Origin of the sequence: Streptomyces roseirectus (assembly GCF_014489635.1) — a bacterium.
Taxonomy (GTDB): domain Bacteria; phylum Actinomycetota; class Actinomycetes; order Streptomycetales; family Streptomycetaceae; genus Streptomyces; species Streptomyces roseirectus.
Genome location: NZ_CP060828.1, coordinates 2226073 through 2341415 on the forward strand (window position 1 = coordinate 2226073; position 115343 = coordinate 2341415).

The window sequence follows — 115343 nt, forward strand, 5'->3', positions numbered from 1 at the left end:
TGGTGGCGTAGGCGGCCTGACCGTCCCGGAACGCCGTCTGGTACACGTACAGCGTGAGCACCGTCGTCGAGTAGTCGGGTCCGCCGGGGCCCACGGTCATGACCTGGACGACGGCGAACGACTCGGCACCGAGGGCGAGGATGCCCATGTAGACCCAGCCGGACTGCACGGTGTCCCACAGCAGCGGCAGGGTGATGCGGAAGAACGTCGCGGCCCGCCCGGCGCCGTCCAGCAGCGCCGCCTCGTACAGGTCGGCCGGGATCGACGCCATGCCGGCGGAGAACAGGACGACGAAGAAGCCGACGGTGGACCAGACCAGCACGGCCATCACGCACCACAGCGCGAGATCCGGATCGCCGAGCCACAGCGGCTGTACGCCGTCGAGGCCCACTCCCCGCAGGATCGAGTTGATCGCGCCGCTGTCCGGGTTGTAGGCGAAGGCGAACAGCAGCGCGACGATGACGATCGACAGGACCTGCGGAAAGAAATAGACGATCTTGTAGAACGAGGATCCCCGGACGCCCGTGACCGCCGGTCCGCCCTTTCTCCGCCGGCCGCCCACATTGATCATGAAGGCGAGGAAGAGGGCGAGACCGATGGTCACGAGCGGCAGCAGCACCGCGAAGAGCAGGCTGTGCTGCAGCGATTTCCAGAAGACGTCGTCCTCGAACATCCGCCGGTAATTCGCGAACCCGACCATCTTGAATTCGGGGCTCAGGCCGGTCCAGTCGGTGAACGAGTAGTAGATCGACTGGACGAACGGCCACAGGACGAACAGGCCGTAGATCCCCAGGGGCAGTGCGAGAAACCCGGCGATGAACCGGTACTGGCCGTGCCGCATCGCTCCACCGCTGCCTTTACTGGTGTTTGTAGTGCTTGATGGACGTGTCCTTCGCGGCGGCGTCGGCGTACCCCTGGATCTTGTTGATCGCCTCGACGGGGGTGAGCCGGCCGGCCATCATCTCGCCGAGCCCGGAGACGCCGATCTGCTCCTTCTGGAGCTTGACGTACCAGTCCTGGAGCCGGGGGTTGAGGACGTTGGCGCCGGCCTTCGCCAGCGCGGCGACGCCCGACTTCAGACCGGGGGTCAGGGTGATGCCGTCGGTGCCGCCGTCGAAGGCGCTCAGCGACTTGACCTTGGCGGTGAAGTTCCGCGACGACGCCTCGCTCAGCATGATGCGCAACTGCTCCATGCCGCCGAGGGCGTTGGCCGCCTTCGCGGGGACGATGAACGGCTCGCCGCCGGACGCCCAGAGCGTGCCGAACGGCATCTTGTCGGAGGCGTCGATGCCGGTCGGCGCGGAGACCGCGAGGTCGAAGTCGGCGGGCATGACGTTCGCCGACTCGTTCTCGACCCAGGAGCCGTTGGGGATGAACAGCGCCTTGCCCTGCGCCCACGCCGTCTGGGACTGGATGTGGTCCAGACCGGGGGTACCTCTGAGGACGTACCCCTTCTTGTAGAGCTCGTAGTACGCCTCGAAGCAGGTCTTGACGGCCGGGTGTTTCCAGGCGTTCGGCTCCAGGTTGTCGATCGCGTCGAGGACTTCGCGGCCGCCGACCTTGCCGATCATCGGGTACAGCGAGAAGGGCAGGTAGTACGGGTACTTGCCCGCGTACGTCCAGCCGGCCATACCCTTCTTCTTGGCCTTCTCGCACACCGCGAGCATCTGGTCCCAGGTCTCGGGGTACGTCGCGTCGAGGGCGTCCAGGGCCTTCTGGGAGTACCAGACGCCGTACACGGTGTAGGCGTAGTACAGGATCCACACCGGGTCGCCGTCGAGCTGCCCCATCTCGACGATGCCGGGGCGCAGGGTGTCGCGGACCTTCTTGGCGGGGTCGTCGTAGGACGGGGCGTCGAGCAGCGGGGTGAGGTCGGTGAGCTGCTTCTTGCCGGCCAGGATGCCCATGTCCATCTGTTCGGCGCCGGAGTTGTCGATCAGGTCGGGCGGGGTGCCCTGGTTGAAGCGGGGCGACAGGACGGTCTGGATCTTCTGGGTGGCCGAGAACTTCACCTTGGCCTTGGGGAACGCCTTCTCGTACGTCTTCACCGCGTCCGTCGCGTACGCGGTGCCGAAACCGCCGTCGAACAGGACGAACTCCAGGGTCGCGGAATCGTTCACGCCGAGCGGGTTCTGCGCGGTCTTCGTCCCCGTCTTCGCCTTCTCCTCGCTGTCGCCGCCGCCGCTGGCGCAGGAGGTGAGCAGCGAGACGGCGGGGACGGCGCCGAGGCCGAGTGCCGCCGTCGTCCTGATCATCGTGCGGCGGCCGACGCCTGCCGGTCCCCGGCTTTCTGCGGATGTGGATCCCATGCTCAAGTCCTCGCCTTCTCCAGGACTCAGGGCGGTACCGGAACTGACCGGCACCGCGTCGGGTCAAGCAGGGTCGTGCAGGAAACGCCGACAGGTATAGTCCATTTCCCGGCGGCTGAGCAAGATCGAATGCAAGGTTCGTCAAGGGTCTTTTCCGAGTTGATACCTCCCAGAAATCCGGAGCCACCGCTTACGCCCCACCCCGCGAATTCCCTCCCGCCAGCCGGAAAGCGTTTGCCGACCCCGAGTTCACCGCTGCGCGCCGGAGCTCGCCACCTCCTCCGGGGAGGGCGAGCGCGACTTCAGAGGGCGAAGCGGTTTCACCCGTTCGTGGTGCCAAGTGGAGGGGATTCGGCCGTGGATTCGGGCGGGGCGGCGCGTGGCTGCTCGCACCGCGCACGCGCATCGGCACCACAATCCGGCCGGGCGCCGGCCGCGCCGAGACCGTGACCCGCGCGTCGGGGCCGCGTGGCGCCTCCCCATCGGGGGGCTCGACTCCGTCGGGTGTCGGCCCGTCAAGTGGTCCAAACGTGCGGGCTGTTCGGCACCGCGCGGAGCCGAGGCGGCCGGCCGGTGGCTCCCTCGGCGCGGCGGGGTCATGTCCCGCTGGGTGGTGTACCGGCGTGGAGCCGGTGACTCGGCGGGCTGGCCCCCTGGGCCAGCACCAGTGAGCAGCCCACGCCCTGGCCGGGCAGGCCGGTAGGCGCGGCTCCAGCTCCGGGCGGAGGCCAGCAGCCTCGCGTCGCCACACCATCCACGGCGGAGCGGGTGCCGTTCATGAGCGATGGCACCCGGCCGGCCAACAGACCCCGTCCGGTGGTGACTTCGGGGCCGGATTCATGGCGGGGTGTGGTGTGGGCGTTGTTCGTGGGGGGTGGGGGTACGTACGGGGAGGAGTGACTGTCTGTTCGAGTCGTTGGGTTGGGGGAAGTATGTCGTCCGTTTCGGGTGGGCGTTTCGATGCCGCGTGGCTGCCTGTGGAGGCGTTTCGGGCGGTGGGAGTGCGAAGGGTGGGGGTGAGGGGGGAAGGGGGAGTGGTGGAGAGTGTGCGGAGGGAGGTTCGGGAGGTTTGTGGGTGGTTCGGTGGGAGGGAAGTGGGGGGTGGGGAGGCTGAGTTGGTGTTGGAGGTGGGGGAAGTTGGGCTGGGGGATGAAGAGTTCCTTTTTGAGTTCGATGGGGAGCGGGCCGGCGTCAGGGCGTCCGGTGGGGTGGGGTTGCTGTACGGGTTCTTTCATGTCGTGCGGCTCGGGGAGGGGGCGTTCGAGGGGCCCGTGCGGAGTGAACTCCACTCCCCCGCGCTGCCGTTGAGGATGGTGGACCACTGGGACAACGTGGCCGTGCATCCGGTGATGGGGCAGGTGGAGCGGGGGTATGCGGGCGGGTCGGTGTTCTGGGCGGACGGGGAGGCGCGGGGGGACTTCGGGCGGGTGCGGGCGTACGCGCGGCTGCTCGCGTCCTGCGGGATCAACGCCGTCGCCGTCAACAACGTGAACGTGCACGCCGTGGAGGCACGGCTGCTGACCGAGCGGATCGGTGAAGTCGCCCAGATCGCGGGGGTGTTGAGGGAGTACGGGATCCGCACGCACCTGTCGGTGACGTTCGCCGCGCCGATCGTGCTGGGCGGCCTGACGACGGCGGACCCGCTGGACGCGGACGTGCGGGAGTGGTGGGCCGGTGCCGTGCGGGGGGTGTACGAGGCGATACCGGACTTCGGCGGGTTCGTGGTGAAGGCCGACTCCGAGGGCCAGCCCGGCCCGTTCGCGTACGGCCGCTCGCACGCGGACGGCGCCAACATGCTCGCCGCCGCCCTCGCCCCGTACGGCGGGACGGTGCACTGGCGGGCGTTCGTCTACGACCACCGCCAGGACTGGCGGGACCGGACGACGGACCGCGCGCGGGCGGCGTACGACCATTTCGCGCCGCTGGACGGGGAGTTCGCGGAGGGCGCGGTCCTCCAGGTGAAGCACGGCCCGATGGACTTCCAGGTCCGCGAGCCGGTCTCCCCGGTGCTCGGCGCCCTCCCCCGGACCCGGTTCGCGGTCGAGGTGCAGGCGACGCAGGAGTACACCGGCCAGCAGCGGCACGCCTGTTGGCTGGGTCCGATGTGGAGCGAGGTCCTGACCTTCCGCCCGCACGGCGAACAGGGCCCGTCCGTAGGCGAGTTGGCGAGCGAACTGGTCGCCGTGTCGAACGTCGGCGACGACCCGTTCTGGACGGGTCACCCGCTGGCGCAGGCGAACCTCTACACGTTCGGCCGCCTCGCGTGGCAGCCGTCCGCCGACCCGCTGGACGTGCTCGACGAGTGGCTGCGACTGACCTTCGGCGACGGCGACCTGGGCGGGCTGCGCACCCTGCTCGCCGGGTCCTGGGCGGCGTACGAGAAGTACACGGCGCCGCTCGGCGTGGGCTTCATGGTGCAGCCGGGGCACCACTACGGGCCGAGCGTCGACGGGTACGAGTACAGCCCCTGGGGGACCTACCACTTCGCCGACCGGGACGGCGTCGGCGTCGACCGGAGCGTGGCGACCGGCACCGGGTACGCGGGGCAGTACGGGCCGCCGTGGGCGTCGGTGTACGAGTCCGTGGAGAGCTGTCCGGACGAGCTGCTGCTGTTCTTCCACCATGTGCCGTACGGGCATGTGCTGAAGAGCGGGAAGACGGTGATCCAGCACATCTACGACACGCACTTCGAGGGGGTCGAGGAGGCGGAGGAGGCCCGCCGGGTGTGGGCGGGCCTCAAGGGGGTGGTGGACGCGGAGCGGTTCGCGCGGGGCGCCGAGCGGTTCGAGGAGCAGGTGCGCAGTGCCCGGGAGTGGCGGGACCAGGTGAACAGCTACTTCTTCCGCAAGTCGGGGGTGCCGGACGAACGCGGGCGGGTCATCTACTGAAGGTCGTCCGGTTTCAGGACCACGACGCCGAGCGGGTCGAGGACCAGGGGTGAGCCGGCCTCGACCCGCTTCCCGGTGAGCAGGTCGGTCGTCGTGGTGTGCGCGGTCAACCGGGCGGTCTCCCGGGCGTGGTTGAGGAGGAACAGCAGCGGTGTGCCGTCCTCGGTGACCCGGGTCGCGGTCTCGACGTGCGGGTGGTCGGCGTAGGGGCCGATCAGGTGGTGGCGGGCCAGGACGCGGCGCACGACGTGGTCGACGCCGGGCTGGTCGAGGGCGGTGGCGACGTACCAGCCCTCGCCGCCGCGCTCGCCGAAGCGGTTGCGGGTGACGGCGGGGGTGCCGGCGTAGAAGTCGGCGCCGTAGGGGGCCACGGGCTGCGCGCCGCGCAGTTGGACGAGCTCGAAGACCAGCCGGGCCTGCGCCGTCGGCCCGTCCGGAAGTACTACGGGTTGTACTACCTCCCAGGGACGGGAGTCCCACTCGTCGATCCGGATGCCGAGCAGCGGGGCCAGCGGTCCGGGCAGGTCGGTGAGGAAGGCGCGGTCGTGTTCGTCGGAGCGCGCGGACAGGAACGTCGCCAGCACGCTCCCCCCGCGCCCCGCGACCTCTTCGAGCCGCGCCGCCAGGTCGCCCTTGACGAGGTGCAGGGCGGGCGCGAGGACGACGTCGTACGGGGTGAGGTCGGCGGTGACGGGGACGACGTCCACGTCGGCGCCCGCCTCGCGGGCCGCGCGGTAGTAGGCGTGGACGACGTCCAGGTAGCGGACGAGCCGGGAGGGGCCGTCGGAGATCTCCAGGGCCCACCAGCTGTCCCAGTCGAAGAGGAGCGCGGTGCGCGACGGGGTGCGGGCGCCCAGCGTGAGGTCGCCGAGGTCGGCCAACTCACGGCCCAGGTCGGCGACTTCGCGGAACGTGCGGGTGTCGGCGCGGCCGGCGTGGCCGATGACCGCGCCGTGGTACTTCTCGCAGGCGCCCCGGGAGGCGCGCAGCTGGAAGTAGAGGGCCGCGTCGGCGCCGTGGGCGACGGCCTGCCAGGTGGCGAGGCGCAGTTCGCCGGGGCGGCGCAGCGGGTTGACGTCGCGGCACGCGGTCGTCGACGGGGTCTGTTCCATCAGCCAGAAGGGGGCGCCGTCCTTGAGGCCGCGCATCAGGTCGTGCGCGAGGGCCGGGCGGGTCGGCGGGGCGTCCAGGGGCGGGTAGTTGTCCCAGGAGGCGAAGTCGAGGTGCGGGGCCCAGCGGTGGTAGTCCAGGGGGCGGTAGGCGCCCATCATGTTCGTCGTCACCGGGGTCTGCGGGTCGTGGTCCCGGATGGCCCGTTTCTCCGCCGTGAAGCAGCCGAGGAGGGCGTCGGTCATGAAGCGCCGGTAGTCCAGGGTGAGGCCCTGGAAGGCGGTGTGGTCGGGGCCCTTCCAGTGTTCGGTGAGCGCGCTCGGGGGTTCGATCTCGGCCCAGTCGGTGTAGCGGTGGGACCAGAACGTCGTCCACCAGGCGTCGTTGAGGGCGTCCAGGGTGGTGTGGCGGGCCTTCAGCCAGGCGCGGAAGGCTTCGGCGCACAGGTCGCAGTAACAGGCGCCGCCGTACTCGTTGTTGACGTGCCAGGCGAGCAACGCCGGGTGGTTTCCGTAGCGTTCGGCGAGGCGGGCGGCCACCGCCGTGGACAGGCGGCGGTAGGCGGGCGAGCTGGGGCAGAAGTCGTGGCGCTGGCCGTAGCGGTGCCGGCGGCCCTCGAAGTCGGTGCGGTTGACCTCGGGGTACTTCCTGGCGAGCCACGGGGGCAGCGCGGCGGTGCCGGTCGCCAGGCAGACGCTCCTGCCCTCGGCCGCCGCGCGGTCCATGACGGCGTCCAGGACGGTGAAGTCGTAGGTGTCCTCGGCCGGTTGGGTCAGGGACCAGCTGAACACGCCGACCGTGAGGGTGTCGATGCCGGCCTCGCCGAAGAGCCGGTGGTCCTCGGTCCACACCTCCCGGGGCCACTGCTCGGGGTTGTAGTCGCCGCCGTACCGGATCTTGTCGGTCATCGGGTGAAGTCCTCTTTCGTCTCGGCGATCACCGGGCGGGCGGTGTGGAGCAGGGAGAGGAGCAGCGGGGCCGACAGGAGGGCGGGGAGGGCTTCGGCGAGGAGGGCGGTCATCGCGCCGGTCAGGATCAGCAGGGACAGGGCACCCAGGGTGACCTTGCCGTGGCGCAGGAGGAAGTAGGCGGCGAGGCGGGCGGTGTCCCGCGCGCGGAACGTGAACAGGGAGGTGAGGACGAGGGCGTGGGCGCCCCACAGGAGGGCGGCGAGGGCGGTGGCGGCGAGGATCACCGCCCACCAGACGGGCAGGCCCGTCGTCTCGAAGTGGGTGAGGGTGAAGGCGATCACCGTCAGCCAGGCGAGCAGCGGGGCCCAGAGTTTGAGCGCGGGGAGGGTGTTGGCGCGCAGACCCCGGAGGTAGGTGCGGGCCGGGTGGAGGTCGGTGAGGTCGGCGCTGCGGTGGTGGAGGGCGTACACGGCGGCGGAGACGGCGGGGCCGAGGGGCAGGAGGAAGAGGGCGGCGAGGGGGAGGTTGGCGGGGGCGGCGCCGAGGAGGACGAGGGGGATCAGGCCGGGGGCCGCGGTGAGCAGGAGGAGGGCTTCGGTGGTGAGGAGGGTGTGGACGAGGGTCGCGGCCCGGGAGAGGGGGCCGGTGCCGAACCCGGTGACGGCGCCGCCCGCGCTCATCGCGGGTCCCGGCCCAGCAGCCGTGTCTCGTCCCACCACGCGAAGCTCTCGTCGACCACCGGGGAGAGTTCCACGAGGGTGATCTCGTTGCGGGCCAGCGTCAGCCGCAGGTCCGCGCGGCCGTCCGCCAGGGGGAGCCGGTCGTGGGTGCGGGACGGCTGCGACGCCTCGTGCAGCATGTCGAGCTGGCCCTGTTTCGGGGAGCGGGGGCTGCCCATCGCGCGCCAGGCCGTGTACGCGTTGCCGTGGGTCTCGTCGACGGTCGAGCGGCGGACGAACGCCTCGGTTCCGGCGAGCGGGATGGAGAGGTGCACCTCGTGGCGGTCCGGGCCCGGGGTCTCGCCCGTCGGGTCAACTGGCGCCCAGGCGAGGGCAGTTACGCGGCCGTCGGGGTGGCGGGTCACCAGGTGGTGGTCACCCAGGGCGAGGAGGTCGGGGCCCGTCCGGGACAGGAACGCGTACAGGTGGAACGTCGGCTTCCTGATCTGACGGTGCGTCAACAGGCCGAAGCCGCCGTGGAACAGGGCCGTCGGGACGCCCGCCTCCTCGAACATGTCGCTGAACGTCCAGTACGAGAAGGAGTCGGCCAGCTCACCGCCGTGCGCGAGGACGGGGGCGAGGTAGGCGGCGTTGAACGCGGTGTCGTGGATCAGGTTGTCCGGGCAGTAGGAGGAGTTGAACTCCGTGATGTGGACGGGGAGTCCGGCGTACCGGGTGCCCTGGAGCTGGCGGCGCGGGGTGGCGAACTGGTCGAGGAGGCCGCTCGCCGGGGCGAGGGTCTGGTAGCTGCTGAACGGGACGCGCTGGGCGGGCCCGGAGGTGTAGGCGTGCCGGGAGACGAAGTCGAGGGGGACGTCGTGCCGGTCGGTGAACTCCGTGAAGCGGGGCAGCCATTCGTCGGCGCCGGGCGAGATCGCGGGGCCGCCGACCTGGAGGGAGGCGTCCACCTCCTTCACGGCGTGCGCGGTCACCTCGTACAGGTGGTGGTACGCCTTCTCGTCGGCGTCCTGCCAGAAGATGTCGAGGTTGGGCTCGTTCCACACCTCGATGGGCCAGGTGCGGACCTCGTCGAGGCCGTGGCGGTCGACGAGGTGGGTGAGGGTGGCGCGGACGAGGTCGGCCCAGTCCTGGTGCGAGCGGGGCGGGGTGATGTTGCCCTTCCACCAGAAGACCGTCTGCGTACCGGAGGCCAACTCCTCGGGCATGAAGCCGAGTTCGAGGAACGGGCGGATCCCGGCTTCGAGGTAGGCGTCGATCACCTGGTCGAGGTAGGTGAAGTTGTGCTGGACGCCCCGCAGGCCGGCCTGGTCGTAGGGGCGGACGACGCCCATGCCGTCGCTGAACAGGCCGTGGCCCCGGATGAGGTCGAAGCCGATCTCGCGCTGGACGATCCTCAGCGAGTCCTGGAAGTCGCGGCGCAGGGCGAGTTCGGCCCGTCCGGTGCCGACGCAGCGGCGCCAGGCGTCGGAGAACGGGCCGACGGGCTCGGCGGGGACACGGATCATGCGTGGTCCTTCTGGTAACGCTCGTACGCCTTGTTGTGCAGGGCGACCAGCTGGTCCATGTTCTTGGACTTCAACTCCGAGACGTAGGCGTCCCATTCGGACAGCGGGCGCTTGCCCAGGGCGAACTGGAGGGCGTTCTGGCCGACGTGGTCCTTGAGGGGGGTGTCCCAGAGGGTGGCCTGTTCCTGCTCGAACGATTCGAGGGGATGGGCCGGGGCGACGGGCAGCTCCTTGCGCTGGGCCATCGCGTCCTGGAACTTCTTCTCGTCGGGGCTGAAGTTGGAGGAGACCAGCGCCCAGCTGCCGCCGTAGGTGAAGACGCCGTTGAAGAAGCCGAAGTCCTTCTGGAGGTCCTTCGGGGCGTCCGGGATGGAGCCCATGAGGGAGATGCCGGGCTCCAGCTTGTACTGGCCGCCGCTGTAGGTGTACGTGGTGCCCTGGACGCCCCACTTGCTGAAGCGCTGGCCCTCGTCGGAGTACCAGAGCCAGTCGACGAACTGCATCAGGGCGACGAAGTTCTCGCTCTTGAGGGCCTTGCTGGAGATCATGAGGCCGTTCTCCAGCCGGAGGCCCCCGAGGACGACGGGACCGGCCGGGCCGAGCGGCACCGGGACCATCTCGATGGTGGCGCCCTTGACCTGCTTGTTCAGGTTGTAGCGGTACTCCTGGACCAGGACCTGGGGGTTGGCGCTGATCGCGAAGGACTTCTCGGCGAGGAGCTTCTGCTGCGCGGCGTCGTCGGTCTGCGTGAAGCTCTCGGGGTCCATCAGCTTCTCGGAGACCAGCTTGGCGACGAATTCGAGCATCTGGCGGAACTCGTCACGGGCGCCGGTGAAGACGAACTCCTTCTTGGTGGCGTCCCAGCTCAGGTTGTCGTAGGACCAGCCGGACTGGATGCCGTACGCCTGGCCGAGGTAGCCGAAGAACGCCCCGGGCGGGAACGGGGTGTTGACGTTCCAGCGGTCGGAGAACGGGTAGCGGTCGGGGTATTCGGCCTTGAGCGCCTTGAAGACGTTGTAGACCTCGTCCCAGGTGGTGGGCAGGGCGAGGCCGTGCTTCTGGAGGACGTCGGTGCGGAACGCCATCGAGTAGCCGGACTTGAGCTTCTCGTGCAGTCCGGGCAGCAGGTAGTAGTTGCCGTCGGACTGGCGGATCGCGTCGAGTTCGGGCTCCAGCTTCCATCTGCGCACCTTGTCCTGGAAGTTGGGCATGAGATGGACGTACTCGCTGACGGGCAGGATCGCCCCCGAGGAGACGAACGCGGTCTCCGAGGGGTGGTACGTCTTGGGGATCAGGAAGGGCGCGTCGCCCGCGCCGATGAGGAGGCTGCGCTTCTTCTCGTAGTCGCTGAGCGGCACGGAGATCGGCTTGAGGGTGACGCCCGTGCGGCGGGCCAGCTCCTTCCAGAACAGCCAGCCCGCCTTCATCGGGTAGGCCGGGTTGTCGTTGTGCAGGACGTCGAAGGACAGCGGCTTCGACGCCTTGAACTGCTGGCCGAGGCGGAAGTCGTCCATCGCGCCGTTACGCTTCTTGGTCAGGTCCTTCGAGCCGCCGTCGCCGTCGTCGCCGCTGCCGCAGCCGGTGAGCGTGGCGAGGCCCACGAACCCTGCGGCGGCCAGGATCTGACGGCGCGACAACTGGCCCGCGTTGTGACGGGAGTTCTTCTTCACCGGTACTCCTTACGCACGTTGAGGCGGTCGCATGGGGAAGCGGTCAGCCCTTGACCGCGCCGAGCATCACGCCCGAGACGAAGTAGCGCTGCACGAACGGGTACACGCACAGGATCGGCAGCGAGGTGAGCACGATCGTCACGGCCTGGATGCTCGCCGCGACCTGCGTGCCCTGTTCGGTGGTGGCACCGGCGTTGGAGGCCCCGGTGGCGCCCGCGATGATGTTGCGCAGATAGACGGTGACCGGCATCAGGTCGGTCCGGTCCATGTAGAGGAACGCCTGGAACCAGGAGTTCCAGAAGGACACCGAGTAGAACAGGATCATCGTCGCTACGACGGCCTTCGACAGCGGCAGCACGACCCGCAGCAGGATGCCGTACGTACTGAGCCCGTCGATCTCGGCGGCCTCCTCCAGCTCCCTCGGCAGGGACTCGAAGAACGCCTTCATCACCAGCAGGTTGAACACGCTGATCGCGTTCGGCAGGGCGATCGCCCACACCGAGTTCTTCAGGTCCAGGCTCGTGACGAGGACGTAGTTGGGGATCAGACCGCCGGAGAAGAACATCGTGAACACCGCGACGCCGACGAGGAAACCGCGCCCCTTGAGGTCCTTCTTCGACAGGACGTACGCGTAACACGTCGTCAGGATCATGGCGACGGCGGTCGCGACGACCGTGTAGAAGACGGTGTTGCCGTAACTGCGCCAGAACGTCCCGTCGTTGATGACGATCCGGTACGTCGTGAGGTCGAACCCCTTGGGCCACAGGGTGACTTCGCCCGAACGGATCTCGCGCTCACCGCTGAAGGAGCGGGCGACGATGTTGAGGAACGGGTACAGCGTCAGCACGACGACGCCCGTGAGGATCACGCCGTTGACGCCCTGGAAGACGCGGTAGCCGCGCGTCGGCTGGTTCACGGACGTCCGGGGCTTCGCGGGCCTCTTCGCGGGCCGGGTCTTCACGGTGCTCACCACAGGCTGGTCCCCACTGTGCGGCGCGAGAGCTGGTTCGCGGAGGTGATGAGGACGAGCCCGATGACCGCCTCGAACAGGCCGATCGCCGCCGCGTAGCTGAAGCTGTTGGACTCGACGCCGGCCCGGTACAGGTAGGTCGAGACGACGTCGGCGGTCGGATAGGTGAGCGGGTTGTAGAGCAGCAGGATCTTCTCGAAGCCGACCGCCATGAACGTGCCGATGTTCAGGATCAGCAGCGTGATCATCGTGGGTCTGATGCCGGGCAGGGTGACGTGCCAGATCTGCTGCCACCGGTTCGCGCCGTCGATGCGGGCGGCCTCGTACAGGTCGTCGTCGATGGTCGTCAGGGCGGCGAGGTAGAGGATCGTGCCCCAGCCGGCCGTCTGCCAGATCTCAGAGCCGACGTACACCGTGCGGAACCACTCGGGTTCCTGGATGAAACGGATCGGATCGTGGCCGAACCAGCCGAGGACGTGGTTGACCGGGCCGTCCGTCGCGAGCATCTGCATCGTGATGCCCGCGACGATCACGATCGACAGGAAGTGCGGCAGGTACGACACCGACTGCACGAACCGCTTCAGCGCGGTGCGGCGCACCTCGTTCAGCAGCAGCGCCAGCACGATCGGGATCGGGAAACAGAAGACGAGGGTCAGCAGGCCCAGCCACAGTGTGTTGCGGAAGACCTGCCAGAAGGTCGGGTCGCTGAGGAACATGCGCACATAGCGCAGGCCCACCCACTGCTCGCCCAGGATCGAGCCGCCCGGCTCGAACCTGCGGAAGGCGATGACGTTCCCGACCATCGGCAGATAGCGGAAGACCAGGAAGAACAGCAGCGGCAGGATCACCAGCGAGTACAGCTGCCAGTCGCGGCGCAGCGCCCGGCGCCAACTGCGGCGCGCGGACGGCCGCTTGGCACCGCCGGTGGTTTTCGTGGGCGGTGGGTCCTGGGTGCCCGGCGGGGGCGCCGACGTGGTGGAGGTGCTCATGCTCGGGCCTCCCGGAGCGGGGACGCGGAACCGAAACTTTCGAGCTCTTACCGGTAACTTCGCGGCAACTTATGGGCACCCAGAAAGCGCTGTCAATGGGTCATGCAGGAGATTCCTCAGGAGACGGTGGTGCGTTGGAAGCGTGCGCGGACGGGTATGACAGGGGGGTCCGACCCTTCTCAGCTCCGCAAGTTTCCATTCCGTAACCGATCCCTGCGAGGTGTCGCCGTGGCCGCGTTCGATCTGCCGCTGATCGATCTGGAGTCCTACCGGCCTCCGCTCGACGAACCCGCCGATTTCGACGAGTTCTGGCACGAAACGCTGAAGGCCGCCGCCGAGAACACGCTCCGCGTCACCGCCGAGCCCGTCACCAGCGGACTGAAGCTGACCGAGACCTGGGACGTCACCTTCCCCGGGTTCGGCGGGCATCCCGTGCGGGCCTGGTACAGCCGTCCCGCCGGCGTCAGCGAAGCCCTGCCGACGGTCGTCGAGTACGCCGGGTACGGGCGGGGGCGGGGACTGCCCCACGAACGGCTCACCTGGGTCAACGCCGGGTACGCGCACCTGCTCATGGACAACAGGGCGCAGGGCGACAGCTACGGCAGCGGGGGCGGCGGGACCGTCGACCTCGGACCCGTCGTCGCCGGGGGTCCCGGGGTGGTCGTGCGGGGGATCCTCGAGCCCTACCAGTACCACTACCGGCGGCTCATCACCGACGCGGTGCGGGCGGTCGAGGCCGTGCGGACGCTGCCCGGCGTCGACGCGTCCCGGGTCGCCGCCGTCGGGAACAGCCAGGGCGGCGGGCTCGCGCTGGCCGTCGCCGGGCTCGTGCCCGACCTCGCCGCCGCGCTGGTGACCGCGCCGCTGCTGTGCGGGATCCGGCGGTCACTGGAACTCACCGACGCGGGGCCCTACGGGGAGATCGCCACGTATCTCTCCGTTCACCGGGGAGTTGAGCGGGCCGCCTATCGGACGTTGTCCTATGTGGAGGGGGTGTCGTTCGCCCGGCGGGCTCGGGCGCACGCGCACTTCGGGACGGGGCTGCGGGATCGGGTGTGTCCGCCGAGCGGGGCGTTCGCGGCGTTCAACCGGTATGGGGAGGTGGGGGGTTCGTCGCCTCGGCGGGAGATTCATACGTACGCGTACAACGGGCACGAGGGTGGGGAAGCGGTGCATGTGGCGTTGCAGCTGGAGTGGTTGGCGGGGGTGTTCGAAGGGGGGTGAGTGCTTCATGATGGGCGGACTATGAGTGGGATGCGGTGGGGTTCGGGGGCGGGTGCGGGTTCGTCGTGGCCGTTCGCGCCCCGCGGCGGAGCCGCAGATCAATACGGCCCCGCGCCCCTGAAAGACGGCGCTTACGCGCCGATGCCTGTGGCTCGCGCCGGTTTTTTCGCTGCTGTCGGGGCTGCTCTTGGCTCCACCGCTCATCATCTCGTCGCCGACGAACCTCCCCACTGGCAGCGGGTTTTCGTGGGTTCCGTGGTGCTGTTTCTGCTCGGGCTGTTCGGGGTGCGGCGGCCTCGGTCTCTGCCGGTGGTGGCGTTCGCCTGTGTGCTTGCTCAGGGTGGGCTGCATCAGTGGCTGGCAGCGGGGCACGCCCATGCGGGGCATGTTCACCATGGCTCCGAGACCGTGGCCGCTCACAGCTCCTGGGGTATGACCCTCGGGCATGTTCTCGCCGCGTTGTTCGTCGCCGTGTTGCTTCAGCGGGCCGATGCTGTGTGCTGGCGGATCGCTCGGGGGGTGAGGGTTGTCCGGAGGGCCTTGGGGGGTGCTCCTGGGTTGCCCTGGGGTGGGGTCGGGGCGGTCTGTGGGGTGGTGCCGGGTCGGCGTGCCGGTGGGGTGGTGTTGGCTCATGTCGTGGTGCGCAGGGGACCGCCCAGGTGGTCGAGGTTCGTCAACTCACCTTGATCGGGCGGTCGTTGGGGCCGCTCGTGTCGCAACCCTGCCTGGAGATCGTCATGTTCAAGAAGAGTTTCGTCCTGCTCGCCGCCGGTGCGCTGGTGGTCATCGGGGCCCAGTCGGCTGCCGCGCATGTGGAGGTGAAGGCCGACAACCCGCGGGCCCTCGCGAAGGACGTCACGCTCACCCTGTCCGCCGAGTCGGAGTCGGCGTCGGCCGGGATCGCGGAGTTGCGGGTCGTGCTGCCGAAGGGGATCGCGCCGGCGGACGTCAGCTTCGAGAGCGGGCCCAAGTCGTGGGCGCTGTCGGCGACTTCGGACGGGTTCCGGGTGAAGGGGGCTCCGCTGCCCGTCGGGGAGGACGTCGAAGTGGCCGTGGCGGTCAAGCAGTTGCCGGACGCCGAGGAGCTGGTGTTCAAGACGCTCCAGACGTACGGCGACGGCAAGGTGGACCGCTGGATCGAGCTGGACGAGCACGGCGCGACGGAGGAGGAGGGCGACCACAGTCACAGCGGGAACCCGGCGCCCGTACTGAAGTTGAGGGCGGCGGCGCTGGAGACCAGCCCGGCGCCCACACCCAGCGCACCCACCCCGTCCACCCCCGCACCGGCCTCCGACTCCCCTTCTCCGGTCGCCTCCGAGGCTGACGGCGACGACAACGGCGGTATGTCCGGCGGCACTTGGGCCGCGATCGGCGCGGGCGGGGTCGTCGCGGCGGGCGTCGGTTACCTCGTCGTCCGGCGTCGGGGGCAGGCGGCGGAGTGACGGCGGGCGGGGTCGGGCGGAGTATCACCACCCGACCCCGCACGAGTGCCGTCGAGCCCCAACTCATTTGACTGCACTGGCCGTTGAGCCTGTAGAGTACAAGTACAGACCTTCCGACAACGTTATCCGCCGATGACGTTGTCCCGCCGCACTCCCCGAAGTCCGTGTCGTCGTCCGGACGTCGGGGACCTCCCCGGACGGCCCCCTCCCCCCCCGTGGGGTCGTCCGGCTCGCGGACCCGGTGGCACACGGCTCGATGCCACCGGGTCCGCCCGGAGCAGCCCGGTTTTCCTTACGGCTTCCCGGAGTTGGTCAGCCGACGCGACAGGGCAGACTCGTCGTGCTGTCGCTGTTCGCTCCGGTGACCACGTATCCGAAGGTCGCGCTCCTGCCCGGACTCAGCGAGCCGTTCCAGCCCGCGTTGTGGACCATCACGTCCTGGCCGGTGTAGGTGGCCGCGCCGTTCCAGAGGCTGTCCACGCGCTGTCCCGTGGGCAGCGTCCAGTTGACCATCCAGCCGAGCATCGGGACGTCGCCGGTGTTGGTGACGGTGACCTCGGACTGGTAGCCGCCGCTCCAACTGCCGGTCGTGCGGCGGGTGGCGGTGCAGGTGCCGGGCACGGGCTCGTTCGGGTTGCCCGGCTCGTGGATGCCCGTCACCTCGCCGTTGCCGCCGTCGAAGACGACGTCGGAGCAGGAGTAGAAGGTCTCCGCGCTGTCCGAGCGCTGCCAGACCATGTAGATGATGTGGCGGCCCGACTTGTTCGACGGGAGGTTGCCGGCCCAGGAGTAGTTGGCCTCGACGGTGCCCGGGGAACCGTTGAGCGCCGGGTGGTCGACACTCAGGAACGGCGACGGCTCCATGTCGTCCCAGGTGAGCGTCTTCGTCGGGTCGAAGCCGTCCTTCGTGACGTACACGTAGAACCAACCCGGGTGCGCCGCCCACGCGTTGTACGAGAAGTCCATCCGCGCGCCGGACGTCAGGTGGGTCAGCGGCCAGTCGTTGCGGGGCGCGTTGAAGCCGGTGAAGTTCGTGTTGCCGCCGCTGCAGAGCTGGCCGTCCGGGACGAAGCCCCGCGTGCGGCCGGCGCCGTCCGAACGCAGCACCGAGAACCAGTTGTAGAACGGCGTCGTGCCGCTGACCTGCTGGGCGTTCTTGCAGGCCGGGTTGACCGGCTTGATCTCACCCGTGTCGGTCAGGCCGTCCTGCCAGCACAGGAAGGTTCTGCTGCCGGGCTTCATCGGGGTGCCGTGGGCTTCCGCCTTGCCGCCCGTCGTGACGATCAGGCCCATCGCCGGGATGAGCGCGAGGAGGGAGACGAGCACGAGGAGCAGGGACCGGGCGCGGGGACGCCTCGATAACCCTGTTGTGATCATGCCATTGGTGGGGGTGGGGGACATGGCTATGGAGCCGTCCTTTCCTGTACGGGCCGTACGGGGATGGGGAGTTGGGTGCGGGTGGGGCGGGGGCGCTCCCGGGCGGGTTCCGGTCCACCTGTGGTGGGAGCGCTCCCACCCCATCTGTGCGGGAAGGTAGCGCTGGATGGCCAAGTTGTAAACGGGAACGGCAAAGGGCCGTACCCCCGGAGTGCGGGGATACGGCCCTCAACTGCCCTGCTGGAAGCCTTACTTGCGGATCAGGCTGCGCAGCACGTACTGCATGATGCCGCCGTTGCGGTAGTAGTCCGCCTCGCCGGGGGTGTCGATGCGGACGACCGCGTCGAACTCGACGCCGGTGTCCGTGGTGACCTTCACCGTGGCCGGGGTCGTGCCGTTGTTCAGCTCGGTCACGCCGGTGATGGAGAAGGTCTCCTCGCCGGTGAGGCCGAGGGAGTCGGCGTTCTGGCCGGCCGGGAACTGGAGCGGGAGGACGCCCATGCCGATGAGGTTCGAGCGGTGGATGCGCTCGTACGACTCGGTGATGACGGCCTTGACGCCGAGGAGCGCGGTGCCCTTGGCGGCCCAGTCGCGGGAGGAGCCGGAGCCGTACTCCTTGCCGCCCAGGATGACCAGCGGGGTGCCGGCGGCCTGGTAGTTCTGCGAGGCGTCGTAGATGAACGACACCGGGCCGTCGGCCTGGGTGAAGTCGCGGGTGTAGCCGCCCTCGGTGCCCGGCGCGATCTGGTTGCGCAGGCGGATGTTGGCGAACGTGCCGCGGATCATGACCTCGTGGTTGCCTCGGCGCGAGCCGTAGGAGTTGAAGTCACGACGCTCCACACCGTGCTCGGTGAGGTACTTGCCGGCCGGGGTGTCGGCCTTGATGGCGCCGGCGGGCGAGATGTGGTCGGTGGTGACCGAGTCGCCGAGCTTGGCGAGGACGCGGGCGCCAGTGATGTCGGAGACCGGGGTGGTCTCCATCGTCATGCCCTCGAAGTACGGGGGCTTGCGGACGTAGGTCGACTGCGGGTCCCACTCGAAGGTGTTGCCCTCGGGGATCGACAGCGCCTGCCACTGGGCGTCACCCGCGAAGACGTCCTGGTAGGACTTGGAGAACATGTCCTCGCCGATCGCGTTGGCGACGACGTCGTTGACCTCGGCCTCGGAGGGCCAGATGTCCTTCAGGTAGACCGGGTTGCCCTCGGTGTCGGTGCCCAGGACGTCCGTGGTGATGTCGACCTTCATCGACCCGGCGATGGCGTACGCGACGACCAGCGGCGGGGAGGCGAGGTAGTTCATCTTGACGTCGGGGTTGATCCGGCCCTCGAAGTTCCGGTTGCCGGAGAGGACCGAAGTCACCGCGAGGTCATGGTCGTTGACGGCCTTGGAGACCTCCTCCGGCAGCGGGCCGGAGTTGCCGATGCAGGTGGTGCAGCCGTAACCGACCAGGTTGAAGCCGACCTTGTCGAGGTACGGCGTCAGGCCCGCCTTGTCGAAGTAGTCGGTGACGACCTTCGAGCCCGGCGCGAGGGTGGTCTTGACCCACGGCTTGCGGGTCAGGCCCTTCTCCACGGCCTTCTTCGCGACGAGCGCGGCGGCGACCATGACGTACGGGTTCGAGGTGTTGGTGCAGGAGGTGATCGCGGCGACGGTGACGGCGCCGTGGTCGATCTCGTACGTCGAACCGTCGGGGGCGGTCACGGTGACCGGGTTGGACGGGACGCCGTTGGTGGACGCCGGGGCGTCGGAGGCGGGGAAGGACTCCTTGCCGGCCTCGTCGGCGGTGTCGACGTAGTTGAGGACGTCGGAGGCGAACTGCTGGGCGGCGTTCGCGAGGACGATGCGGTCCTGCGGGCGCTTCGGTCCTGCGATCGAGGGGACGACCGTCGAGAGGTCCAGCTCCAGCTTCTCGGAGAAGTCGGGCTCGGCCTTCGGGTCCAGCCAGAGGCCCTGCTCCTTGGCGTACGCCTCGACGAGCGCGAGCTGCTGGGGCGAACGGCCGGTCAGACGCAGGTAGTTGATCGTCTCGTCGTCGATCGGGAAGATCGCCGCGGTCGAGCCGAACTCCGGCGACATGTTGCCGATGGTGGCGCGGTTGGCGAGGCTCGTGGCGGCGACGCCCTCGCCGTAGAACTCGACGAACTTGCCGACGACGCCGTGCTTACGGAGCATCTCGGTGATCGTGAGGACGAGGTCCGTGGCGGTGGTGCCGGTGGGCAGCTCGCCGGTCAGCTTGAAGCCGACGACGCGCGGGATGAGCATCGAGACCGGCTGGCCGAGCATCGCGGCCTCGGCCTCGATGCCGCCGACGCCCCAGCCGAGCACACCGAGGCCGTTGACCATCGTGGTGTGCGAGTCGGTGCCGACGAGGGTGTCCGGGTACGCCTGGCCGTTACGGACCATGACGGTGCGGGCCAGGTGCTCGATGTTGACCTGGTGGACGATGCCGGTGCCCGGGGGGACGACCTTGAAGTCGTCGAACGCGGTCTGGCCCCAGCGCAGGAACTGGTAGCGCTCCTTGTTGCGGCCGTACTCCAGGTCGACGTTCTGCTTGAACGCGTCGTTGGTGCCGAACTTGTCGGCGATGACGGAGTGGTCGATGACCATCTCGGCCGGGGAGAGGGGGTTGATCTTCGCCGGGTCGCCGCCGAGCGCCGCGACGGCCTCACGCATGGTGGCGAGGTCGACGACGCAGGGGACGCCGGTGAAGTCCTGCATGATCACGCGGGCGGGCGTGAACTGGATCTCCTGGCTCGGCTGGGCCTGCGAGTCCCACTCGCCGAGGGCGCGGATGTGGTCGGCGGTGATGTTCGCGCCGTCCTCGGTACGGAGCAGGTTCTCCAGCAGGACCTTCAGGCTGTACGGAAGGCGGGCCGAGCCTTCCACCTTGTCCAGCCGGAAGATCTCGTACGACTCGTCGCCCACGCTGAGCGTGCTGCGGGCGTCGAAGCTGTTCGCCGACACGACAGTCTCCTTCATTGATGTGCGCGTACCACCGCATCCTGCCGCCACGCCTGCTTGGCCGATCCGCTAAGGTAGGGCTAAGTTAGGTAACCCTTACTAGAGGGGGCGGCTTCGGTACGCCTCGGCAGATATCTCGATGTCGAGATAACTCTAGTACATAGGGGCTGGCTGGTCATGCCCGGGGGCGGGTGTCCGGCGTCATACCGGCGTGGGTGAAGGCGTGCGGTGCGGGGCCGTGGGTGTGGAGGTGTTCCAGTCTGGAGACGCCGTCCTGCCAGGTGGGGGTCGCGTCGTCGGGGGTCCACCAGAGGACGTGGTTCGGGTGGTCCGTCCGTTCGAACCAGTCGTAGCGCCTGGTCAGGGCCGTGCGGTGCGGGCCGGTGTAGACGGCGTCGAAGGCGGAACGCGGGTCGGTCCACAGGGAGAGGGTCGCGGCGAGGGCGGTGGTGTCCGGGGTGCGGCCCTTGTCGTACCACTCCGGTACGGCGAACTCTCCCCACGCGCCCCAGTCCGCGCCGAAGAGTTCGCCCCGGGCGGCGTCCGTCGGTTCGGCGTGCGCGAGGTAGCCGGGGTGGCGGCTGATCGTCTGGTAGACGGTCCCTCCCAGGTCGTAGAACTCGCGCGTGAGGGGTGAGGGGTCGGCGAGCGGGGATTTCAGGACGCCGAAGGTGTACTGAGCGAGGCGGGCCATGCGTCTCTCCCTGGTCGGGGTGCGTCAGGGGACGGTAGCTGCCTCGGCGGGCGGTGTCGAAGTTGCGTTTTCACTGGTCAGATGGCCTCTGCCGGAAGGCGGACGCGTGTTCCGCCGCCCACTGTGCGTACGTGCGGGCCGGGGTGCCGGTGATCTTCTCCACCGTGTCGCGGACGCGGAGGAGGGGTTCGTTCACGTCGCCGCCGGTGAGGTCCAGGATCGCGTCCGCCGTTTCGGGGTCCAGGTGGGCCGTCATGGCGCGGTGGGCCTGCGCACGGGTGAGTTCCACAAGGGTGATCTCGCGGTTCAGGGTTTCCGCCAGGGTCGTCACCTGGTCCCGGACCGCGACGCGGGCCGGGCCCGTCAGGGCGTACGTGCGGTTGTGGTGGGCCGGGTCCGTCAGGGCTCGGTGGGCCACGGAGGCGATGTCGGCGGGGTGGATCGTGGGGAGGCCGGTGTCGGGGTAGGGGGCGCGGACCTCGGCGTGGGCGCGGATGCCGGGGGCCCACCAGAGGGTGTTCGAGGCGAACTGGGTGGGGCGCAGGATCGTCCATGTCATACCTGAGGACTGGAGAGCGTGCTCCACCGTGAGGTTGCGTGCGGCGGCGGGGAGGTGGGGGTGGGTCTCCACGGTGATCGAGGAGACCAGGACCACGTGGCGGACGCCGGCCGCTTCCGCCTCGGCGAGGACGGCTTCCTCGGCGCCGGTGCCCTGGAGGAGGAACAGGGACGTCACGCCGTCCAGGGCGGAGGTGAGGGTTTCCGGGCGGGTGAGGTCGCCTTCCACTGCCTCGGGGAAGTCCGCGCGGGACGCGCCTTTCAGGTCGCGGGTGAGTCCCCTCATGGGGACGTCCCTCAGCTCTCCGCGCAGTGCCCGCCCGAGGTTTCCGGTCGCGCCGGTCACGAGGATCATCGCCGTGTTCTCCCTGGTCGTCGGTGGTTCGGACGCTAGGGGCTCAACTTCGCTTGAGGTCAAGGTCGTCAACGGGAGGCGGGCGGTCCTGCTGCGCGTCTAGCATCGGCGCCCATGTCCGCTCACGCTCACGCTGGCTCTCACGCTGGCTCTCACGCTCACGCTCACCTCACCGAGTTCCCCGTCCCCGGTGCCGGCCCCTACGGGATCGCCCTGGGGGACGACGGCGCCCTCTGGTTCACGCTGGTGCACAGCGGGGGCGTCGGGCGTCTCACGCCGGACGGCGACGTCACCGTCCACGCCCTCGACTCCCCCGACACCGGGCCGACCGTCATCACGCCGGGGCCGGACGGGGCTCTGTGGTTCACGGAGTTCCGGGGGCACCGGGTCGGCCGGATCAGCCTTGAGGGGGAGGTGACGTCGTTCGCGCTGCCCACCCCCGAGGCGGGCCCCTACGGGATCGTCGTCGGCGCGGACGGGGCTCTGTGGTGCACGGAGTCCGCCGTCGACCGTGTCGCCCGCATCACTCCTGAGGGGGACGTCACCGAGTACCCCCTCCCCCTCGCCGGCGCCTTCCCCTCCGCCATCGCGGCGGGCCCCGACGGGCGGCTCTGGTGCACGCTGAACCGGGCGAACGCGGTGGCGTCCATCGACTACGACGGTTCGGTGAGCGTCCACGAGCTGCCGACGCCGGGTGCCGGGCCGGTCGGGATCGCCGCCGGGCCGGACGGGGCGATGTGGTTCACGGAGATCGGCGTGGGGCGGATCGGCCGCGTGGACGCCGCCGGCACCGTCACCGAGTTCCCCCTTCCCGACCCCGCCTCCCGTCCCCACGCGATCGTCGCCGGGGCGGACGGGGCCTGCTGGTTCACGGAGTGGGCGGCGAACCGCGTCGCCCGCATCACCCCTGAGGGGGAGGTGACGGGCTACGACCTCCTCACGCCCGCCTCCGAACCCCACGGCATCGCCCTCGGCCCGGCCGGCACCCTCTGGACGGCCCAGGAGGCCGGCACGATCACCCGCGTCACCCCGGCTGCGGAAGCGCCCTGAGCGCCGGGCGCTCCCCCGCCTCGCAAGCACCGGTGTCGGCCGTCACGAACACGCCCGCGAGCCCGTGCGGCTCTCACACGCGGACCACCTCGCCCGTGCCGTCCCCTTCGACCAAGTCGGCGTAGACACGGGCCACTTGGGCGGCCGGCGTGCCCTCTGTCGGTGAGCCCAGTGTCTCCCTCACCCAGCCGGGGCTGACGGCGTTCAGGCGTACCCCGGGCGGGAGTTCGTGCGCGGCGTTGCGGACGAAGCCTTCGAGGGCGGAGTTGACGAGGGCGCCGAGGGAGCCGTCGGGGAGCGGGCCGGGGAAGGTGCCGGCGGTGAGGGTGAGGGAGGCCGGGGCGGCGAGGTGTGTGGCGGCCCGGCGGGTGAGAGCGATCTGGCCGAGGAGTTTGCCGTGGAGGCCGGCGGCGAACTCGGCGTCGCCGACGGCGTCGAGGTCGGTGAGGGGGACCAGTGGGCCGCTCGCGGCGCAGCAGACGACGGCGTCGAGCGGGCCCGTGCCGGCGAGGAGGGCGTCCAGGGAGGCGGGGTCGGTGAGGTCAGCCGTCAGCGGGCCGTTTCTGGAGGCCCGCAGGATCTCGTGGCGGGGTTCCAGCTCCCGTGTCACCGCTCGGCCGATGGTTCCCGTCGCTCCGATCACCAGTACGCGCATGCCCCGAGGATGCCAGGGCCCGGAAACGGGGTACGCGGTTCCAGAAGGGGCACGCGTAACGGCATTTCAGGCATTGCGTCACCTGACGCCATTCGGCCCGCTCCGTTCACCCGAACGGACCCCTCGGCGGGCGCCATCTCATATCTGAGATAACCTCAGCCTCATGGCAGACGATTACCTCGTACGCATCGGCAAGCTCATCCGTGACGCCCGTCAGCACCGTGGCTGGACACAGAGCCAACTGGCGGAAGCGCTCGGCACGAGCCAGAGTGCCGTGAACCGGATCGAGCGGGGCAACCAGAACATCAGCCTTGAGATGATCGCCCGAATCGGTGAGGCCCTGGACAGCGAGATCGTGTCGCTCGGCTACGCGGGCCCGATGCACCTGCGCGTCGTCGGCGGTCGCCGCCTCTCGGGGTCCATCGACGTCAAGACGAGCAAGAACGCGTGCGTGGCGCTGCTGTGCGCCTCGCTGCTGAACCGGGGCCGCACGGTCCTGCGCAGGGTCGCCCGCATCGAGGAGGTCTACCGCCTCCTGGAGGTGCTGCAGTCCATCGGCGTCCGCACCCGGTGGATCAACGACGGCGTCGACCTGGAACTCGTCCCGCCCGCCGAACTGGACCTCGCGGCGATCGACGCGGAGGCCGCCGTCCGCACCCGCTCGATCATCATGTTCCTCGGCCCGCTGCTGCACGAGGTGCACCGGTTCAAGCTGCCGTACGCCGGGGGCTGCGACCTCGGGACGCGGACCATCGAGCCGCACATGATCGCGCTGCGCCGCTTCGGCCTGGACATCGCGGCGACGGAGGGCCAGTACCACGCCGTCGTCGACCCGTCCGTCCGCCCGGACCGCCCGATCGTGCTGACCGAGCGCGGGGACACGGTCACCGAGAACGCGCTGCTGGCCGCCGCGCGGCACGGCGGGGTCACCGTCATCCGCAACGCGTCGTCCAACTACATGGTCCAGGACCTGTGTTTCTTCCTGGAAGCGCTCGGCGTCCGGGTCGAGGGCATCGGGACGACGACGCTGACGGTGCACGGCGTGGCGGACATCGACGTCGACGTCGACTACTCCCCCTCCGAGGACCCGGTAGAGGCGATGAGCCTGGTGGCCGCCGCCGTCGTCACCGAGTCCGAGCTGACCGTGCGCCGGGTGCCGATCGAGTTCCTGGAGATCGAGCTGGCGGTCCTGGAGGAGATGGGGCTCGACCACGACCGCACGCCCGAGTACGTCGCCGACAACGGCCGTACCCGGCTGGTCGACCTCACCGTCCGGCCGTCCAAGCTGGAGGCGCCGATCGACAAGATCCACCCCATGCCGTTCCCCGGCCTCAACATCGACAACGTCCCCTTCTTCGCGGCGATCGCGGCCGTCGCGCAGGGCAAGACCCTCATCCACGACTGGGTCTACGACAACCGCGCGATCTACCTCACCGACCTCAACCGCCTCGGCGGCCGCCTCCAACTCCTCGACCCGCACCGGGTGTTGGTCGAAGGCCCGACCCGCTGGCGCGCCGCCGAGATGATGTGCCCGCCCGCCCTGCGGCCCGCCGTCGTCGTCCTCCTCGCGATGATGGCCGCCGACGGGACGTCCGTCCTGCGCAACGTGTACGTCATCAACCGGGGCTACGAGGACCTGGCGGAACGCCTCAACTCGATCGGGGCACAGATCGAGATCTTCCGGGACATCTGATCGGTGGGGTGCCGTGCTCCTGGGAGGTGGAGGGCACGGCACTCTTGAATGGCTTCTGACCTGCTGTTACTCCCTTTCGGGAGCCTGCATCGATCAGCGCTGTTTTTCATCACCTTGTGCAGCGCGCATGCAAGATGATCTTGAGTTGGTGGCGATGCGTCAGGGGCGTCTGAGCATGCGTCAGCCCTCACGGAGAGTGCTCACCACATGCCTCGCGATGTTCGCACCTACGGTGCTGCCCGGGAGCACGTCGAGACGAATAGTGAAATGCGTGCCGCCGTCGCCGACCTGCCGATGAGGCGGGAAGGCGGACGCGTACATCGAGGCCGGCAAGGCAGGGCACCTGTGCGGACATGTCTGTGAAGTACAAGGAGACGGCGCGTGGGGGGGCTGGCAGTCAACATCATCGAGTGTTGAGGGGGACGGCCCTGACCAGCGCGTTCGTGTCTTTCGGCGCTGTCAGGGCCTTCCCTGCTTACGCGGCGGAAAGTCCCTGGAAACTCCCTGGGATGTCCCTCGCTCCGCACGCCGTCCGGGGACCTGACTCAAGAGCTTCGGCAAGCCAGTGCGTCCACTGCCAGAGAGTGCCCCACGGCAGGTCTCCGGGACATGTAGTGCCGCTCTCCATGAGCTGTGCCCTCACTCGGGCGAACCGCACCCATGTTGCCGTCTACGTACGGGACAGCTTTCACACGAGCAATCTCTGTTTGGGCAGAGGCGGCGGCGCGTCCCCAACTGGCCGCGCACGCCTTCCTGCTCGGCGGTTTCGCCGACTTCTGCAAGCTGGCAAGTTCGGCCGTCTCGCACTGGCCTGGCGCGTCTTCGGCCGCAACCGCGTGGACGGCGAGATCCACCGGATCCGCACCGTGCTCGCAGGATGGGGCTACCGGCTGGGCCACGAGGACGACCAACTGCTGCCGATGGTGGTCTGCCAGGTCCTGCTGCTGAACCGCAGCCCGCACCTGACGGACGACTGTGTGACTGAGCCATCTCAGCCCGATACACCCGCACCCATGAGAATCACAGAAAGCAACACTCCCTCCGAACGCACCACCACCAGAGCAAGCACACCAGCCACCCCGGCAGCCACGACAGGCACCATCCCTCTCCCCCACCCGGCTCTCCGCGCGAACGAGGCAACCAACACGAGCGGAAGCGCCAAGAGGACGAAAATCAGGGCGAGCTGAGCCAGAGCCGTACCGACGTACTCCCCGGCGCCGATCGGATCCACCGGACGCGTCCAGAACCAAGAGCGCGCCAACCACAGGCCCCCCGAGGTGAGGACCGTCGCCAGCGGAGCGGCCCAGAGGGCGCACCCGAGCCACGCTCCGCCACCGGCCACGCAGATCGCCACCAGAGCGGCGAGACCGGCGATGGCGGCCACCCAACGGTCGTACTGAAGAACCGCCTCGAAGTCGCCCCCGCCCGACACCACGCCCCGGACCACGCCCGCACCGGCGGCCGAGGCCCCGGCCGCCGAGAGCGGCATGAGCCAGGCGGACCGCCCTGTTCCCTCCCCCAGCCCCCGCCGCACGCTCCACCACAGCACCGCCAGGGCCAGACAGCCCAGTCCGACCGCCGTACTGGTCGCACTCACCGAGTACACCCCCGCCAGCGAGAGATGGGCGCCGAGGGACCGCCACCCGAACACGCCGACCCACAGGGCGAGTTCCTGAGCGACGCGCAAGGCACCGACGAACAGCGCGGCGTTGACGGCCACGGACGTGACGAGGACGACGAGCGCACCCGGCGCCGTACGCCGCGAACGGACGTACATCCCGGCCAACGGCGCGCTCAGCGCACCCGCAGAGGCCACCGCCAGCGGGAGGACGACCAGGGGCGGCCAGGTCAGCGATGCGGAACCGCTCAGCGCGGTCCCGGTGGCCTGGAGGCGTACGACGAGCCCCAGCGCCGTGCCCGCCGCAAGAGCGAGGAGGGCCCGGCGTGGCACGGACACATTCCCTTCGGTGCCCCAGGCGCTCCGCCACACGGTGGCTCCCCAAGCCAGCGACATCAGCGTGCCAGCCGCGAGGGCGCCGGTGAGGAAGGCGTACGGCAGCAGCGGTGTACCGGTGAAGCCCGTCTGGGCGAGTGAGGTCACCGAGTCGAGGGTGATCGCGCCCAGCAGACCGGTGGCGGCGGCATCCAACCAGGTGGGCAGGAGGTGCTGGTAGGGCAGGCCGAGCACCGTCAGACGGCGGGTGAGGGGTGGGTGGTTGGCGAGGAGACGTTCCCACCAGGGCTGCACGGGGCTCGGCTGTCGTTCACCGAGGCTCCGGTGCGCCCGTTCCGCCCTGGCCAGCCAGGACGTCAGCCCGTCGGCGGACCGGCCACGCACGGACAGCAGATCCGCCTCGTGCTCACGCGACCGCAACACCATCTGGGAGAGCAGAAGAACGAGGCCGACGAGCAGAAGCGCCCGCCCCCCGTACTCCCCCCAGAACAGGCGCCCGCCGTCCACCCCCTGCTGCGCCACGAAGACGACCGGCGGCACGAGCAGCACCGCCGACGCCGCCACCAGCGCTCCCCTCGTCAGCCAGACGAGCCCGACGTCCCCGGCGGCGACGTGCGCGACCTCGTGCCGGATGACGGCGTCGGCGTACCGGTCGCTGAGCCGCTGCGTGCCGCGTGGCAGGACGACGGTGACGGCGCGGGCGCCTCCCGCGGTGAACGGTTCCTCGTACTTCGGCCCCGCCCACACGGCCCTCGGCGGACGCCGTACCCCGAGGCCGGCGGCGGCACGGGCCACGCGCTCCTGCCACTCCTGCGGGACGGGCTCCAGCGGGCCCGCGCGCCGCAGCGCCGCCCTCGGCAGGGCCCACAGCCCCACCGCCCCGAGCAGAACCACCAGCGCCGATCCTGCCAACGACACACCGAGCAGCCTCTGTTGGACGGGCCTGACGCACCTCTGTTCGTACCCGTTCCGCTCCACCTCCTGCGCGAAGCCCTCCCCGGGAACCCTCTCCGCCGCCTCCTTCGCGCAGTGCGCCGCCTTGGTCGCCCACGCCGTCCCGAAGAACTGACCGTGCACCAACGTCCCTGCGAACGCCCCCGCGAGAAGCAACGCCGCCACCAGCAGGAGGTACCGGGCACCGGTCGGTGAGATCGCTCCCGAGCGGAGGCGGTCGGTTCGTGCCGGCGCACGATGACGGGACGACGGGGACGGTATCCCGGAGCCATCCGCCCCAGTCACGGCGCATCTGGTCCGCGAACGCCCGCCATCGCCTCGACGATGGCCTCGGCCAACTCCCTCGCGTAATCGCCGTCCAGTCCGAGCCTGACCGCGAAGACGTTCGTGAAGGCCGTGACGAGGGCCGCCTTCTCAGCTACGGACACGGGAAGGTCGTCCCCCTCGGCACTTCCGACGCCAGAAGCGGCACCCCGGGAATCCGCCCCGTCCCTCCCCCGACGCCTTTCCAGCAGCCGGGCCACCTTCCGCCGAGTCACCTCACCGACGACGTCCATCACGCTATCGGCCACCCGCTGACTCACCGCACCGAGCACCCACGCGACAGCCGGAAACACATACGCGGCCAAGTCCGGCACGCTCGTCCCCATACCCACGGGCGGGCGACGCCGCGAACCGGCCATGGCCTGCGGATCGGCACGGAACTCCTTGAGCAGCCTTTCGCACCTGAGTACATCCTCAGGACCGAGCTCGCCCAGCACCTCCCGCCCGAGCTTCTCCAACACCACCCTGTCCTCTTCCCGAGGCACCGGAACCGCGTACACCTTCCGCCCGCGCCCGAACATCTCCCGCATACGTCTCTCCCCCGCCGCCCGCCGATCCGAAGTACGCCACCGTAGGGACCCGCCGCGCCCCCGAAGGCTGAACACCAGAAAGTGATCGACCCTGACAGTTCGCGACCACATCGGCATCCATGCCTTCAAGCCTCCGAACGAAACTCCGCCTGAATCGCCACTGAGCCCATTCCAACTTGAGGCGACAGCCGATCGACGCTGTGCCACGGGGGTCTGGTAGACCCTGGCTATGACGTTCTTGGCGGTGGTCGAGGGTGATGCGGGCGGATGACGCATCGATCGGGACGGTCTGACAGATGCGATCCGTGCCCGGTGGTCCGGGGTCGAGATCGACTCGACGCAACGCAGCGAAGTGCGCACCCTCATATGGCAGTTCGAGACCGAGAACGGCCCAGGTGGGGCCTATCTGCACGAGGACGGTACCTGTCTGTACATGGAGGTCTGGGAGGAAGACGCGATCTGGTTGGCGATCGTCTTCCGCAGGCTGGCGCCCACGGACCTTGACCTGGTGTTCTGCAATGAGGGTTACACCTTCGACGTTCGTCTGAGGGCTGGGACGACGGAAGCCGAGTTGACGGACTTGGTGAATGCTGCGGGTTGATCTCAGTCCTTGGCAGTCAGCTGGAGGACCAGGACGGCTTGGACAAGGCTCGTGACCCGGGTCGTCGAGCAGCGGAGCTTAGAGGTTGTCTCACGTGGCGAGTTTCGCGAGCTTCTTGCAACAGGTGAGGGTGGCGGCGAGGCCGAGGAAGGCGAGGAAGTGGGAGCCGTATCGCTCGTACCGGACGGTGAGACGTCGGTAGCCGAAGAGCCAGGCGATGTTCCAGCGGTGCCGGCCGAGCCGTTCGCCGGACTCGATGCCGGGCCGGGCGATGCGCGGGACCAGCCCCCGTTCGCGCAGCCAGGAGAGATGGTCGGCGGAGAAGTACGCCTTGTCGGCACGGAGTTTGACCGGGCGACGCCGACAGGGCCCGCGCCGGGAGCGGATGGCGGGTATGCCGCGGACCAGCGGCTTGAGGGCGAGGCTGTCGTGCATGTTCGCGCCGGACACGGCGACGGCGAGCGGGAGGCCCTGGGCCTCGGACAGCACGTGCGGCTTGCCGCCCTTCTTGCCGCGGTCGACCGGGTTCGGCCCGGTCGGCGAACCCCCCTTTTCGCCCGCACCGACGCGGCATCCACGATCGCCGAGGTCCAGTCGGTCTCGCCCCGGGCGCCGAGTTCGTCCAGCACTGCCCGGTGCGGTCGCCGCCACAACCCCGCCTCCGTCCACGCGGTGAACCGGCGGTGCGCCGTCGCGGGTGACACCCCGAACGTCTCCGGCAGATGCCTCCAGGCACACCCGCTGGTCAGCACGTACACCACCGCTGTGAACACGGCACGCTCGTCCAGGGGAGCGGTACCGCCTCCCTGCGGGCGGGAGTTGAACGACGGCAGCAGAGGGGCGACGAGTTCCCACAGACCATCAGGAACCAGCCGCTGCGACAGATCGGCACTCACGAAGAGACATCATGCCGCAGCTCGCACCATCACCACATGAGACGACCTCTTAGCCTCGATCATTCATGAGGCGGGCTGTCCGGCTGGTGATCGCGAAACGGTCCGCAAGACCGGCCTGGATGCGGCGATATCAGAGGCACTCGCCCCGTGGCGCAAGCAGCGGGCCGTCCACGACCCGGGAAAGGTCCTCCTGGACATCGCCCTCGCGGTCGCGCTGGGCGGGGACTGCCTGGCCGATGTGGGCATGCTGCGGGCGGAGCCCGCTGTGTTCGGGCCGGTGGCCTCCGACCCGACGGTCTCCCGACTCATCGACCTGCTCGCCCGGGGCGGGAAGCAGGCCCTGACCGCACTGCGCACGGCCCGCGCCGAAGTACGCGAACACGTCTGGAAGTTGGCCGACCAGACGGCGCCGGACGCGGGCAGGCTGGGGGTACCCCCTCTGGGGGAGTGATCGTGGACATCGACGGCGTCCTCGTCATCACGCACTCCGAGAAGCAGGACGCCGCCGCGACCTGGAAGAAGACCTTCGGGCACCACCCGCTGATGGGGTTCGTCGACCACGGCCCGGGCGGGTCCGGCGAGCCGGTCGTCGGGTTGCTGCGGCCCGGCAAAGCGGGCTCCAACACCGCCGCCGACCACATCAAGGCCACCAGGCTGCCCCTGGCCCAGCTGCCCAAACGGCTCCGTCGCGGACGCCGCACGCTGATCCGCACCGACTCCGGCGGCGGCACCCACAAGTTCGTCGCCTGGCTCACCCAGCGCGGGAGGTGGCTGTCGTACTCGGCCGGCATGACCATCACCGACGCCATCCACCAGGCCGTCCTGAAGGTCCCGGCCTCGGCCTGGACGCCGGCCGTCGAACCCGACGGCGACATCCGCGACGGCGCCTGGGTCGCCGAGATCGACGCCGGCAGCGATTGCCTGACGGGCCGGCCGAAGGGACTGCGGCTGATCGTGCGCAAGGAACGGCCGCACCCCGACGCCCAGTTGCGCTTCACCGACGCCGACGGCATGCGGCTGACCTGCTTCGCCACCAACACCCCCGGCGAGGCGATCGCCACCCTCGAACTGCGCCACCGGCAGAGGGCCCGGGCCGAGGACCGCATCCGCGCCGCCCACGCCACCGGCCTGCGCAACTTCCCCCCTCCACGACGCCGCGCAGAACCAGATCTGACTGGAGATCGTCCAGATCGCCCTGGACCTGCTGGCCTGGATGCCTCTGCTCGCCCTCGCCGGCACCGCTCGACTCTGGGAGCCCCGCCGCCTGCGGCTTCGGCTGTTCTCCACCGCTGCCCAGCTCGTCACCACCGGCCGCCGCCGCACCCTCCGCCTCGCAGGGCACTGGCCCTGGACCGACGTGATCACCAACGCTCTGGACCGGCTTCACGCCCTCCCGAACCCAGGCTGACCAGCACCTTCCCATCTCTGCGAGCAGCACGAGCCAACCGGAGCCGTGGAACCCGACGCACACCCGACGCGACAGCCGGGCTCTCAACCTGCCCAGACTCCGAAATCCCCACCGACACTCACCACAAAGGGCCCGTCAGCAAGCTGACGGACCCTCATGAATGATCGAGAAAGGTCTCGACACAACAAGGAACCGGCAGCAGCCGCTTAAGTCAAATCCCACCTTGTTCCGACTGCATCTCGGACCACGATAGCCGGAACTCCTGAAGGGCCAGTGCGACCACTGCAGGAATTCAATCCAGGGTTAGCGCCCTCCGGGCTCGGGCATGAGGAACTTGCTGTCATTAAATTTCCGCATGAGAAGCTTCTTCTCTCTTTCGACATCAATTCGAGGAAGCGCCTCCAGAGCAGCGGTCGAGACATTCACTTCCAACAGGCGCGATTCGGCCGAAGAGTCGAGCATGATAAAAGATCGAGCGAAGCCCCGCTTGACCCCCTCGACCGTAAGCAGGAAGCGAGCTTCGAATTCACGAGAAGCCCCTTTCACTACATCTTCGAATTCCGGATAAACCAGAAGAATCTAGCCGGAATCGTTCAGTTCGGAAAACTTTTCTTCATCGATTTCATACACGTCACCTGAGCGTGCGGATGTGACAGGCTTCGCTGTGCGGTGTCCGCGCCAGAGGATTCTCGTTACAACGGCCATGGCTGCCGCTGCGACAGTGCCCCAGGTGTGTGAAGTCGCGAGTGCGGCCACAAGCAGCGCCAGCGTGACAAGCAGGGATCCAGCAGGCCATACCAGGCCACGGCGTGATGTATTCATCTTTTCCTTCCCAGGTGGACGACGTGGGGGGCGGGAAGGAATCCCGCCCCCCTGTACAAGCTGAGTGGCTCTTCTACTCCGCTTATGTCAGCGGAACTTTCGCCACTTCCATTTCATTTTCCATTGGGTTACGCGAAGTTTGGCCCTAAATCTCCACAGCCTTGCTCTGCTGGCGAACGAAGCTCCCTGGTTCAAGCGGGCAGCCAGGCCGCCACCCACCCCGCCACCTGCGCCCGCCAGGGCGAACTGCCCCCAGTTCCAACTCTTGGTACCTGCATTCGAAGCCGTGTAGGCGGCCAGTCCTGCACCAGCTCCTACAGCGACACCGCAAACGACACTCGCGGCACAGGCGAAGCCTCCGGCGAATCCAGCTACAACGAGTCCGAAGGACGTGTAGTTACGCCAATTTCGACGGAAGTGTCGGCCGACGCCTTTCCCCCAGGACTTTGCTTTCTTCCACTTCTTCTTGAACCAGCTCCACTTGCCGTCGAGGTCGAAGCGGTTCAGCGGGTCAGCGTGGGCGTACTCGTAGGCGTTGAGATTGCCGCCGTAGACGGGGTCGACGGAGAGGAAGCGTCCGGTGACGGGGTTGTAGAGGCGGACCCCCATGAGAGTCAGGCCGGTCAGCGTCTCGGCGGAGCGTTGCTTCCCGCCGAGCCAGCCATAGCGAGCCGAGGTCTGCCCGACGCGCGGGTTGCCGTACTCGTCGCTGTCCAGGACAACGGGTGCCTTGCTGTTGTCCAGCGGGAGCTGGAGAGCGACGTCGCCGTGGATGGTGGTGAGCTGGAGGACGGTGTCGCCGGTTTTCGTGGTGGTGGCGGCGAGGTCGCCGGAGGTGGATTCGACGTTGCGGGAAAGTGCCCCGCTCGTGGTGTTCTCCACGATCCAACGGGGGCTGTCGCCGTCACTGTCGTAGTGGTTCAGCTTGGAGTCGGTCTGGGTCCAGGTGGTGCCGCTGCCCGTTTCCACGGTCCAGGAGCGGTAGCGGTGTGCGGCGTCGAGCTGCCAGGTCTGGCGCTTGCCGTTCGCGGTCTGCTGGTGGGCGAGGTCGTTGGCGTAGTAGCCGACCGTGGCGCCGGGGAGAGCCGTTGTGCGGCTGAACGCGTCGTAGACGTAGCCGGTGTCCACCAGGCGGTCGTAGCTGTCGTAGGTGTGGGTGGTGGCGGTCCCTCCGCTGGTCGGGCAGTCGCTGCCGGCTGTGCCGGTCGCGGTGGTCAGGGACTTGCGGTTGGCGCGGGCGTCGAAGGTGTAGGCGCGGCGGGTGCAGACCGTCTCGGAGGTGTCCTCGGCGGTGGTGAGGCGGCCGGTGGTGTCGTAGCGGTAGGTCTGGTCGGACCAGCCGGTGTGGCTGGTGACCTGGCCGTGGATGGATTCCGTGACCGTGTCGGAGTAGACGATCGTCGCGTCGCTGTCGCGGGTGTAGGTGCGGGCGGTCGTCGAACCGGTGGTGTCCTCGGTGGTGGTGAGGGTGTAGCCGCCGGGAAGTTTCTCGGTGGCGACCGAGCCGTACGCGTCGTAGGTGGCGCGGAAGGTGCCGGCGATGGAGTCGGTGGTGCTGGTGGCCAGGCCGCGGGGCTCGGCGGACGTGTCGTAGGTGTACGTCACCGTCGACGGGGCTGTGTCGGTGGTCTTCACCGGGCGGTTCAGCAGGTCGTACTCGGTGGTCGTGACCCCGCCGTCGGCATCCGTGTAGGAGACCTGGCGGCCCAGCTTGTCGTACGCCTTGGTGATCGTGCCGCCGGTCGGGGAGACCGACTTGGTCGCGCGGCCGGTAGCAGGGTCGTACTCGGTCGTGGTCTCCGGGACGGCCTGGCCCAGGCCGCCGGTGAGCGCGGTCTTGGTGGGGCGGCCCGCGTTGTCGTGGGTCGTGGTGGTGGTGCGGGTGACGCCGTTCGCGGTTTCGGTGACCTTGGCCGGGTTGCCCCACCAGTCGTACTCGGTGGTGGTCGTGGTCACGCCGGTGGGGTTGGAGCCGCCGCCGGTGATCGCGCCGCCCGCTGTGGTCTGGCAGACCAGGTCGGCCCATTCGGGGCGGCCGGCGCAGGTGCCGGTGCCGGTGCCGGTGCCGGTCGCGGACCAGTACGTCGTGATGCGGGTGCCGGCGTCCGTGCCCGACGCGCCGGGCAGGAGCTGCTTGATGGTGCGGCCCTGGGCGTCGTACTCGGTGGTGTCGGTGATCGCCAGGCCGGACGGGTCCTTGACGGTCTTCGCGGGCAGGCCCTTCGCCCAGTCCATCACCGTCTGCGTGACACGCGGTTCGCCCTGGACGGTGGGGTGTTCACGGATCTGAGCCCCCACGGTGGCCTTGGTGACCTGGTCCTTGACCTTCGCCGTGCCGTCGGTGGGACGGCCCGCGTCGTACTCGTTGACCGTCCACGAACGGGCCGTCACCGACGTACCCGACGGCACGAGGGTGGTCGTACCCGACTTCAGGTCGGCCGTCAGGTCGATACGGCGCAGAGGGCCGAACTCCTCCAGTTCCCTGGTGCCGGTGTCGTTGTAGACGGACTTCGTGGCCAGGAGGTCGGCGCGTTCGGCGCTGGTGAGCTGGGCGATGCCCAGGTCCGCCTGCGCCGCCTTGTCGACGGTCGTCGTGCCGAGGGCCACCGCGCGGTTGGCGGCGGTCAGTTCGCGGACCGCGTTGCCGAAGCGGTCGTACTCGGTGGTCGTGATGTGACCGCCAGGGGTGGCGGTGTTGACCTCGCGGCCGGAGACGCCCAGGTAGTGAACGTCCGCACGGGTATACGCGCTCGCGCCGAGGGCGCTGCCCGAGTTCGACGACGGGACACTGTCCGCCGGGAAGACGGCCGTCGCGTCGGTCGGGGCATCGAGCTGGCCCCAGGTCCTGACGTCGGTCGCGGTCATCTTGTGCGGGCCGTTCAGCGCGACGTCATAGACGACCGTGGTCGTCGCCGCGCCTTCCTCCGTCGCCGTCGTGCCCTGCTTGAGACCCGGGATGCCTTGAGGAGCATGCCGTCGTTGGCGGTCGCGGAGTTGCCCGCCTTGCCGTACGTCATGGTCCAGGGGAGTTCACCCGGCGGGGTGTACTGCGTGACGCGGCCCGCGCTGTCGTAGGCGTACTCCGTCTTCAGCGACGGGGTGATCTGCGGGTTCCATGCCTGGCGCAGACGGGAGTTGCCGTCGTACAGGTACGTCTGGACCGTCTTCGCCGTCGCCGCCGAAGCACCCGGTTCGGTGGACCACAGGCGGATCTCCTTCACCTGGTTCGCGACGTCGCCCAGCGTGCTGCCGGTCGCCGTGGTGGAGGTCGCGTAGACGAACTCCAGGGCGCGGCAGCCCTTGGTGGACGGGGTCGCCGTGCACGCCGCCGCCGTCGCTGCCGAGGTGGGGGCGATCACGCGCTTGGGGCGGGCGAGCTTCTTGTCGCCGGCCGTGACGGTCTCGGAGACGACCGTGGTGGTGGAGTTGGCCAGGCCGTCGAGCAGGGTGCTGGAGACCTGCCAGGTGGTGGCCGTGCTGTCGGGCTTGGTGAACTGGGTGACCGTGCCCTCCGTGTCGGTCAGGGTGAAGCTGGAGGACACGCTGCCGGTGAGGGTCAGGTCCTCCGATCCCGGTTCCGGGATCCACGCGGTCTTCGCCGCGTTCGCGGTGAAGTGGGTCTCCTCGCCCTCCGCGTCCACGACCGCGACGGCCGTGTCGGAGATGCGGCGGACGTGGCTGAAGTCGGAATCCGTCAGCTCAGCGGCTGTACCCGACACCCACTCCTTGCCGAAGATCGGGGCCTGGCCCTCCTGCGTGGCGGCCTTCTCGGGGACGCGGGAGGACGCCGTGCGCGAGACCGTCAGGTCGAACGCGGAGACGTCCGTGGCGCTGGTCGTGAAGTCACCGGTGAGGAGGTTGACGCTGCCCGGACCGACCTCGCTGGTGGCCGCGCCGGTCGCGTTGCGGTCGACGATGATGCTCAGCGGTTCGGTGCTGCCGGTGGCGGTGCCGGTGAAGTCGGCCTTGATCTGGACGGTGCCGTCGGGGTCGACGGTGTCGGTGGCGTTCCACACCAGGGGCGCGTTCTTGCCGCCGGTCATCGGGACGGGCCAGGCGGTGAGCGCCGTGCCGCCGGAGGTCACATGCGTGGGCGGGATCCGCACCCAGGGGTCGGCCTCGGAGCGGCGCCAGGAGAAGGCGACGTTCGTGTACTTCGACGCGTCCGCTTCCGCGACCAACGGGAGGCGGCGGGCGGTGCGTTCGCCTTCGGAGGGCTGGACGAAGCCGCCGGGGCCGGCGTGGAAGACGTACTCGGTCGCGTCGGACTTGTTGTCGGCTTTGTCGACCGCGCGGACCTGAAGCGTGTGCGTGCCGTTCTTCGGCGGAGCGACGGAGATCGCTTTCGCCGCCGAGGCATCGCTGGTGGCGACCTTCGTCCAGGTCACACCGTCCAGGGACCATTCGAGCCAGTTGTGGTCCGTGCCCGACGGCGGGGTGACGGTGAACGTGCCCGCCTGGCCGGCCCCCTTCACCCACGACTCGGTCGGATAGTCGGTGGAGACCACCTTCGTCGGGGCCGAGGGCGCGGTGGTGTCGACGGTGAACGTCTTCCACGCCGACCAGCCGGTGTTGTAGTGCGTCCCGTCGTACGGGTTGGTGCGGAACCTGTACGTCTTCCCGTTCGTCAACACCCCTGACGGCACGGTGACCGAGGCGACCTGCCCGGACGGCACGTACTTCGACACGATCACGTTACCGACCTGGATGTCGGTCGCGTTGTCGAAGATCTGGAACGTGCCGTTGTCCTTGTCACCGTCCGCGTCCACGAACGTGTCCCGCAGGGTCGGAGTCGTCGTGTTGACGACGTACGCGCCGCCGTAGGAGAAGTACGGCGGGCCCGCCTCCTGCTTCGTTCCCGTGCGCGGCCGGTAGTTGTAGGTGACGGTGAGCTTGGGCGGGTTCGAGGCCGCGTTCGCGGAGTTGACCCGCTTCCAGCCCGCGGACGTCGACTCGTTCGCCGCCTGGATCCCCAGGTGGCCCCGGGTCGCCTTCGCGGACGCCCACTCCTGCACGAGCGTGGTGACGTTCGCGTTGATCCAGCCGTCCGGCTGCGCCGCGCACTCCACGTTGCCGCGGGTCTCCGTCGAGGACGCCTTCACCGCCGACATCGCCGGACGGTTCGTCCACCGGCTCGACGTCGATGCCGCAGCCGAGGACCACACGTCCCACTGCTGCGGCCCGCAGCCGACGTTGTTGCCGGAGTGGAAGTTCCACAGCGACAGCTTCGCGTCCAGCACCAGCGCGTCCTGGACCGGCGTCGTGTTCCACGAGATGTACGACCGCGCGGTACGCGGCGTGCCGTCCGCGTTCTTCGTGCCCGGGTTACCGAAGTCCAGCTCCTTGTCCGCCGACCAGTCGACCGTCTCGCCCTGCTGGACATAGGTGTCGAAGACGTTCGACAACGACGACGTCGACGGGTCCACCGTCACCGGATACTTCGTCTCCGGATCGCTCAGGAACTTGGCGTCCGGTGTCACCACCAGGTCGACGGAGGAACCCTTCTGCACGACCTTCAGCCCGACCCGTGCCCGGTTGGTGTGCTCGCCGGACACCTTGTCGACCGACGCGTCCCACATCACCGGCGCCGGCATCACCGCACGCCGGGTGTTCCTGGCGTCGGTGAACTCCACGCTCCCGTCGGCCAGTTGCTTCGCCTTCAGGCCCTTCGCCTTGAGCGGCAGGGTGTAGGAATAGTCGCCGGACGCGGGGCGCTGCTTGAGTTCGACGAACTGCTCGAAGCCGGTACGGGTCGCCTCGACGATCACGTCCGCGCCGGGGACGGCGTTGACGTATTCCGCACGGGTGCCTTCCAGCTTGGGTGCGGGCAGGCCGCCCTCCACTGGAGCGTGATCTGCTGGTCGCCCTCCCCGAGCGTCACCAGATCCGTCGCCGCCGAAGCCTGCGCCGCCTTCAGGGACGTGGCCGGAGTGCCGATCTTGCCAGCCAACCATAATCCCTCCGGGTGCGCCACCGGCTCGACGCCGTTCCCCGACTCGCGCAGAGTCACATCGACGTCCGTCCACTGGCCGTCCCGCTCGAACCGCACCGGCCCGGCCGCCAGTTCCGTGGTGAGACTGCCGTCCTTGTTCGCCCACGTCGTCGACGTCTCGGTCCGCTCGGACAACGCCTCGACACGGTGACCCGCCAGACGGGCAGCCACCCGCGCCGACGGGATATCGGCCGCCGAGGTCACCGAAGCTTTGTCTTCCGCCTCCGCTGCCGCCCGGGACGACGGCTGAGCGGAAGCTGCCCCCTCCAGGAGGGTGACGGACAGGAGCAGAGCGATACCGCCGGCCGTCCAGCGCAGGCTCCTGCTCTCGGCACCCCACACGCGTGCTCTTCCCTCGAGAGAGGGTCTTTCCTCTGGATCCAACAAAGCGGTTCCCCCCTGCTGTGAATGGATTCCGAACGAGATGGAAGGTATCGGATAGGCAAAGAAGGCAAAGAGTGAATTATGGGGCGCGAGCGATCAAGCGATCACCCTGTGTAGTGATGAGGTGTGTCACATTTGCAGAAATGGTGAAGTGGAATCCGTTTACCCTGAAGTGATGCCTGGCTTGTCGCCGGTAGTCGGCGAGCCACCCGCAGTCGTCGATCGTGAACGGGTACGGCACCGGACAGATCGGCCGAGAATCTCGTGCAGCCGATAATCCGCTGACCGATCCGTACGCTCCTACGGGACGACTCTGGTTGCTGCCCCTCAGCCGATGATGACCACGTCACCACCCTGGACCACGCCCGTTGCCCGTCACCGTCGAACCCTCCGGCACAGGCTCGGGAAGCGCCCATGGAGTGGACATCGGACTGTAGACGGATGAAGAGATCGGCAGAGCAGCCGCCTTACGAGTTGGTGCGTGATAGGGGTGAGGTGTCGCGCCTGGCTGGTGGCATGATCCGACTGTGGCGATCATGGCCAATCGGGCGGTGCTGGCGTATCGGCTGTTCACGGGGGTCTCTCGGCGTCATACAGCCCGCCTGGTTGAGGAGTTGGCGACTCCGTGGCAGGCCGGTCTCGAGGGCCGCCGTCATGCTGCACGCGGTGGAGTCCGGAAGCGGGCCGCGGGTGCCGGCGCCCGCCATCACCCGCGCGATCGGAGAGATACGTCGACTCCTGGCTGAGCGGGGATGCGCGGTCCCCGACCGCCCTGGCCTGCGTCTGCGGACGCTGACGGATGTGTTCGCCCACGCTCAGGCCGAGGGCATCGAGTTGCGCCTGGACGCCACCGAGATCCAGGTCCGCCGGCCACCGGCCGGACGTGGTGGCCGGCGCGCGTTCGTCTCCGGCAAGAAGAAGCAGAACACGATGAAGGCCACCGTGATCGCGGACCGGCGTGGCCGCACGTTATGGACCGATGCCCTGCGACCTGGACGTATGCACGATGCCACGGCCGCCCGCAACGAGGGCATCGCCGTCTGCTTCCAGCACTTCGCCGACGTCGAGGTCCTCCTGGACGATGGTTACCCCGGCCTGAGCCGCGACCACCGCGGGCAGGCCGTCACACCACCCAGAAAACCCCGGCCCGGAGCACTGCCCGACCGAGTCGAACAGTGGGAACGCGACCGCCACGGGCACTCCTTCGACCGCATCACCGTCGAACACGCCCTCGCCGACTGGCCCGCCGCTTACCGGGCGTGCGGAGCGATCCCGGCGGCCCTCGCTACCCCGCTCGCTGCGCTGCAGCGCCCCCGCCAGACGGGAACATCTCTTTACAGACCGCCGAGCCCGCGAGTGTTTCCGGTGAGATTTTGCAGTCCGCCGACCAGCCCGAGGAACCTGCTGTCTCGGAGCCTGTTGCCAGCATCAACATGGTTGCTCTCGTTCCTGAAAAGCAGAGGTCCCGGACCGACCGACCGTGGCAACGTGTCCTCCCTCCGCCGTAATCGTCCTGGTCGGCCTTGGCCTGGGCGTCTACGCCTGGTCACCGTGTTGGAGGCGCTCGACGACTCCGGCAACAGGGTCACCCGCGTCGCCGGCAACAGCGTGATCCGCTCTCACGACAACTCTGGAGCAGTGAGCCTGTACTCCTGCGCTGGACTGCCCGTCGACGGCTGGGCCGTCCCAGGCCGCGCGGACACCGACCGGCGCTGGTTCCTTGTCACCCTTGGCGACAAATCCCCGCACCCGGGCCGCCGCGGCTACGTCTTCTCCGCCGAGATCCCCGTGAAGGAGCTGTCAATCCCCTCGGACTGTGGAGATCTTCTAAGCGGCCAGCCCCAGGACGGAGTTGGCTCGGTGGCCGTGTTCGTAGTCGATCGGACTTCTGTATCCGCACACGCTGTGTAGTAGGTGCGTGTTGTAGAAGCCGGTGATCCAGGTCGCGATCCTCAGGCGGGCCTCGGTACGGGTGGCGAAGGTGAGCCGGTGGACATACTCGACCTTGAGCACGCTGTTGAACGCTTCACTGACGGCGTTGTCGAAACACGAGCCGACGCGGCCCATGGACTGGATCATGCCCTTCACGTCACCGCTGCGGGCGGCCGCGGCCATGTTGAGCGATGCGGCGACGAGCTCGGCGTCGTGATGCCTGCCCATCGCATAGCCGAGCAGTCTCCGTGAGAAGAGGTCGATGACGGTAGCGAGGTAGAGCTTTCCCTCGCCGGTGGTGATCTCGGTCATGTCCCCGCACCACACCTGGTCCGGGGCGTCCGCGATGAAATCCCGGCGCACGAAGTCCGCAAACGCGGGCCGTTTGCCCGACCTGGTCAGACCTCGGCGTCGACGGATCTTTCGTCCGGCCAGGCCAAGTTCAACCATCAGGCGGGCGACGGTGTTCACTGAGACGCGCCAGCCCTCGCGCACCAGGATGAGCCAGATCTTCGGGGAGCCGTAGGTGCTGCCGGACCGTTCGAAGATGTACTGGATCGCGTCGAACAGCTGTCCGCACCGGACTCGCGGGCGGTGGTGGGCTTGTCGCGCCACTTGTAGAACCAGGACTCTGACACCCCCACAACCGGGCAGGCCAGACGGTGCGGGGCGTGGTGTTCGGTCCTCTGGCTACCGATGAACGCAGCCAGCTCGGCCGGGTCCGTCTCGGTCACTTTACCCAGAGGACCATGCATCGCTTGAGGACATCATGCTCCATCTCCAGCTCGCGGATCCGCTTGTTCTTCTCTCTTGTCTCCCGCCGCAGTCGCTCGAGTTCAGCGCGCTCGGCCTCGCGCATCCGGCCACCCGGCGCCGGCTCGGCCGGCCGGTCGGAGCTCACCGACCCGTTGCGGCGCCAGCGCGAGACCCAGCTGTGCAGCGTGCCCGGATGCACCCCGAGCTCCTCAGCGACCTCCGGGACCGGCTTGCCTGTCTCGATCACGATGCGTACAGCACCCTCACGGAACTCGGCGTCGTACGACTGATGCTTGGAACCCATGAACCCCAACTTCCCCTGCAATCACGGACTCCACGCTACGAGGGGAACCTCAGAAGTGCAGCGGACGACGTGTTGAGCTCGTCCGCCTGCGCACCTTTGCAACCTGCATGTAGCTCTGCTCGGCAGAAGGAGTGCGCCCTCAGGAATCGCCGTCGAGACGATCCGGCAACCACCTCGACGCCTGTTCGCGGCTGACGCGGTTCGCGTCCACGTACCACTGGCGGCGTCGGTTGTCCCACCGCGCACCCAGCAACCTCTTCGCCTCGTCCTTCTCGGCAAAGGGAACGTTCAGATAGAGCCGACTTCCCTCCTGCGCCGCAGCCCGGTCGTCCGACGGACGAGAGGCCCTTGGGTTCCACGCGGCACGCTCCTTGCGAGCGCGCTCGATCACCCGCCCGACCCGTTCGCATGCGGCGGGGTCCGTCAGGCGCATCATCAGATCCGTCGGGCCCGAGTTGGCCAGCAGGTTGAGCGAACCGTGCCACAGCACAGCGCCGTCCAGAACGAGCACCTTCTCGTGCATGCGGTCACGGAACTCCACCTGGCATCCGGCCGCTCTCAGTTCCTGGACGAGTCCTCGGACGCGTTCCACGGCCGCGTCCGAGGACTGCTCCTCGGGCGGCCGGGTGCGGACGGTGACAGTGACACCGTCCGCCACTCGCTTGGCCAGTTGTGTGGACCACGCCCGCACAGGTCGTGGATCGAGAAAGGGGCAGTAGACCTCGATGCTGCGCGTGGCCCGATCGATGTCCCAGCTCACGGCGCGGGGTACCTCGTCGGCCGGGAAGAACGCCGGCCGGGAGAGTTCCTCCTCGGAGAGCGAGGCGAGTTGTGCGGCCTCACGGACGGGGATGAGCTGGTCGACGGAGATGCACTGGGCGTGCGCTTCGAGATGGTCGAGCATCCGTCGCGCTTCGCTGGTCGCGGAGAGGTGCTGCCGCAGATGCTCGACGTCCGCGATGACGATGAGGTGGTCCTGGGCTCGGCTGAGCGCGACGTTGAGCAGACGACAGGTGTTCGAGGACAGTCCGGTTCCCTGGAAGAAGTAGCCGGGCTGGGTTCCGGCCCCTGCTGTCGTGTCGAGGATGACGATGGGTCGCTGGCTGCCCTGGAAGCGGTGCACAGTGTCGACCAGGCCCTCGAACTGTTCCCCGAATCGGTGGCCGAGGCTGCTCTTGAGCGCCTGGACCTGCTTTCTGTACGGGGCGATCACGGCAAGGCGGTCGGTCGCCCTCTCCCCGACGGGTACGTCGTCCCACTTGCGGCCGGGCAGCACACCCTCGTACTGGAGTCCGCGGACGAGTTCGTGGACGGCGGCCTCGTGAACGGAGTTGGTCTGGTGGTCGCGACCACGGATGCGTTGGCGCGAGGTGTCGACAAGGATCAGTGGCGCGTCGACCAAGGCGTTGAAGGGGATCCGTGAATCGTTGTCGCGCCCTGTCTTCAGCGGTGCGTCCGGGTACGCGACGGTGTTGACGAGATCGCAGATCGCACTGCGCATGCGGTACTGAGTCTCGAGTGCGACGAGCCGCGCATCCGGCATCACCGACCCGCCCGCACTCACCAGCCCGGCACTGGAGAACACGTCCCGGGCAGTCCATTGCCGAGCGTGCTCCCGCTCGGCCTCCGACGCTTTGCGATCGCTGTCGGCCTTCGTCACCGCCGGCAGCTGCCGGAAGTCACCGGCGAACACAATCCGCTTCCCTGCCAGTCCGGCGGCGTACCAGGCAGCCGGCAGGTTGACCATCCCCGCCTCGTCGACGACGACCACGTCCACTCGGTCGAGGAGTTTGCGCACCTGCACTCCCATGGTCACGGTCGCTCCGAGGACACGGCACTTCGAGCGTACGGTCTCCTTGATCTTCCGGCGCTGCGCTTCCAGTTCGCCGATCTGCTGCTGGATGTGCTCAGCCTGGGACAGCAAGGTCGCACGGGCAGGCAGCCCGAGGAGCTTCGGCCGTTCGGCCGCGATCGCCTTGTCCAGTCCGTCGGCTGCGGCTGCGGCCAGGCGGAGGTCGCGTTCCGCCGCCGCCAGCCCCGTCGACGCCTGCTGAACATCGATGCGCGCTTGGTGGAGCGTGGCCTGTGCCTTGTCGAGCTGGGCCTGCTTACGGCCGGCGAAAATGCCGCTCGGGGTTCCTGTCTTCCTGATCAGTTCCTCTTGGGCGGCGATCACGGATCGTGCGGTGTTCCGGGCCTGGAGGTGGTTCGTCCGCCTGGTGCCCGCATCGTTCTGACGCCGCCGAGCATCCGCGAGGTCCGTACGGAGACCGTCCGCTCTGTCATGGGCGGCGATGCCCTCCTGGGCGTGCCGCAAGGCCGTGCCCAGTTCTACAAGGGACTGGTCCAGACGGGCGCTCAGCCGGGCGCCGATCCGTTCGGCGTCGACCTGGTCGCCGTACCGGTCCCGCAGCGAGGCGCCGGCGATGGTCCCAGCGCGCTGCACGAGCCCGCTGTCGAACCCGTCCTCGTTCGAGAGCAGCTCACATATGCGTTCCAGAGCCTGGTCCACGGCGACGTTGGTGGGAGCCAGGAAGAGCACTGAGTGCCCTTGGCGGTAGTTCCCTTCGACAATGTGTCCGACCACATCGGTCTTGCCCGTCCCGGGCGGGCCCCACAGGAACAGCACGTCACCGTCGAGGGCTTGTGCCACCGCCTGGCGCTGACGAGGGTTGAGCTTGAGCGACGCCCAGTTCGCGACCCATTGGGCGGTGGTTCCGACACCTTTCCCCGGCCGCGGGTCGCCCTGTCCGAGAGCCCAGGCCGCGTGATCCGTCCGGACGGGGTGATTCGGCTGCCCCACCGTCTCCAGCCGTTCCACGAGAACGCGCCAGGTGGCCGCGTCGTCCTCCCGGATCTGCACATGGGAGGGGGTCGCTCCGAGGTCCGCACCGGTCACGACACGCACCTTGCCCTCGGGCATGCGCGACACCTCGGCAGGCGTCCACTCGCCCGTCGACCTCGACATACGGACCAGCGTCGCCTTGCCGTCCAGAGCGTCCAGCCACCGCTTGCAGTCGAAGAGGTACTCATGGCTGCCGTCGGCAGTGGCCACCCTGCGTCCGGCCGAGAGCGACACCTTGCCGCCGTCCTTGCCGTCGCTGCGCAGCTCCGCTGCGATCTCCAATCGCGCAGCCGTGAGCAGTTCCTTGACCGGATACGGCAATCCCGCGGCCTCGTTCAACCCCGCCCCCCGTTGCCCCACGGACCTGGCCCTCTCATGAGACCTGCGCTGAAAAGCATGACTGTAAGCACGAGGAACAGAGGAGCGAACCTTTCCGGCCACGATACAACGAGAGATGCCCGTTGACAACGTCAACAGGGGGATGTGATGCTTGTCAACAGGGTGAAGGTATACGCTCCCCACGGAATGTACCCACCTTGTATGCGACGGGTGAGAACGGGGAGGGCCAGTGGGCCAGGAGACGGTCGCCGGACGGTTCCGGATCACGGGGATCCTGGGCCGCGGGAACATGGGCGAGGTACACCGTGCCGAAGACCTTCAGGCCGCCCCGGACTCCCCGCACCGGCAGGTCGCCGTGAAGACCGTGCTGCGGAGCCGGACCGGGATCGCCGTCGACGCATCGGGGTCCGGCAAGGAGATCGACCGCTTCCGCCGTGAAGTGCGGATCATGCGCATGCTCTCCCAGGGGCACCCGAACCTCACCCTGCTGATCGACGGCGGCGTGGACGAGGCGCCGGGCGGCAGCGGACTGCCCTATCTGACCATGGAGCTGCTGGACGGCCATCCGCTCGCCGACCTCATCGACGAAGAACCACAGCTGCCGGTCTCCTGGGTCGCCGCCCTCGGGGCGCAGCTCGCCGCCGGTCTGGCCGCCGCGCACACCGCAGGGGTCGTCCACCGCGATCTGAAGCCGGCCAATGCGATGCTGACCCGCGACGGCACCGTCAAGGTCCTCGACTTCGGTATGGGTTCGGTCGTCGACGATCCTGACCAGACGCGGCTGACCAGTACGGGAGTCAGCGTCGGCACGGCTCGCTACATGGCGCCCGAGCAGTTCCGTGCCGAGCGGGTCTCCGCGTCGGCCGATCTCTACGCGCTCGGCTGCATCCTGTACGAACTGCTGATAGGGCGGCCGCCGTTCTCCGCGAGAACCCCCTACGAACTCTCCGAACAGCATCAGCACGAGCGGCCGCCGCAGCTGACCCTGGTGCGCCCGGATCTGCCCGCCGAGCTGGTCCGGCTGGTGGACCGCCTCTTGGAGAAGGATGCCGAACTCCGGCCCGACAACGCCGCCTTGGTCCGTGAGGCGCTGGTCCCGCTCGCCTTCGCACCGGACGACACGGCCGCCCTGCTGGCTCCGCACTGGCAGGTCATGGACCCGGTGGCGCGACTGCGCGCCCTCCTCCCCCAGCCCACCCCGGCCGCGCCCACGCCCGTGCCGCGCAGAGAGCCTCGTCTGCCTGAGGCGATGGACGTCTTCGGTATCCACTCCGATCTGATCAGCGAGTACGAGAGCTTCACCAAGAGCGCGACGGTGATCCGGGACGCCCGCATCTCCGGCTTCGTCGAGGACGATCTGGCGGCGAAGTCCCAGTGGCCCGACCCCTGGTTGTCGCTGAACCCGTTCTTCGCGGACGGCGGTCAGGTCACCGATCTCGTGCGGGACGGCGTGCTCCACCCGAGATGCGCGGAGATCTTCCAGGCCGACAAGAAGGAGAGCTCGCTGCGCCCCGACGGGCGTCCGCTGACCTTCCACCTTCATCAACGGCAGGCGATCGAGGCCGCACAGGCGGGCGACTCCTACGTACTCACCACCGGCACCGGTTCCGGCAAGTCGTTGTCGTACATCGTCCCGATCGTGGACCGTGTACTGAAGGAACGTCAGGCTGCCGGCCCCGATGCGGGTGGCCGGGTGCGTGCGATCGTCGTCTACCCGATGAACGCACTGGCCAACTCGCAGTTGGGCGAGTTGGAGAAGTACCTGCGCCACGGCTTCGGAAAGGGCCGGGAGCCGGTCACGTTCGCCCGCTACACCGGTCAGGAGTCCAAGGAGGACCGTCGGGAACTGCGCAAGAACCCTCCGGACATCCTGCTGACCAACTACGTGATGCTGGAGCTGATGCTGACCCGGCCGGACGACCGCTCCAGCCTGATCCGCATGGCCGAGGGGCTGCAGTTCCTCGTCTTCGACGAGCTGCACACCTACCGCGGCCGGCAGGGCGCGGACGTGGCGTTCCTGATCCGCCGGGTGCGTGAGGCCTGCCGTGCGTCCGCGACCCTGCAGTGCATCGGCACCTCGGCGACCATGTCCACCGAGGGCTCCTGGGAGGACCAGCAACGTGAGGTGGCGAGGGTCGCCGGCCGGCTGTTCGGCACGACGGTGCTGCCGAAGCGGGTCATCGGCGAGACCCTGGTCCGGGCGACCGAGGAGGCCTCCGAGAGCCTGCCCGCCGAGCGGCTTCGGGTGCCGGCTGCGCCCCGCTCGTACGCCGCTCTGACGAAGGACCCACTGGCCCGCTGGGTGGAGTCCCGGTTCGGTCTGGAGCGCGAGGAAGGGACGGAACGGCTGCGGCGCTGCGCCCCGGGCACCGTCGAGGAGGCGGCAGCCGAGCTGGCCGTGGCCTCCGGGGTGCCCGAGGAGACCGTGCGGGAGGCGATCCGGACGACCCTGGAGGCGGGCGCGCAGGCCAAGCATCCGGTGACTGGGCGGCCGCTGTTCGCGTTCCGGCTCCACCAGTTCCTCTCCAAGGGCGACACCGTCTTCACCACGCTCGAGGATCCGCTGACCCGGCCGCTGACCCGGACCTACCAACTGGAGCAGCCGAACAGCGACGGCAAGCCGTTGTTCCCGCTGGCGTTCTGCCGTGAATGCGGCCAGGAGTACCTGACCGTCTGGCGGACGGAGGAGGACGGCGCGTTCCGTTACGAGCCGCGCCGCGACACCTCCGCTTCGGGCGGCCGCGCGGGCGAGGGCTACCTGTACCTGGGCATGCCCGGCGAGGACTACGAATGGCCGGCCGATCCACAGAAGGCCGTGGACGACCGACGGCTGCCGGAGTCCTGGCTGGAGTCGGACGCGCAGGGTGTGACGGTCGTCAAGAAGTCCTACCGGCCCCGGGTGCCCAAGCGGGTCGTCGTGGACGCCCACGGCCACGAGTCGGGTGAGGGACTGGCGGCGGCGTTCGTCCCGGCGCCGTTCCTGTTCTGTGTGCACTGCCAGGTGTCCTACGAGCAGACCCGCGGCCGGGACTTCGCCAAACTGGCCGCCCTGGACCAGGAGGGACGTTCCTCGGCGACCTCGCTGATCTCCGCGTCGATCGTGAAGTCGCTGCGGGCGGTGCCGGAGGAGAGCCTGGGCAAGGAGGCGCGCAAGCTCCTGACCTTCGTGGACAACCGGCAGGACGCCTCGCTGCAGGCCGGGCACTTCAACGACTTCGCCCAGGTGACCCAGTTGCGGGGCGCCCTGTACCAGGCCGCGGTGCGAGCCGGTGAGGAGGGCCTCAGCCACGACAATCTCGCCGAGGCCGTCACCGAGGTGATGGGTCTGACGCCCGCCGAGTTCACGGACGTCGCGAACCTGACCCCGGCCATGGAGCGCCGGGCCGTGAAGGCCTTCCGGGACGTCGTCGGGTACCGCCTCTATCGCGACCTGGAGCGCGGCTGGCGTATCACGATGCCGAACCTGGAGCAGACAGGGCTGCTCAGGATCGACTACGAGGACCTGGGCTGGCTCGCCGCCAACGACGAGCGCTGGCAGTCCGCGCATGCCGTGCTGCGGCACGCCGATCCGGCGCTGCGCGAGGAGATCGCCCGTACTCTGCTCGATTTCATGCGGCGGGCGCTGGCCATCGACGTCCAGTACTTCCGCGACGACTTCGACACCCTGCAGCGGGCGAGCGAGGAGCGGCTGACCGGAGCGTGGGTGCTGAGCGAGAGCGACCGCCCGATTGTCGGAACCGCCTACCCGTACGGCTCGCGGCCGGGTATGGAACGCTCCGCGCTGTTCCTGTCGGCCCGCGGCAAGTTCGGCAAGTACCTGCGGCGGAACATGCCCGAGCTGCGCGAGCAGTCCGTGACCCTGGACGACGTCCAGAGCGTCATCGAGGACCTGTTGAAGGTACTGGTCGACGCCGACCTGGTGCGCGAGGTGGACGCGACCCCCGAGTTCTCCGGCCCGGCCTACCGGCGCCGCGCGGCGCAGAAGCGCACCGGTTACCGGGTGTCGGCCGCGGCGCTGATCTGGCGGGCCGGGAACGGCGAACGCGGCGCGGTCGACCCGCTCGCGCGCACCTACAGCAGTGGCGAGGGCCCACGCGTCAACCCGTTCTTCCGCGACCTGTACCGCACCGCGGCCGCCGAACTGGCCGGTCTGTACGCACGCGAGCACACCGCCCAAGTCCTCCCGGAGGACCGGCTGGAGCGCGAGGAGCAGTTCCGCAAGGCCGAACTGCCTCTCCTGTACTGCTCGCCGACGATGGAGCTGGGCGTGGACATCTCCTCGCTCAACGCCGTGCTGATGCGCAATGTGCCACCGACCCCGGCGAACTACGCGCAGCGCTCGGGTCGCGCGGGCCGTTCCGGTCAGCCCGCGCTGGTGACCACGTACTGCGCGACGGGCAACAGCCACGATCAGTACTACTTCCGGCGCTCCCAGGACATGGTGTCGGGTCAGGTGGCCCCACCGCGCCTCGACCTGGCCAACGAGGATCTGGTCCGCTCGCATCTGCAAGGCATCTGGCTGGCGGAGACGGAGATGCAGCTGGGCATCGCGATTCCGGAGGTCGTCGATGTCGCCTACGACCCGGACGGGGACGACCGCCCCGATCCACAGATGCAGCTTCCGCTCCGCTCCGACATCCTCAACCGGTCCCTGGACGAGGACGCCCGCAGACGCGCGACCGCCATCGCCCGTACCGTCCTCGCCCCGCTGATCCCGGACTTCGAATCGACCACCTGGTGGTACGACGAGTGGATCGAGGACCGGATCGAGCGGGCCCCGCAGGAGTTCGACGCGGCCTTCGACCGGTGGCGCCAGCTGTTCCGGGCCGCCGTCATCGACCAGTACGAGCAGAACAAGCGGGTCGTCGACCACACCCTCACACAGGGCGAGCAGAGCCGGGCGCGCAGCCGTCGCCGGGAGGCCGAGACCCAGACGAACCTGCTGCTGAACCGCTCCACCGACAGCAAGTCGGTGATGAGCGACTTCAACCCGTACCGCTATCTGGCGTCCGAGGGCTTCCTGCCCGGCTACAGCTTCCCGCGGCTGCCGCTGGCCGCGTACATCCCGCGCTCCGGCAACCGCCGCAACGCCGACGGCGACTACCTGCAGCGCCCCCGGTTCCTCGCGATCCGCGAGTTCGGCCCCGGTGCGCTCATCTACCACGAGGGCGCCCGCTACCAGGTCACCCGAGTCCAACTGCCGCCGGACGCCTCGGGCGAGTTGGCGACGGCGGAGGCCCGGCGCTGCGACGGCTGCGGCTACCACTACGCCGTCAAGCCCGGCCTCGACCAGTGCGACATGTGCAAGGAGGAGCTGCGCGGCAAGCGCACCGGCCTGCTCCACCTGCACACCGTGTACACCACGCCGCGCGAGCGGATCTCCTCCGACGAGGAGGAGCGCCGCCGGGCCGGTTTCCGGCTGGAGACCTCGTACGCCTTCCAGGACCACGGCGCCCGCAAGGGACGCCTCACCTCGCATGTCGCCGACGGCGACGGGGTGCCCGTCCTCGACCTGGACTACGGCGACTCGGCGACCGTGCGCATCACCAACCTCGGCCGAGTCCGCGACAAGGAGGGTGAGCCGGACGGCTACTGGCTGGACCTCGGCGACGGCCGCTGGCTCAACGACCGGGCCGCCGCCGACGCCATCGAGGGCACCGGTATGCCGGTGGTCGACGAGGACGGCAACGAGAAGCGCCGCAAGAAGCGGGTCCTGCCCTTCGTGGAGGACCGCCGCAACATTCTCGTGCTCACCCTGGAGGAGCCACTGCCCGAGCCGGTGGCGTGGTCGTTCCTGTACGCGCTGGAGCGGGGCATCGAGGCGGCGTTCGAGCTGGAGGACTCCGAGCTGACCGCGGAACTGCTCCCGCCGGACGACGGTCCACGGCGCCGCATGCTGTTCACAGAGGCCGCCGAGGGCGGCGCCGGTGTACTGCGCCGGATCCAGTACGAGAAGGACGCCCTGGCCAAGGCCGCGAAGACCGCCCTGGAGATCTGCCACTTCGACTCGGAAACCGGTGAGGACGAGGGCGGCCCTCAGGACGGCGAAGAATGCGCACGCGGCTGCTACGCCTGCCTGCTGACCTACGCCAACCAGACGCACCACCGCCAACTGAGCCGGCACGCCGCCCGTCCGCTGCTGGTCCGGCTGGCCGAGGCCCGCACCGAACGGGAGGACCGCGGCGAGTCCCGCAGTGAACTGTTCCGCAGGCTGGCTCCCGCGAGCACCTCGCCGACCCCGGTGGAGGCGGATCTGGCGGCCCTGGTCACGCAGGGCGATCTGCTCGGCTGGCTGAGGGCGAAGGGCTACCGGCTGCCGGACGAGATGAGCGCCCTCGTCCCGGAGGCCGGGGCCTGCCCGGACCTCGTCTTCCGGCTGGACGGCGCCAACCTCGCCGTGTTCGTCGACCTCCCGGGCCACACCCCCGACTCCACCCGCGACATCGAGGCCGGGTATCGCCTGGAGGACGCCGGCTGGGACGTCGTGCGATTCCCGACGGACGCCGACTGGGACACCATCGCGGACGCCAACGCCCTCTATTTCCACCTCCGTTGATCGCACCGCCTCCGTTGTCCGTCTCAGCGGCTCCCGACCTTTACGACTTTAGGAACCGAGACATCTCATGAGCCTCACGTACACAGCCGGCTCCCTGGTCGCCGCCCGGGGCCGGGAATGGGTGGTGCTGCCCGAGAGCGCCTCCGACATGCTGGTGCTACGCCCGCTGGGCGGGAGCGAGGACGACATCGCGGCCGTCTTCCCCGCCTTCGAGGACGTACGGCCGGCCGAGTTCGCGGCGCCGAGCCCGACCGACCTGGGCGACCAGCGGGCCGCCGGTCTGCTGCGCACGGCGCTGCGCATCGGGTTCCGGTCGGGTGCGGGCCCCTTCCGCTCACTGGCGTCGATCGCGGTGGAGCCCAGGGCCTACCAGCTGGTTCCGCTGCTGATGGCGCTGCGACAGCGCACGGTACGGCTGCTGATCTCGGACGACGTCGGCATCGGCAAGACGGTCGAAGCCGGCCTGATCGCCAAGGAGTTGCTCGCACAGGGCGAGGCGACCCGGCTGGCGGTGCTGTGTTCCCCCGCGCTGGCCGAGCAGTGGCAGGGCGAGCTGCGGGAGAAGTTCGGCATCGAAGCCGAGCTGGTCCTGGCCTCCACGGTGACGCGGCTCGAACGCGGTCTGGAACTGGGCCAGTCCCTGTTCGACAAGCACTCGTACACGATCATCTCGACGGACTTCATCAAGTCGACCCGGCACCGCGAGGACTTCGTACGGAACTGCCCCGACCTGGTGATCGTCGATGAGGCCCACAGTTGCGTGGCAGCCGACGACGCCGGGCAGGGCAACGCCTCGCCCTCCTCCAACCAGCTCCGCTACGAGCTGCTGCGCCGGATCTCCGCCGATGTCGACCGCCACCTGCTGCTGCTGACCGCGACCCCGCACTCCGGCAAGGAGTCCGCGTTCCGCAACCTACTCGGCCTGGTGCGGCCGGAGCTCGCGACGCTGAACCTGGAGACATCGGCGGGGCGGGCGAAACTCGCCGAGTACTTCGTGGCCCGCAAGCGCGCCGACGTCCGCACCTACCTCACCAAGGAGGACGGCCTCAGCGACGACTCCCTGGCCGAGCGCACCGCGTTCCCGTCCGACCGGTGGACGAAGGACGAACCGTACAAGCTCAGCCCTGCCTACCGGGCGCTGCTCGACGACGCCATCGCCTACGCCAGGGACCGCGTCCAGGCCGCCGGTGAGCAGGGCAAGCGGGAGGCCCGGGTCGCCTGGTGGTCGGTGATCGCACTGCTGCGCTCGATGGTCTCCTCCCCGGCCGCCGCCGCCCAGACCTTGAAGACCCGCTCGGAGTCCGCCGCCGCCCGCACCGCGCAGGAGGCGGACGTGCTGGGCGCCCCGGTGGCCGCTGACTCCGCCGAGAACGACCGCTTGGAGGGCATGGACGTCGCGCCGGGCGCCGCCGAGTCGGAGGAGGCGGGTGCAAGGCTGCTCGAACTCTCACAGCGAGCAGCGGAGTTGGTCGGCCCGGCGGAGGACGCGAAGCTCAAGGCGCTCACCAAGCACCTGAAGAGCCTGATCGCCGAGGGCTACCACCCCATCGTCTTCTGCCGTTACATCCCGACCGCCGAATACCTTGCCGCCCAACTCGACGGCAAGCTCGGCAAGAAGACGAAGATCGCCGCGGTGACCGGCACCCTCTCCCCGCAGCAGCGTCTGGAGCGCATCGAGCAGCTCGCCGCCGAATCCGCCGAGGAGGCCGGCGACCCGGCCGTCCGCCGCGTACTGATCGCCACCGACTGCCTCTCCGAGGGTGTCAACCTCCAGCACCACTTCGACGCCGTCGTCCACTACGACCTGGCCTGGAACCCGACCCGCCACGACCAGCGCGAGGGCCGCGTCGACCGGTACGGCCAAAAGCGCGACCAGGTCCGGGTCATCACCATGTTCGGCGAGGACAACGGCATCGACGGCAAGGTCCTGGAGGTGCTGTTCGCCAAGCACCGGCAGATCAAGAAGGACCTGGGCATCTCGGTCTCCGTCCCCGACGAGACGGCTTCCGGAGTGACGGACGCCGTGGTCGAGTGGCTGCTGCTGCACGGCCGTCAGGGCAGCCAGGAGAGCCTGTTCGAGCTCGAAAGCCACCAGGAGTCCTTCGACCGCATCGAGCGCGAGTGGTCCTCGGCCGCCGAGCGGGAGAAGACCTCCCAGTCCAAGTACGCCCAGCGCAGCATCCACCCGGAGGAGGTGGCCCGCGAGGTCGCCGCTGTACGGGCCGCGCTCGGCGACGCTGACGAGGTGCGCGACTTCGCCCTGGAGGCACTGCGCGACCTGGACGCGCTGGTCCGCGACCCGCGCGACGGCAGCGGCGACTTCACAGCCCAGGCCGGTGGCACTCCGGCCGGTCTGCGGGACGCACTCGCAGCGACCCTCGGGGGCCGGCTGATCGAGGAGGACCGGGAGATCCCGTTCCGTACGACACCGGCGATCGGCCGGGGCGAGGCCGCGCTGGTCCGCACCGACCCGGCGATCGGCGCGATCGCCTCGTACGTCCTCGACTCGGTGCTCGACGCGAACACCCCCGGCCCGCGCCCGGCACGCCGCTGCGGTGTGGTGACGACGGACGCGGTGACGATCCGCACAACGCTCCTGCTCGTCCGCTACCGCTTCCACCTCACGCTGCCGTCCCGTACCGGCGAGCGGCAACTGGTCGCGGAGGACGCCCGGTTGCTCGCGTACGAGGGCATGCCGTCGCGTGCCCGCTGGCTGGACGACGGGGCGGCCGGCGCGCTGTTGGCCGCGCGGGCCAGTGCCAACACCCATGAGCAGCTCGCCCGCAACCAGATCGGCCGTGCGCTGGACGGTCTGCCGGATCTAGCCGGGCATCTCACGGAGTACGGCACGAGCCTGGCCGCCGAACTCGCCGCCTCGCACCGCCGCGTGCGGAAGGCCAACGAGGAGATCGTCCGCGGTCTGAAGGTCGTCCCGCAGGAGCCCGCCGACGTGCTCGGTGTGTACGTCTACCTGCCGCAGCAGCCCGCTTCTACTGTGTCCGGAGCCGAAGCCTGATGCCCGTCACCGCCACCCGCACCGCCCTGGCCTTCACCGCCGTCACCACGGTCGGCGGGCTGCTCCCCGCCGACATGCTGCTGCGCATCGCCGAGGCGCGGAACCTGCCGGGCACCAAGTCCGCCGACTACGGCCTGCCCACCTCCGTTCCCGTCCGCGACGAGGCCGAGCGCGCCTGGGAGTACCTCAAGCCGCTCTGGCGTGACCTGCGCAAGGCCCTGCCCTCGGACCCGAACACCGGGGCCCCCGCCGCCGACCCGACGGGCCGAGCCGGTATCGACTGGCTGGCCCAGCTCTTCCGGAAGCTGGACTTCGGTGCGCTGACGGAGGTCGACGCGGCGGGTATCCCGGCCGACTCGGACCCGGAGAAGCGGTTCCCGGTGTCGCACCGGCATGGTCCGGCGCTCGTCCACCTGATCCCGTGGAACCAGGAGCTGGACAAGCGCCCGGCGGCGGGGCAGGTTCCGGCGCAGTCGATGCTTCAGGACTGCCTGAACCGTACGGAGGCCCACCTGTGGGCGGTCCTCACCAATGGCCGGCGTCTGCGTCTGCTGCGCGACTCGTCGTCCTTCTCCACGGCCGCCTACGTCGAGTTCGACCTGGAGGCCCTGTTCGACGGTGAGCTCTTCAGCGAGTTCGTGCTGCTGTACAGCCTCCTGCACGCATCCCGGTTCGCGGTGCCGGAGGGGGAGGCGGCTTCGGGGTGCTGGCTGGAGAAATGGCGCACGGAGGCAGTCACTTCGGGGGCGCGGGCTCTGGATCAGCTGCGGCTGGGGGTGCAGAACGCGCTGACGGTGCTGGGTACCGGATTCTTGCGGCATCCGGACAACGCCCGGCTGCGGGAGGACACCGACCCGAAGGCGCTTCGGGATGCGTTGCTGCGGCTGGTGTACCGGCTGCTGTTCGTGTTCGTCGCGGAGGACCGTGGGGCCCTGCTCGACCCGGACGCCGGCGAGCGGCAGCGGGAGGCGTACGAGCGGTACTTCTCTTCGGCGCGGTTGCGGGAGCGGGCGCGGCGGCGTCAGGGGACGGCTCATGGTGATCAGTACGAGGCGCTGCGGATCGTTCTTGACGCGCTGGGGACGGAGGGGGGCCGGCCGGAGCTGGGGCTGCCTGGGCTTGGCGGGCTGTTCTCCCACAAGGAGGCCGATGCGCCGCTGGAGGGGCTGAGGCTTTCCAACGAGTCGCTGCTCGCGGCTGTACGGCACCTCGCTCAGGTCCGTGACCCGGGTGCGCGGCGGTGGCGGGCCGTTGACTATCGGCATCTGGACGCCGAGGAGTTGGGCTCGGTGTACGAGTCCCTGCTGGAGCTGGAGCCGAAGCACTCGGCGACGGATCGGTCGTTCGAGTTGATCGAGGTGGCGGGGAACAGCCGTAAGACGACGGGGAGTTACTACACGCCGTCGTCGCTGATCGAGTGCCTGCTGGATACGACGCTGGACCCGGTGATAGACGATGCGGTCAAGCGGGGCGGGAAGCGGGCTGCTGAGGCTGGGCGTCCCGATCCGGCCGATGACATCGTGGCCGAGTTGCTTTCACTGACGGTGTGTGACCCTGCTTGTGGGTCCGGGCACTTCCTTGTCGCTTCGGCTCGGCGTATCGCCAAGCGGGTGGCGTCGGTGCGGGAGCGGAACCCTGAGCCGACGGTTGATGCGATGCGGCATGCGTTGCATGAGGTCGTGGCGCGGTGCATCTACGGTGTCGACCTGAACCCGATGGCCGTGGAGCTGGCAAAGGTGTCCCTGTGGATCGAGGCGATGGAGCCGGGCAAGCCGCTCGGGTTCCTGGACGCCCATGTGAAGCAGGGGAACGGCTTGATCGGCGCGACGCCGAAGTTGTTGGCGGATGGTGTTCCGGATGACGCGTTCAAGCCGATCGAGGGGGACGATCGGAAGTACGCGGCCGGGCTCGTCAAGCGGAACAAGGCTCAGCGGGGCGGGCAGGACGAGCTGCTGTTCGATACGGATGCGCTGCCGGGGAACGAGCGTTACGCCGCCGAGCTCGCCCGTATCGTTGCCGCGCCCGCCGATCTTCTGGAGCAGGTTCGGGCCCAGGAGTCTGCGTACCAGGCTTACACCGAGTCGGCCACGTATGTGCAGGACCTGCATGCCGCCGACGCGTGGTGCGCGGCGTTTGTGTGGCCCAAGCAGGAGGGTGCGCCGGAGGCGCCGACCGATCAGGTGTTTCGGGCGTTGCGGGGGCGGGATCAGTCTGCGGTTCCGGATGAGACGCACGAGTGCATTCTGCGGCTGCGGGATCAGTACAGCTTCTTTCACTGGCACTTGGAGTTTCCGGAGGTCTTCTCCGTTCCGGAGTCGGGGGTTGGGGTTCAGCCGGGGACGGGGTGGGCCGGGGGGTTCGATGCAGTGGTGGGGAATCCGCCGTGGGAGCGGGTGAAGCTTCAGGAGCAGGAGTTCTTCGCGCAGCGGGATCCGCGTATCGCCGAGGCCAAGAACGCCGCCGCGCGGAAGCGGCTCATCGCCGAGCTGTGCGATGATCCCGACGGGGTGCGTCTGTACACCGAGTTCGAGGAGGCCAAGCGGCGAGCTGAAGGGGAGAGCCACTTTCTGCGGGTCAGTGCGCGGTTCCCGTTGACGGGGCGAGGCGACATCAACACATACGCCGTATTCACGGAGACGGACCGCACGCTGACGGGGCCGCGGGGGCGGACGGGCGTGATTGTGCCGACGGGGATCGCTACGGATGCGACTACGCAGTTCTTCTTCAAGGACATCGTCGAAAAGGGCCAGTTGGCCGCGCTCTACGACTTCGAGAACGAGGAAAAGGTCTTCCCTGGAATCACCAACAAGATGCGGTTCTGCCTCTTCATGTTGCGTGGCACCGGCGATGCTCAGGACCCCGCTCGCATGGTGTTCAAGGTGCGCAGGGCACAGCAAATTCCCGAGCGCAGCTACCTCCTCACCGCTGAAGACATCCTGCTGATGAATCCCAACACCGGAACATGTCCCACCTTCAGCACCCGTCGCGACGCGGACATTACTCTCGGGATCTACCGACGCATGCCGGTACTGATCGACGAGACGGAGGAGACGGGCGGGAACCCATGGGGCATCTCATTCATGCGCATGTTCGACATGTCGAACGACTCTCACCTGTTCCGCCCCGCAGCTCAGAACGACGAGACCCTCGACGATCTCCTCAAAGCAGGCTGGACATTCGACGGCAACGTACTTGCCCATGGCGAGGAGCGCCTGCTCCCGCTGTACGAGGCGAAGATGTTGCATCACTACGACCACCGCTTCTCCACGTACGAAAACGCCACAGAGAAGCACCTGAACAAAGGGACACTTCCTCGTTTTTCCCTGAGGCAGCACCAGGACGCCACCGCCGCTCCTCTTCCTCGCTACTGGGTTCCGGAATCAGACGTTCCGACAGGCGAACTAGATAGGGACGGAAATCCGGTCATGGCCCCAGGAGTTCGTAGCCGCCTGACTGCAAAGGGCTGGCAGCATGACTGGGTTCTGGGTTGGCGAGACATCACTCACCGCGGGAATGAGCGCACTTTGGTCTGCTCCGCTTCACCGGCGTTCGGTTTCGGTCATCCCTTTCCTCTGCTGCTCCCGTCCAAGGCCGACCAAGCCCCACTGCTTCTCGCCGTTCTCTCCTCCATGGTGTTCGACTACATCGTCCGCCAGAAGATCGGCGGCACGCACCTAACCTACGGCTACGTCGAGCAGCTGCCGGTCCTGACGCCCAACCAGCTCGTCAGTCACAAGGAATGGATCGCTCATCGCCTCATCGAACTCACCTACACAGCAGTTGACATGACCAGCTTCGCCCACGACCTGGGCGACACCGGCACTCCTTTTTGTTGGAACGAAGAACGCCGTGCCCAAATCCGCGCCGAGTTGGACGCCCTCTTCTTCCACCTCTACGGCATCACCCGCGACGACACGGCGTACATCCTGGACACCTTCAACGTCACCCGCGACAACGACATCAAGGCGCACGGCGAGTACCGCACCAAGAACCTGATCCTCGCCGAGTACGACCGCATGGCCGCCGCTGGCCTCACCATCGAGAACCCTCTGACCGAGGGCGAGTCCGGCACCTACCGCTCCACCCTCACTCCACCCCCCGGCCAGGGCCCCAGGCACCCCGCCTGACAGCACGTCACCCCGTCGAGCAGATGGTCCTGGAGCGGGCTCGCTCATGGACCCGACCACCACCTGGAACCCGTACAACACACCGCAGCTTCACGCTGCGGCTTCCCTCGCGCCGACGGCCAGCCCATCGTGGGCCCAGCCATCACAGTCGAACAGGAGACCACGATGAGCACAGACGCCGATCACCTCCTCGACGGCATACCCGCGATGAGCAAGTACGACGAGCAGGTATGGGCCACGCTCAACGACCACTGGCAGCGCCGCAACAACCGCCGCGGCCTGCCGAACTGGGCAAGCACAGCGCTGAGTCGCACAGGCGAGGCTGCCGGAAAGGCCACCAGAAAGGTCGCGGACGCCGTCCCGGACGCTGTCTCGGAACCCATGCGGCGCGTGGGCGACGCGGTCGCCGACAAGGCCCTGCGACCGGCGCTCGCGGGCGCTGCTGCGTTGCTTGACCTCGTCAACGAGTCGGCCAGGGAGCTCAACGACCCGAAGAACGTCGAGAACCTCGCCCGCAAACAGGGTCTCGAACTCGAAAGCTTCACCGAACTGCGGAAGCAGGAACTCAAGTTCTGCGACCGGCTGCTGACCCGCAACACCCTCAAGTGGCGCACCGCAGGGGCCTTCGAAGGCGGCGCCATGGGCGTGCTGGCGTTGGTCCCCGTCGCCGGTATCCCTGCCGCGATGACGGCAGACATCCTCGTCGTCCAGGTAGTGAGCACGTCGATCGCCTCGCGGATCGCGTACTCCTACGGCTACGACGCCAAGGACCCCGACGAGCAGCTCTTCATCCAGCGCCTTGTACGCCGGTCCTTCATGGCCCAGGCGGCCAAGGCCGAGCCCTTGCGCGACACAGCACGGGCAGCGCACGCCCTCAAGGGACGCGTCAACTGGTCGCAGAAGCTCCGCCAGGACCATCGCCTCGTGGCCTCCCTGGAGAAGCTGATGCAGCAGCTCGGCCCGGCCGGCTCCAGGGTGCCGGTGCAGAACGTCGCCAAGGTCGTGCCGTTCGTGGGGATTCTCGTCGGTGCGGGCATGAATGCCGCAATCCTCGGCAGGGTGGCCGCCGACGCCCAGCGGTACTGTCAGACCCGCTTCCTGTGCGAGAAGTACGGCCTGCCGCTACCGGCCGCACTGGCGACCGACGACGAGGACGACGACCCGCAGGCCGACGCCCCGTGAGTGCTGGGTGGCGCCTGATCAAAGCGCCACCAACGCGTGCACCACTCCGCTCAGGCGTGGTCCACGAACCGCACGAACGACCGCCAGCCCTCACGGCCAACCGCAAAGGCGGGGCGACTCACGTCCTTGGAGTCCCGTACGTGGACGGCCTGTTCGGCGATCGCGATCTCCACGCAGCTGTCGCCCTCGCTGCCGCTGTAGCTGGACTTGAACCAGGCCAGTCCCGTCGCACCGCTGCTCATAGCTCTCCTCGCAGTCGCTCCAGCAGGTCCCGGGATTCCTTCGGGTTCAGGGCCTGCGAGCGCAGTGTGTCATAGCGGTGACAGAGCACACTCACCTCTTTCGGGTCGGAGATCAGTCGCCCGTTCTTCTGCCCCTCGGAGTATCCGAGCCGCCGCCCCTCTGATGTCTCCAACACCTGTACCGGCCCATCTAGACACGCATGCAACCCGGCATCCCACGGCACCAACTGAAGCGTCACATTCCGCGGCGCACTGCGCTCCAGCACATGGTCAAACAACCCGCGCATTGCCTCCGCATCTCCGAACCGCCGCCGAAACACATGCTCCTCAACGATGAAGCTGAACGGCACCTTCGGCCGCTCCCGCATCATCTTCTGCCGATCCATCCGCGCCGCGAGCTGCGCCTCCAGCTCTTCGTCCGTCCGCAGTGGAATCGTGCCCTGGAACACCGCCCGCGCATACGCCTCCGACTGCAACAACCCCGGCACCAGCCGACACTCATACGTACACAGACTCACCGCCTCCCGCTCCAGCCGAGCCCACCGCCGAAACCACGCCGCCAGCCCCGCCTCCCCCCGGCTCAGATGACGCGCAGCCCTCCGCAACGCACTCGTGTTGCCGGTCGCCCCCTCCGCCCGCTCCACGAACCCCTCGTCCGGCATCCGACGCCCCAACTCCACCGACTCAACGGTGTGTTTGGAGTACTGAACGATCGTGGCCAGCTCCTCCCGGCTCAGCCCCGCGTGTTCCCGCAACGCCTGGACGACCGCCCCGAACGTACGCAGACTGTCGGACGGATGAGGCTCCCGATCCCACTCCCCCGCCGAACCCGTCCGAGCGGCTCCAACCCCCGCAGCCGCCTCCGCCTCGACGATGTCCATCCGCCGCCCCTCTCTCCAGCCCTTCGGGCCCGCACACGATCACCACTCAGCGTGACGGCACCGCACTCATACTATCCACCCTGTGCGCCCGTACGCTGACTCCGCGTACGGGATGCCGCGCTCGCAACAGCCCCCACGCTCCCGCCACGCTGGCTCCATGAACCAACCCCCACCCCAACTCTCCACCTCCTCCGCCACCTTCACGCAGCTGCTCTCGTCGACCCCGCGCGGCGCTCGCCTCGCCCGGCTGCTCAGCGTGAGCCAGCTGCGGTCCTGGGACGCCCCGCACTACCTCACGGAGCGTGCCGAGATCGTCGTCGCGGAGCTCGCCGCGAACGCCGTACTCCACGGGCGCCTGCCCGGTCGTAGCTTCCGGCTGACCCTCGTGTTCGAGGCCCCGGCCGGCCACCTCCGCATCGACATCACCGACGCACGCGGCGACAGAGACCTGCAGCCCCATCCGGCGACCGCCGCCTCCTCCGAGACAGCACTCCACACCAATGGACGCGGCCTCGCCCTCGTCGCCGCGATCGCCGACCACTGGGAGACGTTGCCTCACCCGCCCAGCGGCAAGACCGTGCGGGCCGAACTGAGCTGTCCAGCCTGAAAGGGCGCCCGCACAGCCACTTACGGGCGGGTACGTCGGCCGGTGAGCCGTCACACCCGAGGCCGCACTGCGAAGCCGCACCAAATCGGCCGAGTCGCCCCGGATCGCCCGTCCACCGGCTTTCGCGATCCGCCGACTCGCCATCCGCACGCCTCGTATGCTCCCCTCATGATCAAGCTGATGTACCGAGGCGGAGCGGCCAACCTGCAACTCCTGGCGGAAGAGATCCGGGAATCCCCAGAACTGGACCGGTATTGCACGATCGAAGTCACACACCGAGAGACACAGAGCAGTTCACTGCATCACGGGCAGTTGGCGGAAATTGCCATCTCCGTAGCGGCAGGAGTTGTCACCAACGGCCTGTACGACGCGATCCGGGATCTCATTGATCGAGCCCGTGACCGCGGCTCCGTGGAACCCATCGAGCCAATCGAAAACGAGAATGGCGAGTAGCTGAAGCAGAGAACAGGATTCCCGATGAACTCTCCGACCCTGCATAGTACGACCGGCGCTCAACTAAATCTAAGAAGCCAGCTCCTATTCCACGACAATATGCGCGACAATCCAAACGACCTAGTCACGTCACTCATGTCGTGGAACTTAGTCCATGCGCACGAGACGAGCCACTGGGCCCGATTCCACGGATCCACCATTGGCGTACTTCTCACGTTTCTCCGCGCTGCCCGTGACTCCCTGGCCGACTATTCAATCCGCAACCTCGACGGTAACGACCGAGCTACTTTCGAGACGCGCCGCAACGACGGCATTCCCCTCTTCGCCTGGAACCAGAGAGCAAGCGCCTACTCACTCGGAAGCGAAATAACCGACGACTGCCTCACATGGCTTTCCCTGCACCGCGCCTACTCAATCCTCCTGGGCTTCGAGCCTCTCAACTGGTCGAAAATAAACCGGGAAACAATGCAAGACTCACTGACCTTGGCTTTGCACACGACCTGGAGCCAATGGGCAGGACGAGGAATGTTGCCTATGGGGAGTGAAGACTACGCACACGTGCACAGTTTCGAACCCCTCCTTGGAGGCGACGAGCCGATCACTACACGGCTCCTCTTTGAGTGCGCAGGCCTATTGGACGAGGGGTATCTCTTCCGTGGTCCTTATCCGAAAATCATGGATCGAGGACTCCAGAGAATGTGGGAAATCAACCGGAGAGGAGAATACGGGGCACCTTACCGCCTCGCAGAAGCCATGGCAGGCCGAAGTCTCTCTCATTCTGAAGTACTGACCCTCATCGACTTCGCCTTGAACCCACCATTGCCTGGCCTGCACAACGGCGTGCGCACCATTGACTGGCGCGAGCTCTACCCGCCATACCGATTCCTCTTTGCCGCGGCAGAAATGGCAGAGGGGCAAAACTACAAGCATTCGGAGGCAGTCAGCACACGGCCCACGATCGGGCACGTCAGCGACTTCTTCAGCACGGTCACTCGAGAGACCGATGTCCGCATGGGGTCGATCGATTGCCAACTGACCGAGGACTCGGACCTGCGTGACATCGCGGACCCTAAACGCTCCCTTGCGCAAAGGATGATGGGTATCCCACTTCTCTCAGCCGACCGACTTCACAGAGAGCGACACGCGGATATCAGATCAATATCTCACTTCGGCTCCTTTTTGATCGACATTGACGGATATCGCCTGCTGGACCCAGAAGCTCCTGACTACCCATGGTGGTTCTTCCCGCCGCTGAAAGTAATCAACGATGGAGTATACGGATGGCCCGCCAAGCACCTTACTCTCGACGAAGCCACTGACCTGTTCATCGGCTGTGCCATCTCATCGGCATACGACGACGTCGTGCATGGGGTCGGCCCTCTTGGCCGCGATCACCTACCAGCGGCCCCATTCCGCGAGCCAGATGAAACCGCAGCACTGAACGACATGGCCCGATATCACCTGGGAGTGAATATCGGATGGACGTAAAGCGAGACGATCTCCGTCGGGTATCCCTCAGAACGCTTCGCCGAGGCCGGGAAGGCGTCGCCGCTATCAGGCGTTGTCATCGTGGATCCGCGCCCCCAGGTCCTCCGCCCACTCCAGCGCCCACGTCTTGAGTTCTTCGATCTGCCGAGAGGTGAGCCCGTACGCGGCATAGTCCTCGTCCTCGTACCAGTCCGCACCGGTCAGCCGGTCACAGAGGTCTTCAAGGCTGAACTCGTCGTGGGCACGGCGGCGGCCGAGAGATTCGAGGTCGGCTGTGGACCGGTGGCGGGAGGCAGCCTGGACGTCGATGAGGTCGCGGACGGTGCCGCGGTCGGCGAGGGCGCGGACCTTGGTGCCGATCACGTCGTCGAGAGAGAGGACCGGGCCGTAGGGGGTCTGGGCGGGTGGGGCCCAGAACGCCTCTTTGAGGACGTCGACCTCGCACTCCTCACCAGTGGCCGGGTCGGTGACGAGGAACCGTCCGCTGAGCGGGTCGGTCTGGACATGCGTGGTCCGCCATCCGCGCGCTACGAGGCCTGCTGTGAGGGAGGCGACGATCTCGTCCATCGGGGCGGGGTTCTCGGTGGCGACGTCGAGATCGCGGCTGAAGCGTTCGACCAGGCCGTGGGCCTGCACAGCGTATCCACCCGTGAGGACCAGAGGGTAAGGGGAGCCGAGGTCGAGGATGTCGGAGAGAAGACGCTCGTGGAGCGGGGTGAGCTTCACGCAGCGGTCGCGTCAGCCGGAGCGGTGCGAGGGAGCTCGGGGAAGGCGTCCTCCCAGACCTCGCGGATGTAGGGGCTGACCAGGCGACGCAGAACGGGCCACTGCTCGGTGAGCAGCCGGTGGTGAAGGAAGGTCACCAGGTCATCACGCAGGCCCTCGGCGAGAACGGTCCGGTAGAGCGTCATGCGGGACTTCGGGCGGTCCAGGCTGTAGCTCGTCCGCCCTGACCAGACGATGTGAAGCGGCAGGTCGACGGTGCCCTCGACGGGGCCGGCCAGCTCCTGCAGGCGCTCGGGCAGCCGACTGCGGTAGCGGTCCCGCAGCACCTCGGCGCGGGGGGCAGTGGTCGTCGCGTCCATGCATCCAGTATGGCCCCTAGAGGCGACGGCATGGGAGCAAGTCCTGAACGAGGACGCCTGGGCGGCTTCCGCGCGCTCCTCACCGAGCGGCGCGGCGCTCCCATGTCCGACGAGCTCCGGGAAGAGGCCCGACGCCAGCTACTCGGGCGCAGTACGGCTGACGGCCGGGTGACGCGCCATCACCGCGTTCGCACCCACCCCTCCAGCCCCTCCAGGTGCCGCGGCAGTCGGCTTCCCTGCCAAGCCAGCACCAGCCGCTCCCGCGCCCGGGTGATCATCACGTAGTACGCCATGCGCAGGGTCGCAGACGTGGGGTCGTCGGCGGAGTCGGACTCCGCGTCGGCGATGACGACGGTGTCGAAGTCAAGGCCCTTGGCACTGGCTCGATGGACGAGTACGACACCCGGGCGGGCAAGGTCGAGGTCGCGATAGCGGCCGGAGGAAGCGGCCGAGCTGTAGAGCTGGGGCTCATGGGCGAGTCCGGCCCGTTCGAGACGCCGCATCAGATCGGCGGCGGTGGGCAGGCGGTTGACGATCACGCCGATGCGCTGCCGCGGCTGTCGGCCGGCCATGGTCGCGATGTCGTCGGCGAGGTCCTTGACGGCGGCATAGTGGCGGACCACGGGCAGTGCCCCGCTGCGGAGGGGGATTGCGGGGCGGGAACCGCCCGTGCGGAAGTGTTCCGCTAGGGAGACGATCTCGCGGGTGTTCCGGTGGTTCCCGGTGATCTCGACCCGCGCCGTGGAACGGCCGAGGGCGTCGGTGATCTCGGCCAGGGTGGAGTTCGTCTCGGTGAGGCGCTGGCACTCGTCGGCGAAGACCGTGACGGAGGCAGCGGCAAGGCGTACCAGGCGGTAGAAGCCCTGCGGCAGGTCCTGGCCCTCGTCGATGACGAGATGAGGGGTCGCCCCATCGTCCTCGCCGAGGGTGGCGGCAGCTCGACGGGTGAGTTCCGTCCAGTCGAACCAGCCGTCCTCGGCGCGGGGTGCGTCGTGGCCGAAGTGGCGATGGATCCAGGTGTGTCCGGTGGCGGCATCGACGGGCGCGCCGGGGACGGTGAGGCCCTGGAGGGTTCCGCGCAGGAGCTGGCGCAACAGGTTGGAGCGCGAGATCAGGAAGGTGGGGCGGCCCGTGAGCGAGAGGTGGACGGCGCGGTGCGCGGCGAGCAGGCTCTTGCCGCTGCCGGGCTGGCCGCTGACGACGTGGTTGCCGGTCAGCGGCAGTGAGTCCAGGCAGTCGCGCTGGGCGGAGGTGAGGTCCGGGTGCAGGACAGGGGTGTTCGCGGTGGTCATGGGTGTCATCCCTGGACGATGGCGGCGGCGGACTCGCGGCTCGCGGTAAGGATGTCGGTGAAGTAGCCGGGTACGCGGGCGGAGCCGACGACCAGGGCGCGGTCGAGCAGGGTGTTGCCGGTCTGGCAGCTGGTCTCCGGCAGCAGCGTGCAGGCATGGCAGGCAGCCCGGTTGAGGTTGCCAAAGCCCTGGCCGGTGTGCTCGGCACACAGCGGGTCGGCGGAACACCAGGCGGCCGCCTCCACCATGCGGATGAGCGTCTCGGCGAAGAGCGGTGCCTCGCCCTGCCGGACCAGGCCGCCGAGGGTGCCTTCCGCGTCACCGGCGGCCGTGTAGATCAGCAGTCCGTGCTGGCCGTACTCGGGGCGGCCGTAGACGCGTTCGCGCAGACTGGCGGTGGTGTAGCCGGAGTCGAAGGACAGCTGGCGGATGAGCAGATGCGCGACGGTGTGCAGGAGCAGGAAGCGGGGCGAGAGTTCGCTGCCGGTCGTCTCGGCGAGCTGTTCGTCGCGGAACGACGCGTCGAGGTCCGTACGGACACCCAGAACGTGGGCCTGCACGCGCGGGTCGTTCTCCCAGGCGCTGAGGCGCTGTTCGTCGAGGGTAAGGACGATGCCCTCGCCGTAGACCTCGGTCGCGGGGAGCCAGCGCAGACGGCCGGTGGTGTCGGCGGGGACGAGGGTGCCGCCCGGGGAGTGTCGGCGGAAGCCGGTCAGGGCACGGACCTCACGCAGGCGGTCGGCCAGGACGATGCCGCCGATGTGGGCGTCGAGGGTGGCCCAGGGTTCCTCCTTCTCGCCGTCGAGGCCGAGTTCGCCATGGCGGATGGCGAACTCTGGTGTTGCTTCGGGGAGTTGCACGGCGTCGAAGGCATACCACTCGTCGCGGCTCAGGTCGACCTTCCCGGACTTTCCGAACTCCTGCCGGTCGGGGAACGGCTGCGCGGGGGCACCTGTGGCTTCCGCGACGAGCTGGTCGATGAGACTGTCCGGGGCCTCGGTGTCTTCCTTGATCATGTCGCGGAGGTTGTCGGCCCTGGGCTTGCCGAGCGCTTTGAGCATGAGCGGCCAGTAGTCGTGGCCGAGGACGGCTTCGGCCAGGTTCCGCTCCGCGCGCGGGGCTTCGGCGGTCTGGGGGATGTCGAGGGCCGAGTAGACGACCGGGTAGTACACGTTTCCGGCGGTGCGCTGCACGTTGTGCACCTGGTGGCCGCAGGAAACCCTCGCATCCCAGTGCTGCCAGGGGTTGCGGCCCGAGCAGCGTCCGGTCTGGGGACCGAGGACGTCGAGCAGGTCGCGCTCGGCGCCGCAGGGCTTGCCGCCCTCCCTGATCGCGTCGCAGCGCACCGAGAGCGCTTCGAGTCCGGAGGCACGGTCGGCGACGCGGAAGCTGAGCCGACGCGCCTTCCAGGCGTCCTTCGACTCGGAGCAGGAGTCCCGCAGTTCGGGCGCGAGCTTGGAGTGGGCCCAGTACCACCAGTCGACGTCGTCGAGGTGTCCGTCCGGGCAGATACGGACGAACCGCATCGGGGTGAGCCGGGGTGCCGCGGCGCAGGACGTGCAGACGGGCGGCTCGCCCGGCTTCTCGTGCTCGCGCAGAAAGCGGACCATGGCCCGGCAGGAGCCGCAGAACAGCCAGCCGGGGAAGCGCACATAGGGGACGCCGGGACGATCGGTCTTGTCGTAGCGGTCGTTGAGGGTGTGGGGCGCGGCGTAGAAGCCCCTGACGCCGAGGCGGGTGGCGAGGCGTTCGGAGGGAACTGGAGTCTTGAGGTCCGGCCACCGCTCGATTCCGGCGGCGACGAACGACTCGCCCTGGACGTCGAGTACCGCGCCCACGCCGAACGGCAGCACGGTCTGCGCCTGACGGACCCGGAGTTTGCGCTTCACTATCCTGCTCCCGTCACGGTGATCTGGCACTCGCGGTCCACGCTGCGCATCGAGTTGAGGGTCTCCCACAGGCCGTAGCGCTGCTCGAACACCTTGAGCAGGTTGTGCTGGCCCTTGCCCTGGCTGCGGTAGTAGAGGTCCTTGCCCTCGGCTGCGGCGGTGCCGGCCTGCCGGTACCAGTCGTCCAGGAGGTAGCCGAGTTCGGCCCGTACATCGGCGCGTACGGTGTCGGCTCCCGCGGCTCCGTACTCGGCGGTCGCGGCACGCTCGGCCAGGGTGTCGGCGATCCGCCCCGCCTCCTCCTTGTGGTCGGTGATGCGTCCGGCCCGGTTCTCGGCGGCCAGGCCGAGCCGGTGGCGGACCAGGATGACCAGCGCGGCGTGCAGGGCGCGGCGGCGGGCGGGCAGCGACCAGGGAGTGACGCTGGCGGGTTCGACGTAGCGGTAGAGCGCCCGGTGGTAGTCCATGAAGGTCTCGTAGTGGGACCGGTCGCGCGGGCGTGTGGCGTTGAAGTAGGTGACGACGAGTCCGGGCACCCGGTGACGGCCGACGCGGCTGGTGGCCTGGATGTACTCGGCGGTGGTCTTGGGCTGACCCTGCATGAGCATGTACGCGAGCCGCTTCACGTCGACGCCGACGGAGAGCATGTTGGTGCACGGCAGGAACGACACCGACTGGGGGTCCGTCCAGGGCTGTTCGAGGCGGTCGAGGAGGATGGGCTGCTCGGCGCGCGGCAGGTTGCTGGTCAGCTCCTGTACGTCGCCGTCGCCGAGCGCGCGTACGCCGACGCCCTCGTCAAGTCCCCGGAGCTGGGCGGGGATGTCGTCACCGGCCGCGGTGACGGTACGGCCGAGCTCGCGCAGGCTGTGGTGGTAGGCGACCAGGGTCCAGTAGGCGTCGCGGTGTTCCTCGGGGAGCTGGTGAACGCCCTGGAGCATGGCCGCGGTGGTGGCGACGGCGCCGCGGCCCGCGGTGTGGCCCTGTGCCATGACACCGAGGTAGAGACGGCCGGGGCTGCCGGTGTCGGGGACGGCGAAGAAGCTGTCGCGGGCGTCGAGTCCGGACGGCGGAAAGAGCTGGACGTCCTGGTGGTGCAGGGCGCGGACCTGTTCGGCGGAACGCCGGATGGTGGCCGTGGCGGCGACGATCTTGGGCGGGCGGCCGTCGGGGTCGGTGCAGAGCTCCAGGACGGCCGCCTCGTAGAGGCCGACCGTGGTGCCGAGCGGTCCGGTGAGCAGGTGCAGCTCGTCCTGGATGATCAGGGACGGGGGCCGGTGGCCGGTGCCCGCGCCGAAGAGGCGGCCGGAGTCGGGCTCCCAGGCGAGGCGGGCGAACTTGTCGACGGTGCCGAGGACGAACGTGGGCGGATCCTCGTAGAGGTGCTGGTCGACGACGGCGACGGGCAGGACGTCGTGGAAGGCGCACTCGTCGCGGGTGCAGTGGAAGGCAAACTCGTCGGCCTCGGCGCGGACTCCGTAGTCGGAGCGGACGCTGGACCAGGTGGGTGGCAGGATGCGGGTGCCACACCATGGGCAGCGATCGAGGATGAAGACGTCCTCGGGGTGGCTGGCCGCGCGCTGCTCGTCGAAGGCGACTTTGGCCGCCTCGAACTTGTTCGGGGTGGTGGTGTCACCGACCCACAGGCCGATGGTGATGGGTTCACCACCGAGGCCGAGTCCGGGTTCGGTGCGGCGGAGGTGCTCCAGGGCGCAGATCGTGGTGGCGGCGCGCTGGAACTGCTGGGTGGTGAGCAGGCTGAGCGTGTAGCGGCTGATCACGGTGGTCCCGCCGCCCTCGCCGCGGATCCGACGCAGGGCGATGGTGAAGGCCGCCAAGAGCAGATAGGCCTCGGTCTTGCCACCACCGGTGGGGAACCAGATCAGGTCGGTGGTGTCGCGATCCTGGTGGCCGGGATCGGCGACGCCGTCGAGGGCGAGGAGGAAGAAGGCGAGCTGGAAGGGGCGCCAGGTGGCTCCGAGGTCGACGGGCGGGTCGAGGGCCACGGCATTGGAGCGGAGCCGTCTCTGCCCGGCATGGTCGGGGGCGGAGTGCCGCATCTGCAGCAGCATGGCGCGCTGGGCGATGCGGAAGGCGTCGAGGAGTTCGGGGCGGTCGGGGTCGCACAAGGTGCGCACGCCGGACTCGATGCGGGTGACGGCCTGGCGGACGCGAGCGAGGATCCGCTCGGCTGCCTCCCGTCCCCAATCCGGTACCTCGACCGAGCGCTGGCCCACGTACCAGGCGTGGTAGCTGGCGGCGAACTCGGCTAGCTCGTCCCGGAGTTGGTCCCTTCCGACGGCTGGGTCGGCCAGGTGGGAGATCGTGAGCGCGGGGGCGTCGAGCGGGCCGCCGGCCCGGACGGTGGGTACTTCGGCCCGGGGCAGAGCTTCACAGGTGAGGAGTTCGACACCACCATGTGCGCCGTGGTCCTCGCGGACGGCGCAGCCGTGACCGACCGCGTGGGTGACGACATGCCGGTACTGGAGGCGCAGTTCGCGTTCCTCGGGATCGCGGCTGGCGAGCCGCACACTGGGATACGGCAGCACGGCGCCGTCGGCGGGGCGGACGCTGAGCCGGCACTGGAACAGCATGTCGTCCCAGTCCGGCGCCTTGTCGTCGGCACCATCGTGATGCTTCTCGTTGACCAGGGCCACGGTGAGGAGGGTGCCCGCGCCGTAGGAGCGGCGGGTCAGCCGGACCTTGGCGCGGCCTTCGAAGACGGGCACCTCCTCCCGGTCGGGGCCGATCGTGTGGGCCTCGGGCGGGAGGGGGATGCGCTGCCAGCGTCGTCCGCGCCCGGGCTCGTTGCGCTGCGTCTCGTAGCGGGCGGCGGCACAGCTGACCTCGACGTTCACGGCATCGGTGTAGAAGCTGATACCGAGGGACGCGGGCAGCCAGCTGTTGGTCTCGGGCACGGGATCGGTGGCCAGGTCCACGTCGGGGGCGTCCTGCTCGGCACCGGGCGCCTCGGGGTCGTCGGCGGCGAGATCGAGCAGGCGTCGGCGGTCGGCCTGTTGCGGGTAGAGCGTGCCCATCAGGTACTGCCGGTCCGGCGGCGCGTCGAGCACCTCGCCGTCACCGCCGACGGGGCCGACGAGCTGGCGGGTGAGGTAGTCGACCAGCTCTTGGCGCGGATCCATGTGCGTTCCTTCGGATGAGAGCGGAGAGCGGAACGGAGGCGGCGGTGTACGCCCGGGTTCAGGCGGGTAGGGGCACCAGGCCGTGGCGGGCCGCGTGACCGTAGAACTTCGCCCTGGCCTTGGATTCGATCTGGCGGATGCGCTCACGGGTGACTTTGAAGACGGCGCCGATCTCCTCCAACGTGTCCGGGTCGTCACCGTCGAGTCCGGTGCGCCGGACGAGCACATGCCGCTCGCGCTCGGAGAGTTCCTCCAGGACGATGCGCAGCCGTCCCAGCAACTCCTTGTGGATCAACACGGCGTCAGGGCTGGGCAGTCGGCTCGGCCCAATGATCAGGTCACCGAGCGCGGCATCATCGCTGATGATCCGGTCCAGGGAGTCGGTGGGACGGCTGATTCTGCGCACCTCTTCTACTTCTGCAAAGGTCAAGCCGGTGACGTAGGCCACGTTGTCGATCGTCCTGGGACGGCCTTCGCCCAGAAGCTTGCGCTCGGCCACGGCGACCTTGCTCACCTTTTCGTGCATGTGTACGGGTATCCGAATGAGGGTGCCCTCGTCGGCGAGGGCCCGTGTGATGGCCTGCCTGATCCACCAAGTCGCGTAGGTCGACAGCTTGTAGCCCTTGTCGATGTCGAATTTGCGGATGGCGCGCATCAGGCCAATGGTTCCGTGCTGGACGAGATCATCGACGTCCAGTCCCCGCCCCTGGTATCCCAGCGCGATCTTCCACACGAGCCGCTGGTTGTGTCGGACAAGGCCCTCGTAGGCCCGCCACTGCTCGCCGTCACGGGGCAGCTCTGCGATCTCCTCCGCCGGAACATCGCGACTGAGACCGTCCGTCCCGCCCCGCAGGAGAACCGCGAGGCCGACCTCCTCATCCGCCTTGAGTACCACCTTGGCCGGGTTCCGGCACCACCGGTCCTCTTCCAGCACGACCCGGGCCGCACGGACGGCCTCGGCCAGCCTCTCGTCCATGACGGAAACGGCGGATCGAACGCGCTTCTTGCCGGTCGACGCTTTCGTGGGTACACGCGCCGCACCCGAGGACGGAGCCTTTGGGCGAATCCCACCGCCCTGCGCTGCTCGGGCGGACATACCCGGCGGGCCTGGACGGGTGATCGGAAAGCCGGCGGACAACTCGCGCCCCTCGGCGGGGTTCAGCCCGTGGAGCCGTACGACACCGTCGTATGCGAGCTTGCTGACGGTGCCGTCGGCGTCGGTATAGCGGGCCAGCATCCGCCGGGCCTGGGCCAAGCGTCGGGCCGCTTCGCTGGGGACGGACACTGGATCAGGGACGGTCTTCCGCTGCTGTCCCGGCGGCGGCACGGGCCGAGCGGTTTGCGCGTCCGGCACAGCGACCAGTGCCCCGACGGAGGTCCGATCCGGTTTCCGGCGCAACGGTTTCACATGAAGACCGACAGCGGCGAGCCCATCGCGCAGCCTTCGCTGTTGTTCGCCGCTTGTGAACCCGAGCCGGTCCGCCTCGACGACGAAGGCCCGATGGCTCACGAAGCCCGAACGAGACGCAGAACGTCTCAACCTCTCAATGACCGAAGGCAACTCCGCCTCGATCGTGCGCCGTCTGGCCTCGGCCGTCGGCTCCCCACCCATAGTGCCCCCCACTTGAGCGTTCGAGCACCCGGACTTCCAGCGAAGGGTCGGCCGAGCACAGCCAGCACTCTAGGTCCTGCGCGTTTACAACGTCAACACACTCCGCTGATCTGTTTACACTTTTCACGGGTCACTTGACGACGTCAACAGGTAGGGTGGGGGAATTGGCGCCGGCTTCACGACTCCCGGAAGGTCACCCGTGCCCCGACCCGAACTCCTCCCCGGCACTCCCGAGTTCCGCATCAAGCTCCCCAAGGGCGGTGAGGCGCGCGGGCATCTGCTGGCCGAGTTCGGCGGCAACGGCACGCACAAGTTCCTGCTGCGGGAGGGTTCCCTGGTGGCCGCCGAGGCCTGGCCCGGGCTCGGCGACCACGCCCGCCGCAACCGCGCGGATCTGCGCGCGAGCGGCGGCCTCGTCGACGCGACGGCCGACCCCGGCCTGCCGAAGGACCAGCAACGGTGGAGGGCGGCCCGGGACATCGAGTGCAACTCCTCCTCGGCCGCCGCCGCGCTCGTGTACGGCTACGACGCCTCCGGCCCGGAGTCCTGGCGCACCGAGGAGGGCCATCCGCTCGCCGACTATCTCTCCACCGGCTGGCGTGCCCCGCGCAAGGCATGGCTGGTGCGCGGCTCCAACGTCTCCGGGCACAACCTGGTGCGGCAGTTGTGGCTCCAGGAGGGACTCGTCTCGCTCGCGGGCGCGCATCTGCCGCCCATCGAGGAGACCGACCCGACCAAGAGCGCGCTGCGCCGCTTCGTCGAGGACGGATACGAGGGGGCGGCCTCGTACCACCAGAAGCGGGGCCTGGTCGACGAGTTGCACGCCTTTCTGACTCAGATGCGCGTCGGCGACGTCGTGGCCACCATCAGCGACGGTCTCCTGCACATCGGGCACGTCACCGGGGAGGCCGTACAGACCGCGTCGCCGGACGGGCTGTCCAATCTGCGGCGGACGGCCGCCTGGCGGTCAACCAGCCACCCGTACGAGGAACTGCCGGAGGAGCTGCAACAGAAGCTGTCCGTCCAGCATGACGTTGTCGATCTGACCGCTGTCCTGGACGCGCTGGACGAACTCATGGGGCTGACGGACCACACGGCCCCCGTGGCGAGCGGGGAACTGACCTTGCCGGACATCACCGACGCCCTCGCCGCCGAACTCCTCGTCCACGACCGTGCGTGGCTGGAGGAGATGCGGGAACTGCTCATCGACGACCGACAGTTGGTTCTGTACGGCCCGCCCGGCACCGGCAAGACGTACCTGGCGATGAAACTGGCCGAGTTCCTCGGCGGCGGTCCGGAGCAGGTCAAGATCGTGCAGTTCCATCCCTCGTACGCCTATGAGGACTTCTTCGAGGGGTTCCGGCCCGTGGAGGATCCCGAGACGCGGGAGGTGGCCTTCCGGCTGACGGCCGGCCCGCTTCGGGAGCTCGCCGATCTCGCCTCCCGCGACGGCAACCGGCACATCCCGCACTTTCTGATCATCGATGAGATCAACCGCGCCAATCTGGCGAAGGTCTTCGGCGAGCTGTACTTCCTCCTGGAGTACCGGACGAAGTCGGTCCGACTCACCTACTCCGGGGACGACTTCGCGCTGCCGCCCAACCTCTTCGTGATCGGCACGATGAACACCGCAGACCGGTCGATCGCCCTTGTGGACGCGGCGATGCGGCGTCGCTTCGCGTTCGTGGAGCTGTCCCCACGTACCGAACCGACCGCCGGGCTGCTCGCCCGCTGGCTGAAGCGCGAGGGCAAGGACCTGGAGCCCGCCCGCCTGCTGGACGCCCTCAACGCCCGTGTCGACGAAGCCGACTTCGCCATCGGACCGTCGTACCTGATGAAGCCGGGCGTGTACCGCAACGGCGGCCTCGAACGGACGTGGCGCACAAAGATCCTGCCGCTGTTGGAGGAGTACCACTACGGCGAGGGCCTCGACGTCGCCGCCCGCTACGGTCTCGACGCCCTGCGCGAGCAGCGCCCGTGACACTGCCCATGCCTGAGGTGTCGCTGCGCGAGTACGGGCCCGCCGTCTCCGTCGCGCTGGACACCGAGGCCGGGCGGGCCCTGGCCGCCTCCGGGATCCTGCAGAGCGCGACCCCCGATCCAGGCCGTGACGGGCACTGGCTGCTGCGCGCGGGCAGCCGCGTCGGCGCCGTGCGCACGGCCGGCGGTCAGGTCGTACGGATCGTGCCCAAGACCCCGGTGAGCCGGCTGTTCTTCCTCCTCGGGTTCAGCCTCGACCCGGCCCGCGCCTGGCGCGACAGCGGCGAGGGCACCGTGGACACCGGTGCCTACGACGATGTCGTGCCCGCCCTCGCCCATGCCGTTGAGCGGCAGATCGACGGGGCCCTGCGCCAGGGTGTCCTCCAGGGCTACCGGGAGGTCGAGGAGACCGCGCTGGTCGTGCGCGGAAGGCTGCGTGAGGCCGAGCAGATCCGGCGGCACTTCGGCCGTACGCCGCCCGTGGAGATCGCCTACGACGCGTACACCGCCGACACCGCCGAGAACCGCATCCTGCGCGCCGCGACCGAGCGGCTGCTGCGGCTGCCAGGTGTTCCTGGTGACGTCCGGCGGCGCCTAGCCCATCAACGGGTACGACTGGCCGGCGCACTGCCGTTGATACGGGGTCAGGATCTGCCGCGTTGGCAGCCGTCGCGTCTCAACTCCCGCTACCAGCCCGCGCTTCGGCTCGCGGAAGCCGTCCTGCGAGGCACCTCGCCGGAGCACCGGCCTGCCGGGGCCGCCCCGCTCGCCGTGGATGGCTTCCTGCTCGACATGAACAAGCTGTTCGAGGACTTCGTGACCGTCGGCCTGCGCGAGGCGCTCAGGGAGCATGGTCTGACCGCGCGCCTCCAGGACCCCCATCACCTCGATGTCGCGGGTCGGGTGGGCATGCGCCCCGACTTGGTCGTCCGCACCGGTGACGGCCGTACCCCGCTCGCCGTCGTCGACGCCAAGTACAAGGTTGAGAAGGCCGACGGGCTTCTCAACGCCGACCTGTACCAGGCACTCGCCTACGCCACAGTGCTCGGTCTGCGCGAGGCCCACCTGGTGTACGCGGCCGGACGGCAGCCCTTGCGCCGCCACGAAGTGTGCGGAACGGCCGTGCGAATTTATCAGCACAGCCTCGATCTCTCCCGCGAACCAGAACAACTCCTCACGGCTTTCCGGGAGATCGCCGGACGTCTGGCGTCCGGAAGAAGGGAAGGTATCTGATGCCTCGGCTCGCTTTCGCCCAGAGTTTCTGGGACGGCTACGACGCTTTGGAGAAGCCGGTCCGGGCCGGAGTACGCAAGGCCATGGCGAAGTTCCAGGCCATGAGCGCGGCCGAACTCAACGCGGACAAGGGGCTGCACCTGGAGTCCGTCCACAACGCCCGTGACCCGCGGATGCGGACGATCCGCATCACCGACTTCTGGCGAGGTGTCGTCCTCGCGCCCGACGACGGCAGTGACATGTTCCTCCTGGTCAATGTCCTGCCGCACGACGACGCCTACACCTGGGCGGCGAAGCGCCTGTACAGCGCGAACTCCGCGACGCGCGCCCTGGAAGTGCGCAACGCCGTCGCTCTGGACGAGCTGACACCGCTGTACGAGACGGCCGCGCGCACGGCTCCCCGGCTGCTGTTCGCGGACGTCTCCGACGACACGCTGCGCGATCTCGGCATCGACGACCAAGTCCTGCGCGCCGCACGATCGTTGGTGGACAAGGCCCAACTGGAAGCTTTCGCAACGCTGTTGCCGGAGGACCAGCTGGAGGTGCTCCAGTACCTCGCCGAAGGCTTCAGCCCGGAAGAGGTCTACCGGGACGTCGTGGCCGTACGCCGCCCCGCCGACGCGCCCGCCGAACCGGTCGAGGACCTGGCCACGGTGATCACCAACACGTCGGCCCGCATCCGACTGGTCACCGGACCGCGGGAGTTGGAGGAGATGCTGGCGAAGCCGTTCGCGGCCTGGCGGGTCTTCCTGCATCCCTCCCAGCGGCGCGTCGCCTACCGCACGTCGTACGGCGGTCCCGTCCAGGTCACCGGAGGCCCTGGCACGGGCAAGACGGTGGCCGCGCTGCACCGGGTCAAGCATCTGCTCGGCCGCTCCGACGACGGCCGCATCCTGCTCACCACGTACACGAACGCGCTCGCCGCCGGACTGCGTGAGATGCTCGGTCTGCTCCTCGACGAGGACGAGAAGCTGCTGGCACGCGTTGATGTGACGACGGTCGACGCCTGCGCCAACGGCGTCGTGCGCGCCCGCTCGGCGACCGCGCCGAAGCCGATCGGGGACCGAGAGCAACGGCAGTTGTGGGAGAAGGTGGTCAAGCAGCTGGATCTGCCGTTCACCGCCCGGTTCCTGGCCCAGGAGTACCGGCACGTCGTCCTCGGCCAGAACCTCCGCGATGTCGACGCTTACCTCGGCGCGAGCCGCCGCGGCCGCGGCACCGGTCTCGGTGCCGCGCGTCGCCGGGAGGTGTGGAGGGGTGTGGAGCGGTTCGAGCAGTTCCTGCGCGACCGCGGCGAGACCACGCACCTGGGGATCTGCGCCCGTGCGGCGGAACTCCTCTCCGACGGCGCCGGGCCGGTTCCGTACGCCCATGTCGTCGTGGACGAGGCACAGGACCTGCACCCCGCGCAGTGGCGGGTGCTGCGTGCCGCCGTCTCCCCCGGCGCCGACGATCTGTTCATCACCGGTGACCCGCATCAGCGGATCTACGACTCCCGGGTGTCGCTGGGCTCGTTGGGCATCGCCTCGGTCGGCCGCAGCTTCCGGTTGCGCGTCAACTACCGCTCCACGGAAGAGATCCTGGCCTGGTCGGCCCGCCTCCTCGCGCCCGTCACCGTCGACGCGCTCGAAGGTGAGGGGACGGACTCGCTGGCCGGGTACCGCTCGCTCCTGCACGGCGGCCGCCCTCGGGTTCGGGGGTACGCCACCCGGCAGGAGGAGACGGAGGCACTGGTGGAGCGGGTCCGAACCCTGGTCGCAGAGGGTTTCGCGCCGCACGAGATCGGTGTGTGCGCGCGCTTCAACCTGGCCCTGGACACGGCCGAGGAGAAGCTGAAGGCCGCAAAGATTCCGGTGCTACGGGTCAAAGGGCAGGTCACGCAAGGGTCCGAGGGTGTGCGGCTGGCGACGATGCACGCGATGAAGGGACTGGAGTTCCGGGCGGTGTCGGTGCTCGGTGTCGCCGAGGGCACCGTCCCGTTCGCCCGTGAGATCACCCCGCGTGAGGCGGACCCACTCCAACATGAGGCCGACCTGCTCCGTGAGCGCTGTCTGCTCTTCGTCGCCTGCACACGCGCTCGCGAAACCCTGACGGTGACGTGGAGCGGGACCGCGAGCCCCTTTCTCCCGCCCGTCGACTGACCGGCGAACCGGCTTATTCCTCGGGTGCCAGGGCGCCCGTGGCCAGACCGTCACGGGCGACCTCGGCGAGTTGTCGGCTCAGCTCGTCGGCCTTGCGCATCCCCTCCTCGAACGCGGACAGGGCACGGAAGGCGGAGCCGTACCGACGCTGCTCGTCGATGCCCATACGGGGAATGCGTGAGCCCTTGCCGTCGAAGCGGTAGGTCCCGCTCGCGCTCGTGGACCTGCGGGCGTTGGCCGAGCTGCGCAGGAACCCTTGCAGATAGTCCGTGTCGAGCTGCTCGCTGGCCGAGACGGGCTCCGGGCCCTCGTACGCCACGAGCCCGGCGCGGGCAAGATCCGCGACGCTGGTGGTGGCACCGTCCAGCGAGCCCGGTCCGCCGCCCGTCGTGAGTTCGGGCAGAAGGGCGGCGAGTTGACGGATCTGGTCCTCCAACTCCTTGCGCAGGGCGACGTATTCAGCGGGGTAGTCGCGGTGCCGGGAACGGAGATGGCTCCCGGGCGTCAGGTCGACCGTGTCGTCGAGGAGTTCGATCAGCGGCACGTCGGCAACCTGGTCGGGGCGTGGTTCCAGATCCCCGTCGGGCGGGTTCTCCGTCAGGTCGACCATGCTCACGGTGTGGTGTGTGTCCACCCTTTCGGTGTTCTCGGGACGCTGGAGACACCACAGGTGCACAGGCAGGGCATGCGAGGTCGCCGTTCCCGGCGGCAGGGCGATCACTTGGCGCACGATGCCCCGGCGGACGAGTTCCGACCGGATGCGGCGGCCGGCCTTGCGGTAGGCGACCGAGGCCGGCATGACCATGAGGACGTGGCCGCCGGGTGCGGTATGGGCGTAGGCGTGCTGGAGCCAGGCCAGCTCCCCCTCGGCTTTGGACGGGGTGCCGAGGTCCCAGCGGGAGTCGAGCAGCAGCTCCTCCCGCCCCCACTCGGTCACACCGGCCGGGGGGTCACAGACGACCAGATCCGCCTTGAGGTCCGGCCATACGTCCGCACGCAGTGAATCGCCTGCCACGATGCGCACGCCGGAACGGCCCAAGAGGTCGGCGCGGAGCTGTGCGAAGCGAGCGCTGTCCTCATCCACCTCCTGGCCGTAGCAACGCGTCCCGGCGTCGGAGGCTACAGACAGGAGGAGCACCCCGATTCCGCAGGCGGGATCGAAGACTGTGGCGCCGACCGGCAGTTCAGGGGCGAAGCGGCGGACGGCACGCACCACGCGCTCAGGGGTCACCTGGTCGGACCCGGCCCGCCGAGCGGAGTCCATGAACCGGTCGGTAAGTCCGTTCACAAGGGTGACGGACGATCCGGTTCGGACGAGCACCCGCACCCGGGTGGCTACGTCGTCCGGCAGCCGCGGTCCTGTCTGTCCGGCCAGGACCGCGGCGACCTGCGCCAGGCCCGAGACCATCTGCTCCCCGTACGCGGCCCGCATGGCCTGCCACAACTCGACCTCGGGTGACACCTCCTGACCCTTGCGCTGTCGGTCCAGCCATTCCTGGACCTCGGTGAGCGCGTAGAGCGGACTGTTCGCGGCGCCTCCGGCCGGCGCGGGGAAGTCGTCGTAGCGCCGGCGCCAGTTGGAAACGGCTGCCCGGGTGACTCCGGCCAGCCGGGCGATCTCGGCGCCGGTGACCAATGGGCCGACCGATGGAGCGGCGTTGTCCGTCATACCTCCAGCGTACACGGACCGACACCCGCATTCCAGAGTATGGTACGTTGACGATGTACACACGCATATGCTTCTCTACTGTGTGTACTCGATTCCCTCCTGGCACACGGAGCCGCGCCATGCCCTCGCACACCGAAGTACGCACCGTTTACCGGCTGTCTGGCGTCGCCCCCACCACCGAAGCCATGCTGGACGCCCTTGACGTCGAACTTCTGGACAGCCTCGGTGCAGATCCACATTTACCGGAGGCACTCGGGGTCCCGGCTGTGTACGTCACCTGTGGGATGGAACGCGCCGAGGCCCCGTGGTGCGAGCCCATGTCACGCACCACGGGCATCACGGTCAACGAGAGCGTCCGCCGCACCGCCGCCGTACTGCTGCTCGCAGTCGATGACGTGGTGTACGCCATCGGCTGTGACCAGGGGTACCGGTTGATCCCCGAACATCTCAAGGACAAGCGTTTCGGTCTCTCGTTCGCCATCCGGCAGATGGACCCGAACTTGATCCGCGGAGCCGTGTCGAGATCTCTCGGGCAAGCACGCACGGACATCTCCCTGGTTCCGGGCGGCGCCTCGGTCCCGTTGCTGGGTATTCGCGACCACTCGCGCATCGTGCGCAGCCTGGGCGGATACCTCGACAACCTGCCGCTCACCCGGTCGCGGTACAGCCTCGGCAAGGCCGTGAGCGCCCAGGGCGGTTGCGGGCTGCGGATCGCCCTCGGGATCGAACCCGAGGCCCTGCTCTCCGACCTGCGGACCATCGCCAGGATCTGCCGCGAGGACATCCCGCACCCGGAGTTGGAGTTCGTCGACCACATCGTCCCGGTGAGCGACCCGATGACCCTCGACATCCTCCACAAAACCCTGGACGACCGTCTCGGCCGGCCCGACGAGGGAAGCTTCTCCGTCGGTGTCCCCTCCGAACATCACACGGCATACGCGGAGGCCACCAGGTACATGACCCAGATCAACAGCGACAACGGAGCCCTGCTCTCGGACGAATTCGACCTCGGATACGTGCTCACCCGGGCCCGGCTCGCACCGTCCGGTAGGCGCCTCAAGGCACTACGCGAAGGAACGGTGACCCTGGCCAGGGTCCGCCGGAGGGGGATCGTCGACACACTCGCCGTCACCAGCGCACTGACCTGGCTGGAGACAGGTGTGTCCCTCGGCCCCAGACGGTTCTTCTTGATGGACGGCGAGTGGTATGAAGCCGGGGCCGCCTATGTCGAAGAGTGCCGGGCCACGCTGCGGGCGCTGTTCCCTCCTTCGCCTTCCGTCTCCCTCCCCTCCTGGGAGGACGGCGAGTCGGAGAACACGTACAACAACAGAGTGGCTGACGAGTACAACAGCGAGGTGGCTGACGGTCAGCCCCGTTGGCTCTGCCTCGACACCAAGAACGTCGCCAACCCTCTCCACCCCAGGGACCAGGTCGAGATCTGCGACCTGCTCACGCCCGACGGCACCCTGATCCTCGTCAAGCGGGCAGGTGGTTCCAGTCCGCTGAGCCACCTGTTCAGCCAGGCCAGGGTCGCGGTGGAACTGCTCCAGGAGTCCGCCCGGGTCCGCAGCGAGTTCACCGCCAAGGTGGCCCGGCTGAGTCGCGGCGCACGCCTGCTTGCTGACGACTACACGCCCAAGCGAATCGTCCTTGCGATGCTCCTCAAGAACCGCACGAGCCTGACCCCGGACTCCATCTTCGGCTTCTCCCAGATCACCATTGCGCAGACCGCGAAGGCACTGGCGGCACGAGGGGTGACTGTCGAGGTCATCGGCATCCCTGATGGCAGTACCGACGCACTTTCACAGCCTCGGTGCGAGATGGAGACGAGTGCAGCGGGATGACGGTCACCGTCGTCTGTTGCCGGCTGCCGTGGAGTACCGCACTTCGACTGCTTGCGTCCTTTCACAGTGCTACCCGTGCTCTTCCGGGACATCTGAAGGCTCTGCGAAAAGGTACTGCCTCCCCCTCCTGACCTGCACGTATGCGAGCCAGGAGGGGATTCGGCCTCGTCTGGCGGAACCTCAGTACACAGGTGGGGTCGGAGAGGACGGCGAAGTCTGACGGCAGGATCCGCCTCGCGCCTCGACGAGCGCGTGGAGCGCCTCCCTGGCCACCGCGTCACTCTGGTGCAGGAACGGGTCATTGGTACGCGGCCGGGGGAAGTCGCCCGGACTGGTGACGAAGCGTCTGGGGTGCGGAGAGCCATCGGGTCCCAGCGGGCGGGCTCCGAGCGTGTCGATGAGGCCAGTGGGCTGCCGTCGGCCAGTGGTGGGGTCGGTCCGCACCTGTTCCCTGATCTCACGCTCACCGACGAGGTGGAGGAGCAGGGGATCGGCCACGCGTGTGAGGGCGCGTCCCGGCAAGCGGGCCTCGATCAGGGCCCGGGCCTGTACGACCCGATCCAGGCTGCTGGTGCGCGCTTCGAACACACCACCTCTGCAGGTCACTTTCATGTTCGCGCCGACAAAGTCGACGACGCCCGCACGGGCGAGAGCCAGGAGCTGTTCGAGACGTGGCCCCGGCGGGCCGCTGGTACGGAACCGGCAGAAGTCGAAGAAGGCCGTCATGCTGTGGCTTCCGTTGCCGGGCTCGACCTCTCCCCGCTGAACCACGGCCCACAGCGCCTGCGAGATCGAGAAGATGGCGTGGTAGACGGCCAGATGGGCGCTGTACCGGGGGTTCCGCCCCCTCTCGAGGTCGTCGGCGAGGTAGTGCAGCATCCACGCGCGCAGGGCGGCAGCATCGGAGAAACGGCGGTTCGCCAGCGGTCTGTCCAGCCCGTCGACGTCGATGTGGTCACGGCTGTCAGGCACGGCTTGCTCGATCAGGTCCTTGAACTCGACGCTCTGCCACTGCGCGGCATCCAGCCGGTCGAGGAACTCCCCGGCGTCGACTCCGAGACGGTGGGGATGGGAGTGCGCCAGTTCCCGGTAACCGGCCACAGTCAGCTCCCGTGCAAGGGCGGGCCACAGGTCGGAGACGAAATCCAGGGAGTGGTCGGCGAAGTCGGCGGGCGAGAAGTAGCGGGGCACCCGGGGTAGGGGCCCCGGCAAGACGTACGCGAACTTGGAGCGGTACGGCACACCTCGGCGGGAACCCACGTACAGCGTGGGTTCCCGGCCCGACGGTACGTAGCGCAACTCGCCCGACGGCTCACGGCGGAAGCGTCCGCCGCGTCCCTCGGTAAGGAGCACCATGATGTCGATGAAGGTCAGCCCGAATCCGCGCATCAGTACGGGCTCGCCCGCGGGGAAGGCGTCCAGAGAGATGTCGGAGGTGTACGCGGTCGGCTGGTAGCTGAGCTGATGGGCCGCCGCGTGCTGGGCGAGCCGGGTTTCCGGACCGTGCGGTTTCACCTGGAAGTGGCCCTGCGCCAGGATCACCAGGTCCACGTCCACGGTCTCGCCGTCGTCGAGTCGGACACGCTGGCGGCCGTCAGGCAGGTCGTCCAGGGACAGCACGGACGCCTGGTGACTCCGGACATGGACGCGGGGCGCCATCGCAGCGACGCTCCGCCAGAAGAACCACGCGAGGTAGTCACCCGTGAGCTTCCGCGTGGCGAACCAGCCGGCATGGACTCGCACGGCCTCCTCCCGCGTCCCCGGGGCGGGCTGGTAGCCCTGCGGCAGGTGAAGGCGTCCTGCGGCGAGATCCCGCGCCCACTGTTCCAGCGTGGGGCCTTCCACGACTGGGCCTTGACAGGTGACCGTGTCATCGGTGAAGAGCGTGCACTCGTCGGCCCGGGTGTTCGACCAGAGCAGCGATGACTGATCCCGGCGCCATATCCGTCCGGCACCGACTGGATACGGATCGATGACGTGGATGTCCAGGCGCTCGTCGGGGACGAGGAGATGCGTGTTCGCGGCGATGCGTTCGAGTACGGACGTCCCTCGTGGTCCGCAGCCGATGACCGCGATGCTCGGGTTCTCCGCCCGGTACGGGGCCGTGCCGCTTTCGTCGGCGCCGTTGGCGCGGTGGTTCTTCTCGTTCATCGGCCCTCCCTTCAGGCCACCAGCAGTTGGTGGGAGGCCAGGTCTCGGTAGAGCGCGCTGGACTTGATGAGTTCGTGGTGGGTGCCCAGGCCCACCACCCTTCCGTGGTCGACGACGACGATCTGGTCGGCGTCGACCACGGTGGCCAGCCGATGAGCGACGATCAGCAGCGTGTGGTCGGTGGGGACGGCGTCGATCGCCGCGCGGAACGCCTGCTCGTTCCTGGCGTCGAGATTGCTGGTCGGCTCGTCCAGCAGCAGGATCGGAGGCGCGGCGAGGAGCGTACGGGCTATGGCCAGGCGCTGGCGTTCACCGCCGGACAGCAGGACGCCGCCTTCGCCCACCTGCGCGTCCAGTCCGAGCGGAGACCGCTTCACGATCTCGTCAAGGTTGACGCGATTCAGGACGTCTGTTATTTCGTCGTCGGACAGGTCAGGCGCGGACAGTGACAGGTTCTCCCGGAGCGTTCCGGCCAGGATCGGTGCCTCCTGCTCCACATAGCCGAGCCGGCTGCGCAGTTCGTCCCGTGACACCTGGCGGATGTCGGCCCCGCACAGCCGTATGGCGCCGGACCGTACGTCGTAGAAGCGCTCGGCCAACGCCAGCAGAGTCGACTTGCCGGCACCCGACGGACCGACCAGAGCCGTGCGGGTGCCATGGGAGAGGGCGAAGCTGATGTCCTCCACGACCGTCTCACCCTTGCCGTAACCGAACGTCACACGGTCGAAGGCGAGCGCTGGGACGGATCCGGTGCCGAAGACCGGGGTGGCCCCTCGGCCTTCTCGCGGCGGCTGGACGCGTACGACGTCCCCGTCCGTCTCGGCCGGCACACGCAGCACGTCCTCTATCCTCTGCAGCGCGCCAAGGCCGGTCTGCAACTGGGAGTAAGCGCCGATGAGCTGGCCCACCGGTATGATCAGGAAGAACAGGAAGAGCACGAACGCCACGAGGTCGCCGACCGAGAGTCCGCCGTCGGCAACCCTGGCCCCTCCCACACCCAGTACCAGCAGGAACACTCCCTGCGTCGCGATGTGTGCCACGGGCACCGTGAACGCCTGCAGTCGGGCGAGCCGCAGTCCCGTCCCGTAGGCACGGCGGGCACTGTGCACGATCGCCTCGGTCTCCCGCCGCTCCCCCCGCGCGGCCCGGATCGTCCGTACGCCGCGGATCGCGCGCTCCAGTCCGGACGTCATCTCTCCGAGCAGCATCTGGGCCTGTTCGGAGGCCGGGCGGGTACGGTGCGCGATCGCCGCCGCTCCCGCGAGACCGGTGAGGAGTCCCCCGGCGGTGACCGCGAACAGCAGGGGGTCGACCAGGAACGCCGCGACCGCCGCGCCAATGATCATCAGCATCCCGGTGAAGATCTCGAACAGCCCCGAGGTGACGACGGACCGCAGCATCGAGCTGTCCGATCCGATGCGGGAGAGCAGATCCCCGGTACGGCGGCTGTCGTACTCGGCGACGGGGAGTCTCAGCACATGCCCCGCGAGCCTCTGTCGTATCCGCAGCACAACGCCTTCACCGACGCGCCGCAGCATGTAGTCCCGGATTCCGTTGACCACGGCCGCGCCCACCAGCAGCGAGACGAGCGCGACGGTGGATGCCACGGTCGACCGCGACTCCGAGATGGCGTCGATGACCGACCGCACCAGCACGGGCTGGAGGAGCGTCCCGCCGGCGGCGACCAGGGAGAGTACCGCCGCGAGAGACATGGCGAGCGCGTGCCCGCGCATGTAGCGCACGAGGTCACGAGTCCGCACCCGGCCGTCCTGCTTCATCGTCGTCCTTCCGGAGGGAAGGGCATGGCATTCCACCTGCTCTCTCGTATGTTCCGCCGATGACCCGGCCGACCGCGCCGAGGGCTTGCGGCGAGTGAGCCCGCCCTCGGCGCGGTCGGATTCGGTCAGCAACTCGTGCTGACCCAGCTGCACTTGCAGCAGACCGACGTCCAGCTGCTCGCGAGGACGTCCTGGTTGTTCGCCTCGGACTCCATTCCCTGGAGCCCCAGTACGAAGTTCGCCATGATGTGTTCACCTCCTTCCCTGATCGGACTGCGGTGGTCTCGGCCGTGTGCGGCGCGGGCCGCAAGGTGCGGTCAGCGGTGCTCGGACGTGGTGATTCCGGCACCGGCCGCGGTGGCCGAGGGGTCTTGGTGGGGAGGCGTCCACGGCTCGGGGCCGAGGAACGGCAGCAGTTCGCCGGTCCTCCCCGCGAGTACGTTGATCAGCTGGAGCACGCCGGCTGATCCCGTACCCAAATCTGTGGAGGCGCGGAGATTCTGGTCACCTGGGAAGATGAGGCCGAACTCGTCGGACAGCGCGTGGAGGTTGAGGGATGCCACGCCCTCGTCGACGCGCTTGTCCGCATCCGGCCAGTCGAGGCGGTGCTTCACCTGGCGCAGCGCGCCGATCAGCCCGGTTCTCCCGTTGAGCAGTCCCGCTCCGATGCTGAACTCGGTGGCACAGGCGAGGCTCAGCTCCGGCAGGGCACCCTCGATACGCTCGTCGCTCACATGACGGAGGATCAGATCGCTCACCATCGCCACGCCCGCGCTGCCCGTAGCGAGGTAGGGCAGCACCCGGGCACCGTTCTTGACCTGGAGGGTGCCGTCCGGCATGGACTCGCATTCGTCCAGGTCCCGGTGCAGGGCGGTGACGGCCGCTCGCCGCCAGCGTTCTTCACCGGTCACCTCGTACACCCGGATCATGAAGAGAGCCAGTCCCGACCAGCCGTACAGCAGTCCGCCCCAGAAATTCTCGACGGCGTTTCCGTTACGGTCCCTGAGCAGCGAGTCGGCGGAGAGGGAGCCCGCACCCACGGCGAACCTGCCGGAGTCGACGGACCCCTCGACGACGGCCGCGGTACGGACGGCGTGGTCGAGGAAGCGTGGCTCCGCCGAACGACGGTAGAAGTCCAGGCTCGTCAGCCCGATTCCGGACAGGCCGTCGAACAACTTCGTCCCGAACAGCCCCGCGCTTTCCTCCGCGACCTTGTCGTAGATCGCGAACGCGGTGTCCGCGCGGCCCATCCGGTGCAGGACCCAGCAGATTCCGGCCGCTCCGTCGTATAGCCCCAGCCGGGGAACACGGCTGGTGAGAATGTCGTGCTCCAGCCAGTCGACGTAGGGGGCAAGTTCCGTGACTCCCGCAGTGTGCAGAGCGTCGATCACTCCGGCGGCACCGAAGGCGATCCCTCCGCCGCCGTGGAAGAACTGATTGATGTCTCCCGGGAAGAGCCGGTCCTGCCGGTCCGGTGTGGCCGTACGGCGGATCGACGCCTGGAGCGCCCTCTCCTGGACGTACCAGGGGCCGGCCGCCGTGGTGAAGGCCAGCTCCGGATCGGCGGGGCGCAAGCCTGACTGGGCCGGGCCGGGAGCCGCCAAGGAACGGCGCAGCTCCGTCACCACATCCTCGTCCAGCTCCAGACGGTCCCGGGCCGTGTCGATGAACGTAACCGCCTTGGCCGGGCAGAGCGCGAGGAGCGAGATCAGCGGAAAGTACAGGCACAGGCGAATGGCGTTGAGCGAGTAGCGATCGGCCTCAAATCCACGTAAGGAGTCGGGGGCGGCGAATCCCGGAACACCGAGTGGTCGCGGCCCGGCATCGCTTTCCCGCCGCATGGCTTCGAAATCGATCAACGAGATGTTCAGATCCTCGTCAATCATGACGTTACCCGGGTGCAGGTCGTTGAACACATACCCCCTCCCGTGAATGCTCCGTACCGCCTGCTCCAACTGATCCATGATGACGTCCACCGAATCCCGGTATCCCTGAGTCTCGTTCCCGTCACCGATTCCCGAAAGAAAGAGGTAGTTCTGTGCGACCCAGCTCTGCAAGGACTGTCCGTAGACGTGTTCCATGGCCAAAAACTCATGCCCGCCCAGCGTGTGACAATCGAAGACCTGCGGGATTCCGGGAAGTCCCTGCAGATCGGACAGGACCGCATACTCTCTCCGCAGCCGCGCAGTCGCGTCCTCGCCAGTGCGGTCAAGCCCCGCATAGGGCCTGCCCTCCTTGAGGACGACTTCCATTCCGTCCCGGAGCCGACGGGCTCGGTACACGCCGCCACCGTTGGAGAAATGAAGAACTCCGAGTACATCGTACGGAAATTCTGAGGGCTGCTCACCGGATATTCGCGGGCGAACCGCTTCCGCGAGGAAGTCGGGAACCTCAACCCATTCGGGGAGCACGAAGCGCGGCTCGCGGTGATCGGCCACCAGCACCCCGTCGGGCCGTTCGATCGCAGCGACTTGGGTACCGTCGTCCACATGGGCGAACCGGAGCATGAAGGCTCCGTACCGGATGTACAGCGGCCCCTCGTTCCATCGCAGGTCGCTGAGAATGTACGGCCCCGGCCAGCCGCCGATCTTCCGGTCGAGGTCTTCCAGCGTTCTGCGCAGTTCCGCAGGGCTTCTGGTGTAGATGGTGATGAACTTTCCGCTGGCCTCTCGGGGTGCATACTTCGCACTCCTCGCCTGCATGACCAGGGAGTGCGGAAGAAACTTGAAGTGGAGCGTGCGCTTGAAGCAGTACTCGGCCACTGCCTTCAGGGTTTCTATGGCATTTTCCAGAGTGCTGGAAACATGTATTTTCCAGCCTTGCACGGGAAGTTTCGGCGTTCCAACCGGAGGCTGAATCCGAGTCCACTGCTCTTCGACCGAGCGACGCCAACCGGAGGGCTCTCCAATATGGCTTCCATAGTCCACCCAACCCCCATCCAGAGATACTCTTTCCGGAGTCTCGTAAAATCTTGGATTGGCCACACAGTAAGCCGGATAGCGGAGATCCATTGGATCATCCCCCCGTTCCGTAGCAGCAGATTCCGGATTGCCTCCATCGGCGACGTAAGCGAGTCTGCCAAAGCGTCGAGACGCAGTCCTTAGCAGAGTGGGACTTCTTCTTGACGATATGCGCCATGTACAGTCATCTGCTCTACGCCACCGATGCGGGGGAAGGTGTAAAAGTCATGCAAGCCGAGCGATTGCGTATCGTCGAACGGTTCGACCGGTGGGACGACGAGATCAACATCGGTCCCCTCAGGCTCTTCCGATTAGCCCAGCCGCCGACGGCAGCGCTGGGTACGCCGTGCCACGGGGGCGCGGCCGACCCGGACCAGTACCATCTCGTGCTCCCCCTGCAAGGTGCAGTGAAATTGGGGAACTCCACCCGTTCCAGGGTCTTCACACCCGGCGACATGTTCCTGGTCGACACCCCCTGTCCGCCCGTGTTCGACGCCGGCGTCCCTCGCACCCACCAGCCTCCCGATGTGGTGCCCTCGCCCCTGGTGGCCCTGAGGCTCCAGATCCCCAAGGAACTCGTCCCGCTGCCGACCGACCTGATGGACTCGCTGATGGCCACGCCCCTGCGGCAGCACAACGTGTTCGGCCTGACCCTGTCGCGCCTACTGGTCGACCTCTTGTGCCACCCCGTCAGCTTCTCCGCCGCGCAGGGGCACCGGCTCTCCGGAGTTCTGCTGGAACTCCTCGCCGGGATGCTCGGTTCACAGACGAGCGAGGACGCCATGTCGGAGGGGACCTACGACGACCTGTTCATCCGTGTCCAGGATTTCATCCAGCAGCATCTGGGAGACCCCGAGTTGACTCCCGCGCAGGTCGCCGCCGAACACCACATCTCGCGCCGTCACCTGCAACGTCTCTTCCAGCAGCGCGGCATCACGGTGGCCGCCTCGATACGACAGCAGCGACTGGAACGCGCGTGCTGCGACCTCATCGCTCCACACCTGGCCACGTACCCCATCAGTGCCATCGCTGCCCGGTGGGGTTTTCGCCACGCGGCTGACTTCAGCCGCGCCTTTCGCAAGGCGTACGGGGTCGCACCGTCGGACTTCCGGCTCGCGCGTACGGGGAGGCGCTGCGCCCCGTGAGGAACCGGTCCTCGGGCACCCCTCGTGTTTCACAGTTCTCGGATGCGCGTCGTACGTGAGTACGTGAACTCGTATGCGTCGTCTGACTCGTTGAGACGAGGCCGGTCAGTGAAGCTTCCCTGTGGTCCTGGACACCGGATGAACCTCTTCGTCCTGGCCCGCAGAGGTGATTGGCCTCGTGAGCGGCGCCCTGTTGGTTCCGTGCTCTTCCATGCCGGACGTTCCGTACGAGCTCGTCGAGCATGTCTCCCGGGGCAGCCACACCTGAAGGTGTGAACTGCGTTCGCACTGGCGCAAGTCCAGCCTGCTCTCCTCTCGAACTTTCGTGAGGGTGGTGCCCAGGCCGGTTGCCCGGCTGTCGCATCGAGTGGGCTCCGGGTCCCACTGCCCGGGGTCGCCATGTGGTGCTGTCCCCGGAACGGAACCTGGCCGATCAGCCCAGGTTGGGCAGGAGCAAAGCTTCCCCGTGATCTTGGGCACTCGATGCCTACGCCACGGGGACGCGTTCCTGTTCGAGGCGGCGCCGGGTCTCCAGCGGGGTGAGACAACGCCAGCGGTTGGCGGCGCAGGCGCTGTCGACTGGAGAAGGTCGCGACAAGAACGAGGCTGTCCGCGCGGGCACTGGACCGGTCGGACCAGTGGCGGGTTCCGGTCTCCTCCTCCAGCAGTGTGCGGAACGATTCGGCGGTGGCGTGGTCGAAGCATGAGCCGGTGGTGACGTAGGTGATGTCGTCGGCCGGCTTCGTCCCCAGCAGGATCGCGGTGAAGTCTCGGCAGAGGAGGCCCGGAACGGACCCCTCCCTTTTAGCGGGGCAGGTCGAGTCCTCGCGCCTGCGCTGTATGACACCGCTGATGCCACGTTCACGCATGACGCGTTCGATCCGTTTGCAGTTCACGCGGTGTCCGAGCCGGCGCGGCTCCTCGCACTCGGCCGTCGTCAGTTCCCCTGGCGTCCCCTGCCCACGGCCGATCGTGTCCGGCTTACCCCGGTTCCGCAGCACCGAACTCGATCTCCCTGGCCACCTCGGCGACGGTCTTCCCCGAGGGACGGACGAGCGCGACCGCGTCCCGTCCGAACCCCTCCGTGCACCGTCTGCTGTGGTTGCCCTTGTCTCCTACCTGGCACTACTTCCTCTGGAACCTCACGCACCAGCCTCCAGGTGTCCACGACCAAGGAGAAGGTTCACCCGAGGCCAAGTCCGCGGGATTCACCAGCTGCGAGCCATTACTGAAGCGCACGTTGCCGTTCGCTCGACGCGGACCACCGCTGCATGATCACCAGCCCACGCCACCCCCGCACACGCTGCATGGAGCGGGGAGCGGCCGCGTGAAACAGTCGAAAGACCATTCCCGCAGGTAAGCGGCCTGGAACCCCCCATCGCTGCAGGTCGCCACGTCCGCCGGTTCCTTCCGGGACATCTAGGCACGCGGCGGGCCCGGCGTCTTCGTGCCGGGCCCCTGGCGGGTCAGGGGTGGGTGAGGGTCACCTCGCGGGTGTCTCGGGCGTGGAAGTGGGGCAGGGGGAGGCTGGGGGCGGGGGTGAGTTCCATGAGGGTCGCCTCGGCTCTGGCCTTGCCGGGGGTGAGGGTGGAGGGGGAGGGTCTGCCGGTGTTGTGCCAGGTGTGTTCGGCGCCGTCGCAGATCGCGGTGGTGCCGCCGATGCCGTGGCGGAGCTTTCCTTCCGGGTCCTGGTCCACGGAGGAGCTGATGAAGGCGGGGCCTGTGGTGGCGAGGCAGCGGTAGGTGCCGGAGAGGGTGACCGTACCGTCGGTGGTGATGCGGGCCATGGGGTCGACTGTCACGGAGTGGGTGGGCATGGGTTCGTACGGGTCGGCGGTGGCCTGGGCGGTGGGGGTGGACAGCAGGAGCAGTGCGGCGCCGGCGGCTGTGCCGAGGGCGGAGCGGAAGGTCATGGTGTACCTCCTGGGTGGGGGTTTCTGTAGGTTTCCACCGATACCGGGGTATCCGCCCCGGTTCCCTGACGGTTCCGCCGGGCCGGCGCCGAGTCCATGCCATCGGGCCACCCGGATGCGTCCGTACGGCGGCACCGGCGTCGGCGATCCGTCCCGGAGTTGTCCTGGTGTTGTCACGCTTGCGGCGGAGCCGTTCCGATGAGTTCGTGAGGGGAGCATGGTCTGTCCATGCGGGACGGTCCGCTCGGGCCGCTCCCCCGGATGCGGAGGTGTGCCATGTGTTCCCACGACGTCCCCGAGACCCCGGTCCACGCCCACGTCGTCGCCGCCCACCCCGAGCAGGGGTGGAACCTCCTGTGCGACGGGACGATCGTCTTCGACGACTGCGGGGAACTGCTGCCGGACGGGCGCGTGGTCGCTCCGGTGGGGCGGCTGGTGGCGGCCTGAGGGTAACGCCTTGAGAATTACACGGCCTCGCTACTCCAGCACCGCGACCCCGTCCAGCTCCACCAGCGCCGCCTCGTCCCACAGGCGGACGATCCCGACGACGGCCATCGCCGGATAGTCACGGCCCGCCAACTCCCGCCACACCCGCCCGAGTTCGGGCGCGGCGGCGCGGTACGCGGCGACGTCCGTGACGTAGACGGTGACCCGCGCGAGGTCGGCCGGGCGGCCGCCGGCCGCCGCGAGGGCCGTCAGCAGGTTGCCGAGCGCCGTCGAGAACTGCTCGGTCAGCGTCTGCCCCACGACCTTCCCGTCCGCGTCGAGCGCGGTCTGTCCGGCGAGGAACACGACGCGGGTGCCGGTGGCGACGACGGCGTGGGAGAAGCCGGTGGGCGGGGCGAGCCCGGCGGGGTTCACGCGGTCGACGCTCACCCGGCGCTCCCCCGCGACGCCTCCCGTTCCCGGTACAACTCCCGTGCGATGATCCCCCGTTGCACCTCGCTCGCCCCCTCGTAGATGCGCGGCGCGCGCACCTCCCGGTACAGGTGCTCCAGCAGATGCCCCCGCCGCAGCGCCCGCGCCCCGTGCAACTGGACGGCGGTGTCGACGACGTGCTGCGCGGCCTCGGTGGCGAACAGCTTGGCCATGGCGACCCGGCGGGGCACGTCGGCGGCGCCGGCGTCGTAGGCGTCGGCCGCCGCGTGGACGAGGAGGCGGGCCGCCTCGACGCGGACGGACATCTCGGCGACCTGGTGGGCGACGGCCTGGAGGTCGCGCAGCTTGCCGCCGAACGCGTCGCGCCGCGCCGTCCAGTCGAGGGTGGCGTCGAGGGCGGCCTGGGCCATGCCGACGGCGAAGGCGCCGACGCTGGGCCGGAAGCGGTCGAGGGTTTCCATCGCGACGCGGAAGCCCCGGCCGGCGTCGCCGAGGACGTCGTCGGGGCCGACGGGGACGGAGTCGAAGGTGAGCGTGCCGATGGGGTGCGGGGAGAGCATGTCGAGGGGTTCGCCGGTGAGTCCGGGGCGGTCGGCGGGGACGAGGAACGCGGTGACGCCTCGGGCGCCGACGCCGCCGGTGCGCGCGAAGACGGTGTAGAAGTCGGCGTGGGGCGCGTTGGAGATCCAGCACTTCTCGCCGGTCAACCGCCAGCCCCCGGCGCCCTGTTCGGGGTGGGCCCGCAGCGCGAGGGCCGCCGCGTCGGACCCCGCGCCGGGCTCGCTCAGCGCGAACGCGGCGACCGTGTGCCCGGCCCGGACGCCGGGCAGCCAGCGCTCGCGCTGCGCCGGACTCCCGTACGCGTGCACGGGATACGCGCCGAGTCCTTGGAGCGCGAGGGCGGTCTCGGCCTCGGTGCAGGCGTACGCGAGTGCTTCGCGCAGCTCGCAGAGGTCTCGTGCGCCGGTGGTGAACAGGCGTTCCAGGAGGCCCAGTTGACCGAGTTCGGCGACGAGTGGACGGTTGACCGTGCCGGGTTCGCCCTTGTCGGCCAGTGGACGCAGCCGCTCGGCGGCCAGGGTTCGCACCTCGGAACGCGCCATGGCGCACACCTCCTCGGCCACGACCATATCGCGCTCCCTTGACCGCCGTCACCAACACGTTACGCTCGACGCACGACCCCGAACCGACAAGGGGGCGAGCCACCTTGCAGCACTCGGCCCACGTCGACACCTTCGCGCGCGACCACCTCCCGCCGCCCGGCGACTGGCCCGAACTCCGCTTCGACCTCCCGGAGTTGGCCTACCCGCCCCGTCTGAACTGCGCCGCCGCCCTGCTCACCGGACAGCCCGGGGAGCGCCCCGCGTTCCACACCCCGGCCTCGACCTGGTCGTACGACGAGCTGCGCGGCCGCGTCGACCGGATCGCGCACGTCCTGACCGGCGAGCTGGGCATCGTCCCCGGCAACCGGGTGCTGCTGCGCGGGCCCACCACGCCCTGGCTCGCGGCCTGTTGGCTGGCGGTGCTGAAGGCGGGCGCGATCGCCGTCACCGTCCTCGCGCAGCAGCGCGCGCACGAGCTGGCGACGATGTGCGAGATCGCGCGGGTGAGCCACGCCCTGTGCGACGCGCGCTGTCTGGACGACCTGGTCAAGGCGGAGGTGCCGGGCCTGAGGATCACCGCGTTCGGCGGGGACGCGGCGGACGACCTGCTGAACCGGCCGACGTCCGAACTCCCTTACCCGGCGGCCGACACGGCCGCCGACGACGTCGCGCTGATCGCGTTCACGTCGGGGACGACCGGGCGGCCGAAGGGGTGCGCGCACTTCCACCGGGACGTGCTGGCGATCGCGGACACGTTCGCGCGGCACGTGCTGCGGCCGACGGCGGACGACGTGTTCGCGGGGAGTCCGCCGCTCGGGTTCACGTTCGGGCTCGGCGGGCTCGTCGTGTTCCCGCTGCGGGCCGGGGCGAGCGCGCTGCTCCTCGAACAGGCGGGCCCGCAGGCGCTGTTGGGGGCGATCGCCGAGCACCGGGTGTCGGTGCTGTTCACCGCGCCGACGGCGTACCGCGCGATGCTCGGCGAACTCGGCGCCCATGACGTGTCGTCGCTGCGGCGCTGTGTGTCCGCCGGGGAGAACCTGCCGGCGGCGACCTGGCGGGCGTGGCACGAGCGGACGGGGCTGCGGATCGTCAACGGCATCGGCGCGACCGAGCTGTTGCACATCTTCATCTCCGCCGCCGACGAGCTGATCCGGCCGGGGACGACCGGGGTTCCGGTGCCGGGGTGGCAGGCCGAGGTGCAGGACGCCTTCGGGAGACCGGTTCCTGACGGTACGTCAGGGCTGCTCGCGGTGCGCGGGCCCGTCGGGTGCCGGTACCTCGACGACCCCCGGCAGCGGGAGTACGTGCGCGGTGGCTGGAACATCACCGGGGACACGTATGTCCGGGAGCCGGACGGGTACTTCAGGTACGTCGCGCGCGCCGACGACATGATCGTGTCGGCCGGGTACAACATCGCCGGGCCCGAGGTGGAGGAGGCGCTGCTGCGGCATCCGGACGTGCTGGAGGCGGCCGTCGTGGGGCGGCCCGACGAGGAGCGGGGGCAGGTCGTGGTGGCGTACGTGGTGGTGCGTGAGGGGGCGCGGCGGGACGCGGACGCGCTCCGGGCGTTCGTGAAGGCGGAGTTGGCGCCCTACAAGTGTCCGCGCGAGGTCGCCTTCCTCGCGGAGCTGCCGCGTACGGCGACCGGGAAACTCCAGCGGTTCAGGCTGCGCGGCGACGGTCTCACCGGTGGTGACCAGCACTGATGCCGACGACCTAAGATGATCAACGTGTCCGACCAGCATGCACCACGGTCTCTGATCGTCACCCTCTACGGCGCCTACGGCCGCTCGGTGCCGGGCCCGGTGCCCGTCGCCGAGCTGATCCGGCTGCTCGCCGCGGTGGGGGTCGACGCGCCCTCCGTCCGGTCCTCGGTGTCCCGGCTGAAACGGCGTGGACTGCTGCTGCCCGCGCGTACTCTGCGGGGCGCGGCGGGGTACGAACTGTCGGCGCAGGCCCGCCAGTTGATGGAGGACGGCGACCGGCGCATCTACGCGACCGAGCCGCCCGGCGACGAGGGCTGGGTGCTCGCGGTGTTCTCGGTGCCGGAGTCCGAGCGGCAGAAACGGCACGTGCTGCGCTCCCGGCTCGCCGGGCTCGGGTTCGGGACGGCCGCGCCCGGGGTGTGGATCGCGCCGGCGCGGCTGCACGACGAGACGCGGCACACGCTGGAGCGGCTGGGGCTCGGGCCGTACGTCGATCTGTTCCGGGGCGAGCACCTGGGGTTCGCGGCGACCGTGGAGGCGGTGTCGCGGTGGTGGGACCTCGCGGCGATCGCCAAGGAGCACGAGACGTTCCTCGACACGCACGGGCCGGTGCTGCGGGCCTGGAGCGAGCGGTCCGACACGCCCCCGCAGGAGGCGTACCGGGACTATCTGCTGGCGCTGGACTCCTGGCGGCGGCTGCCGTACGCCGATCCGGGGCTGCCCGCGCGGCTGCTGCCGGCCGACTGGCCGGGGGTGCGGTCGGCGCGGGTGTTCCACGCGCTGCACGAGCGACTGCGGGCGGCCGGCGAGGAGTTCGTGCGCGCGGGGCAGGGCCCGGTGTGAACGGCGGTCCCCGGCACCGCAGTCTGTGACTCCTCGGCTCAACTCCCCAGCCTCAGGCGTGGTTTCGGGCCGTCCGTGCGGCCGGTGCGCGGGGGTCGGCTGCCCGCCCGGTACTGCGCCGGCCAGCTCACCCCGGGGCCCTCGTAGCCCTGTTCGGCCGCCGCGTGGAGGGTCCAGTGGGGGTCGTAGAGGTGGGGGCGGGCGAGGGCGCAGAGGTCGGTGCGGCCCGCCAGGAGGAGGGAGTTGACGTCGTCCCAGGAGGAGATGGCGCCGACGGCTATGACGGGGACGGCGAGCCGGTTGCGGATGCGGTCGGCGTAGGGGGTCTGGTAGGAGCGGCCGAAGTCGGGGGCCTCGTCGGGGACGACCTGGCCCGTGGAGACGTCGATCGCGTCGGCGCCGTGGACGGTGAACGCCCGGGCGATCTCCAGGGCCTGCGCCTCGGTCGTGCCTCCCGGGGCCCAGTCCGTCGCCGAGATGCGGACGGTCATGGGGCGCTGCGGGGGCCAGACGTCGCGGACGGCGTCGAAGACCTCCAGGGGGAAGCGGAGGCGGCGGGTGAGGGTGCCGCCGTAGGCGTCGGTGCGGTGGTTGGTGAGGGGGGAGAGGAAGCTGGAGAGCAAGTAGCCGTGGGCGCAGTGGAGTTCGAGGAGGTCGAAGCCGGCGCGGGCGGCGCGGGTCGCGGCGGCGGTGAACTGGTGGCGGATGTCGGCAAGTTGGGCGCGGGTGAGTTCGCGCGGGAGCTGGCTTTCGGGGCGGTAGGGCAGCGGACTCGGCGCCACCAGGGGCCAGTTGCCGTCCGGGAGGGGTTCGTCGATACCCTCCCACATCACCTTCGTCGAGCCCTTGCGGCCCGCGTGCCCGAGCTGGACGCCGATCGCCGCGCCCGGGGCCTGTGCGTGGACGAAGTCGGTGATCCGGCGCCAGGCGGCGGCCTGCCGGGCGTCGTAGAGGCCGGCGCAGCCGGGGGTGATCCGGCCCTCGGGGCTGACGCAGACCATCTCGGTCATCACGAGCCCCGCCCCGCCGAGCGCCCGCGCGCCGAGGTGAACGAGGTGGAAGTCGCCGGGGACGCCGTCGGTCGCGGAGTACATGTCCATCGGCGAGACGACGACCCGGTTGCGCAGCGTCAGTCCGCGCAGCCGCAGCGGCGTGAACATGGGCGGCGTCCCCGGCGGGCACCCGAACTCCCGTTCCACGGACGCCGTGAAGCCGGCGTCGCGCAGCCGGAGGTTGTCGTGGGTGACGCGGCGGCTGCGGGTGAGGAGGTTGAAGGCGAACCGGCGCGGCGGCTGCCCGACGTACAGCGCAAGGTCCTCGAACCATTCGAGGCTGGCGCGCGCGGCCCGCTGCGTGGAGGCGACGACCGGCCGCCGCTCCGCCTCGTAGGCCGCCAACGCCCGCTCCAGGTCCGGCTGTTCGGCGAGGCACGCGGCGAGCGCGAGGGCGTCCTCGACGGCGAGTTTGGTGCCGGAGCCGATGGAGAAGTGCGCGGTGTGGGCGGCGTCCCCGAGGAGGACGACGTTGCCGCTGGACCAGCGTTCGTTGACGACCGTGCGGAACGTCGTCCAGGCGGAGTTGTTCGACCGCAGGGGGTGGCCGCGCAGGGTGTCCTTGAAGAGTTCGGCGCAGCGTTCGAGGGTGAACTCCCCGGCCCGCCAGACCTCTTCGCGCATCTCGACGATGACGGTGGAGGCGCCGGGCCCCTGCGCCGAGGGGCGCGTGTAGGGGTATCCGTGCAGTTGCACCACGCCTTCGTCCGTCTCCGCGATGTCGAACCGGAACGCGTCGAGGGCGAGGTCGGTGGCGAGCCAGATGTAGCGGCAGCGGTGGGACGTCAGCCGGGGCCGGAACGCGCTCGCGAACGTCTCCCGGGTCGGGCTGTGCACGCCGTCGGCGGCGATGACGAGGTCGTGCGTCTCGGCGAGCCACGCCGGGTAGGGGGCCTCGGTGCGGAACCTCAGGTCGACGCCGAGGTCCCGGCAGCGGGCGTGCAGGATCGCGAGGAGCCGGCGCCGGCCGAGCGCCGCGAACCCGTGGCCCCGGGAGACGTGCCGGCGTCCCCGGTGGGTGATCTCGATCGCGTCCCAGCGCACGAACTCCCGCTCCAGGGCGGCGTACACGGCCGGGTCGGCGTGCTCGATGCCGCCCAGCGTCTCGTCGGACAGGACGACGCCGAAGCCGAAGGTGTCGTCGGGCGCGTTGCGTTCCCAGACGGTGATCTCCCGTGCCGGGTCGAGGCGTTTGAGGAGGGCCGCGGCGTAGAGCCCGCCGGGTCCGCCACCGATGACGGCGATCCGGCCGCCGCGCCCGGCCCGAGCGGCGGACGCCCGCCGACGCGGGTCCCGGCTCACGCCCACACCGGCACCGGCACCGGCACCCGCCTCACGACCCCCGCCCCCGCCCCCGCCCCCGCTGGCACCCGAGCCCGCTTCCCGGCCTTCGTCCACGCCCACGCCCGAGCCCGCCGCACGGCCCTCGCCCACGCCGGCGCCCAAACCCGCCTCACGACCCACGCCCACACCGGCACCCGAACCCGCCTCACGACCCCCGCCCCCGCCGCCCGTCCCCCGCCCGCTCACCGTCCTTCCCACTTCGGCGCCCGCTTCTGTGTGAACGCGGCGTGGAACTCCCGGTAGTCGGCGCCGGTCATGAGCAACGCCTGGGTGGCGGCGTCGAGTTCGACGGCGGCGGCGAGCGGCATGTCCAACTCGGCGGTCAGCAGCGCCTTGGTCTGCGCGTACGCGAGGGCGGGACCGCCCGCGAGGCGGCGGGCGAGGGCGAGCGCGGTCTCGTCGGCGTCGCCGGCTTCCGTCAACTGGCTGATGAGGCCGATGCGTTCGGCCTCCGGGGCGCGTACCGGCTCGCCCAGCATGAGCAGCCGGGTCGCGTGTCCGAGGCCGACGACGCGCGGCAGGAGGTAGGCGGCGCCCATGTCGCCGCCGGAGAGCCCGACCCGGGTGAAGAGGAACGCGAAGCGTGCGCTCGGGTCGGCGATCCGGAAGTCGGCGGCGAGCGCGAGGACGGCGCCGGCGCCCGCCGCGACGCCGTGGACGGCGGCGATCACCGGGAACGGGGCCTCGCGCACCGCCCGTACGACCTGCCCGGTCATCCGGTTGAAGTCGAGGAGCTGGGCGGTGTCCATGGCGAGGGTGGCGCCGATGATCTCGTCGACGTCGCCGCCGGAACAGAAGCCGCCGCCCTCGCCGGTGAGGACGAGGGCCCGTGCGGACCGCTCCCGCGACAACTCGGCGAGCAGGTCGCGCAGGTCGGCGTAGGCGCCGAAGGTGAGGGCGTTGAGCTTCGCCGGGCGGGCGAGGGTGACGGTGGCGACGGCGTCGGTGACATCGACACTCAGGTGTTCCCAACGGGGGGTGCGCGCGGCGGATCCGGTGAAGGGACTCACACCGTCGAAGTTATCACTCGTACGTGACTGTCGTCACGAGTGCGATATAGCAGTGTCACCGCTCGTCGATAACGCGGTAACAGCGGGATAGGCGGGCCTGGAGTGGCCGTTGAGACGGGTAGGTCCCCGGTGCCGCGCCTGGTGCGCGGGAGCCGGGGGCCGCCGTACCATTCCACAAAGTTGAAAGCAGGACTGCCTGATGTCGATCACGGGGACCTGCGCCATGAACGGACTCGCCTTGCACGAACGACCGGCCTCAGCATCCTGGCGCGTCGCGCTGCCGCACACCGCCGCCGCCGTGCCCGTGGCGCGGGCCCTGGTCCGCACCGCGCTGGCGGAGGTCGAGCACGGCGCGGACAGCGACACGGCGGAGCTGCTGACGGCCGAGCTGGTGGCGAACGCGGTCGAGCACACGGCCGGGAGCGAGCCGATAGAGCTGGTCGTGCACCTGCTGCCGAGCGGCTGCCAGGTCGAGGTCCACGACCAGGACCCGGCCGCGCCGGGCGAGCTGACGCGGCCGGCCGGGGGCGAGCCCGATCCCTGGCAGGAGCACGGGCGGGGGCTGCTGCTGATCCGCGCCCTCTCCTCGTCCTGCGGCCACCGGCCGACGGAGAAGGGGAAGGCGGTGTGGTTCAGGCTGGCGGTGCTCCCGAGGAGCTAGGGCCTGTCCGGCGGATCAGGCTGCGGTCGCGGGGCCTGGCACGCGCATCTGCGGCGTTGTCGTCGGTTGCCGACGCTCCGCGTCGCCGCCCTCCTCCGCCTTGCAGCTGCACGCACCAGACCCCGCTCCACCGGCGTCATCACGGGACCGCCGCTCTCGTACAGCCTGATCCGCCGGACAGGCCCTAGCCCAGCGTCGCCACCAGCACCGCCTTGATCGTGTGCATCCGGTTCTCCGCCTCGTCGAAGACGACCGAGTGCGCGGACTCGAAGACCTCGTCCGTGACCTCCAGGGACGCGAGTCCGTACGTCTCGAAGATCTCCTGGCCGACCTTCGTGCCGAGGTCGTGGAAGGCGGGCAGGCAGTGCAGGAACTTGACGTCGGGGTTGCCGGTGGCGCGCAGGACGTCCATCGTCACGGCGTACGGCGTGAGCGCGGCGATCCGCTCGGCCCACACCTCCTTCGGCTCGCCCATCGAGACCCAGACGTCCGTGGCGACGAAGTCGGCGCCCGCGACGCCCTCCGCGACGGTCTCGGTCAGCGTGATCCGGGCGCCGCTGCCTGTGGCCAGCTCCTGCGCGCGGTCGACGACGGACTGCGCGGGCCAGTACTGCTTCGGCGCGACGATCCGGACGTCCATGCCGAGCAGCGCGCCGGTGATCAGGTACGAGTTGCCCATGTTGAAGCGGGCGTCGCCGAGGTAGGCGAACGCGATGCCGGTCAGGTCCTTGGGGCAGTGCTCGGTCATCGTCAGGACGTCCGCGAGCATCTGCGTGGGGTGCCAGTCGTCCGTGAGGCCGTTGTAGACGGGCACGCCGGCGTACGCGGCCAGCTCCTCGACCTTCTGCTGGCTGTCGCCCCGGTACTCGATCCCGTCGTACATCCGGCCGAGGACGCGCGCGGTGTCCTTCACGGACTCCTTGTGCCCGATCTGCGAGCCCGACGGGTCGAGGTACGTCGTCGAGGCGCCCTGGTCGGCGGCGGCGACCTCGAACGCGCAGCGGGTGCGGGTCGACGTCTTCTCGAAGATCAGCGCGATGTTCTTCCCGGTCAGCCGGCGTGTCTCCGTGCCCGCCTTCTTCGCCGCCTTCAGCTCGGCGGCCAGCCCGAGCAGACCGCGCAGCTCCTCGGCGGTGAAGTCCAGCTCCTTGAGGAAGTGGCGGCCGGCGAGGGCGGTCGGGGCTGTCGCCATGGGGGCGCTCCAGAGGTACGTGAAACAGACTGACCTGTGGAAGTCTATACGACGCTCAGCATTTCTATTCAGGCTGTGGTGCGACGATATGCGTACGCCGCCGTCATACCGCGTCCCGCTCGACCGGGCAGCTCATACAGCGCGGCCCGCCCCTCCCCCGGCCCAGCTCGCTGCCCGGGATCTCGATCACCTCGATGCCCTGTTTGCGCAGGTGGGTGTTCGTGGTCGCGTTGCGCTCGTACGCGACGACGACGCCCGGCTCGACGGCGAGGACGTTGCAGCCGTCGTCCCACTGCTCCCGTTCCGCCGCGTGCACGTCCTGCGTGGCGGTCAGTACGCGGATCTCGTTCAGGCCGAGGGCCGCCGCGATCGCCCTGTGCATGTGCTCCGGCGGGTGGTCGGTGACCTTCAACTCCTTCTCCCCGACGCCGGGTTCGATGGTGTACGAGCGGAGCATGCCGAGGCCCGCGTACTGCGTGAACGTGTCGCCGTCGACCATCGTCATCACCGTGTCCAGGTGCATGAACGCGCGTCTCTTCGGCATGTCCAGCGCGACGATCGTCTCCGCCGAGCCCGCCGCGAACAGCTTGTGCGCGAGCATTTCGACGGCCTGCGGGGTGGTGCGTTCGCTCATGCCGATCAGGACGGCGCCGTTGCCGATGACGAGGACGTCGCCGCCCTCGATCGTCGACGGGTAGTCGGCCTGGCCCTCCGACCACACGTGGAACCGCTCGTCCCGGAACAGGGGGTGGTGCCGGTAGATCGCCTCGAAGTGCACGGTCTCGCGCTGTCTCGCCGGCCAGCGCATCGCGTTGATCGACACGCCGTCGTAGATCCACGCGGACGTGTCCCTCGTGAACAGGTGGTTCGGCAGCGGGCCCAGCAAGAAGTCGTCCAGCTCCATCACGTGGAACCTCACGGACGCCGGTTCCGGGTGCGCCTCCAGGAACTCCCGCTTCGTCATCCCGCCGACCAGCACCTCCGCCAGCTCACCGGCCGCCAGCGTCTCGAACTCCGCCCTCAGGTGGTCCGTCGCGAGCGGACCGTACTCCTTTTCATCGAAGACCCGGTCCAGCACGAGCGCCCTCGCGGCCGGCAGAGCGAGCGTTTCTTCGAGCAGATCCCCGAACAGGTGCACAGCGACGCCCCTGTCCCTCAACACATCCGCGAACCCGTCATGCTCAGCACGGGCACGCCGCACCCAGAGCACGTCATCAAAGAGCAACGCGTCCTTGTTACTCGGCGTGAGCCTCTTCAGCTCGATGTCCGGCCGATGCAGAATGACGCGGCGCAGCCGCCCGGTCTCGGAGTCAACATGGAATCCCATGCCTCCATCCTGACCAGTGAGGGCCGGGTTCACCCGGTTTCTCGGGGGGCTTTCTGGAGGCGGGTCCGGAGGGGTGGGGTGGAGGGGTGGGTTGCGGGGTGCTTTGGAGGTGCGGGTGCGGGGGCAGCTCGTGGAGGGGCTTAGGCGGGGGCGGCTCACGAAGCGGTGCGGGGGATCGGCGCACCGGAATCCGCGATCACGTCCCGCTGGGTGGTGTACCGGCGCGGAGCCGGCGACTCGGCAGGCGGGCCCGCTGGGCCGGCGCCCGCGCAGCGCGTCGGGGAGGGGCTGGCGTCGGTGAGCAGCCCACGCCCTGGTCCCGGCGGAAGGCAGCGTGACCGCGCCTGCGGACGCCCGCCTCGGCGGAGACCGTCATGGGCTGCGTGCCGGAGGAGCGCGCGGCGCTTGATCCACTGCCCCTCCCCCGAGGCGTGACTGCACGCCCGCCCTCGCCCAGAGGGTTCCTCCGCGCGGGGCGGCCGTGCGGCAACGTCGCCGCGCTGGACGGACCACCCGTCCGCGGATCACGTCCCGGTGAGTGGTGTACCGGCGTGGAGCCGGCGACTGGGTGGCGTCCCGCCAAGTGGTGTATCCGCTCGACTGTCGCGGCTTCGCAGCTCGCGGCCGAGTTCCGCCCGTCGGTCCAGGGCCGGGCGGCCCCCGCTGCGCCGACCGGCTCACGCGGCGGCGCGGGCTTCGGCCGAGCCGGCGATCGCGGGGCGCTCGGCGAGCGCGGTCCGGAGGGCTCTACACCACTCGGCGGGACGCCACCGGCGACTCGGCAGGCGGGCCCCGCTGGGCCGGCGTCCGCGCCGCGCGTCGAGGAGGGGCTGGCGTCGGTGAGCAGCCGACGCCCTGGTCCGGCGAGTCGGCGGGCGCCGCTTCGGCTCCGGGCGGAGGCCGACGGTCCCGCATCGCCACACCACCCGGCGGGACACCATTCGTCCGCGCTTCCTTGTCGGGCTGAGGCGCCCCGCGCGGGCATCCTGGTGTTGCCCTCGCCGGTTCGCCATGGCGCAGGGGCACCCTCAGGCAGTCACGACCCTCGCGGCCACGGCCCTCGCGCGAACACAGGCCCCCTGAGGGCAGCCCGCCCGGTCCGGTTCGAAGTGCCGCTGGGTCCGGCCCGCTTCAACCCGGTCGGCCCCGCCCCGGCTCGGGCCGACCCGGCCCACACCGACCCGGCCCGGATCAGTTCCGGTCCGGCCCAGGGGCACCCCCCGGGCCGGACCTTCTCACCTCACAGTCTCGGGTCCACCGGTTCCGACTCCAGGGCCAGGACTCCGAAGACCGCCTCGTGGACTCGCCACAGTGGTTCGCCGTCGGAGAGGCGGGCCAGGGATTCGAGGCCGAGGACGTATTCGCGGAGGGCGAGGGAGCGTTTGTGGTTGAGGAAGCGGTTGCGGAGGCGGGAGAGCTGGTCGGGGCGGGTGTAGTCGGGGCCGTAGATGATGCGGAGGTATTCACGGCCACGGACCTTGATGCCGGGCTGGACGAGGTGGCCGTCCGGGGTGCGGGTCAGCGTGGAGAGGGGTTTGACCACCATGCCCTCGCCGCCTCGGCCGGTCATCTCCAGCCACCAGTCGACGCCCGCCTGGACGGACGCGGCGTCACCCGTGTCGACGTAGAGGCGCCGGGTGGTCTGGAGGAGCCCGGTGGGGTCGTGCTCCACCAACTGGTCGAGGAGGGCGAGCTGTTCGTCGTGCGGGAGCCCGGCGAGGCTGCGCCCCTGGACCGCGAGGAGCTGGAAGGGCGCGAGGCGGACGCCGTCGAGGCCGTCGGTGGTCCAGCAGTACCGCCGGTACGCGTCGGTGAACGCGGCGGCGTCGGCGGCGCGTTCACTCTGCCGCGTCAGCAACTCGCCCACGTCGACGCCCCGTTCGGCCGCCGACCGGAGAGCCGCGAGCGCACCCGGGAACACCGCCCCGGACGCCGCGCCGACCGCCGCGTACTGGGACCGCAGCAGCCCGGACGCCTTGAGCGACCACGGCATCAACTCGGCGTCGAGCAGCAGCCATTCGGTGTCCAGGGACGCCCAGAGCCCGGCGGCGTCGGCGGCGGCGCGCACCCGCGCCAGGATCTCCTCGGTGACGGAGGCGTCGTCGAAGAAGGGCCGCCCGGTACGGGTGTAGAGGGACCCGGTGGGGCCGTCCACACCGAACCGCTTGCGCGCCACTTCCGCGTCCCGGCACACCAGGACGACCGCCCGCGACCCCATGTGCTTCTCCTCGCACACGACCCGCTCGACCCCGTCGGCGGCGAACTGCGCGAACGCCTCCACCGGGTGTTCGAGGAACCCCTCGGCGCGCGAGGTCGCCGTCGGGGCCATCGTCGGCGGGAGGTACGGCAGCAGCCGGGGGTCGATGGCGAACCGGCTCATGACCTCCAGCGCGGCGGCGGCGTTCTCCTCGCGGACGGAGACCCGCGTGTGCCCCTCGTACCGGGTCGTCACGATGCGCCGCCCGTGCACGTCGGCGAGGTCCAGCGGACGCCCGTCGTGCCCGCCCGGCGCCTCGGAGCGCAGCGGACGCGTCGGCTCGTACCAGACCTTCTCGGCGGGGACGTCGACGAGTTGACGCTCCGGCCAGCGCAGCGCGGTCAGCTTGCCGCCGAACACGGCACCGGTGTCGAGGCAGATGGTGTTGTTGAGCCAGGTCGCCTCGGGCACCGGCGTGTGCCCGTAGACGACGGCCGCGCTCCCCCGGTACTCCTCGGCCCACGGGTAGCGCACCGGCAGCCCGAACTCGTCGGTCTCCCCGGTGGTGTCGCCGTACAGCGCGTGCGAGCGCACCCGCCCGGACGTCCGCCCGTGGTACCGCTCGGGCAGCCCGGCGTGGCAGACGACGAGCTTGCCGCCGTCGAGGACGTAGTGGCTGACGAGTCCGTCGATGAACTCCCGTACCTCGGCGAGGAATTCCTCGCTCTGGCCGTCCATCTGCGCGATGGTCTCGGCGAGTCCGTGCGTGTGCTGGACCTTGCGGCCCTTGAGGTGGCGCCCGTACTTGTTCTCGTGGTTGCCCGGCACGCACAGCGCGTTGCCCGACTTGACCATCGACATGACGCGCCGCAGCACCCCCGGGCTGTCGGGCCCCCGGTCGACGAGGTCGCCGACGAACACGGCGGTACGCCCCTCGGGGTGCGCCCCGTCGACGTACCCCAACTTCCCGAGCAGCGACTCCAGTTCGCTCGCGCAGCCGTGGATGTCGCCGACGATGTCGAACGGCCCGGTGAGGTGCGTGAGGTCGTTGAACCGCTTCTCGGTGCGGACGGTCGCGGCGTCGATCTCCTCGACCCCGCGCAGGACGTGCACCTTGCGGAACCCCTCACGCTCCAACCCCCGCAGGGAACGCCGGAGTTCGCCGATGTGCCGCTTGATGACCCGGCGCGGCATGTCGGCCCGGTCGGTACGGGCCGCGTTGCGCTCGGCGCACACCTCCTCCGGCACGTCGAGGACGATCGCGATCGGCAGGACGTCGTACGTGCGGGCCAACTCGACGAGCTGGCGCCGGGATTCGACCTGGACGCTGGTCGCGTCGACGACCGTGCGGCGGCCCGCGGCGAGGCGTTTTCCGGCGATGTAGTGCAGGACGTCGAAGGCGTCCCGGCTGGCGCTCTGGTCGTTCTCGTCGTCGGCGACGAGCCCCCGGCAGAAGTCGGAGGAGATGATCTCGGTCGGCTTGAAGTGCCGCCGCGCGAACGTGGACTTGCCGGAGCCGGAAGCGCCGACGAGGACGACGAGGGAGAGGTCGGTGACGGGAAGTTCACGCCCCCTGATGTGCTGTCCGGTCATGCCGCCTTCGCCTCCTTCTTGTCGTTCGCGCTGTCGTTCGGGGTCAGTTGGGTGAAGACCGCCATCTGCGTGGGCGGCCCCACCTCGGGGTCGTCGGGTCCGACGGGGATGAACTCCACGCCGTAGCCGTGCCGTTCACCCACCTGCGCGGCCCAGGTCCGGAACTCCTCGCGGGTCCACTCGAAGCGGTGGTCGCCGTGCCGGACGTGCCCGGCGGGCAGCGTCTCCCAGCGGACGTTGTACTCGACGTTCGGCGTGGTCACCACGACCGTGCGGGGGCGGGCCGCGCCGAACACCGCGTACTCCAGGGCGGGCAGGCGCGGCAGGTCGAGGTGTTCGATCACCTCGCTGAGGACGGCCGCGTCGTACCCCTTGAGCCGCTTGTCGGTGTAGGCGAGCGAGCCCTGGAGCAGGGTGACGCGGGACGCCTGGCGCTCGCCCATGCGGTCGATCTTGAGACGGCGGGCCGCGATGGTGAGGGCGCGCACCGACACGTCGAGGCCGACGACCTCCGTGTAGCGGACGTCCTTCAGCAGTTCCTTCACCAACTCGCCCTGCCCGCAGCCGAGATCGAGGACGCGGGCGGCCCCGGCGCCGCGCAGGGCGGCGAGGATCGCCTCGCGGCGCTGGACGGCGAGCGGGGTCGGCTTCTCCTCCGTCTCGGTCTCCGACTCGACCGCGTTGTCGATCTCCTCGACCTCGCTGTCGTCGGTCTCCGCGAGCCGCACCAGCTCCAGCCGGTCCAGCGCCTGCCGGGTCAGCGACCAGCGGCGGGACAGGTACCGGCTGGTGATGAGCTTCTGCTCGGGGTGCCCGGCGAGCCAGCCCTCGCCGGCCCGCAGCAGCTTGTCGACCTCCTCGGAGGTGACCCAGTAGTGCTTGGCGTCGTCCAGCACCGGCAGCAGCACATAGAGGTGGCGCAGCGCCTCGGCGAGCGCCAACTCCTCGGACTCCAGGACGAGTCGGACGTAGCGCGAGTCGCCCCACTCGGGGAACTCGGGGTCCAGCGCGACGGGTTCGGCGGTGACCGTCCAGCCCAGCGGCGCGAAGAGGGAGTGGACGAGGGCGGCGCCGCCGCGGGCGGGCAGCGCGGGTACCTCAACGCGCAACGGGCGCTGCTGCGACGGGAGTTCGGGGCGGGCACGGCAGGTGCCGCGCAGGGCGCTGGAGAACACGTCGTTGAGGGCCACCGCGAGGAGTGAACTCGCCGCGTACGGGCGGTCGTTGACGTACTGCGCGAGCGCGGAGTCCGGTGCGCCGCCCCGGCCCTTGCCCTTGCCCCGCCGGACCAGCGCCACCGCGTCCACCTCCAGCAGGAGCGCCGCCGTGCAGCGCTGGTCGTCCGCCTCTGGGTAGAGGACGTGCGCCGTGCCGTAGGAGGTCGAGAACCGTTGCGATTTCTCGGGGTGCTTGTGCAGCAGGTAGCCGAGGTCGGTCGCCGGGCGCTCGGGCGTGCCGGTGGTGGTGATGGTCAGGAACATGGGCCTCTCCGGCCTGGTGAACGGTGTGGGTGGAACAGTCGTGCGAGAAAAGGTGGTGCAACTTTCGCACACCGTCCGTGACCGGCGCCTTCGGTTATCGCTCGGCCTTGTGCCAGGGGCCGACCCCGAGCTTTCCCGTAGTACCGAGGTCGAGGCCCGGGGTCAGCATCACCGGGTCGGCGCCGGACTTGGCGCGCACCCGGACGTAGGGGGCGTTCACCGCCGTGCCGAACTCGGTGGTGTTACGCCAGGCGAGGGACGAACTCGCCTTCTCGCCTGGCTTGAGGGTCAGCGGCACGACGGTGTCGCCGTAGCCGACGGCGGTGGAGATGCCGCTCGTGCCCTTGAGGACCTGGACGCCGTCGACCGGCCTGTGGTCCTCGTCGAGGATCGTCACCTGTGGGAAGCCGTTCAGCGAGTAGGGGGTCGTGCCGCAGTTCTCCAGGTGGATGCCGACGACCCTGAGGCCCATCGCCGCGTCGCCGTCGTCGGCGTACACACGGATCCCCGAGGGCGGGCAGGCGCCGCTCCTGGAGGGGGCTTCGGCGGTGGGGACGCTGGAGACGTCGAGGACCTTCGCCGTGGTCGCCCCGGTGACGCCGAGGAGTTCCGTGGTCCCGGTGGCCTTCTTGCCCGGCGCGACGGCGTTCACCGTCACCTTCTGGTTGCCCATCGCGCCGCCGTCGGCCGACCGGAAGGAGATCGTGACGGTGTACGTCATCGTCTCGGTGCCCTGGTTGACGACCTCGTACGCGGCGGCGGCCCGCGCGAGGCTGTCCGGCCTGACCACGTAGTCGCCGCTCGGCCTCGGCGCGGGCCCGGCGGGGAGGGTCACGGAGGTGACGCGGGCGCCGTCGATGCCCGGGTCGGTGACCGGGGAGGCGGACGGCGCGCCGCCGCCGTCGCCCGTCCCGGCGTCCGCCGCGCGCTCGGCGCCGCACGCGGTGGCGGTGAGCAGGGCGGCGACGGCCGGGACGAGGAGGCGGGGTCTGCGCATCGGGCCACCTCATCAGGCGGCGCGATCAGTGGGCTGTGGCGGAAGCCACAACTCCGGTCACAGGCGTGTCACAGGTGCACAGGGACCGGCTCAGGCTCTCGGCCGAGCTGACCGCCGCAGCCTCTCAGGCTCTCAGCCGAGCTGCGTCTGCACCTCGGACGAGATCAGCTCCAGGTGGTCCAGGTCGTCGAGGTCGAGGATCTGGAGGTAGAAGCGGGTGACGCCGAGTTCCGCGTACCGGCCGATCTTCTCGACGACCTCCGCCGGGGTGCCCGCGAGGCCGTTCGTCCTCAGCTCCTCGACCTCGCGGCCGATCACGGCGGCGCGGCGGGCGACCTCGGCGTCGTCCTTGCCGACGCAGGCGACGAGCGCGTTGGAGTAGGTGAGCGCGTCCGCCGGGCGGCCCGCCTCCTCGACGGCGGCCCGGACCCGGCCGAACTGCCGCTCGGTGTCCTCGAAGGAGCCGAACGGCATGTTGAACTCGTCGGCGTAGCGGGCCGCGAGGCGCGGGGTGCGCTTGGCTCCGCCGCCGCCGATCAGGACGGGGATCTTGGCCTGCGCCGGCTTGGGCAGGGCGGGCGAGTCGGTCAGCGTGTAGTGGGTGCCCTTGAAGTCGTACGTCTCGCCGACGGGGGTGCTCCACAGGCCGGTGACGATCTCCAGCTGCTCTTCGAGGCGGCCGAACTTCTCCGCCGGGAAGGGGATGCCGTACGCCTTGTGCTCCTCCTCGAACCAGCCCGCGCCCAGGCCGAGTTCGACGCGGCCGCCGGACATCTGGTCGACCTGCGCGACCTGGATGGCGAGGACGCCGGGCAGGCGGAAGGTGGCGGCGGTCATCAGGGTGCCGAGGCGGATGCGCTTGGTCTCGCGGGCGAGTCCGGCGAGGGTCAGCCAGGCGTCGGTGGGGCCGGGGAGGCCGTCGACGTCGCCCATCTTCAGGTAGTGGTCGGAGCGGAAGAACGCGTCGAAACCGAGGTCCTCGGTGGCCTTCGCGACGGTGAGGAGGGTGTCGTAGGTCGCGCCCTGCTGGGGCTCGGTGAAGATACGGAGATCCATACGCCCATGCTCGCATCCCGTACATCCGTGCGATCGTCAACCCCGCCTGTCACGGGGGCCTCCCGCGTCCCCTGTCGGGTGAAAAACGGGGGCGCCGGGCGCGTCCCGGAGTGACCGGCCCTCTCGATGATCGTTGGGACGTCGGAGCCGGACCGCCCGGCGCCCGTGCCCGGCAGGTCAGCGCCGGGACGTCACCCGCGTCGGCCTCCCCTGCGAGGCCGGGGGCCGAGGAGGCCGTCATGTCCGAGGAAATGGGCTCCGCCGGGCAGCCGAAGGGGTTGCTTCAGCAGATGGAAGAGCTGATGGCGTCGTTGAACGCGGACCTGTCCGCGCTGGACGCGGATCTCCAGTCGACCGGGAGTGCGCCGCGGGCGGTGGCGGAGGAGACCGAGGCGAGCTGAGGCACACCGCGCGGGCGTGCCGTTCCGGCCCCGGCGGAACGTTCGTCCGGGCATGTCCGTCCGGGCACAGCGGGAGGTTTCGCCGTTCACGCGGCGGGCCTCCCGCTTCGGTGTGAGCGGGGTGTGAACGGTGTCCGCGCTGTCGCCGTCCGTGTCGTTGTTGGGCCGAACGGGTGACATGGCGTAAGAATTGGCTGGTGCAGGATGGAACGCGAGTCAGTTCGGGGGGTGCCGGTGAACCGCTACGACGTCACCGATGAGCAGTGGGAAGGGCTCGCGCAGGTCGTGCCGTTGAGGGGCCGCGACGCCTGGCCCTCCGCGGTCGGCCACCGTGCGCTGCCCGAGGCCGACACCGAGGCGCGGCGCCGGTTCGTCGTCCTGCGGGTCAACATCTTCGCCGACGCCCGCGAGGTCGCCGAGACCCTGATGGCCGGCATCCCCGTCCTCCTCGACCTCACCGGCGCGGAATCCGAGGTCGCCAAACGCGTCCTCGACTTCTCCACCGGCGTGGTCTTCGGCCTCGCCAGCGGCATGCACCGCGTCGACCGCAACGTCTTCCTGCTGACGCCGCCGGGGACCGAGGTGAGCGGGATCATGGAGGGGGCGGGGGTTTAGGGGTGGCGCGGGGATCAGGGCGCGGGAGTTCGGGGGCGCGGTAGTTCAGGGGCGCGCGTGCCAGAAACGCGCCGGGACGACCAGCGCTTGCCCGGGGCCGAATGCCGGTTGGGGCGGAGCGGGGCGCCGGGGACTCTGAGCTTGGCGCGCCGCCGATGCCGACGCCGATGACTCGGCGGGTTCCACAGGCGGCTGCGCGGTGGGCGTGCGCCGGGGTGACGGAACCGGGCGCGGCTGAGCGTGCCGCCCTCTGCGGGACGCCCGGAGGCCCGGCGTGGAGCCGGTGACGACGGCGCCGGTCGAGGCCGTGTCGATGGGCAGCGGAGAGGTTGGCACATGCCGGAGTGACGGAACCGGGCGCGGCTGAGCATGCCGCCCTCTGCGGAGCGCCGGAGGCCCGGCGTGGAGCCGGTGACGACGGCGCCGACCCAGCGGGCCGACCTGCCGAGTCGCCGGCTCCACGCCGGTACACCGCCCCAGGGGACGTGACCCACCCCAGTCCGCGGGACCCGGTTCACCGGCCGAGCGTGCGAACTGGCGGCCGTCTCGGCTCCCCCGGGCGGGGCCCGACGGTCCGCACGGCCACGCCCCTCGACACGGCACCGACTCGCCCGCACCTCCGCGCACGCACGTCCGGGCACTTCGATCCGCGACGGCCTGTTCGTCGGTTCGGCCATCCGGTGAGCGGGCGGTGCGGGGTGACCGGTTTTCGGTAGGGGGCCGGGGGTCGCCCGTTCGGGGGAACATCTGGGGGGCAAAACGGTTCGCCCGGGAAGGGGGCTTCTACGGTCCCGGCATGACGAATTCGCCGCCTGCGGGTGAGCCCATGAGCGGGCCGATGGATGGGGTACGCCTGCGGGCGCCCCGGGTGCCTCCGCCGAGGGGCCGACGCGGGGAGAGCGGTGCTCCGGGTTCGGGGGCCACCTCCGATGCCCGGCCTTCTGAGGTGCGGCCCTCCGACGCCCACTCCTCCGACGTCCGTCGGCCCCTGCGGCCCCGGCTCACCGAGTTGCGGTTGTCCGCGTATGCCAATCATCGGCGGAGGGTGTACCGGCTGGGGCCGGTGACGTTGTTCGGGGGGCGGAGCGGTAGTGGGAAGAGTGGAGTACTGCGGGCGTATGGGGCGTTGTCGCGGCTCGGGGGCGGGGAGTCGGTGCGGGAGGTGTTCGGGGATGTCGGGGGGTGTGTGCCGGTGTGGGCGCGGAAGGACGCGCAGGGGCGGCGGGGGTTTCGGATCGGGTGTACGGCGGACGGGCCCGAGGGGCCGGTGACGTTGGATGTGGCGGTGCAGGCGGAGCCGCGGATGCGGATCGTGGGGGAACGGCTGAGCGCGGGCGGGACGGTGTTGCTGGAGACGGCGCTGCGGGATCCGAGCCGCCCGACGGTGGACGCCGCCTGGTACACCGGCGGTTCGTCGCCACGCGTGCGCGCCCCGTTCCCGGACGACCAACTGGCCACCGCGATACTCCCGTTACGGGTCTCGGGCCGCACCCGGGGCCAGCGGCGGGCGTTGTCCGCGGCCGAGCAGATGGTCGTCGCCCTGCGGACGGTGTTCGCCTGCGACCCCCGTCCGGAGGCGATGCGGGAGCCGGTGCTCCCGGGCTCGGGGCTCCTGTCGGCGGGCTGCGACAACTTCGCGGACGTCGTCTTCCGCACCCGCGCCGAGTGCGCCGTCCGGCACGCGGCCCTGGTCGAGGCGGTGGCCGCCGGCTGCGCGGGACCGGTCGTCGACCTGCGCGCGGAGGCGCGGACGGACGGCCGACTGCAGGCCGTCCTCGACCGGGGCGGAGGAGGGACGACGGCGCTCCACCGGCTGGGCGACGGCGAGTTGCGTCACCTCGGTCTCGCCCTGGTCCTGCTGACCGGCGCGGGTGTCCTGACGGTCGACGCCCCGCGCGAAGTCCCCACCGCGCTCGGCGCGTTGACGCTGCTGGCCGACAACTTCGACCGGTGCCTGGACCTGAACCAGCGCTTCACGCTCCTCGAACTCGCCGTCCTGATGGCGGAACGGGGACACATCCACCTCATGGGCACGGTGAGCGACGACTCGTGGGCGATCGGGCTGCCCGGCGTCACGGTGGTACACCTTGAGTCGTGACAGGAGAGACACCCCCGCCCGACGTGGCCGCGCTGCAGCGCAGGCTCGCCGAATTCGCCGCCGCCCGTGACTGGCAGCCGTTCCACACGCCCAAGAACCTCGTCGCCGCGCTGAGCGTCGAGGCGTCCGAACTCGTGGAGATCTTCCAGTGGTTGACCCCCGAGGAGTCCACGGGGGTGATGTCCGACCCGGACACCGCCCATCGCGTGCGGGACGAGGTCGCCGATGTCCTCGCCTATCTGCTCCAGCTCTGCGAGGTCCTGGGCGTCGACCCGCTCGCCGCGCTGGCGGCGAAGATCGACCGCAACGAGAAGCGGTTCCCGGTGAACGGGGGCGCGGCGGAAGCGGAATGAGGAGCGCGCGGGGACGATCACGCCTATCGTCGCTCTGAGTAATCGTTCAGTCGTCCGAAACCGATTTGTTGTCCACAGATTTCCGCCTTCCTCTGGCTTTTGGTCTCAAGCTCCCTCACTCTGGGTAGTGGACAAGGGAGTTGAGGCGGACGCGTGAGGAACGGGTCCCGGACGGGGGTGGCGCATGGACGCGGTGCGGCTCATCCTGGCGAGCCGGTGGGCTCTGGCGCAGGGCGGTGACGGCGCCGAGCTGCTTGCCGAGGTGTGGCAGGCGCAGGCCCTCGCGCAGGCGATCGGCAGCCGCCTCGCGGTCTCCGGCCCGCCCGAACTGCGGGGCGAGGCCCTGGGGTTGACGGAGCTGGCGGGCCGGGGCTGCGGCGTCCTCGACGCGCCCGACCTCGCCCCCGAAGCCCTCCGCGCCGCGCAGCTGACCGATCTCGACGACGCCCGGCTGACCCTCCTGTGCCTCGGCGGCCTCCTCGGCGAGGTCGGCATCGCCCTGGTCGGCCTCGCCTCCTCGGCCGCCGACGAGGCGACGTACTGGCAGTGCATGGAGGCCATCGACGCGGCGGACGAGTCGAGGGACCGTGTCCTGGAGATGCTGCGCAAGCTGGCGGCGAAGGAGGAGGCGTTACCGGAGAGATGAGGGCGCCGTCAGCCCTTGGTGCGGGTGAAGCGCAGGGTCGCCGTGATCGTCGTCAGGTCCTTCATCATGCCGAGCTGGTTCCAGTCGAGGCCGAAGTCCTTGCGGTCGACGGTGAATTCGGCGTTCAGGGTGACCGCGTCGGCGTCCGCGGAGACGAGGTTCGCGGTGAAGGTGTGCGGGCGGCTGATGCCGCGCACGGTGAGTTGGCCGGTGACGTGGACGGAGTCGGTGCCGCGCAGTTCGGCCGTGCGGACGGCGTACGTGATCTCCGGGTGGTTGTCGGTGTCGAGGAAGTCGGCCGAGCGCAGGTGGACGTCGCGCTTGGTGTTCTTCGTGTCGACGGACGCGGCGTCGACGGTCAGGACGCCGGTGGCGTTGCCGCCCTCGCCGACCTCGCCGCTGCCGGTGAGGCCCGCGAAGACGCCCTTCACGTTGACCAGGCCCCACATCGTCCGGTGCCGCAGGGCGACGGTGGAGGCGGTCCGGTCGAGCTGCCAGAGCCCTGTTTCGACGGCGACGGTCATGGTTCACCACTCCTGATCGGGTCCAGTCGTCCAAATTTGGACTAGGGGAGACGAGGGAACCGTACCCGGTCATCCAAATATGGACAACCCTGCTGGGGGAAACCCGGCCGCCGATAGACTCGAAGCCATGGCCGACCGCGACGAGCACCTTCCCGACCAGCCCGCTTGTCCCACCCCGGGCGGGGACGATGCGCTGCCGCGCGAGCTGCGGGGCTGGATGCAGTTGCTGGCCGCGACCAGCGCGGTCGAGCAGCGGCTGCACACGCTGGTCAAGGAGCGGCTGGACGTCTCGCACGACGAGTTCCTGATCCTGTGCCTGCTCGCCGACCAGCCCGAGGGGCTGCGCATGACGCGCGTCGCCGAACTCCTCGGGCGCCCCAAGACCCGCCTCACCTACCAGATCGCCTGCCTCCAACACGCCGGCCTCGTCACCCGCGCCTCCGTCTGCGGCGACAAACGCGGCATCACCGTCATCCTCACGGACAAGGCCCGCACGCTCCTCCACGAGTCCTCCTGCACGCTGGCCACCACAGTCCGCGCCGCCCTGAGCGAGGTCATGGGCCCCACCGAGGTGAACGCCCTGTGCAACCTCCTTCCGGAGCTGGCGGGGGCGGAGGAGCAGGGGGGCACGGCAGGGGTGGAGACAGGGACGGGGGCAGGGGCAGGGACGGAGATGCAGGCGGGGACGGAGGCGAAGGCGGGGGCAGAGGCAGCGCAGTAGCCGCCGGCGGCGAGCCGGAGCACCGGGCACTCCCCGGAGGGCCACCGCCGCGCGGAGCGCGGGCCCGGCGGGCGCGGG

71 protein-coding genes and 3 pseudogenes (1 of these 74 running past the window's edge) are annotated in these 115343 nt (G+C 69.4%); 30 read left to right on the forward strand and 44 right to left on the reverse strand.

From position 1 onward, the window contains the following. Positions 1 to 841, reverse strand: the 5' portion of a protein-coding gene (locus IAG44_RS09140; protein ID WP_187746631.1) for a carbohydrate ABC transporter permease. Its footprint begins 86 nt before the window's first position; only the first 841 of its 927 coding nucleotides appear in the window; it begins with the start codon at positions 839 to 841; the stop codon falls past the left edge of the window. Positions 842 to 857: 16 nt separating this feature from the next. Next, the gene (gene ngcE, locus IAG44_RS09145; RefSeq protein ID WP_187746632.1) at positions 858 to 2309 is read right to left on the reverse strand and encodes an N-acetylglucosamine/diacetylchitobiose ABC transporter substrate-binding protein; all 1452 of its coding nucleotides are present in this window, start codon (positions 2307 to 2309) and stop codon (positions 858 to 860) included. Positions 2310 to 3241: 932 nt separating this feature from the next. Here ngcE and IAG44_RS09150 point away from each other — a divergent pair. Next, positions 3242 to 5197 carry an alpha-glucuronidase gene (locus IAG44_RS09150; protein ID WP_187746633.1) on the forward strand — a complete coding sequence of 652 codons (1956 nt, stop codon included), beginning with the start codon at positions 3242 to 3244 and terminating at the stop codon, positions 5195 to 5197. Here IAG44_RS09150 and IAG44_RS09155 read toward each other — a convergent pair. The 6 genes from IAG44_RS09155 to IAG44_RS09180 are packed head-to-tail and all read right to left on the reverse strand — an operon-like array spanning position 5191 to position 13032. Continuing rightward, positions 5191 to 7215, reverse strand: a complete 2025-nt coding sequence (locus IAG44_RS09155; protein WP_187746634.1) for a beta-galactosidase — start codon at positions 7213 to 7215, stop codon at positions 5191 to 5193. The genes IAG44_RS09150 and IAG44_RS09155 overlap by 7 nt on opposite strands. Then, the gene (locus tag IAG44_RS09160) at positions 7212 to 7898 is read right to left on the reverse strand and encodes a hypothetical protein (protein WP_187746635.1); all 687 of its coding nucleotides are present in this window, start codon (positions 7896 to 7898) and stop codon (positions 7212 to 7214) included. Before IAG44_RS09160 ends, IAG44_RS09155 begins: the two co-directional genes overlap by 4 nt. Continuing rightward, complete coding sequence (locus IAG44_RS09165) at positions 7895 to 9403, reverse strand: GH39 family glycosyl hydrolase (RefSeq protein ID WP_187746636.1); 1509 nt, start codon at positions 9401 to 9403, stop codon at positions 7895 to 7897. The genes IAG44_RS09160 and IAG44_RS09165 overlap by 4 nt, the downstream gene beginning before the upstream one ends. Next, positions 9400 to 11073 carry an ABC transporter substrate-binding protein gene (locus IAG44_RS09170; protein ID WP_246561596.1) on the reverse strand — a complete coding sequence of 558 codons (1674 nt, stop codon included), beginning with the start codon at positions 11071 to 11073 and terminating at the stop codon, positions 9400 to 9402. Before IAG44_RS09170 ends, IAG44_RS09165 begins: the two co-directional genes overlap by 4 nt. A 43-nt stretch (positions 11074 to 11116) precedes the next feature. Next, positions 11117 to 12043, reverse strand: coding sequence for a carbohydrate ABC transporter permease (locus tag IAG44_RS09175; protein ID WP_425508432.1), 927 nt, complete (start codon positions 12041 to 12043; stop codon positions 11117 to 11119). Further along, complete coding sequence (locus tag IAG44_RS09180) at positions 12040 to 13032, reverse strand: ABC transporter permease (RefSeq protein ID WP_187746637.1); 993 nt, start codon at positions 13030 to 13032, stop codon at positions 12040 to 12042. The genes IAG44_RS09175 and IAG44_RS09180 overlap by 4 nt, the downstream gene beginning before the upstream one ends. Before the next feature lie 228 nt (positions 13033 to 13260). Between IAG44_RS09180 and IAG44_RS09185 the strand changes: the two genes are divergently transcribed. Next, positions 13261 to 14256 (forward strand): acetylxylan esterase, encoded by a 996-nt coding sequence (locus tag IAG44_RS09185; RefSeq protein ID WP_187746638.1) that lies wholly within the window; start codon positions 13261 to 13263, stop codon positions 14254 to 14256. 737 nt (positions 14257 to 14993) lie between these two features. Continuing rightward, a complete protein-coding gene (locus IAG44_RS09190; RefSeq protein ID WP_187746639.1) occupies positions 14994 to 15698 on the forward strand; it encodes a DUF1775 domain-containing protein in 705 nt (234 codons plus the stop codon). A 312-nt stretch (positions 15699 to 16010) separates the two neighbouring features. On the opposite strand, the gene IAG44_RS09195 is transcribed toward IAG44_RS09190, so the two are convergent. The 4 genes from IAG44_RS09195 to IAG44_RS09210 all read right to left on the reverse strand — a co-directional run bounded on the left by IAG44_RS09195 (position 16011) and on the right by IAG44_RS09210 (position 21643). Then, positions 16011 to 17075, reverse strand: a complete 1065-nt coding sequence (locus IAG44_RS09195; protein WP_187752592.1) for a lytic polysaccharide monooxygenase auxiliary activity family 9 protein — start codon at positions 17073 to 17075, stop codon at positions 16011 to 16013. A gap of 249 nt (positions 17076 to 17324) precedes the next feature. Next, positions 17325 to 20039 (reverse strand): aconitate hydratase AcnA, encoded by a 2715-nt coding sequence (gene acnA, locus IAG44_RS09200; RefSeq protein WP_281404282.1) that lies wholly within the window; start codon positions 20037 to 20039, stop codon positions 17325 to 17327. Between the two features lie 172 nt (positions 20040 to 20211). Continuing rightward, positions 20212 to 20730, reverse strand: a complete 519-nt coding sequence (locus tag IAG44_RS09205; protein WP_187746641.1) for a DUF3291 domain-containing protein — start codon at positions 20728 to 20730, stop codon at positions 20212 to 20214. Between the two features lie 70 nt (positions 20731 to 20800). After that, the gene (locus tag IAG44_RS09210; RefSeq protein WP_187746642.1) at positions 20801 to 21643 is read right to left on the reverse strand and encodes an SDR family oxidoreductase; all 843 of its coding nucleotides are present in this window, start codon (positions 21641 to 21643) and stop codon (positions 20801 to 20803) included. A gap of 114 nt (positions 21644 to 21757) precedes the next feature. Between IAG44_RS09210 and IAG44_RS09215 the strand changes: the two genes are divergently transcribed. Further along, entirely contained in the window at positions 21758 to 22693 is a 936-nt protein-coding gene (locus tag IAG44_RS09215; protein WP_187746643.1) for a Vgb family protein, read from the forward strand. A 73-nt stretch (positions 22694 to 22766) separates the two neighbouring features. Here IAG44_RS09215 and IAG44_RS09220 read toward each other — a convergent pair whose 3' ends face one another. Then, positions 22767 to 23348: a short chain dehydrogenase gene (locus tag IAG44_RS09220; protein WP_187746644.1), complete on the reverse strand. Its 582-nt coding sequence runs from the start codon at positions 23346 to 23348 to the stop codon at positions 22767 to 22769. Between the two features lie 163 nt (positions 23349 to 23511). Here IAG44_RS09220 and IAG44_RS09225 point away from each other — a divergent pair, with 163 nt between their 5' ends. Beyond that, complete coding sequence (locus IAG44_RS09225) at positions 23512 to 25041, forward strand: helix-turn-helix domain-containing protein (RefSeq protein ID WP_187746645.1); 1530 nt, start codon at positions 23512 to 23514, stop codon at positions 25039 to 25041. Between the two features lie 991 nt (positions 25042 to 26032). Here the strand turns inward: IAG44_RS09225 and IAG44_RS09230 are convergent. Continuing rightward, positions 26033 to 28114 (reverse strand): M48 family metalloprotease, encoded by a 2082-nt coding sequence (locus tag IAG44_RS09230; RefSeq protein ID WP_187746646.1) that lies wholly within the window; start codon positions 28112 to 28114, stop codon positions 26033 to 26035. 116 nt (positions 28115 to 28230) lie between these two features. Then, positions 28231 to 28803: a hypothetical protein gene (locus IAG44_RS09235; protein ID WP_187746647.1), complete on the reverse strand. Its 573-nt coding sequence runs from the start codon at positions 28801 to 28803 to the stop codon at positions 28231 to 28233. Between the two features lie 352 nt (positions 28804 to 29155). Between IAG44_RS09235 and IAG44_RS43400 the strand changes: the two genes are divergently transcribed. After that, positions 29156 to 29404: a hypothetical protein gene (locus tag IAG44_RS43400; RefSeq protein WP_246561597.1), complete on the forward strand. Its 249-nt coding sequence runs from the start codon at positions 29156 to 29158 to the stop codon at positions 29402 to 29404. Between the two features lie 90 nt (positions 29405 to 29494). Here the strand turns inward: IAG44_RS43400 and IAG44_RS09245 are convergent. Beyond that, positions 29495 to 30300 (reverse strand): IS5 family transposase gene (locus IAG44_RS09245; RefSeq protein ID WP_187746648.1). Its coding sequence is split into 2 segments (ribosomal slippage): positions 29495 to 29958 and positions 29958 to 30300, totalling 807 coding nucleotides; the frame shifts between segments, so codons are not numbered across the junction. A gap of 94 nt (positions 30301 to 30394) precedes the next feature. Between IAG44_RS09245 and IAG44_RS09250 the strand changes: the two are divergent. Continuing rightward, positions 30395 to 31708: pseudogene (locus IAG44_RS09250) on the forward strand (IS1380 family transposase); the annotation flags it as partial. A 909-nt stretch (positions 31709 to 32617) separates the two neighbouring features. On the opposite strand, the pseudogene IAG44_RS09255 reads toward IAG44_RS09250, so the two are convergent. Next, a pseudogene (locus tag IAG44_RS09255) lies at positions 32618 to 38693 on the reverse strand (DNRLRE domain-containing protein). Between the two features lie 749 nt (positions 38694 to 39442). On the opposite strand from IAG44_RS09255, the pseudogene IAG44_RS44510 reads away from it, so the two are divergent. Then, positions 39443 to 40145 (forward strand): annotated as a pseudogene (locus IAG44_RS44510) (transposase family protein); the annotation flags it as partial. 588 nt (positions 40146 to 40733) lie between these two features. Here the strand turns inward: IAG44_RS44510 and IAG44_RS09265 are convergent. The 3 genes from IAG44_RS09265 to IAG44_RS09275 all read right to left on the reverse strand — a co-directional run bounded on the left by IAG44_RS09265 (position 40734) and on the right by IAG44_RS09275 (position 45082). Then, positions 40734 to 41453 carry a DDE-type integrase/transposase/recombinase gene (locus IAG44_RS09265; protein WP_187746649.1) on the reverse strand — a complete coding sequence of 240 codons (720 nt, stop codon included), beginning with the start codon at positions 41451 to 41453 and terminating at the stop codon, positions 40734 to 40736. A 115-nt stretch (positions 41454 to 41568) separates the two neighbouring features. Continuing rightward, complete coding sequence (locus tag IAG44_RS09270; protein WP_187746650.1) at positions 41569 to 41898, reverse strand: transposase; 330 nt, start codon at positions 41896 to 41898, stop codon at positions 41569 to 41571. A 139-nt stretch (positions 41899 to 42037) separates the two neighbouring features. Next, complete coding sequence (locus IAG44_RS09275) at positions 42038 to 45082, reverse strand: AAA domain-containing protein (protein WP_223006786.1); 3045 nt, start codon at positions 45080 to 45082, stop codon at positions 42038 to 42040. A 229-nt stretch (positions 45083 to 45311) separates the two neighbouring features. On the opposite strand from IAG44_RS09275, the gene IAG44_RS09280 reads away from it, so the two are divergent. The 4 genes from IAG44_RS09280 to IAG44_RS09295 all read left to right on the forward strand — a co-directional run bounded on the left by IAG44_RS09280 (position 45312) and on the right by IAG44_RS09295 (position 59963). Beyond that, positions 45312 to 51638 (forward strand): protein kinase domain-containing protein, encoded by a 6327-nt coding sequence (locus IAG44_RS09280; RefSeq protein WP_187746652.1) that lies wholly within the window; start codon positions 45312 to 45314, stop codon positions 51636 to 51638. A gap of 67 nt (positions 51639 to 51705) precedes the next feature. Further along, positions 51706 to 54654, forward strand: a complete 2949-nt coding sequence (locus IAG44_RS09285; protein WP_187746653.1) for a DEAD/DEAH box helicase — start codon at positions 51706 to 51708, stop codon at positions 54652 to 54654. Beyond that, positions 54654 to 58781 carry an Eco57I restriction-modification methylase domain-containing protein gene (locus tag IAG44_RS09290; protein ID WP_187746654.1) on the forward strand — a complete coding sequence of 1376 codons (4128 nt, stop codon included), beginning with the start codon at positions 54654 to 54656 and terminating at the stop codon, positions 58779 to 58781. Before IAG44_RS09285 ends, IAG44_RS09290 begins: the two co-directional genes overlap by 1 nt. Before the next feature lie 165 nt (positions 58782 to 58946). Continuing rightward, entirely contained in the window at positions 58947 to 59963 is a 1017-nt protein-coding gene (locus IAG44_RS09295) for an EcsC family protein (protein WP_187746655.1), read from the forward strand. 50 nt (positions 59964 to 60013) lie between these two features. On the opposite strand, the gene IAG44_RS09300 is transcribed toward IAG44_RS09295, so the two are convergent. Continuing rightward, positions 60014 to 60205, reverse strand: coding sequence for a DUF397 domain-containing protein (locus IAG44_RS09300; RefSeq protein ID WP_187746656.1), 192 nt, complete (start codon positions 60203 to 60205; stop codon positions 60014 to 60016). Further along, positions 60202 to 61086, reverse strand: coding sequence for a helix-turn-helix domain-containing protein (locus tag IAG44_RS09305; RefSeq protein WP_187746657.1), 885 nt, complete (start codon positions 61084 to 61086; stop codon positions 60202 to 60204). The genes IAG44_RS09300 and IAG44_RS09305 overlap by 4 nt, the downstream gene beginning before the upstream one ends. A gap of 157 nt (positions 61087 to 61243) precedes the next feature. On the opposite strand from IAG44_RS09305, the gene IAG44_RS09310 reads away from it, so the two are divergent. From IAG44_RS09310 to IAG44_RS09320, 3 genes are all read left to right on the forward strand, one after another. Continuing rightward, entirely contained in the window at positions 61244 to 61693 is a 450-nt protein-coding gene (locus IAG44_RS09310) for an ATP-binding protein (protein WP_187746658.1), read from the forward strand. Between the two features lie 168 nt (positions 61694 to 61861). Continuing rightward, positions 61862 to 62146, forward strand: coding sequence for a hypothetical protein (locus IAG44_RS09315; protein ID WP_187746659.1), 285 nt, complete (start codon positions 61862 to 61864; stop codon positions 62144 to 62146). 24 nt (positions 62147 to 62170) lie between these two features. Then, complete coding sequence (locus IAG44_RS09320) at positions 62171 to 63634, forward strand: hypothetical protein (RefSeq protein WP_187746660.1); 1464 nt, start codon at positions 62171 to 62173, stop codon at positions 63632 to 63634. A gap of 66 nt (positions 63635 to 63700) precedes the next feature. Here IAG44_RS09320 and IAG44_RS09325 read toward each other — a convergent pair whose 3' ends face one another. The 6 genes from IAG44_RS09325 to IAG44_RS09350 form a co-directional block, all read right to left on the reverse strand. Further along, positions 63701 to 64360, reverse strand: a complete 660-nt coding sequence (locus IAG44_RS09325) for a nucleotidyl transferase AbiEii/AbiGii toxin family protein (protein WP_187746661.1) — start codon at positions 64358 to 64360, stop codon at positions 63701 to 63703. Then, positions 64357 to 64719 (reverse strand): hypothetical protein, encoded by a 363-nt coding sequence (locus IAG44_RS09330; RefSeq protein WP_187746662.1) that lies wholly within the window; start codon positions 64717 to 64719, stop codon positions 64357 to 64359. Before IAG44_RS09330 ends, IAG44_RS09325 begins: the two co-directional genes overlap by 4 nt. Before the next feature lie 179 nt (positions 64720 to 64898). Next, complete coding sequence (locus IAG44_RS09335) at positions 64899 to 66011, reverse strand: DEAD/DEAH box helicase (RefSeq protein ID WP_187746663.1); 1113 nt, start codon at positions 66009 to 66011, stop codon at positions 64899 to 64901. Between the two features lie 5 nt (positions 66012 to 66016). Further along, positions 66017 to 67900 carry a DUF1998 domain-containing protein gene (gene drmB / locus IAG44_RS09340; RefSeq protein ID WP_187746664.1) on the reverse strand — a complete coding sequence of 628 codons (1884 nt, stop codon included), beginning with the start codon at positions 67898 to 67900 and terminating at the stop codon, positions 66017 to 66019. Beyond that, positions 67900 to 71040: a helicase-related protein gene (locus IAG44_RS09345; RefSeq protein ID WP_187746665.1), complete on the reverse strand. Its 3141-nt coding sequence runs from the start codon at positions 71038 to 71040 to the stop codon at positions 67900 to 67902. Before IAG44_RS09345 ends, drmB begins: the two co-directional genes overlap by 1 nt. A 58-nt stretch (positions 71041 to 71098) precedes the next feature. Continuing rightward, positions 71099 to 72550 carry a sigma-70 family RNA polymerase sigma factor gene (locus tag IAG44_RS09350; RefSeq protein ID WP_246561599.1) on the reverse strand — a complete coding sequence of 484 codons (1452 nt, stop codon included), beginning with the start codon at positions 72548 to 72550 and terminating at the stop codon, positions 71099 to 71101. A gap of 301 nt (positions 72551 to 72851) precedes the next feature. Here IAG44_RS09350 and IAG44_RS09355 point away from each other — a divergent pair, with 301 nt between their 5' ends. The 3 genes from IAG44_RS09355 to IAG44_RS09365 are packed head-to-tail and all read left to right on the forward strand — an operon-like array spanning position 72852 to position 78006. Next, positions 72852 to 74633, forward strand: coding sequence for an AAA family ATPase (locus IAG44_RS09355; RefSeq protein ID WP_187746667.1), 1782 nt, complete (start codon positions 72852 to 72854; stop codon positions 74631 to 74633). 8 nt (positions 74634 to 74641) lie between these two features. After that, the gene (locus IAG44_RS09360; RefSeq protein ID WP_187746668.1) at positions 74642 to 75865 is read left to right on the forward strand and encodes an McrC family protein; all 1224 of its coding nucleotides are present in this window, start codon (positions 74642 to 74644) and stop codon (positions 75863 to 75865) included. Beyond that, positions 75865 to 78006, forward strand: coding sequence for a UvrD-helicase domain-containing protein (locus IAG44_RS09365; RefSeq protein ID WP_187746669.1), 2142 nt, complete (start codon positions 75865 to 75867; stop codon positions 78004 to 78006). Before IAG44_RS09360 ends, IAG44_RS09365 begins: the two co-directional genes overlap by 1 nt. A gap of 13 nt (positions 78007 to 78019) precedes the next feature. Here the strand turns inward: IAG44_RS09365 and IAG44_RS09370 are convergent, their stop codons facing one another. Beyond that, a complete protein-coding gene (locus IAG44_RS09370) occupies positions 78020 to 79675 on the reverse strand; it encodes an N-6 DNA methylase (RefSeq protein ID WP_187746670.1) in 1656 nt (551 codons plus the stop codon). Positions 79676 to 79794: 119 nt separating this feature from the next. Between IAG44_RS09370 and IAG44_RS09375 the strand changes: the two genes are divergently transcribed. Next, positions 79795 to 81519 carry a TIGR04141 family sporadically distributed protein gene (locus tag IAG44_RS09375; RefSeq protein WP_187746671.1) on the forward strand — a complete coding sequence of 575 codons (1725 nt, stop codon included), beginning with the start codon at positions 79795 to 79797 and terminating at the stop codon, positions 81517 to 81519. 180 nt (positions 81520 to 81699) lie between these two features. Here IAG44_RS09375 and IAG44_RS09380 read toward each other — a convergent pair whose 3' ends face one another. From IAG44_RS09380 to lanKC, 3 genes are all read right to left on the reverse strand, one after another. Further along, on the reverse strand, positions 81700 to 83670 hold the full coding sequence (locus IAG44_RS09380) for an FAD/NAD(P)-binding protein (protein ID WP_187746672.1): 1971 nt from the start codon (positions 83668 to 83670) through the stop codon (positions 81700 to 81702). Positions 83671 to 83681: 11 nt separating this feature from the next. After that, positions 83682 to 85448: an ABC transporter ATP-binding protein gene (locus IAG44_RS09385; RefSeq protein WP_187746673.1), complete on the reverse strand. Its 1767-nt coding sequence runs from the start codon at positions 85446 to 85448 to the stop codon at positions 83682 to 83684. A 317-nt stretch (positions 85449 to 85765) separates the two neighbouring features. Continuing rightward, positions 85766 to 88459, reverse strand: coding sequence for a class III lanthionine synthetase LanKC (gene lanKC, locus IAG44_RS09390; RefSeq protein ID WP_187746674.1), 2694 nt, complete (start codon positions 88457 to 88459; stop codon positions 85766 to 85768). A 125-nt stretch (positions 88460 to 88584) separates the two neighbouring features. Between lanKC and IAG44_RS09395 the strand changes: the two genes are divergently transcribed. Further along, entirely contained in the window at positions 88585 to 89553 is a 969-nt protein-coding gene (locus IAG44_RS09395) for a helix-turn-helix domain-containing protein (protein ID WP_187746675.1), read from the forward strand. Positions 89554 to 91019: 1466 nt separating this feature from the next. Here IAG44_RS09395 and IAG44_RS09400 read toward each other — a convergent pair. Next, positions 91020 to 91466: a DUF6299 family protein gene (locus IAG44_RS09400; RefSeq protein WP_187746676.1), complete on the reverse strand. Its 447-nt coding sequence runs from the start codon at positions 91464 to 91466 to the stop codon at positions 91020 to 91022. A gap of 276 nt (positions 91467 to 91742) precedes the next feature. Here IAG44_RS09400 and IAG44_RS09405 point away from each other — a divergent pair, with 276 nt between their 5' ends. Further along, a complete protein-coding gene (locus IAG44_RS09405; protein WP_187746677.1) occupies positions 91743 to 91913 on the forward strand; it encodes a DUF5999 family protein in 171 nt (56 codons plus the stop codon). 30 nt (positions 91914 to 91943) lie between these two features. On the opposite strand, the gene IAG44_RS09410 is transcribed toward IAG44_RS09405, so the two are convergent. Beyond that, positions 91944 to 92342 carry a RidA family protein gene (locus tag IAG44_RS09410; protein ID WP_187746678.1) on the reverse strand — a complete coding sequence of 133 codons (399 nt, stop codon included), beginning with the start codon at positions 92340 to 92342 and terminating at the stop codon, positions 91944 to 91946. Further along, on the reverse strand, positions 92339 to 93448 hold the full coding sequence (locus IAG44_RS09415; protein ID WP_246561600.1) for an acyl-CoA dehydrogenase family protein: 1110 nt from the start codon (positions 93446 to 93448) through the stop codon (positions 92339 to 92341). The genes IAG44_RS09410 and IAG44_RS09415 overlap by 4 nt, the downstream gene beginning before the upstream one ends. A gap of 104 nt (positions 93449 to 93552) precedes the next feature. Between IAG44_RS09415 and IAG44_RS09420 the strand changes: the two genes are divergently transcribed. After that, positions 93553 to 95154 carry an AMP-binding protein gene (locus IAG44_RS09420; protein WP_187746680.1) on the forward strand — a complete coding sequence of 534 codons (1602 nt, stop codon included), beginning with the start codon at positions 93553 to 93555 and terminating at the stop codon, positions 95152 to 95154. A gap of 15 nt (positions 95155 to 95169) precedes the next feature. Beyond that, positions 95170 to 95997, forward strand: coding sequence for a PaaX family transcriptional regulator (locus IAG44_RS09425; RefSeq protein WP_187746681.1), 828 nt, complete (start codon positions 95170 to 95172; stop codon positions 95995 to 95997). A gap of 38 nt (positions 95998 to 96035) precedes the next feature. On the opposite strand, the gene IAG44_RS09430 is transcribed toward IAG44_RS09425, so the two are convergent. Beyond that, positions 96036 to 98351, reverse strand: coding sequence for a bifunctional salicylyl-CoA 5-hydroxylase/oxidoreductase (locus IAG44_RS09430; RefSeq protein ID WP_246561603.1), 2316 nt, complete (start codon positions 98349 to 98351; stop codon positions 96036 to 96038). A 224-nt stretch (positions 98352 to 98575) separates the two neighbouring features. Beyond that, positions 98576 to 99403 carry an enoyl-CoA hydratase family protein gene (locus IAG44_RS09435; RefSeq protein ID WP_187746682.1) on the reverse strand — a complete coding sequence of 276 codons (828 nt, stop codon included), beginning with the start codon at positions 99401 to 99403 and terminating at the stop codon, positions 98576 to 98578. A 223-nt stretch (positions 99404 to 99626) separates the two neighbouring features. On the opposite strand from IAG44_RS09435, the gene IAG44_RS09440 reads away from it, so the two are divergent. Then, positions 99627 to 100064: an ATP-binding protein gene (locus IAG44_RS09440; protein WP_187752594.1), complete on the forward strand. Its 438-nt coding sequence runs from the start codon at positions 99627 to 99629 to the stop codon at positions 100062 to 100064. Positions 100065 to 100248: 184 nt separating this feature from the next. Here IAG44_RS09440 and argF read toward each other — a convergent pair whose 3' ends face one another. From argF to IAG44_RS09470, 6 genes are all read right to left on the reverse strand, one after another. Further along, complete coding sequence (argF, locus tag IAG44_RS09445; protein WP_187746683.1) at positions 100249 to 101256, reverse strand: ornithine carbamoyltransferase; 1008 nt, start codon at positions 101254 to 101256, stop codon at positions 100249 to 100251. Positions 101257 to 101359: 103 nt separating this feature from the next. Further along, entirely contained in the window at positions 101360 to 102583 is a 1224-nt protein-coding gene (locus tag IAG44_RS09450) for an arginine deiminase (RefSeq protein ID WP_187746684.1), read from the reverse strand. Positions 102584 to 103823: 1240 nt separating this feature from the next. Beyond that, complete coding sequence (locus IAG44_RS09455; RefSeq protein ID WP_187746685.1) at positions 103824 to 106373, reverse strand: polynucleotide kinase-phosphatase; 2550 nt, start codon at positions 106371 to 106373, stop codon at positions 103824 to 103826. Next, positions 106370 to 107854 (reverse strand): 3' terminal RNA ribose 2'-O-methyltransferase Hen1, encoded by a 1485-nt coding sequence (locus IAG44_RS09460; RefSeq protein WP_187746686.1) that lies wholly within the window; start codon positions 107852 to 107854, stop codon positions 106370 to 106372. Before IAG44_RS09460 ends, IAG44_RS09455 begins: the two co-directional genes overlap by 4 nt. A 94-nt stretch (positions 107855 to 107948) precedes the next feature. Continuing rightward, complete coding sequence (locus IAG44_RS09465) at positions 107949 to 108851, reverse strand: DUF4232 domain-containing protein (RefSeq protein WP_187746687.1); 903 nt, start codon at positions 108849 to 108851, stop codon at positions 107949 to 107951. A 132-nt stretch (positions 108852 to 108983) separates the two neighbouring features. Beyond that, entirely contained in the window at positions 108984 to 109907 is a 924-nt protein-coding gene (locus IAG44_RS09470; RefSeq protein WP_187746688.1) for an LLM class F420-dependent oxidoreductase, read from the reverse strand. 239 nt (positions 109908 to 110146) lie between these two features. Between IAG44_RS09470 and IAG44_RS09475 the strand changes: the two genes are divergently transcribed. The 5 genes from IAG44_RS09475 to IAG44_RS09495 all read left to right on the forward strand — a co-directional run bounded on the left by IAG44_RS09475 (position 110147) and on the right by IAG44_RS09495 (position 114020). Beyond that, complete coding sequence (locus IAG44_RS09475; RefSeq protein WP_187746689.1) at positions 110147 to 110308, forward strand: hypothetical protein; 162 nt, start codon at positions 110147 to 110149, stop codon at positions 110306 to 110308. 204 nt (positions 110309 to 110512) lie between these two features. Then, entirely contained in the window at positions 110513 to 110923 is a 411-nt protein-coding gene (locus tag IAG44_RS09480; RefSeq protein WP_187746690.1) for a cell division protein SepF, read from the forward strand. Between the two features lie 838 nt (positions 110924 to 111761). Beyond that, positions 111762 to 113021, forward strand: a complete 1260-nt coding sequence (locus IAG44_RS09485; protein WP_425508516.1) for an AAA family ATPase — start codon at positions 111762 to 111764, stop codon at positions 113019 to 113021. Next, positions 113018 to 113374, forward strand: a complete 357-nt coding sequence (locus IAG44_RS09490; protein WP_187746691.1) for a nucleotide pyrophosphohydrolase — start codon at positions 113018 to 113020, stop codon at positions 113372 to 113374. The genes IAG44_RS09485 and IAG44_RS09490 overlap by 4 nt, the downstream gene beginning before the upstream one ends. 184 nt (positions 113375 to 113558) lie before the next feature. Further along, positions 113559 to 114020, forward strand: coding sequence for a DUF6099 family protein (locus tag IAG44_RS09495; protein WP_187746692.1), 462 nt, complete (start codon positions 113559 to 113561; stop codon positions 114018 to 114020). Between the two features lie 8 nt (positions 114021 to 114028). On the opposite strand, the gene IAG44_RS09500 is transcribed toward IAG44_RS09495, so the two are convergent. Next, the gene (locus IAG44_RS09500) at positions 114029 to 114544 is read right to left on the reverse strand and encodes a YceI family protein (RefSeq protein ID WP_187746693.1); all 516 of its coding nucleotides are present in this window, start codon (positions 114542 to 114544) and stop codon (positions 114029 to 114031) included. Between the two features lie 127 nt (positions 114545 to 114671). Here IAG44_RS09500 and IAG44_RS09505 point away from each other — a divergent pair, with 127 nt between their 5' ends. After that, the gene (locus IAG44_RS09505; RefSeq protein ID WP_187746694.1) at positions 114672 to 115265 is read left to right on the forward strand and encodes a MarR family winged helix-turn-helix transcriptional regulator; all 594 of its coding nucleotides are present in this window, start codon (positions 114672 to 114674) and stop codon (positions 115263 to 115265) included. Positions 115266 to 115343 lie beyond the last annotated feature (78 nt).

Excerpts from the sequence above, each read along its gene's own strand:
- IAG44_RS09155 (WP_187746634.1), bottom strand. The coding sequence starts at position 7,215 with ATGACCGACAAGATCCGGTACGGCGGCGACTACAACCCCGAGCAGTGG.
- IAG44_RS09370 (WP_187746670.1), bottom strand. The coding sequence starts at position 79,675 with ATGACGGACAACGCCGCTCCATCGGTCGGCCCATTGGTCACCGGCGCC.
- IAG44_RS09495 (WP_187746692.1), top strand. The coding sequence starts at position 113,559 with ATGGACGCGGTGCGGCTCATCCTGGCGAGCCGGTGGGCTCTGGCGCAG.
- IAG44_RS09285 (WP_187746653.1), top strand. The coding sequence starts at position 51,706 with ATGAGCCTCACGTACACAGCCGGCTCCCTGGTCGCCGCCCGGGGCCGG.
- IAG44_RS09290 (WP_187746654.1), top strand. The coding sequence starts at position 54,654 with ATGCCCGTCACCGCCACCCGCACCGCCCTGGCCTTCACCGCCGTCACC.
- IAG44_RS09475 (WP_187746689.1), top strand. The coding sequence starts at position 110,147 with ATGTCCGAGGAAATGGGCTCCGCCGGGCAGCCGAAGGGGTTGCTTCAG.
- IAG44_RS09205 (WP_187746641.1), bottom strand. The coding sequence starts at position 20,730 with ATGGCCCGCCTCGCTCAGTACACCTTCGGCGTCCTGAAATCCCCGCTC.
- IAG44_RS09415 (WP_246561600.1), bottom strand. The coding sequence starts at position 93,448 with ATGGCGCGTTCCGAGGTGCGAACCCTGGCCGCCGAGCGGCTGCGTCCA.
- IAG44_RS09375 (WP_187746671.1), top strand. The coding sequence starts at position 79,795 with ATGCCCTCGCACACCGAAGTACGCACCGTTTACCGGCTGTCTGGCGTC.
- ngcE (WP_187746632.1), bottom strand. The coding sequence starts at position 2,309 with ATGGGATCCACATCCGCAGAAAGCCGGGGACCGGCAGGCGTCGGCCGC.
- IAG44_RS09310 (WP_187746658.1), top strand. The coding sequence starts at position 61,244 with ATGAACCAACCCCCACCCCAACTCTCCACCTCCTCCGCCACCTTCACG.
- IAG44_RS09165 (WP_187746636.1), bottom strand. The coding sequence starts at position 9,403 with ATGATCCGTGTCCCCGCCGAGCCCGTCGGCCCGTTCTCCGACGCCTGG.
- lanKC (WP_187746674.1), bottom strand. The coding sequence starts at position 88,459 with ATGGATCTCCGCTATCCGGCTTACTGTGTGGCCAATCCAAGATTTTAC.
- IAG44_RS09295 (WP_187746655.1), top strand. The coding sequence starts at position 58,947 with ATGAGCACAGACGCCGATCACCTCCTCGACGGCATACCCGCGATGAGC.
- IAG44_RS09335 (WP_187746663.1), bottom strand. The coding sequence starts at position 66,011 with ATGACCACCGCGAACACCCCTGTCCTGCACCCGGACCTCACCTCCGCC.
- IAG44_RS09360 (WP_187746668.1), top strand. The coding sequence starts at position 74,642 with ATGCCTGAGGTGTCGCTGCGCGAGTACGGGCCCGCCGTCTCCGTCGCG.
- IAG44_RS09395 (WP_187746675.1), top strand. The coding sequence starts at position 88,585 with ATGTACAGTCATCTGCTCTACGCCACCGATGCGGGGGAAGGTGTAAAA.
- IAG44_RS09180 (WP_187746637.1), bottom strand. The coding sequence starts at position 13,032 with ATGAGCACCTCCACCACGTCGGCGCCCCCGCCGGGCACCCAGGACCCA.
- IAG44_RS09150 (WP_187746633.1), top strand. The coding sequence starts at position 3,242 with ATGTCGTCCGTTTCGGGTGGGCGTTTCGATGCCGCGTGGCTGCCTGTG.
- IAG44_RS09225 (WP_187746645.1), top strand. The coding sequence starts at position 23,512 with ATGGCAGACGATTACCTCGTACGCATCGGCAAGCTCATCCGTGACGCC.
- IAG44_RS09425 (WP_187746681.1), top strand. The coding sequence starts at position 95,170 with ATGATCAACGTGTCCGACCAGCATGCACCACGGTCTCTGATCGTCACC.
- IAG44_RS09460 (WP_187746686.1), bottom strand. The coding sequence starts at position 107,854 with ATGTTCCTGACCATCACCACCACCGGCACGCCCGAGCGCCCGGCGACC.
- IAG44_RS09320 (WP_187746660.1), top strand. The coding sequence starts at position 62,171 with ATGAACTCTCCGACCCTGCATAGTACGACCGGCGCTCAACTAAATCTA.
- IAG44_RS09190 (WP_187746639.1), top strand. The coding sequence starts at position 14,994 with ATGTTCAAGAAGAGTTTCGTCCTGCTCGCCGCCGGTGCGCTGGTGGTC.
- IAG44_RS09305 (WP_187746657.1), bottom strand. The coding sequence starts at position 61,086 with ATGGACATCGTCGAGGCGGAGGCGGCTGCGGGGGTTGGAGCCGCTCGG.
- IAG44_RS09300 (WP_187746656.1), bottom strand. The coding sequence starts at position 60,205 with ATGAGCAGCGGTGCGACGGGACTGGCCTGGTTCAAGTCCAGCTACAGC.
- IAG44_RS09505 (WP_187746694.1), top strand. The coding sequence starts at position 114,672 with ATGGCCGACCGCGACGAGCACCTTCCCGACCAGCCCGCTTGTCCCACC.
- IAG44_RS09405 (WP_187746677.1), top strand. The coding sequence starts at position 91,743 with ATGTGTTCCCACGACGTCCCCGAGACCCCGGTCCACGCCCACGTCGTC.
- argF (WP_187746683.1), bottom strand. The coding sequence starts at position 101,256 with ATGGCGACAGCCCCGACCGCCCTCGCCGGCCGCCACTTCCTCAAGGAG.
- IAG44_RS09440 (WP_187752594.1), top strand. The coding sequence starts at position 99,627 with ATGAACGGACTCGCCTTGCACGAACGACCGGCCTCAGCATCCTGGCGC.
- IAG44_RS09485 (WP_425508516.1), top strand. The coding sequence starts at position 111,762 with ATGGATGGGGTACGCCTGCGGGCGCCCCGGGTGCCTCCGCCGAGGGGC.
- IAG44_RS09470 (WP_187746688.1), bottom strand. The coding sequence starts at position 109,907 with ATGGATCTCCGTATCTTCACCGAGCCCCAGCAGGGCGCGACCTACGAC.
- IAG44_RS09385 (WP_187746673.1), bottom strand. The coding sequence starts at position 85,448 with ATGAAGCAGGACGGCCGGGTGCGGACTCGTGACCTCGTGCGCTACATG.
- IAG44_RS09400 (WP_187746676.1), bottom strand. The coding sequence starts at position 91,466 with ATGACCTTCCGCTCCGCCCTCGGCACAGCCGCCGGCGCCGCACTGCTC.
- IAG44_RS09480 (WP_187746690.1), top strand. The coding sequence starts at position 110,513 with ATGGAACGCGAGTCAGTTCGGGGGGTGCCGGTGAACCGCTACGACGTC.
- IAG44_RS09195 (WP_187752592.1), bottom strand. The coding sequence starts at position 17,075 with ATGATCACAACAGGGTTATCGAGGCGTCCCCGCGCCCGGTCCCTGCTC.
- IAG44_RS09365 (WP_187746669.1), top strand. The coding sequence starts at position 75,865 with ATGCCTCGGCTCGCTTTCGCCCAGAGTTTCTGGGACGGCTACGACGCT.
- IAG44_RS09315 (WP_187746659.1), top strand. The coding sequence starts at position 61,862 with ATGATCAAGCTGATGTACCGAGGCGGAGCGGCCAACCTGCAACTCCTG.
- IAG44_RS09330 (WP_187746662.1), bottom strand. The coding sequence starts at position 64,719 with ATGGACGCGACGACCACTGCCCCCCGCGCCGAGGTGCTGCGGGACCGC.
- IAG44_RS09215 (WP_187746643.1), top strand. The coding sequence starts at position 21,758 with ATGTCCGCTCACGCTCACGCTGGCTCTCACGCTGGCTCTCACGCTCAC.
- IAG44_RS09380 (WP_187746672.1), bottom strand. The coding sequence starts at position 83,670 with ATGAACGAGAAGAACCACCGCGCCAACGGCGCCGACGAAAGCGGCACG.
- IAG44_RS09210 (WP_187746642.1), bottom strand. The coding sequence starts at position 21,643 with ATGATCCTCGTGACCGGCGCGACCGGAAACCTCGGGCGGGCACTGCGC.
- IAG44_RS09465 (WP_187746687.1), bottom strand. The coding sequence starts at position 108,851 with ATGCGCAGACCCCGCCTCCTCGTCCCGGCCGTCGCCGCCCTGCTCACC.
- IAG44_RS09235 (WP_187746647.1), bottom strand. The coding sequence starts at position 28,803 with ATGCGGGAGATGTTCGGGCGCGGGCGGAAGGTGTACGCGGTTCCGGTG.
- IAG44_RS09160 (WP_187746635.1), bottom strand. The coding sequence starts at position 7,898 with ATGAGCGCGGGCGGCGCCGTCACCGGGTTCGGCACCGGCCCCCTCTCC.
- IAG44_RS09270 (WP_187746650.1), bottom strand. The coding sequence starts at position 41,898 with ATGGGTTCCAAGCATCAGTCGTACGACGCCGAGTTCCGTGAGGGTGCT.
- IAG44_RS09450 (WP_187746684.1), bottom strand. The coding sequence starts at position 102,583 with ATGGGATTCCATGTTGACTCCGAGACCGGGCGGCTGCGCCGCGTCATT.
- IAG44_RS09455 (WP_187746685.1), bottom strand. The coding sequence starts at position 106,373 with ATGACCGGACAGCACATCAGGGGGCGTGAACTTCCCGTCACCGACCTC.
- IAG44_RS09345 (WP_187746665.1), bottom strand. The coding sequence starts at position 71,040 with ATGGATCCGCGCCAAGAGCTGGTCGACTACCTCACCCGCCAGCTCGTC.
- IAG44_RS09220 (WP_187746644.1), bottom strand. The coding sequence starts at position 23,348 with ATGCGCGTACTGGTGATCGGAGCGACGGGAACCATCGGCCGAGCGGTG.
- IAG44_RS09500 (WP_187746693.1), bottom strand. The coding sequence starts at position 114,544 with ATGACCGTCGCCGTCGAAACAGGGCTCTGGCAGCTCGACCGGACCGCC.